Origin of the sequence: Streptosporangium vulgare (assembly GCF_042428775.1) — a bacterium.
In the GTDB taxonomy this organism is placed as follows: Bacteria; Actinomycetota; Actinomycetes; order Streptosporangiales; family Streptosporangiaceae; genus Streptosporangium; species Streptosporangium vulgare.
Genome location: NZ_JBHMBS010000024.1, coordinates 1 through 115,343, shown reverse-complemented (window position 1 = coordinate 115,343; position 115,343 = coordinate 1). Strand labels below are relative to the sequence as shown.

At 72.5% G+C, this 115,343-nt stretch carries 91 protein-coding genes and 1 pseudogene (1 of these 92 running past the window's edge); 36 read left to right on the top strand and 56 right to left on the bottom strand.

Annotated elements, in window-relative coordinates:
• The 8 genes in view from ACFFRH_RS34545 to ACFFRH_RS34510 are tightly spaced (at most 13 nt apart) and all read right to left on the bottom strand, a layout consistent with a single transcriptional unit that may run on beyond the window.
• Positions 1-64, bottom strand: the start of a protein-coding gene (locus tag ACFFRH_RS34545; protein ID WP_386161601.1) for a non-ribosomal peptide synthetase. The gene continues 4,244 nt to the left of window position 1, outside the view; the window shows 64 of its 4,308 coding nt (coding positions 1-64); it begins with the start codon at positions 62-64; its stop codon lies beyond the left edge, outside the window.
• Positions 45-380, bottom strand: a complete 336-nt coding sequence (locus ACFFRH_RS34540; RefSeq protein ID WP_386161600.1) for an acyl carrier protein — start codon at positions 378-380, stop codon at positions 45-47. The genes ACFFRH_RS34545 and ACFFRH_RS34540 overlap by 20 nt, the downstream gene beginning before the upstream one ends.
• On the bottom strand, positions 380-805 hold the full coding sequence (gene panD / locus ACFFRH_RS34535) for an aspartate 1-decarboxylase (RefSeq protein WP_344744990.1): 426 nt from the start codon (positions 803-805) through the stop codon (positions 380-382). Before panD ends, ACFFRH_RS34540 begins: the two co-directional genes overlap by 1 nt.
• A gap of 13 nt (positions 806-818) precedes the next feature.
• Complete coding sequence (locus tag ACFFRH_RS34530) at positions 819-3,977, bottom strand: non-ribosomal peptide synthetase (RefSeq protein WP_386161599.1); 3,159 nt, start codon at positions 3,975-3,977, stop codon at positions 819-821.
• Positions 3,978-3,985: 8 nt separating this feature from the next.
• Positions 3,986-5,647: an amino acid adenylation domain-containing protein gene (locus ACFFRH_RS34525; protein ID WP_344744988.1), complete on the bottom strand. Its 1,662-nt coding sequence runs from the start codon at positions 5,645-5,647 to the stop codon at positions 3,986-3,988.
• The gene (locus ACFFRH_RS34520) at positions 5,644-8,784 is read right to left on the bottom strand and encodes a type I polyketide synthase (RefSeq protein ID WP_344744987.1); all 3,141 of its coding nucleotides are present in this window, start codon (positions 8,782-8,784) and stop codon (positions 5,644-5,646) included. The genes ACFFRH_RS34525 and ACFFRH_RS34520 overlap by 4 nt, the downstream gene beginning before the upstream one ends.
• Complete coding sequence (locus ACFFRH_RS34515; protein WP_344744986.1) at positions 8,781-10,478, bottom strand: fatty acyl-AMP ligase; 1,698 nt, start codon at positions 10,476-10,478, stop codon at positions 8,781-8,783. Before ACFFRH_RS34515 ends, ACFFRH_RS34520 begins: the two co-directional genes overlap by 4 nt.
• The gene (locus tag ACFFRH_RS34510) at positions 10,475-14,941 is read right to left on the bottom strand and encodes an SDR family NAD(P)-dependent oxidoreductase (protein ID WP_386161596.1); all 4,467 of its coding nucleotides are present in this window, start codon (positions 14,939-14,941) and stop codon (positions 10,475-10,477) included. The genes ACFFRH_RS34515 and ACFFRH_RS34510 overlap by 4 nt, the downstream gene beginning before the upstream one ends.
• A gap of 143 nt (positions 14,942-15,084) precedes the next feature.
• On the opposite strand from ACFFRH_RS34510, the gene ACFFRH_RS34505 reads away from it, so the two are divergent.
• The 7 genes from ACFFRH_RS34505 to ACFFRH_RS34475 are packed head-to-tail and all read left to right on the top strand — an operon-like array spanning position 15,085 to position 23,937.
• The gene (locus ACFFRH_RS34505; protein ID WP_344744984.1) at positions 15,085-16,587 is read left to right on the top strand and encodes an amino acid adenylation domain-containing protein; all 1,503 of its coding nucleotides are present in this window, start codon (positions 15,085-15,087) and stop codon (positions 16,585-16,587) included.
• Positions 16,584-17,936 (top strand): crotonyl-CoA carboxylase/reductase, encoded by a 1,353-nt coding sequence (gene ccrA / locus ACFFRH_RS34500; RefSeq protein WP_386161593.1) that lies wholly within the window; start codon positions 16,584-16,586, stop codon positions 17,934-17,936. Before ACFFRH_RS34505 ends, ccrA begins: the two co-directional genes overlap by 4 nt.
• Positions 17,937-17,946: 10 nt before the next feature.
• Positions 17,947-18,627, top strand: coding sequence for an LOG family protein (locus tag ACFFRH_RS34495; RefSeq protein ID WP_344744983.1), 681 nt, complete (start codon positions 17,947-17,949; stop codon positions 18,625-18,627).
• Positions 18,628-18,646: 19 nt separating this feature from the next.
• The gene (locus ACFFRH_RS34490) at positions 18,647-21,736 is read left to right on the top strand and encodes a condensation domain-containing protein (protein WP_386161591.1); all 3,090 of its coding nucleotides are present in this window, start codon (positions 18,647-18,649) and stop codon (positions 21,734-21,736) included.
• Positions 21,733-22,491, top strand: a complete 759-nt coding sequence (locus ACFFRH_RS34485; protein ID WP_386161590.1) for a thioesterase II family protein — start codon at positions 21,733-21,735, stop codon at positions 22,489-22,491. The genes ACFFRH_RS34490 and ACFFRH_RS34485 overlap by 4 nt, the downstream gene beginning before the upstream one ends.
• A gap of 1 nt (position 22,492) precedes the next feature.
• A complete protein-coding gene (locus ACFFRH_RS34480) occupies positions 22,493-22,669 on the top strand; it encodes an MbtH family protein (RefSeq protein ID WP_386161588.1) in 177 nt (58 codons plus the stop codon).
• Entirely contained in the window at positions 22,666-23,937 is a 1,272-nt protein-coding gene (locus tag ACFFRH_RS34475; protein WP_386161586.1) for a Zn-dependent hydrolase, read from the top strand. Before ACFFRH_RS34480 ends, ACFFRH_RS34475 begins: the two co-directional genes overlap by 4 nt.
• Positions 23,938-24,127: 190 nt before the next feature.
• Here ACFFRH_RS34475 and ACFFRH_RS34470 read toward each other — a convergent pair whose 3' ends face one another.
• From ACFFRH_RS34470 to ACFFRH_RS34460, 3 genes are all read right to left on the bottom strand, one after another.
• Positions 24,128-27,346 carry an AfsR/SARP family transcriptional regulator gene (locus ACFFRH_RS34470; RefSeq protein WP_386161584.1) on the bottom strand — a complete coding sequence of 1,073 codons (3,219 nt, stop codon included), beginning with the start codon at positions 27,344-27,346 and terminating at the stop codon, positions 24,128-24,130.
• A gap of 264 nt (positions 27,347-27,610) precedes the next feature.
• A complete protein-coding gene (locus ACFFRH_RS34465) occupies positions 27,611-28,759 on the bottom strand; it encodes a hypothetical protein (RefSeq protein ID WP_386161583.1) in 1,149 nt (382 codons plus the stop codon).
• Between the two features lie 143 nt (positions 28,760-28,902).
• The gene (locus ACFFRH_RS34460) at positions 28,903-29,379 is read right to left on the bottom strand and encodes an RrF2 family transcriptional regulator (protein WP_386161615.1); all 477 of its coding nucleotides are present in this window, start codon (positions 29,377-29,379) and stop codon (positions 28,903-28,905) included.
• A gap of 121 nt (positions 29,380-29,500) precedes the next feature.
• On the opposite strand from ACFFRH_RS34460, the gene ACFFRH_RS34455 reads away from it, so the two are divergent.
• Positions 29,501-30,229 (top strand): SDR family oxidoreductase, encoded by a 729-nt coding sequence (locus ACFFRH_RS34455; protein WP_386161581.1) that lies wholly within the window; start codon positions 29,501-29,503, stop codon positions 30,227-30,229.
• Between the two features lie 137 nt (positions 30,230-30,366).
• Here the strand turns inward: ACFFRH_RS34455 and ACFFRH_RS34450 are convergent, their stop codons facing one another.
• Positions 30,367-31,002, bottom strand: coding sequence for a TetR/AcrR family transcriptional regulator (locus ACFFRH_RS34450; RefSeq protein WP_386161579.1), 636 nt, complete (start codon positions 31,000-31,002; stop codon positions 30,367-30,369).
• A gap of 62 nt (positions 31,003-31,064) precedes the next feature.
• Here ACFFRH_RS34450 and ACFFRH_RS34445 point away from each other — a divergent pair, with 62 nt between their 5' ends.
• The gene (locus tag ACFFRH_RS34445; protein ID WP_362694134.1) at positions 31,065-31,361 is read left to right on the top strand and encodes a hypothetical protein; all 297 of its coding nucleotides are present in this window, start codon (positions 31,065-31,067) and stop codon (positions 31,359-31,361) included.
• Between the two features lie 48 nt (positions 31,362-31,409).
• On the top strand, positions 31,410-31,868 hold the full coding sequence (locus tag ACFFRH_RS34440) for a MarR family winged helix-turn-helix transcriptional regulator (RefSeq protein ID WP_386161578.1): 459 nt from the start codon (positions 31,410-31,412) through the stop codon (positions 31,866-31,868).
• Positions 31,869-31,890: 22 nt separating this feature from the next.
• On the opposite strand, the gene ACFFRH_RS34435 is transcribed toward ACFFRH_RS34440, so the two are convergent.
• Positions 31,891-33,054, bottom strand: coding sequence for a ThuA domain-containing protein (locus ACFFRH_RS34435; protein ID WP_386161577.1), 1,164 nt, complete (start codon positions 33,052-33,054; stop codon positions 31,891-31,893).
• 66 nt (positions 33,055-33,120) lie between these two features.
• The gene (locus ACFFRH_RS34430) at positions 33,121-36,003 is read right to left on the bottom strand and encodes a carbohydrate-binding protein (protein ID WP_386161575.1); all 2,883 of its coding nucleotides are present in this window, start codon (positions 36,001-36,003) and stop codon (positions 33,121-33,123) included.
• Between the two features lie 466 nt (positions 36,004-36,469).
• Here ACFFRH_RS34430 and ACFFRH_RS34425 point away from each other — a divergent pair, with 466 nt between their 5' ends.
• Entirely contained in the window at positions 36,470-38,074 is a 1,605-nt protein-coding gene (locus ACFFRH_RS34425) for a phospholipase D family protein (protein ID WP_386161573.1), read from the top strand.
• Between the two features lie 262 nt (positions 38,075-38,336).
• On the opposite strand, the gene ACFFRH_RS34420 is transcribed toward ACFFRH_RS34425, so the two are convergent.
• Positions 38,337-39,602 (bottom strand): TrbL/VirB6 family protein, encoded by a 1,266-nt coding sequence (locus tag ACFFRH_RS34420; RefSeq protein ID WP_386161571.1) that lies wholly within the window; start codon positions 39,600-39,602, stop codon positions 38,337-38,339.
• 571 nt (positions 39,603-40,173) lie between these two features.
• Between ACFFRH_RS34420 and ACFFRH_RS34415 the strand changes: the two genes are divergently transcribed.
• On the top strand, positions 40,174-40,878 hold the full coding sequence (locus tag ACFFRH_RS34415; protein WP_386161613.1) for an LLM class flavin-dependent oxidoreductase: 705 nt from the start codon (positions 40,174-40,176) through the stop codon (positions 40,876-40,878).
• Between the two features lie 80 nt (positions 40,879-40,958).
• On the opposite strand, the gene ACFFRH_RS34410 is transcribed toward ACFFRH_RS34415, so the two are convergent.
• Positions 40,959-41,933: an aldo/keto reductase gene (locus ACFFRH_RS34410; RefSeq protein ID WP_386161569.1), complete on the bottom strand. Its 975-nt coding sequence runs from the start codon at positions 41,931-41,933 to the stop codon at positions 40,959-40,961.
• A gap of 132 nt (positions 41,934-42,065) precedes the next feature.
• Between ACFFRH_RS34410 and ACFFRH_RS34405 the strand changes: the two genes are divergently transcribed.
• Positions 42,066-42,701, top strand: a complete 636-nt coding sequence (locus ACFFRH_RS34405; RefSeq protein WP_386161567.1) for a TetR/AcrR family transcriptional regulator — start codon at positions 42,066-42,068, stop codon at positions 42,699-42,701.
• Between the two features lie 250 nt (positions 42,702-42,951).
• Here the strand turns inward: ACFFRH_RS34405 and ACFFRH_RS34400 are convergent, their stop codons facing one another.
• Positions 42,952-43,755 (bottom strand): SAM-dependent methyltransferase, encoded by an 804-nt coding sequence (locus tag ACFFRH_RS34400; RefSeq protein ID WP_386161565.1) that lies wholly within the window; start codon positions 43,753-43,755, stop codon positions 42,952-42,954.
• Between the two features lie 270 nt (positions 43,756-44,025).
• On the opposite strand from ACFFRH_RS34400, the gene ACFFRH_RS34395 reads away from it, so the two are divergent.
• Entirely contained in the window at positions 44,026-45,255 is a 1,230-nt protein-coding gene (locus ACFFRH_RS34395) for an ROK family transcriptional regulator (RefSeq protein WP_386161563.1), read from the top strand.
• Positions 45,256-45,457: 202 nt separating this feature from the next.
• Here ACFFRH_RS34395 and ACFFRH_RS34390 read toward each other — a convergent pair whose 3' ends face one another.
• The 5 genes from ACFFRH_RS34390 to ACFFRH_RS34370 form a co-directional block, all read right to left on the bottom strand.
• Positions 45,458-46,072 (bottom strand): nucleotidyltransferase domain-containing protein, encoded by a 615-nt coding sequence (locus tag ACFFRH_RS34390; protein WP_386161561.1) that lies wholly within the window; start codon positions 46,070-46,072, stop codon positions 45,458-45,460.
• 40 nt (positions 46,073-46,112) lie between these two features.
• A complete protein-coding gene (locus tag ACFFRH_RS34385; protein WP_386161559.1) occupies positions 46,113-48,302 on the bottom strand; it encodes a S9 family peptidase in 2,190 nt (729 codons plus the stop codon).
• The gene (locus ACFFRH_RS34380; RefSeq protein WP_386161557.1) at positions 48,302-50,089 is read right to left on the bottom strand and encodes an N-acetylglutaminylglutamine amidotransferase; all 1,788 of its coding nucleotides are present in this window, start codon (positions 50,087-50,089) and stop codon (positions 48,302-48,304) included. Before ACFFRH_RS34380 ends, ACFFRH_RS34385 begins: the two co-directional genes overlap by 1 nt.
• Before the next feature lie 103 nt (positions 50,090-50,192).
• Positions 50,193-52,730, bottom strand: a complete 2,538-nt coding sequence (locus tag ACFFRH_RS34375; RefSeq protein WP_386161555.1) for a glutamate--cysteine ligase — start codon at positions 52,728-52,730, stop codon at positions 50,193-50,195.
• Positions 52,731-53,188: 458 nt separating this feature from the next.
• A complete protein-coding gene (locus ACFFRH_RS34370) occupies positions 53,189-53,758 on the bottom strand; it encodes a hypothetical protein (RefSeq protein WP_386161553.1) in 570 nt (189 codons plus the stop codon).
• Between the two features lie 227 nt (positions 53,759-53,985).
• Between ACFFRH_RS34370 and ACFFRH_RS34365 the strand changes: the two genes are divergently transcribed.
• On the top strand, positions 53,986-54,666 hold the full coding sequence (locus ACFFRH_RS34365; RefSeq protein ID WP_386161551.1) for a class I SAM-dependent methyltransferase: 681 nt from the start codon (positions 53,986-53,988) through the stop codon (positions 54,664-54,666).
• 153 nt (positions 54,667-54,819) lie between these two features.
• Here the strand turns inward: ACFFRH_RS34365 and ACFFRH_RS34360 are convergent, their stop codons facing one another.
• The gene (locus ACFFRH_RS34360; protein ID WP_386161549.1) at positions 54,820-55,281 is read right to left on the bottom strand and encodes a cupin domain-containing protein; all 462 of its coding nucleotides are present in this window, start codon (positions 55,279-55,281) and stop codon (positions 54,820-54,822) included.
• Positions 55,282-55,669: 388 nt separating this feature from the next.
• Between ACFFRH_RS34360 and ACFFRH_RS34355 the strand changes: the two genes are divergently transcribed.
• On the top strand, positions 55,670-56,728 hold the full coding sequence (locus ACFFRH_RS34355) for an LLM class flavin-dependent oxidoreductase (RefSeq protein WP_386161548.1): 1,059 nt from the start codon (positions 55,670-55,672) through the stop codon (positions 56,726-56,728).
• A 160-nt stretch (positions 56,729-56,888) separates the two neighbouring features.
• Positions 56,889-57,851 (top strand): endonuclease/exonuclease/phosphatase family protein, encoded by a 963-nt coding sequence (locus ACFFRH_RS34350; RefSeq protein WP_386161546.1) that lies wholly within the window; start codon positions 56,889-56,891, stop codon positions 57,849-57,851.
• Here the strand turns inward: ACFFRH_RS34350 and ACFFRH_RS34345 are convergent.
• Together ACFFRH_RS34345 and ACFFRH_RS34340 are read right to left on the bottom strand one after the other, a co-directional pair.
• Positions 57,838-59,106, bottom strand: coding sequence for an MFS transporter (locus tag ACFFRH_RS34345; RefSeq protein ID WP_386161544.1), 1,269 nt, complete (start codon positions 59,104-59,106; stop codon positions 57,838-57,840). The genes ACFFRH_RS34350 and ACFFRH_RS34345 overlap by 14 nt on opposite strands.
• Before the next feature lie 172 nt (positions 59,107-59,278).
• Positions 59,279-60,229: a GntR family transcriptional regulator gene (locus ACFFRH_RS34340; protein WP_386161543.1), complete on the bottom strand. Its 951-nt coding sequence runs from the start codon at positions 60,227-60,229 to the stop codon at positions 59,279-59,281.
• A gap of 423 nt (positions 60,230-60,652) precedes the next feature.
• Here ACFFRH_RS34340 and ACFFRH_RS34335 point away from each other — a divergent pair, with 423 nt between their 5' ends.
• The 4 genes from ACFFRH_RS34335 to ACFFRH_RS34320 all read left to right on the top strand — a co-directional run bounded on the left by ACFFRH_RS34335 (position 60,653) and on the right by ACFFRH_RS34320 (position 66,444).
• Positions 60,653-62,518 carry an ABC transporter ATP-binding protein gene (locus tag ACFFRH_RS34335; protein ID WP_386161542.1) on the top strand — a complete coding sequence of 622 codons (1,866 nt, stop codon included), beginning with the start codon at positions 60,653-60,655 and terminating at the stop codon, positions 62,516-62,518.
• Positions 62,515-64,458, top strand: coding sequence for an ABC transporter ATP-binding protein (locus tag ACFFRH_RS34330; protein ID WP_386161541.1), 1,944 nt, complete (start codon positions 62,515-62,517; stop codon positions 64,456-64,458). Before ACFFRH_RS34335 ends, ACFFRH_RS34330 begins: the two co-directional genes overlap by 4 nt.
• A 217-nt stretch (positions 64,459-64,675) precedes the next feature.
• A complete protein-coding gene (locus ACFFRH_RS34325; RefSeq protein WP_386161539.1) occupies positions 64,676-65,170 on the top strand; it encodes a DUF305 domain-containing protein in 495 nt (164 codons plus the stop codon).
• Between the two features lie 203 nt (positions 65,171-65,373).
• Complete coding sequence (locus ACFFRH_RS34320; RefSeq protein WP_386161538.1) at positions 65,374-66,444, top strand: translation initiation factor eIF-2B alpha/beta/delta subunit family protein; 1,071 nt, start codon at positions 65,374-65,376, stop codon at positions 66,442-66,444.
• Between the two features lie 523 nt (positions 66,445-66,967).
• Here ACFFRH_RS34320 and ACFFRH_RS34315 read toward each other — a convergent pair.
• From ACFFRH_RS34315 to ACFFRH_RS34305, 3 genes are all read right to left on the bottom strand, one after another.
• Positions 66,968-67,582, bottom strand: a complete 615-nt coding sequence (locus ACFFRH_RS34315) for a dihydrofolate reductase family protein (protein ID WP_386161536.1) — start codon at positions 67,580-67,582, stop codon at positions 66,968-66,970.
• 144 nt (positions 67,583-67,726) lie between these two features.
• Positions 67,727-68,707 (bottom strand): AF_0692 family protein, encoded by a 981-nt coding sequence (locus ACFFRH_RS34310; protein WP_386161533.1) that lies wholly within the window; start codon positions 68,705-68,707, stop codon positions 67,727-67,729.
• A gap of 128 nt (positions 68,708-68,835) precedes the next feature.
• Positions 68,836-69,039 carry a DUF7489 domain-containing protein gene (locus ACFFRH_RS34305; protein WP_344749904.1) on the bottom strand — a complete coding sequence of 68 codons (204 nt, stop codon included), beginning with the start codon at positions 69,037-69,039 and terminating at the stop codon, positions 68,836-68,838.
• An 86-nt stretch (positions 69,040-69,125) separates the two neighbouring features.
• Here ACFFRH_RS34305 and ACFFRH_RS34300 point away from each other — a divergent pair, with 86 nt between their 5' ends.
• Positions 69,126-69,794, top strand: coding sequence for a TetR/AcrR family transcriptional regulator C-terminal domain-containing protein (locus tag ACFFRH_RS34300; protein ID WP_386161532.1), 669 nt, complete (start codon positions 69,126-69,128; stop codon positions 69,792-69,794).
• A 56-nt stretch (positions 69,795-69,850) separates the two neighbouring features.
• Here ACFFRH_RS34300 and ACFFRH_RS34295 read toward each other — a convergent pair.
• The 5 genes and pseudogenes from ACFFRH_RS34295 to ACFFRH_RS34275 all read right to left on the bottom strand — a co-directional run bounded on the left by ACFFRH_RS34295 (position 69,851) and on the right by ACFFRH_RS34275 (position 74,827).
• A pseudogene (locus ACFFRH_RS34295) lies at positions 69,851-70,752 on the bottom strand (IS982 family transposase).
• A gap of 174 nt (positions 70,753-70,926) precedes the next feature.
• Positions 70,927-71,871 carry a sulfite exporter TauE/SafE family protein gene (locus ACFFRH_RS34290; RefSeq protein WP_344749907.1) on the bottom strand — a complete coding sequence of 315 codons (945 nt, stop codon included), beginning with the start codon at positions 71,869-71,871 and terminating at the stop codon, positions 70,927-70,929.
• A 127-nt stretch (positions 71,872-71,998) separates the two neighbouring features.
• Positions 71,999-72,427, bottom strand: coding sequence for an RrF2 family transcriptional regulator (locus ACFFRH_RS34285; RefSeq protein ID WP_344749908.1), 429 nt, complete (start codon positions 72,425-72,427; stop codon positions 71,999-72,001).
• Positions 72,428-72,703: 276 nt separating this feature from the next.
• On the bottom strand, positions 72,704-73,540 hold the full coding sequence (locus ACFFRH_RS34280; RefSeq protein ID WP_344749909.1) for an aldo/keto reductase: 837 nt from the start codon (positions 73,538-73,540) through the stop codon (positions 72,704-72,706).
• A gap of 51 nt (positions 73,541-73,591) precedes the next feature.
• On the bottom strand, positions 73,592-74,827 hold the full coding sequence (locus ACFFRH_RS34275; RefSeq protein ID WP_344749910.1) for an MFS transporter: 1,236 nt from the start codon (positions 74,825-74,827) through the stop codon (positions 73,592-73,594).
• A 94-nt stretch (positions 74,828-74,921) separates the two neighbouring features.
• Between ACFFRH_RS34275 and ACFFRH_RS34270 the strand changes: the two genes are divergently transcribed.
• From ACFFRH_RS34270 to ACFFRH_RS34260, 3 genes are all read left to right on the top strand, one after another.
• A complete protein-coding gene (locus tag ACFFRH_RS34270) occupies positions 74,922-75,482 on the top strand; it encodes a TetR/AcrR family transcriptional regulator (protein WP_386161530.1) in 561 nt (186 codons plus the stop codon).
• Between the two features lie 574 nt (positions 75,483-76,056).
• Positions 76,057-77,415 (top strand): cation:proton antiporter, encoded by a 1,359-nt coding sequence (locus tag ACFFRH_RS34265; RefSeq protein ID WP_344749912.1) that lies wholly within the window; start codon positions 76,057-76,059, stop codon positions 77,413-77,415.
• Between the two features lie 332 nt (positions 77,416-77,747).
• A complete protein-coding gene (locus tag ACFFRH_RS34260) occupies positions 77,748-79,658 on the top strand; it encodes a pentapeptide repeat-containing protein (protein WP_386161528.1) in 1,911 nt (636 codons plus the stop codon).
• A gap of 331 nt (positions 79,659-79,989) precedes the next feature.
• On the opposite strand, the gene ACFFRH_RS34255 is transcribed toward ACFFRH_RS34260, so the two are convergent.
• Positions 79,990-80,754 carry an SDR family oxidoreductase gene (locus ACFFRH_RS34255; RefSeq protein WP_344749914.1) on the bottom strand — a complete coding sequence of 255 codons (765 nt, stop codon included), beginning with the start codon at positions 80,752-80,754 and terminating at the stop codon, positions 79,990-79,992.
• 122 nt (positions 80,755-80,876) lie between these two features.
• Here ACFFRH_RS34255 and ACFFRH_RS34250 point away from each other — a divergent pair, with 122 nt between their 5' ends.
• Positions 80,877-81,494, top strand: coding sequence for a TetR/AcrR family transcriptional regulator (locus tag ACFFRH_RS34250; protein ID WP_344749915.1), 618 nt, complete (start codon positions 80,877-80,879; stop codon positions 81,492-81,494).
• Positions 81,495-81,510: 16 nt separating this feature from the next.
• On the opposite strand, the gene ACFFRH_RS34245 is transcribed toward ACFFRH_RS34250, so the two are convergent.
• A complete protein-coding gene (locus ACFFRH_RS34245; RefSeq protein WP_344749916.1) occupies positions 81,511-82,434 on the bottom strand; it encodes an RNA polymerase sigma-70 factor in 924 nt (307 codons plus the stop codon).
• Positions 82,435-82,870: 436 nt separating this feature from the next.
• Positions 82,871-83,254 (bottom strand): DoxX family protein, encoded by a 384-nt coding sequence (locus ACFFRH_RS34240; RefSeq protein WP_344749917.1) that lies wholly within the window; start codon positions 83,252-83,254, stop codon positions 82,871-82,873.
• A gap of 128 nt (positions 83,255-83,382) precedes the next feature.
• Here ACFFRH_RS34240 and ACFFRH_RS34235 point away from each other — a divergent pair, with 128 nt between their 5' ends.
• Together ACFFRH_RS34235 and ACFFRH_RS34230 are read left to right on the top strand one after the other, a co-directional pair.
• Positions 83,383-83,619: a dihydrofolate reductase family protein gene (locus tag ACFFRH_RS34235; RefSeq protein ID WP_344749918.1), complete on the top strand. Its 237-nt coding sequence runs from the start codon at positions 83,383-83,385 to the stop codon at positions 83,617-83,619.
• A 209-nt stretch (positions 83,620-83,828) separates the two neighbouring features.
• Positions 83,829-85,358, top strand: a complete 1,530-nt coding sequence (locus ACFFRH_RS34230) for a carboxylesterase/lipase family protein (RefSeq protein WP_344749919.1) — start codon at positions 83,829-83,831, stop codon at positions 85,356-85,358.
• Positions 85,359-85,383: 25 nt separating this feature from the next.
• Here ACFFRH_RS34230 and ACFFRH_RS34225 read toward each other — a convergent pair whose 3' ends face one another.
• Positions 85,384-86,310 carry an NmrA family NAD(P)-binding protein gene (locus ACFFRH_RS34225; RefSeq protein WP_344749920.1) on the bottom strand — a complete coding sequence of 309 codons (927 nt, stop codon included), beginning with the start codon at positions 86,308-86,310 and terminating at the stop codon, positions 85,384-85,386.
• A 102-nt stretch (positions 86,311-86,412) separates the two neighbouring features.
• On the opposite strand from ACFFRH_RS34225, the gene ACFFRH_RS34220 reads away from it, so the two are divergent.
• The gene (locus ACFFRH_RS34220; RefSeq protein ID WP_344749921.1) at positions 86,413-86,979 is read left to right on the top strand and encodes a TetR/AcrR family transcriptional regulator; all 567 of its coding nucleotides are present in this window, start codon (positions 86,413-86,415) and stop codon (positions 86,977-86,979) included.
• A gap of 19 nt (positions 86,980-86,998) precedes the next feature.
• Here ACFFRH_RS34220 and ACFFRH_RS34215 read toward each other — a convergent pair whose 3' ends face one another.
• The 9 genes from ACFFRH_RS34215 to ACFFRH_RS34175 form a co-directional block, all read right to left on the bottom strand.
• Positions 86,999-87,667 (bottom strand): response regulator, encoded by a 669-nt coding sequence (locus ACFFRH_RS34215; protein WP_344749922.1) that lies wholly within the window; start codon positions 87,665-87,667, stop codon positions 86,999-87,001.
• Positions 87,664-90,225: a DUF4118 domain-containing protein gene (locus ACFFRH_RS34210; protein WP_344749923.1), complete on the bottom strand. Its 2,562-nt coding sequence runs from the start codon at positions 90,223-90,225 to the stop codon at positions 87,664-87,666. The genes ACFFRH_RS34215 and ACFFRH_RS34210 overlap by 4 nt, the downstream gene beginning before the upstream one ends.
• Positions 90,222-91,052, bottom strand: coding sequence for a potassium-transporting ATPase subunit C (locus ACFFRH_RS34205; RefSeq protein WP_386161525.1), 831 nt, complete (start codon positions 91,050-91,052; stop codon positions 90,222-90,224). Before ACFFRH_RS34205 ends, ACFFRH_RS34210 begins: the two co-directional genes overlap by 4 nt.
• Positions 91,053-93,206 carry a potassium-transporting ATPase subunit KdpB gene (gene kdpB, locus ACFFRH_RS34200; protein WP_344749924.1) on the bottom strand — a complete coding sequence of 718 codons (2,154 nt, stop codon included), beginning with the start codon at positions 93,204-93,206 and terminating at the stop codon, positions 91,053-91,055.
• Positions 93,206-94,867, bottom strand: a complete 1,662-nt coding sequence (gene kdpA, locus ACFFRH_RS34195; RefSeq protein WP_386161523.1) for a potassium-transporting ATPase subunit KdpA — start codon at positions 94,865-94,867, stop codon at positions 93,206-93,208. The genes kdpB and kdpA overlap by 1 nt, the downstream gene beginning before the upstream one ends.
• Positions 94,868-94,883: 16 nt before the next feature.
• Positions 94,884-94,973: a K(+)-transporting ATPase subunit F gene (kdpF, locus tag ACFFRH_RS34190; RefSeq protein WP_344745511.1), complete on the bottom strand. Its 90-nt coding sequence runs from the start codon at positions 94,971-94,973 to the stop codon at positions 94,884-94,886.
• A 368-nt stretch (positions 94,974-95,341) separates the two neighbouring features.
• Positions 95,342-95,557 carry a hypothetical protein gene (locus tag ACFFRH_RS34185; RefSeq protein ID WP_344745512.1) on the bottom strand — a complete coding sequence of 72 codons (216 nt, stop codon included), beginning with the start codon at positions 95,555-95,557 and terminating at the stop codon, positions 95,342-95,344.
• A gap of 44 nt (positions 95,558-95,601) precedes the next feature.
• The gene (locus tag ACFFRH_RS34180) at positions 95,602-95,925 is read right to left on the bottom strand and encodes an ArsR/SmtB family transcription factor (protein WP_344745513.1); all 324 of its coding nucleotides are present in this window, start codon (positions 95,923-95,925) and stop codon (positions 95,602-95,604) included.
• Positions 95,918-96,355, bottom strand: coding sequence for an SRPBCC domain-containing protein (locus tag ACFFRH_RS34175; protein WP_344745514.1), 438 nt, complete (start codon positions 96,353-96,355; stop codon positions 95,918-95,920). Before ACFFRH_RS34175 ends, ACFFRH_RS34180 begins: the two co-directional genes overlap by 8 nt.
• A gap of 367 nt (positions 96,356-96,722) precedes the next feature.
• Between ACFFRH_RS34175 and ACFFRH_RS34170 the strand changes: the two genes are divergently transcribed.
• From ACFFRH_RS34170 to ACFFRH_RS34155, 4 genes are all read left to right on the top strand, one after another.
• Positions 96,723-99,614 carry an AfsR/SARP family transcriptional regulator gene (locus ACFFRH_RS34170; protein ID WP_344745516.1) on the top strand — a complete coding sequence of 964 codons (2,892 nt, stop codon included), beginning with the start codon at positions 96,723-96,725 and terminating at the stop codon, positions 99,612-99,614.
• A 191-nt stretch (positions 99,615-99,805) separates the two neighbouring features.
• The gene (locus tag ACFFRH_RS34165; protein ID WP_344745517.1) at positions 99,806-100,591 is read left to right on the top strand and encodes a bulb-type lectin domain-containing protein; all 786 of its coding nucleotides are present in this window, start codon (positions 99,806-99,808) and stop codon (positions 100,589-100,591) included.
• 323 nt (positions 100,592-100,914) lie between these two features.
• Positions 100,915-101,904, top strand: a complete 990-nt coding sequence (locus ACFFRH_RS34160) for a matrixin family metalloprotease (protein WP_344745518.1) — start codon at positions 100,915-100,917, stop codon at positions 101,902-101,904.
• Between the two features lie 334 nt (positions 101,905-102,238).
• Positions 102,239-103,108, top strand: coding sequence for a hypothetical protein (locus ACFFRH_RS34155; protein WP_344745519.1), 870 nt, complete (start codon positions 102,239-102,241; stop codon positions 103,106-103,108).
• Between the two features lie 313 nt (positions 103,109-103,421).
• On the opposite strand, the gene ACFFRH_RS34150 is transcribed toward ACFFRH_RS34155, so the two are convergent.
• Positions 103,422-103,832, bottom strand: a complete 411-nt coding sequence (locus ACFFRH_RS34150; protein ID WP_344745520.1) for a YybH family protein — start codon at positions 103,830-103,832, stop codon at positions 103,422-103,424.
• Between the two features lie 59 nt (positions 103,833-103,891).
• Between ACFFRH_RS34150 and ACFFRH_RS34145 the strand changes: the two genes are divergently transcribed.
• Complete coding sequence (locus ACFFRH_RS34145; protein ID WP_344745521.1) at positions 103,892-104,488, top strand: CGNR zinc finger domain-containing protein; 597 nt, start codon at positions 103,892-103,894, stop codon at positions 104,486-104,488.
• A gap of 155 nt (positions 104,489-104,643) precedes the next feature.
• Positions 104,644-105,729, top strand: a complete 1,086-nt coding sequence (locus tag ACFFRH_RS34140; protein WP_344745522.1) for a Gfo/Idh/MocA family protein — start codon at positions 104,644-104,646, stop codon at positions 105,727-105,729.
• Positions 105,730-105,793: 64 nt separating this feature from the next.
• Here the strand turns inward: ACFFRH_RS34140 and ACFFRH_RS34135 are convergent, their stop codons facing one another.
• Positions 105,794-106,507: an SDR family NAD(P)-dependent oxidoreductase gene (locus tag ACFFRH_RS34135; protein ID WP_344745523.1), complete on the bottom strand. Its 714-nt coding sequence runs from the start codon at positions 106,505-106,507 to the stop codon at positions 105,794-105,796.
• Between the two features lie 115 nt (positions 106,508-106,622).
• Positions 106,623-106,985: a YybH family protein gene (locus ACFFRH_RS34130; protein WP_386161519.1), complete on the bottom strand. Its 363-nt coding sequence runs from the start codon at positions 106,983-106,985 to the stop codon at positions 106,623-106,625.
• A gap of 67 nt (positions 106,986-107,052) precedes the next feature.
• On the opposite strand from ACFFRH_RS34130, the gene ACFFRH_RS34125 reads away from it, so the two are divergent.
• Entirely contained in the window at positions 107,053-107,670 is a 618-nt protein-coding gene (locus ACFFRH_RS34125; RefSeq protein WP_386161517.1) for a TetR/AcrR family transcriptional regulator, read from the top strand.
• A 254-nt stretch (positions 107,671-107,924) separates the two neighbouring features.
• Here the strand turns inward: ACFFRH_RS34125 and ACFFRH_RS34120 are convergent, their stop codons facing one another.
• Genes ACFFRH_RS34120 through ACFFRH_RS34090 form a run of 7 tightly spaced genes read right to left on the bottom strand, consistent with a single transcriptional unit; the run spans position 107,925 to position 114,776 of the window.
• Positions 107,925-109,301: an alkaline phosphatase family protein gene (locus ACFFRH_RS34120; protein WP_344745526.1), complete on the bottom strand. Its 1,377-nt coding sequence runs from the start codon at positions 109,299-109,301 to the stop codon at positions 107,925-107,927.
• Complete coding sequence (eboE, locus tag ACFFRH_RS34115; protein ID WP_344745528.1) at positions 109,298-110,425, bottom strand: metabolite traffic protein EboE; 1,128 nt, start codon at positions 110,423-110,425, stop codon at positions 109,298-109,300. Before eboE ends, ACFFRH_RS34120 begins: the two co-directional genes overlap by 4 nt.
• Positions 110,425-111,279 (bottom strand): TatD family hydrolase, encoded by an 855-nt coding sequence (locus ACFFRH_RS34110; RefSeq protein WP_344745529.1) that lies wholly within the window; start codon positions 111,277-111,279, stop codon positions 110,425-110,427. The genes eboE and ACFFRH_RS34110 overlap by 1 nt, the downstream gene beginning before the upstream one ends.
• A complete protein-coding gene (locus ACFFRH_RS34105) occupies positions 111,279-111,923 on the bottom strand; it encodes an EboA domain-containing protein (protein WP_344745530.1) in 645 nt (214 codons plus the stop codon). Before ACFFRH_RS34105 ends, ACFFRH_RS34110 begins: the two co-directional genes overlap by 1 nt.
• Entirely contained in the window at positions 111,920-112,792 is an 873-nt protein-coding gene (locus tag ACFFRH_RS34100; RefSeq protein ID WP_344745532.1) for a sugar phosphate isomerase/epimerase family protein, read from the bottom strand. Before ACFFRH_RS34100 ends, ACFFRH_RS34105 begins: the two co-directional genes overlap by 4 nt.
• On the bottom strand, positions 112,789-113,682 hold the full coding sequence (locus tag ACFFRH_RS34095; RefSeq protein WP_344745533.1) for an SCO3242 family prenyltransferase: 894 nt from the start codon (positions 113,680-113,682) through the stop codon (positions 112,789-112,791). The genes ACFFRH_RS34100 and ACFFRH_RS34095 overlap by 4 nt, the downstream gene beginning before the upstream one ends.
• Positions 113,682-114,776 (bottom strand): inositol-3-phosphate synthase, encoded by a 1,095-nt coding sequence (locus tag ACFFRH_RS34090; RefSeq protein WP_386161513.1) that lies wholly within the window; start codon positions 114,774-114,776, stop codon positions 113,682-113,684. The genes ACFFRH_RS34095 and ACFFRH_RS34090 overlap by 1 nt, the downstream gene beginning before the upstream one ends.
• Positions 114,777-115,343: the final 567 nt, after the last annotated feature.

Here is a 115,343-nt window from a genome sequence, read left to right as displayed (position 1 = left end):
TGCGTTCCTGGGTGTACGACAGCGGCACCCCGGTCATGGGCGTCTCAGGCGCTGCGACCGGCACCTTCCACCTCCAGCGGCGACAACGGCGCGAGCGATGGGAGTGACGGGGACGTCCCGGCCTCCAGCATCCCGGCGACCACCTGGGCGAGCTCGCCCACCGTCGGGTAGGTGAACACGTCGGCGACCGGGACCTCGACGCCGTGCCGCGCCCGGATCCGGGCGACGATCTGCACGGCGACCAGCGAGTGTCCCCCGGCCTCGAAGAAGTCGTCGTCGGGGCCGACGGCGTCCAGGCCGAGCAGCGTCGCCCAGTCGTCGGCCAGGGCCCGCTGGACGGACTGGACGGACTGGACGGAGGTGTGCGTGGGCGTGCTCATCATGGTCTCCTCGCCGCGCCCGCGGGCGCGAGCTGGTCTTCGGCGCCCGGTACCGGGCGGGCCGGGTCGTGGTCGACGTCGACGATCCGGTTGGTGCCGTCCACGTGGACGACCCTGGGCCGGTGGCCCGGCAGCTCGCCGCCCGAGTACTGGCCGTAGGAGATCAGGATCACCATGTCCCCCGGCGAGACCAGGTGGGCGGCGGCGCCGTTGATGCCGATCACCCCGCTGCCGCGCTCGCCGGTGATGACGTACGTCTCCAGGCGGGCCCCGTTGGTGATGTCGACGATCGCCACCTGCTCTCCCTCCAGCAGGTCGGCGGCGTCCATCAGGTTCTCGTCGATCGTCACCGAGCCGACGTAGTGCAGGTCGGCGTGGGTGACCGTCGCTCGGTGGATCTTGGATTTGAACATCGTGCGCAGCATCTCGGACTTCCGTTCACGCATGGGGGACCGGTGACAGTGCCGAGAGCGGCGCGTGCGGTTCGCGCACCGCCGCTCCCAGCAGATGCAGCCATGCATCCACCAGGCCCTCGACGGTGGGTCCGTCGAACAGGCCGGTGTTGTAGGCGACCTCGCCGATGATCGAGTCCGGGGTCTCCGCGACCGAGCAGACGAGGTCGGCGACCGTGGTGCGCGTCGCCAGGTCGATGGGGGTCACCGTCAGCTGGGGCAGGCGCACGCTCTCGGCGCCGGTGAGCGCGCTGAGCGGGACGCCGTTGAAGATGACGTCGAAGAACGGGGTACGGCCGGGGCGGCGCGGCGGGCGCAGTGCCTGGACCAGCCGCTCGAACGGGACGTCCTGGTGGGCGTAGGCGCCGTGGACGACCTCGCGGACGCGCTCCAGCAGCTCGGCGAAGGTCGGGTCGCCGCCGCAGGGGGTGCGCAGCACCAGCGTGTTGGCGAAGAAGCCGACCATCTGCTCGGTCTCCGGCCGGGTTCGGCCGGGCACCGGGGAGCCCACGGCGACGTCGCCGCCGCAGGCCTGGAAGAGGGTGGCCTGGAACGCGCCGAGCAGGGCGGCGAAGAGCGTCGTGCCCGCCTCCCGGCTGAGCGCGCGCAGCTGCTCGGTGACCCGTTCCTCGATCATGAAGGGGGTCCTGGCGCCCGCGTAGGTCTGCAGGGGCGGCCGGGGCCGGTCCAGGGGCAGCTCCACCGGGGTGAGCCCGGCCAACTGGCCGCGCCAGTAGTCGAGCTGCTCGCCGCCCGCGCTCTGCTCGCGCTGCCAGGCGGCGTAGTCGGCGTACTGGGCGGCGAGCTCGGGCAGCACGGCGGGCCGGCCGGACAGCGCGGCCTCGTACAGGGTGGCCAGCTCCTGCCAGAACACCTGCTCGGAGCCCGCGTCGTAGCCGATGTGGTGGACGACCATGGAGAAGACGTGCTCGTAGTCGTCCAGCCTGGTCAGCCTGGCCCGCACCGGCGCGGCGGCGGCGAGGTCGAACGGCTCGTCCCAGTCGGCCTGCAGGGCGTCGGAGGCGGCGCTCTCGCGGGCGATGCGGGTCTCGCCGGGCGCGCTGCCCACCGTGAGCCGGGGTCCCCGGGCGTCGATGCGCACCTCCGGGATCCCGTCGGGGCTCTCGACGTAGCGGGTGCGCAGGATCTCGTGCCGCGCGACCAGCTCGTCGAACGCCTGGCGGAACGCCGCCACGTCGAGGCGGCCGTGCAGGCGGCAGGCGGTCGGCACGTTGTACGCGGTCGAGCCGGGCGCCAGCCGGTGCAGGAACCACAGGCGCTCCTGGCCGTAGGAGAGCGGCAGCGGCCCCTCGCGGGAGGCGCGCGGCAGCGGCGGGAGCTGTTCGGCGCGGGTCTCGGCCACCTCCTCGGCCAGCTCCTCCAGCGACTCGGCGGAGAACAGCAGGTAGAGCGGGAAGTCGATGCGCAGGTCGTCCTGGATGCGGAACATGACCTGGGTGGCGAGCAGCGAGTTGCCGCCCAGCTCGAAGAAGTTGTCGTCCAGGCACACCTGGTCCAGGTCGAGGACGTCGGCCCAGATCGCGGCGAGCGTCTTCTGCACGGGAGTGACCGGGAGCCGCCCCTCGGACCGCTCTGCGGGCGCGACGATCTCCGGCAGCGCGGCCCGGTCGACCTTGCCGCTGGTGGTGAGCGGCATCTCGCCGATCACCGCGATCTGCGCGGGGATGAGGTACGGGGGAAGCCGGTCGGCGAGGTGGGCCCGCAGCTCCGCCGGGTCCGGGACGGCTCCGGGGGCGGCGCCGGGGACGCTGCCGGGGCCGGTGTCCGAGGCGACGACGTAGGCGAGCAGCCGCTCCCCGGTGACCGTGACGGCGGACCGCCGGACGGCCGGGTGGGCGTCCAGGGTGGCCTCGATCTCGCCCAGTTCGACCCGGACACCGCGGATCTTGACCTGGTGGTCGGTGCGGCCGAGGAAGTCCAGGGCGCCGTCGGGGCGGCGCCGTCCCAGGTCGCCGGTGCGGTAGAGGCGCGAACCGGGCGGGCCGTACGGGTCGGGCAGGAAGCGCTCGGCGGTCAGCGCGGGCCTGCGGTGGTAGCCGCGCGCCAGTCCGATCCCGCCGATGAACAGCTCGCCCGCCTCGCCGTCGGGTACGGGCTCCCCGGCCTCGTCCAGCACGTGCACGGTGTTGCCGGTGAAGGGCGCCCCGATGGAGACGACCGGGCCGGCGTGCGGGTCGTGCGGGTCGTAGGTGTACAGGGTGGAGTCGATCGACACCTCGGTGGCGCCCCACTGGTTGTGCAGGCGGCACCCGTACAGGCCGATCTGCTCGTGGAAGGCGAGGGCCAGCGGCGCGGTGAGCGCCTCCCCGCTGGAGACCACGTGGCGCAGGTGCGGCAGCGGCGGCAGCCCGGCCCTGCGGTGCGCCTCCAGGAACAGCGAGAGCATGCTGGGCACGAACTGCACCACCGCGGCGCCGAAGCGGAGGGTGGCCTCCAGCAGCGCGACCGGGTCGCGGTGCTCGCCCGGCGGCAGGATCGCCACCACGCCGCCGACCGACAACGGCCAGAACACCTCCACGGCCGAGTCGTCGAAGCTGAGCGTCGTCTTGTGCAGCACGGTCTCGCCGGGTTCGAGCCGGTGCTCGGCCTGCATCCACCGCATCCGGTTGACCCACCCCCCGTGGGTGCTGGCCACCCCCTTGGGCGTGCCCGTCGAGCCGGAGGTGTAGTAGAGGGAGACCAGGTGGTCAGGGCGCACCCCGGAGCCGGGGGGCGTGACCGGCCGGTCGTCGATCAGCTCGCTGTCGCGGTCGAGCAGCACGACGCGGGTGATGTCGCCGGGCAGCAGGTGGGCGAGCGCCTGCTCGCCCACAGACACCGGCACCGCGCCCTCGGCGAGCATGAGCCGCACCCGCGCGGGCGGCGCGTCGGGGTCGACCGGCAGGTAGGCGCCACCGGCCTTGAGGATCCCGTGCAGCGCGATGACCAGGTCCAGTCCCCGGTGCACGCACACCGCCACGGGGGTGTCGGCGACCACTCCCAGGTCGCGCAGGTGGTGGGCGAGCTGGTTGGCGCGCCGCTCCAGCTGGCGGTAGGTGAGGGTGTTGCCGTCGGCGTCGATGACGGCCACGGCGTGCGGGGTCCGCTCCACCTGGGCTTCGACCAGCTCGTGCAATCCGGCCACGACTTCTCCTATCGGTTCGCCGACGCCAGCAGCGCGACGCGGTCGATCTTCTTGGTGGGGGTGAGCGGGAAGGCGCCGCGCACGTCGATCCTGGCGGGGATCATGTACGAGGGCAGGTGGGCGGCGAGGTGCTTGCGCAGCGCCCGGGGTGTGACGCCTCCCTGGGCGAACAGCAGCAGGCTCCCGTCCGCCCCGGCCACCCCGTCCCCCCCGGCAGCCCCGGCCACGACGTGCGCGGCGGCCAGCTCGACCAGCGGATGCTCCTGCGCCACGGCCTCGATCTCGCCCAGCTCGATCCGGTAGCCGCGCAGCTGCACCTGGCGGTCGCGGCGCCCGTCGAAGCGCAGCTGCCCGTCGGGGCGCAGCCGCCCCAGGTCGCCGGTCCGGTAGAGCCTGCCGTGCTCGGGGTGGTCGAAGAACCGCTCGGCGGTGAGTTCGGGGGCGCCGCCGTAGCCGAGGGCCACGCCGCGCCCGCCGACGTGGATCTCGCCCTGCGCGCCGTCCGGCACCCGCTCGCCGTCGTCGCCGAGCACGACGACGCGGTAGCCGGCCAGCGGCCTGCCCACCGGCAGCGGGTCGGGCTCCGCCGCGTCCACGAGCCCGGCGGTGCACCACACGGTGACCTCGGTGGGACCGTAGAAGTTCCAGACGCGCCCGGCGTGGCGGGCCAGCTCGGCGGCGAGCCGCGCGGTCAGCACCTCGCCGCCGCAGACGGCCTGCAACGCCTCGCGCCCCGGCGTCAGGTGCGGCAGCAGCGCGTGCCAGGCGGTGGGGGTGGCGTGGACGACGGTGACGCCCTGCCCCTCCAGCCAGGCCACCAGCCGGCCGGGGTCGGCCTGCAGCGCCTCGGAGGTCACCAGGGTCGCGCCGCCGTGGCCGAGCGGGACGAACATCTCCAGCAGCGAGATGTCGAAGGAGAAGGTCTGGTTCGCGGCGTACCGGTCGGCGGGGCCGGGGGCGAGCAGTTCGGCGACGGCCCGCACGCAGTTGTGCAGCGAGGCGTGCGAGACCCGCACCGCCTTCGGCCGCCCGGTGGAGCCGGAGGTGAACATCACGTACGCGCACTGCTCGGGCCGGACGTCACCGGCCGGCAGCCGGTACGCGTCGTCTCGAGGCTCGGGCGTCTTCGCGGTGCCCGGTGTCCCCTCGCCTTCCGGCCGCGCCTCCCCTGCCTCCCGCGCGTCCCCGGCTCCCGGCTCCCGGGTGCTTTCCTCGGGGGGCAGGCGGTCGAGGAGCAGGCTCATGCCCGCCTGCTCCTGCTGGAAGCGGAGCCGCTCGGGCGGCAGGGCCGGGTCGAGGGGCAGGAAGACCGCGCCTGCCTGCCACAGGCCCAGGATCACGGCCACGTAGTCGGCGGAGCGGGGCAGCGCGACGCCGACCACGTCACCCGGGCGTACGCCCCGGTCCCGCAGGGCGCGGGCCACCGCGCCGGCGCGGGCGGCGAGCCGTCCGTAGGTGATCTCGGAGCCCGGGTCGATCGCCGCGAGCGCGCCGGGCGTGCGCTCCACCTGGCGGGCCACCTCGTGCAGGACGGTGCTCACACCGCCCTCCTCCGTCCGGCCCGCCTCGTACGGGACGGCATCCACACCGCCGTCCCCTGTCCGGCCCGCCTCGTACGGGACGGCGTCCACGCCACCCTCTCCCGGTCGAGCCGTCTCGACGGTGCTCATGCGGTCACCTCCTGGGGAACGGCGGTCACGGGACCGGCCGGGGAAGCCGGGGGAAGGGGGGCGGACCAGTCACGGGACCAGGGAAGCAGCGGGATGGACGTCACCGCCCCCGGCGGGTTGAGCGCGGCCCAGTCGGGGTCGTGGCCGAGCTCGTACAGCCGGATCAGCACGCCGGGCAGGTCGCTCGCTGCGGCGCAGCGCACCACGCGGGCCCGCCTGCCGCCCGCGACGCCGCGCAGCCGGGGGCCGAGTCCCACGGGGCCGATCTCCACGAAGGTGCGTACGCCCCGCTCCAGCGCGCCGGCGAGCGCGTCGCCGAGCAGGCTCGGCCCGGCCAGGTGACGCGCCCAGTACCCGGCGCCCTGCGCGCGGCCGTCGATCGGCTCGCCGGTGAGCGTCGACAGCGACGCCGTATCCCCCACGTTGACAGGCAGTCCCTCCAGGTCCGCCGCCAGCTCGGCGGCGAGCGGCCCGGCCAGCCCGCTGTGGTCGGCGGTGGCGGGTCCGAGGTCCCCGCAGAGCACGTCCCCGGCGGAGAGGGTCGCGGCCAGAGCGGCCAGCGCGTCCCGGGGGCCGACGATGACGCAGGTCTGCGGGTCCTCCACCGCGGCCACCGCGAGCGCGGGGCCGACGCGGGCGCACAGGGCCTCCGCCAGCCTGCGCGCCAGCCGGACCCGCAGGGCGTGCACGGGCGGCAGCCCGGCCAGCAGCCGGGCGCGGTGCCGGGCCACGGCGTCGGCGGCCGCGGGCGCCAGCACGCCGCGGTGGCGGGCGGCGGCGACCTCCCCCGCGCCGTGGCCGATCACCAGGCCGGGACGGATGCCCGCCCGGCGCAGCTCGTCGGCGAGATCGGCGAGTCTGCCGAGCCTGCCGAGCCCGGCGAGCCCGGCGGAAGCGGAGGAAGTGGAGGAAGCGGAGGAAGGGGCGCGTTCGGCGGACGTGCGAGACGTGCGAGACGTGCCGGCGTACGGCTCGTCGGTGTACGGCTCGTCGGCGAAGACGAAGGCCAGGCCGCCCGGGGCGGTGCCGCCGGGTGTCGCGGCGGCCAGGTCGGTCAGCGCCCTGTCGAGCTCGCGGTCCAGCTCGGCGGCGTCGGCGCCGGTCACCCCGACCCGGTGGGCGTGGTGGTCACGCCGGTCCCCCGCCGTGCGGCAGGCCGCGGCCAGGTCCAGCCCCGGGTCGCGCAGCGCGGCCCGCCACCGCGCGACCAGCTCCCGCAGCGCGGCGTGGGTGTGCGCCGACAGCGGCAGGTAGTGGCGCCTGCCAGAGGAGGCCACGGGAGCCGTCTTCCCGGTCCCCTCGAAGGAGAACGTCCCGGTGGGAGCCGAAGACTTCGCGGACCTGTTCGGATACGACCACATCTCGTCGGGAGGCAGGCCCTCGCAGTCCTCCCGGACCTGCCGCCGGGGACGGGCGCGGGCCTGCGGGGACGCCTCTCCCGGGACCGCGCCCGCACATCCCGGCGTGACCGGGACCGAAGACGGGGACAGGACCGGGACCGGGATCGAAGACAGGGACGGGGACGGGGAGGGAGCCGGGACCGCAGACAGGACCGGAGACGGGGAAGGGACCGGGGACGGAGGCGGGATCGGAGCGGGGGACGGGGGCGCCTCCAGGATCAGGTGGGCGTTGGTGCCGCCGAAGCCGAAGGAGCTGACCCCGGCCAGCCGTCCGGTCCAGGGTTCGAGACGCCCCTGCACGCGCAGCCCGCCACCGGACCAGTCGAAGTCCTCCGCCGGCCTCGTGGCGTGCAGGCTGGCCGGGAGCGTGCCGTGGAAGAGCGCCAGGGCCAGCTTGGCCAGCCCGGCCGCGCCCGCCGCGGCCTCCAGGTGGCCCACGTTGCTCTTGACCGAGCCGATCCGCAGCGGGGTACGGCGCCCGGCGGTGGTGCCCATCACCTCCGACAGGGCGCGCAGCTCCATCAGGTCGCCCAGCCGGGTGCCCGAGCCGTGCGCCTCGACGTAGCCGACGTCGCCGGGGTCGACCCCGGCCGCCCGGCACGCCGCGCGCAGCAGCCGTGCCTGCGCGGGGGCGCTCGGCGACATCAGCCCGTTGGTACGCCCGTCGCTGTTGACCGCGCCGCCCCGGATGAGGGCGTAGATCCGGTCCCCGGCGGCGAGCGCGTCGCCCAGGCGCCTGAGCGTCACCATGACGGCGCCCTCGGAGCGGCCCATGCCGTCGGCTCCGGCCCCGAAGGACTTGCAGCGGCCGTCGGGGGCGAGCACCCCTGCCGTACGGAAGCACAGGCCGATGTCGGGAGAGAGGATCGCGTTGACCCCGCCGGCGAGGGCGGTGTCGCACTGGCCCGTCTGCAGGGCCGTCACCGCCTGGTGGACGGCGACCAGCGACGACGAGCAGGCGGTGTCGACCGACATCGAGGGGCCGTGCAGGTCGAAGACGTAGGAGATGCGGTTGGCGGCCACGCTGTGCGCCACGCCGGTCGGGGTGTAGAGGCCGGGCTCGGCCGCCCCGGAGAAGCTGCGGACCAGGAAGTCCCCGCTGCTGATGCCGGCGAACACGCCGACCTGGGTCCCGGCCAGGCCGGCCGGGCCCTCCAGGCGCAGCCCGGCGTCCTGCAGGGACTCGTGCGCGACCTCCAGCAGCATCCGCTGCTGCGGGTCCATCGCCTCGGCCTCGCGGGCGTTGACCGTGAAGAACGCCGGGTCGAACGCCTCCACGTCCGGCAGGAACCCGCCCTCGCCCACCCCAGGCTCGCGCCAGCCCGGGTGCCGAGCGGCCCGCTCCCCCGGTACCGCGCCGACCGCGTCGACGCCGTCCGCGAGCAGCCTCCAGAAGTCGCCGGGGCCGTCGGCGCCGGGGAGGCGGCAGCCGATGCCGACGATCGCCACCGGTTCGAGGGAGTGGGCGGCCTCCCGCCCGAGCCGCCGCGCCGACGCCTCCGATACCGACGCTGACGGCACCGACGCGGTCAGGTACGCCGCCAGCGCGCGGGGACTGGGGTGGTCGTAGAAGACGGTGGTGGGCAGCGGGAGCCCCAGCCGGGCCTCCAGCTCGGCCGCGAGCGCGACCGCGTCGGCGGAGCCGATGCCGCAGTCGATGAACAGCCGGTCGGCGTCGACGCCGGCCAGGCCGGTGCGCTCGGCGACCAGGGAGATCAGCAGGTCCTGGACGTTCATCGCAGGGCCGCCACCGGGCCGGTGCCCGCGAGCGCGGGCGAGGTCCATCCGGCCAGCACGGTGAACTCCCCGTCCAGCAGCATCGCGCGGCACTCTCGGCGCCGGATCTTGCCGCTGGTGGTCTTGGGGACGCTGCGCGGCTCGACCAGGAACACCCCGTCGAGCATCACGTCGTGCTCCCTGGCCACGGCGAGGCGGATCTCGGTGATCAGCTCGTCGAGGTTCCCGGCGTTCCTCGCCGTGACCTCGGCGACCACCACCGCGGCCTCGGCCTGCGGCACGTCGCCGGTGGGCTCGGTGGCGAACGCGGCGCCGCAGCCGCCCCGCACGGCGGGGCTGACCCGCTCGACGGTGTACTCGACGTCCTGGGGATAGTGGTTGACCCCGTTGAGGACGATCAGGTCCTTGTGCCGGCCGACGACGACCACGTCGCCGCCGTCCAGCACGCCGAGGTCTCCCGTGCGCAGGAAGCTCTCCGGCCGTCCCGGCAGGCGGGCGTGGAAGGTCTCGGCGGTGGCGTCGGGGCGTTGCCAGTAGCCGTCCGCCACCGAGGGGCCGGACACCCACACCTCGCCCACCTCGCCGGGCGGGCAGGGCAGGCCGGTGGCGGGGTCGGCGATCTCGACGGTCATGTCCCGCAGCGGGGTGCCGCAGCGGACGTAGGCGCGCTCCCCCACCCGGACCCCGGGGTCGGCGACGTCCAGCCTCGCGGTGGAGACCACCAGGGTGGTCTCGGCCATGCCGTATCCGACGCGCAGGGCCGAGGCGTCGAACCCGGCGGGCGCGAACCGCTCGGCGAAGCGCCGCAGGGTGGCCGACCTGAGCGGTTCGGCGCCGTTGATCGCCACCCGCCAGCCGCTCAGGTCCAGGGTGGCGAGCTCGGCGTCGGTGACCTTGCGGGCGCACAGCTCGTAGGCGAAGTTGGGCGCGTAGGAGAGCTGCCCGCCGTACTCGGAGATGGCCCGCAGCCAGCCGACCGGCTGCGCCGCGAACGCCTGCGGGGACATCTTGACCACGTGGGCGCCCCACAGCAGCGGCGACACCAGCGAGCCGATGATCCCCATGTCGTGGTAGAGCGGCAGCCAGGAGACCGTGGTGGTCTCGTGGGTGGCGCCGACGGCGGCGGCCACCGCGCGGGCGTTGTGGGTCAGGCCGCCGTGGGTCACCATGACGCCCTTGGGGTTGCCGGTGGAGCCCGAGGTGTACTGCAGGAACGCCAGGTCCCCGGGGGCGGGCAGCGACCAGTGGCCGGCGGCGTCGCCGCGGAGCAGGTCGGCGAAGTGCAGCCAGCCGCGGAACCCGGGCAGGGCCTCCAGCGCGCCCGCGTCGGGGAGCGGTTCGGGGGCGACGGCGTAGGCGGCGCCGGAGTCGCGGGCGATGGAGGCGATCTTCGACCAGGCCGACCTGAAGTGCGCGAGGGAGGGCATGTAGACGGGCACGGGCACGGCTCCGGCGAGCATGCAGCCGTAGAAGACGGGCGCGTACTCGATGGAGGAGGGGCAGACCAGGAGCACGCGCTCGCCGCACGCGCCGGCCTCGGTGAGGCGGGTGGCGACCTGGCGGGCGCGCAGGGCCAGCTCGGCGAAGGTCCACCCGGTGCGCTCACCCCTGCCCAGGAAGGTCAGGGCCGGTCGCTCGCCGTGCTCGTCGGCGGTGCCCAGCAGGGACGCCAGCACCGAATCATGAGATGTCATGCCATTCCTCCGATGTGGTCGTTGAGAAGCTCGTCCAGCAGGGCGTCCACCTGGGCGTCGGACAGGGCGTCCAGCCGCGCCGCCATCGGGTCGCGGGCGTCCGCCACGGGGTCTCCCCCGGCCGGCCGCTCTCCCAGGTGGGCGCTCACCCGTCCGGCCAGCTCGGCGACGGTGGGGCCGTCGAGGAAGGCGGGGGTCGGCAGCCGCACCCCGAGCCGGGCCTCCAGGAGGTTGCGCAGCTCGACGGCCATCAGGGAGTCCAGGCCGAGGCGGGTCAGCGACACCTCGGGGTCGATCGCGGCCGGGGAGGTGCGCAGCACGCCCGCCACCCACTCGGTGAGCGCCCTCTGCAGCTCCTCGGGGGTCGTGACGCTCAGCGGGCCGGTCGCGGTGTGGCCGCCCGCCAGGCCGGCGAAGATCGACCAGCGTTCCTGTCCCGGGTTGTGCGCGAACCAGGCGGGGGCGTCCAGGGGGACGACCGCGACCTGGGCCGGTGACTCCGCGAGCAGGCCGGCCAGGATCCGGAGTCCCGACGCGGGGTCGATGGAGCCCATGCCCCGGTCCGCGAGCCGGCCCGCCCGGTCGGGCCGGGCGGCGAGCCCGATCTCCGACCAGACGCCCCAGTCGACGCTGGTGGCGGGCAGGCCCTGCCCCCTGCGCCAGTGCGCGAAGCCGTCCAGGAAGGCGTTGGCCGCCGCGTAGCCGGCCTGGCCGCCGGAGCCGAGGAGCCCGGCCGCCGAGGAGAACAGCACGAACAGCTCCAGCGGGTCGCCGCAGGTGAGCCGGTGCAGGTTGCGGGTGCCGTCCACCTTGGGGCGCAGCACCTCGCGTACCGCGTCGAAGTCCGTGGCGGTGATCGTGCGGTCGCGCAGCACCCCGGCGGCGTGCAGGACGCCGCGCAGGGGCGGCCCCTGGGCGCGGAGGCCGTCGAGGGCGGCCTCCAGCGCGGCCGCGTCGGCGACGTCGGCGGCGAGGACCGTGACCCGCACGCCCTCCTCGCGCAGCGCGGCGATCCGCTCCCGGGTGTCCGGGCCCGGCTCGTTCCTGCCCATCAGGGCGAGGTGCCGGGCGCCCTGCCGTACCAGGCCCTCGGCCGCGGCGAGACCGAGACCGCTGAGACCGCCGGTGACCAGGTAGGTGCCGTCGGCGCGCAGCCGGGGCCGGTCGAAGGTGAGGACCACCTTGCCGATGTGCCGGGCCGAGGCCATGTGGCGGAACGCCGCCTCGGCCTCGGCCGCGGGGAAGGCCGTCACCGGCAGCGGGTCGAGCGTGCCGTCCGCGACCGCGTCCACCACCTCGCGCAGCATCGCCCCGACCAGTGCCGGGCGCCGCCCCGCCAGCGAGAACGCCTCCACCGCGTGGAAGGACAGGCTCTTGGCGAACGGCGCGAGCGGCAGCGGCCGGTTCTCCGCGATGTCGCGCTTGCCGAGTTCCACGAACCGGCCGAAGGGCGCCAGGACGCGCAGGCCCTCGTCCACGGCCTCCCCGGCCAGGCAGTTGACCACCATGTCGACCCCGGCGCCGCCGGTGACCTCCATGACCCGGTCGGCGAAGTCCAGCGAGCGCGAGTCGAAGACGTGCTTCACGCCCCGCTCCCGCAGCCACACCCGCTTGCCGGGCGAGCCGGCGGTGGCGATGACCTCCGCGCCCGCGCGCCGGGCCAGCCGCACCGCCGCCTGGCCGACGCCTCCGGCCGCGGCGTGGATCAGCACCCGGTCCCCGGCCTCAAGCCGGGCCAGCCGCTCCATGCCGTAGACCACGGTGACGTACGCCGCGGGCAGCGTCGCCGCCTCGGTGAAGCCGAGGTCGGCGGGGATGGGCACGGCGAGGCGGGCGTCCACGGTGACGTGCGAGGCCATCGCGCCGATCTCGGCGACCAGGGCCGCCACCCGGTCGCCCGGGGCGAGGCCGGTGACGCCGTCGCCGACGGCGGTCACCTCCCCGGCGCACTCGAGGCCGTAGCCGAGGGGTTCGGGCTGCTCGCCCAGCATGCCGATCCCGCGCAGCACGTCGTTGAAGTTGAGCCCGGCGGCGTGCACCCGGATCCGGACCTTCCCCGCCCCCGGCGGACGGGGAAGGTCCCCGGCGGGCGTCTTCCCGGCGAGGGCGGCTCCGGAGGAAGCACCTCCGGGGGTCGCCCCCACCGGACCTCGCCCGGCCCGGTCCTGCCCGGCCAGGTCACGCCCGGCCGGCTCTCTCCCCGCCGACTCCCCTGCGGACAGGCCCCGCCCGGCCAGGTTCGACCCGGAAAGGTCCCGCCCTGACAGGCCCTCCTCGGCCGGGTCCTCCTCGACCAGGGTCAGGGTGGCGAGATCCTTCTGGACGCGCTGGACGAGCCGGTGCGGGCCGCGCGGCCCGGCGGGTCGCGGGGTGAGCCGGGGCGCGAACGCCCTGCCGCCCCGCAGGGCGACCTCGTTCTCCTCCCCCAGCCTCCAGGTCGGCGGCTCGCTCCCGGCCGGGGTCCAGGTGGACGGGTCGTACTCGGCGTCCAGGTCGATCAGGACGCAGCGCAGCTCGGGGTGCTCGTGCCTGACCGTACGGGCCATCCCCCACACGGCGGCGGCGTCGGGGTCGACCGGGGCGCCCGGCTCCACCGGCTGGGCGTTCCTGGTCACCACCCACAGCCGTCCCGGCTCCGGCTCGGCGGCCATCTCCTGGACCAGTTCCAGCAGCGACCGCAGGGCCTCCTCGGCGGGCCGTCCCGGCTCGACCCGGTGGACCACGCCGTCGAACGGCTCGGCGCCGCCGGGCTCCACCGGCACCCAGCGCGTGGTGTACGTCCAGCCGCCGATCCCGCTCTCGCGCTCGATGCCCCGCAGCCGCACCCCGCGCAGCGCCAGGACGACCTGGCCGTCCTCGTCGCAGGCGTCGACGTTGAGCAGCACGTCCGTCCCGCCCTCGGATCCGCCGCTCGCGCCCCCTCGCGTGCCCGTACCCGCTCCCGTGACCCTGGCGTGCGCCCAGCGGGCCGTGCCGGCCTCGCCCAGCACCGACACCCGGGCCACCGCGCTGGGCAGCAGCAGGCCGTCCCCGTCGCCGAGGGCGGGCGCCGCCGCCTGCAGGCAGGCGTCGATCAGTGCCACGTCCAGGCGGTAGGGCCCGGCCGCGGCGGCGGGGGGAACGGCGCGCAGGCGGGCGAGGGACTCGCCGGGGACGGCGAAGACCTCCTCGACCCGCCGGAAGGCGGGGCCGTACTGCATGCCCCTGGCCTCGAAGCCCGCGTAGAGCTCCCGCGCGCCGACCCGGGCGGCGCAGCGGGACCTGATCAGCGAAAGGTCCAGGGCGGCCGCGGGCTCCGGGGTCGTGCAGCAGGCCGAGGCGTGCGCGCGCCCCTCTACCACGAGGTCGATCGCGTCGCCGTCGAGGACGGCGCCCAGGCGGCGCGGGACGTCCAGCACCAGCGGGACGTGGAACTCCACCCCGGCCAGCGCGTCCGAGTGCTCCAGGGCGGCCGCCACGTACCCGGCGCCGGGGAAGACCGGCCGGCCCTCGACCCGGTGGTCGCCCAGGGGGCCGTCCGCGCTCAGCCGCACCTCGCGCAGCCGGGCGAGGGAGCCCGCGAAGGCGTCGGCGTCCTCCTTGTGCACGGACGGCAGCAGCAGGGCGTCGACGTCGCGCAGTCCGGACAGCAGGGTGGGATGCGGGCTGAGCTCGACGAACGTGTCGTGTCCCGCGGCCAGCAGCTGCCGGATCACCGGCCAGAACAGGACGGGCTCGCGCAGGTTGCGGCCCCAGTAGGCGGCGTCGGGCGGCGTGCCGGGGCGGCCGGTGACGGTCGACCAGAGCGGGACCGTGGCCGGGACCGGCGCCAGGGCGGCCAGCGCGTCGCGCAGTTCGGGCAGGAGCGGGTCGACGTGGTGGCTGTGGCCGGCGACGTCGGCGCCGACCAGGCGGCAGAAGACGTCCTCCCAGCGGAGCTGCTCGACGAGCGCGTGGACCGCGTCGTGGTCGCCGGCCACCACGGTCGAGCCGGGCGCGTTGGAGGCGGCCAGGCAGATGCGGCCGCCGCGCCGGTCGTTCTGCTCGGCGACCACGGCGGCGGCCTCCTCCCAGCCGAGGCCGAGCAGCGCCATCGCGCCCGTCCCGCTGAGCCTGCGGTAGAGGCGGCTGCGGACGCCGACGATCCTGGCCGCCTCCCGGAGGGTCACCGCGCCCGCCACGTGCGCGGCGGCGACCTCGCCCAGGCTGTGCCCGACCACGGCGGCGGGCACGACGCCGTTGGCCTCCCACAGGCGGGCCAGCCCGACCTGCAGGGCGAAGAGGGCGGGCTGGACGACGTCGATCCGGTCGGCGTCGGCCCTGCCCGCGAGTACGTCGGTGACGGATCGGTCCAGATACGGTTCGAGCGCGACCTCGCACTCCCGGATCGCCGCGGCGAAGGCCGGTTCCTGCTCCAGCAGGGCGCTTCCCATGCCGCGCCACTGGGCACCCTGGCCGGGGAAGACGAAAACGACACCGTTCATGCCGAGAAGCATCGCCAGGCGCGGCGCCGGCGTCTTCCGCCGCAGGGCGCGGACGGCACCTAGTCTCCAGGCCGGGTCGCCGGGGGAAGCCTAGCCCGCCGACGAATACCCATGGGTCGTGCCATTGGAGATCGTCCTGACCTGTGGACGAAGAATTCGGCTCCCTGGCCTCGGCCTTCTACGAGCACGTGCTGCGGCGGCCCGACGCGCTCGCCGTCACCGACGAACACCGATCCGTGAGCTACGCCGAGCTGGCGGACGCCGCCTCCGGGATCCGCCGCTCGCTCGACGAGCTGGGGCTCGTCCCCGGCGACCGGGTCGGGGTCTTCATGCGGCGCTCCTGGCGGGTCGTCGCCGCCGTCGTGGCGGTGATCGGCCACGGCTGCACGTACGTCCCCCTCGACCCCGACTACCCCGCCGAGCGGGTGCGGTTCATGGCCGGCGACAGCGGGCTGCGCGCGATCTGCGCCGACCCGGACGGGCCGTGGCCCTTCGCCGGGGTGCCGAGGATCGAGGTCACCGGCGCGACCTCGGGCGGGGACGTCCTGCCGCCCGCCCGGCGCTCCCCGGAGATCCCCACCCACATCATCTACACCTCCGGCTCCACCGGGACGCCCAAGGGCGTCGCCACCCCCGAGGGGGCGGTGCTGGAGCTGTTCCGCTCGGCCCGCGAGCGGTTCTCCTTCAGCGGGGACGACGTGTGGAGCTGGTTCCACAGCCACTGCTTCGACTTCTCCGTCTGGGAGATGTGGGGGGCGCTGCTGCACGGCGGGCGCGTGGTGGCCGTCCCGGTCCCGGCCGGACGCGACCCCCGGCTGCTGCTGGAGACGCTGGACGCCGAACGGGTGACCGTGCTCTGCCAGGTGCCCAGCATGTTCAAGTACCTGGCCTGGGCGATGGAGCAGAGCCCCCGCCCGCTCGCGCTGCGCTACCTGATCTTCGGTGGTGAGGCCATCGACCGCGACACCATCCGCGCGTGGATGGACCTCACCGGCGGGCGCGAGGAGATCGTCAACATCTACGGCCCCACCGAGACGACCGTCTTCTCCACCTGCACGGTCGTGGACCGCGCGACGGTGCAGGACACCTCCGGGCCCACGAACATCGGCCGGGCGCTGCGCCACGTCCGTACCGCCGTCGTCGGCGCGGACGGCCGCACGGTGCCGACCGGCGCCGAGGGCGAGCTGTGGGTGGGCGGCACCGGGCTGGCCGCGGGCTACGTCGGGCGCCCGGAGCTCAACGCCGAGAGGTTCCCGCTGGCCGACCTGGGCGACGGGGAGCGGCGCTGGTACCGCACCGGGGACCTGGTGCGGCAGCTGGAGTCGGGGTCGTTCGAGTATCTGGGCCGCATCGACTCCCAGGTCAAGATCCGCGGATTCCGCGTCGAGCTGGGCGAGATCGAGGCCGTGCTGCGGAACACCCCCGGCGTGACCGACGCGGCCGTGATCGTGCGGACCCCGCCGGGCGGCGAGCCGCTGATCGCCGCCTACCTGGTCGGCGAGCCGGTCTCCCCCCGCGAGCTGCGCGCCCTGTGCGGGGAACGGCTGCCCGCGCACATGATCCCGGCCCGGTTCCGCACCGTCGCCGTCCTGCCCCTGAACCCCAACGGCAAGCTCGACCGACTCGCCCTGGAGGCGACGCGATGACCGACTCGATGACCGACGCGATCAGAGACGCCGTCCTGTCCGGCGAGAGCGACCCCGGCCACTTCGCGGCGCTGGCCGTGCCGGAGTCCTACTGGGGCGTCACCGTGCACGCCGACGAGGTCGACATGTTCGCCGGGATGCGCAGCGACGACAAGGACCCGCGCAAGTCGCTGCACGTCGAGGAGGTCGCCACCCCCGAGGTCGGGCCCGGCGAGGCGCTGCTCGCGGTGATGGCCAGCTCGGTCAACTACAACACCGTCTGGTCGGCGATCTTCGAACCGGTGGCCACCTTCGGGTTCCTGCGCCGCTACGGCCGCCGCAGCGAGCTGGCCCGCCGCCACGACCTGCCCTACCACGTGCTCGGCTCCGACGTCTCCGGCGTGGTGCTGCGGGTGGGCCCCGGCGTCACCAGGTGGAGGCCGGGCGACCGGGTCGTCGCGCACTGCCTGTCGGTGGAGCTGGAGGACCCCGAGGGACACGACGACACGATGCTCGACCCGCAGCAGCGGATCTGGGGCTTCGAGACCAACTTCGGCGGCCTGGCGGAGCTCGCGCTGGTCAAGGCGAACCAGCTGATGCCCATGCCCGCCCACCTGACCTGGGAGGAGGCGGCCTGCTCGGGGCTGGTCAACTCCACCGCCTACCGGCAGCTGGTCTCGCGCAACGGCGCGGCCATGAAGCAGGGCGACACCGTCCTGATCTGGGGCGCCTCCGGCGGGCTCGGCTCCTACGCCACGCAGTACGCGCTGAACGGCGGCGCCACCCCGGTCTGCGTGGTCTCCTCCCCCGAGAAGGCGGAGCTGGCCAGGAGGGCGGGCGCCTCCCTGATCATCGACAGGTCCGCCGAGAGGTACTCCTTCTGGCAGGACGAGCACACCCCCGACGTCGCCGAGTGGCGGCGCTTCGGCGGGCACATCCGCGAGCTGACCGGCGGCGACGACCCCGACATCGTGTTCGAGCACCCCGGCAGGGAGACCTTCGGCGCGAGCGTCTACGTCTGCCGCCGCGGCGGGACGATCGTGACCTGCGCCTCCACCACCGGGTTCATGCACTCCTTCGACAACCGGTACCTGTGGATGAGCCTCAAGCGCGTCGTCGGCACGCACTTCGCCAACTACCACGAGGCCTGGCAGGCCAACCGGCTGGTCGCCCAGGGGCGCGTCCACCCGACCCTGTCACGCAGCTACCCCCTGGAGCAGAGCGCCGAGGCCGTGTACGACGTCCGGCGCAACATCCACCAGGGCAAGATCGGCGTTCTCTGCCTCGCCCCCGCCGAGGGTCTCGGCGTGCGCGACCAGGAGCTCCGCGAGCGGCACCTGCCGGCGATCACGCGCTACCGGTCCTCGTAAGGAGAAAGCCATGACCTCGACAACCCTCGAACCCGGCGCGGGCGTGCGCGGGTCCGGCGAGCCACCGGAGGGCGGGCCCGGCACGCCGCCGGCCGGCCGGGCCGACACGCCGCCGGCCGGCGGGAGCGGCGGGCCGCTGGACATCTGCGTCTTCTGCGGCGCGGGACGGAGCAACTCGCGGGCCATCGTCGACACGGCCAGGACCACCGGCAGGCTCATCGGCGAACGCGGCCACCACCTCGTCTACGGGGGCGGCGGCTCCGGCCTGATGGGCGAGGTGGCCTGGGCGGCGTCGGAGAGCGGCGCGGCCATCCGGGGCATCATCCCGCGCTTCCTGTACGAGCGGGAGCGGGCGATCGCCGCGCCGGTCCAGGAGACGCAGCTGACCGACACCCTGCACCGGCGCAAGGAGCACATGCTGCGCGGCTCCGACGCCTTCATCGCGCTGCCCGGGGGCTACGGGACGCTGGACGAGATCCTTGAGGTGATCTCCGCCACCTACCTGGGCAGGTCGGCGAAGCCGCTCGTCCTGGTGAACACCGAGGGCTTCTGGGACGGCTTCGTCAGCCTCGTCGAGACGCTGCGGCGCTACGAGCTGGTCGCCCACGCCGGGCAGCCGGTGTTCCACTGCGTCCCCTCCCCCGAGGCCGCCGTCTCCCTCGTCGAGCGACTGGCCGTCCCGGCGGCCTGACCCCCTACTGGAGGAACCGATGGAGACCCGAGCGCCGCTGTCCCCGGCGGACAAACGTGCCCTGCTCGCCAGGCTGATGAGGTCGGGCGCCGCGCCCTTCCCGCTCTCGTACGGCCAGCAGTCCCTGTGGTTCATGGACCGCGTGCGCGGGGAGGCGAGCGTCGCCTACAACATGCCGTTCGCGTGGACGGTGCACGACGACGCCGACCCGGGCGCGCTGCGCGGCGCGTTCGAGTGGCTGGTCGCCCGGCACTCGATCTTCCGCACGACGTACGGGCACGTCAAGGGCACCCCGGTGCAGCGGGTCTCCCCGGAGGGCGGCCTGGACTTCCGCCTCGCCGACCTCGCGCCGGGTGAGGACCTCGCCGGCCTGCTGGGCGCCGAGGCGGCCCGCCCGTTCGACCTGGAACGAGGACCGGTGCTGCGGGTGGTGCTGGTGCGGCGCCCGGCGGCGGCGCCGGTGCTGCTGTGGGTCACCCACCACATCGCGATCGACGGCTGGTCGCTGTTCCAGCTGCTGGAGGAGCTCGGGCAGGCGTACACGGCGCTGCGCGGCGGGGCCGAGCCGTCCGGCGCGCCGCCCGCCGCGACCTACGCCGACTTCGTGGCGTGGCAGGCGGCGATGCTGGCCGGTCCCGACGGTGCCCGGATGGAGGCGTACTGGACCGGGCTGCTGGCGGACCCGCCGCCGGTGCTGGCGCTGCCCGCCGACCGGCCCCGCCCCGCCGACCAGGGCTTCCACGGCTCCTCGTACGCCTTCCGGCTGGGCGCGGAGCGGTCGGCGGCGGTCGGGGAGCTGGCCGCGAGGGGCGGCTCCACGCTGTACACGACGCTGCTGGCCGCCTTCCAGGTGCTGCTGGGCAGGGCGGCCGGCCAGGACGACTTCCTGCTCGGCACCTGGACCTCCGGCCGCAGCCGCCCCGAGTTCTCCGGCGTGGCCGGGTACTTCGTCAACCCGGTCGTGCTGCGCGCCGACCTGTCGGGGGACCCCGGGTTCTCCGAGGTGCTCGGCCGCACCCGGGAGGCGGTGCTCGGGGCCCTGGACAACCAGGACTACCCGTTCCCGCTGCTGGTGGAGCGGCTGGGCGCGCACCGCGACCCGAGCCGCTCCCCGCTGTTCGACGTGGCGTTCACGCTGCGCGCCTCGCAGCGGGGGGAGATCGTCCGGGCTGTGTCGCCCGAGTCGCCCGAGGCGGTCTCGCCACTGGGCGCCTCCTCCGCGGGCGAGCGGGGCATGCTGCTGCGGCTGGGCGATCTCGCCCTGTCGACGTACCCCCTCGACCAGCGGACCGTCCGCTTCGACGTGGAGCTGGAGCTGGTCGCCGCGGACGGCGAGATCTCCGGCCTGCTGCGGTACGCCACCGGCCTGTTCGACGAGGCCACGATCGCCTGGCTCGCCGAGGGCTACCTGCGGGTGCTGGACTTCGTGACCGAGGACCCGGGCCGTCCCGTCGGCGCCGTGCCGTGGGAGCCGCGCCCCGGCGTCGTGACAGGCGACGGCGTCCCGGCGGCCGCGGCCGGACGGGCACCGGCCGGGTCGCCGGAGTCCGTCACCGGACGGGCGCCGGCCGAGCTGCTGGAGGCCGTCACCGGCATCTGGAGCGAGGTGCTGGGCCTGGACCCCGGGGAGATCGCCCCGGACGACGACTTCTTCGACCTGGGCGGCCACTCGCTGGCCGCCGTCCAGGTGGCGATGCGGATCCAGGACCGGCTGGGCGTGGAGGTGTCCATCTCCGACGTCTTCCACCACCTGACGCCCGCCGAGCTGGCCGGCTGGCTGGCCGGGCCCACCGGGACCGGGCCGCGCCCGGTGCCCAGGACACCTGGCGCCACCTACCCGCTCTCCCACGCGCAGGAGAGCCTGTGGGTGCTCAACCAGCTGGCCCCCGGCAGTCCCGCCTACAACGCGCCGCACGCGTTCCGGCTGCGCGGCCCGCTGGACGTCGAGGCGCTGGAGTGGGCGATCGGGCGGGTGACCGCCCGGCACGAGTCGCTGCGGACCACGTTCACGATGACCAGGCGGGGGCCGGTGCAGCGGGTGGCCGACCCGGCGCCGGTGCCGCTGCCCGTGGTGGAGACGGCCGACGCCGCCGGGCTCGTCCTGGAGGAGTACCGCAGGCCGTTCGACCTCGCCACGGGCCCGCTGCTGCGGCCCGTCCTGTACCGGATCTCCCCCACCGAGCACGTGCTGCTCGTCCTGGTGCACCACATCGTCTTCGACGGCTGGTCGACGGCGGTCTTCTGGCGGGAGCTGTGCGCCTTCTACCGCCTGCGGGCCGAGGGCGGGGACGGCACCGGTGGCACCGTGGAACCGGCGCCGCCCGGTGTGCAGTACGTCGACTTCGCCGTCTGGGAACGCGAGTCGCTCACCGGCGACCGGCTGGCCGGCCTGGTGGACTACTGGCGGAAGCGGCTGGCGGGCTCGAAGGGCACCGCGCTCCCCACCGACCTGCCACGCCCGAGGCGGCCGCTGTTCCAGGGCTCCCAGCACGCGTTCGACCTGCCGGTCGACGTCCGGGAGCTGTGCCGCGCCACCGACACCACACCGCACATGGTCTACCTGGCCGCGTTCAAGGTCTGGCTCGCCCACCGCGCCGGAACCCGGGACGTGGTGGTCGGTTCGGTGGTCTCCGGCCGGTCCAGGACCGAGGTCGCCGACCTGGTCGGGCACTTCGTCAACACGGTGGCCGTCCGCACGCACCTGGGCGGGGCACGCACCTTCACCGAGGTCGTCGGCCGGGTGCGGCAGAGCCTGCTCGGCGCCTACGAGCACCAGGAGCTGCCGCTGTCGCGGCTCACCGCGGAGCTGGGCCTGGGCCGCGGGGCCCCGTTCGACGTGCTGTTCACCCTGCACGACGAGCGCCTGCTGGAGTCGGCCGACGACGGGCTGCCGGGGGTGACGGCCGAGCGGCTGGTCACCCCGCTGGGCACCTCGCAGTTCGACCTCGCCCTGGAGGTCACCGACCTGGGCGGCTCGGCGCGGGCGGTGCTGGAGTACGACACGGCGCTGTTCCGCCCGGAGACGGTCGCCGCGATGGCCGCCGAGCTGGAACGGTGGATCACCGCCCTGGTGAACGACCCCGGCCTTCCCATCGAGGTGACGGCATGACGACGACGCGCGTGCTCGACCGCGCGGCGCGGGCGGTGAGCTTCCCCGCCCCCCGGCCGCGGGCCGCGCTCCGGCTGTTCTGCCTGCCGTACGCGGGCGGCGGCTCCGTGGAGTACCAGCAGTGGGCCGGCCTGCTGCCGGACACGGTGGAGGTGGTGCCGGTGCACCTGCCGGGGCGCGAGCGCCGGTTCCGCGAGGCCCCGCACACGGCGATGGCCGGCCTGGTCACCGAGCTCGCCGGTGCCCTGGCCCCGCACCTGGGGCGGCCGTACGCGCTGTTCGGCTACAGCATGGGCGCCTGGGTGGCGTTCGAGCTGGCCAGGGAGCTGCGGCGGAGGGGCGCGCCCGCTCCCCGGGCGCTGCTGGCCGCGGCGGCCGGCGCGCCGGACGGCCCGCGCGCCCCCGCCGTCCACGACGCCCCCGACGGCGAGCTGGTGGCCTGGATGCGCCACCTGGGCGGCAGCGGCGGCCTGCCGCTGGACGACCCCCGGCTGCTGGCGGTGGTACTGCCCCGGGTGCGGGCCGACCTGCGGGTGACCGAGACCTACCTGCCCGCGGCCGAGCCGCCGCTGACGTGCCCGCTGACCGTCTACACCGGCGACGGGGACGAGATCGTCTCGCCCGGCGAGGCCCTGCTGTGGGGCCCGCACACCGGCGGGGACTTCCGGCTCCGGGTGCTGGACGGCGACCACTTCTTCCTGCACGAGCGCCGGGCGGAGCTGCTCGGCCACATCATCCGCGACCTGGAGGTCTGACGTGAGCACGTACGTAGTGGTGGTCAACGACGAGGAACAGTACTCCCTCTGGCCGCACGACCGGGCCCTGCCCGCCGGGTGGACCGCCACCGGGGCGAGCGGCGGCCGCGACGACTGCCTGGCCCACATCGAGCGGGTGTGGACGGACATGCGCCCCAGATCGCTGCGCACGCCATGACCGTCCTGCAGGGGACCCGGCCCCGTGTCAACGCCGGGCGCCTGGTGGAGCACGTGGCCCGGCTGGGCTCGGTCGGCGCGGTCCCCGGCGGCGGGGTGACGCGGCTGGCGTTCACGCCCCAGGACGTGGAGGGGCGCGCATACGTCGCGCGGCTCATGGAGGAGGCGGCGCTGAGCGTGGAGGTCGACGCGGCCGGCAACCTGATCGGCCGCCGCCCCGGCTCCGTGCCGGGGGCGGCCGCACTGGTCCTGGGCTCGCACATCGACACGGTTCCCGACGGCGGCGCCTACGACGGCGCCTACGGGGTGCTGGCCGCCGTCGAGGTGGCCAGGACCCTGTACGAGGAGGGCGTGCGGCTGAACCACCCGCTCGCGGTGGTGGCCTTCTGCGACGAGGAGGGCGCCCACGGGACGATGGGGATGCTGGGCTCGCACGGGTTCGCCGGGGTGCTGCCGCCGGAGGCGGCGCTCGCCCTCGACGACCGAGGCGTCCCGGTCGCCGACCTGCTGGCGGCGGTCGGGGGCGACGCCAAGCGGCTGGCCGAGGCGGCCTGGTCGCCCCGCGACGTCGCCGCCTACCTGGAACTGCACATCGAGCAGGGGGACGTGCTGGAGCGCCTGGGCGTGCCCATCGGGGTGGTCGAGACGATCACCGGGCGGGTGAACGTCGCGGTCACCGTCGAGGGCACGGCCGGGCACGCGGGCACCACGCCCATGGAGCACCGGGCGGACGCGCTGGACGGCGCCGCCCGGCTGGTGCTGGCCGTGCGGGCCATCGCCGCCGCCGAGCGGCTGGTGCTGCGCGCCACCACCGGGACGTGCGCCGTCGAGCCCGGCATGTGGAACGTCATCCCCGGCAGGGTCCGGCTGGGGGTGGAGTTCCGCGACACCTCGGCCGGGGCCCTGGACGCGGCGCTGGCGCGGCTGGCCGAGGTCGCCGCCGAGGTCGCGGGCGCGACCGGCACCCGTGTCACGGTCGTGCCCGGGGCGCGCACCGCACCGGTCGACTGCGACGCGGGGCTGCACGAGATCGTCGCCCGCTCCGCGGCCGGGCAGGGCCTGCCGTACCACCGGCTGCCCAGCGGGGCCGGTCACGACGCGCAGATCGTGGCGCGGATCGCGCCCGTCGGGATGATATTCGTGCCGAGCCGGGGCGGCGTGAGCCACGCGCCCGCGGAGTACACGGCGCCCGAACACCTGGCGTGGGGGGCGGACGTGCTGCTCACGGCGGTGCTGATGCGCGACGCGGCCCCGGATATCGACCGGTAGCCGATGCGATACCGACTCGATCGCGCCTCATTCTACGTTTGTCGCAGAACGGAAGCAGGAAAGAAAACAACACGGATGAATGAGGTCGAAAATGTCTCGGTGGATTACCTGGGTCGCGAAAGTCACCGCCACTGCCGCGCTCTTCACGCTCCCCCTGGCCGTCGTTCAGGGCACGGTCACCGCGGCGGCGTCAATCGCCCACACCACCGGCGACAGCACATGGACCTGACGATTCGGAGGGTATTACGGATAAAGCCGCCAGCCGCTCGGTGATTAGCCGATATTCCTCGGAGCGGGTGTCGGCACAATAATCCAGAGCACGATTCAGCGCCTCGAAGGCCGCGGGCTCGTCCCCCTTGAGGATAAACACCTCCCCCAGCGCCGACAGAGCCCGGAACCGCCACAACCGGGTATCCAGCTCGGTGGATATCTCCAGCGTCTCCCGCAGGTGGGCCACCGCCTCGTCGAACCGGCCGCACCGGGCGTGCAACTGGCCGAAGGCCAGGTGGATCCGCGCCTCCACGAACCTCTCCCGCACCCCCTGGGCGATGACGAGCGCCTCGTCCAGGCTCTCCACCGCGGCGGCCGGCAGGTTCTGACGGAGCTGGATCTCCCCCAGCCCGCACAGAATGTACGCCTGCCCGATACCGTCCTGTCGCTTCCTGACCAGGGCGAGCGCGGCCCGCACGATCTCCTCGGCCTCCGCGGGCCGGTCCTGGCGCAACAGCGCCTCCCCCAGCCTGTTGAGGATCTGCGCCTGTCCCCGCTCGCTGCCCAGCCGGCGGAAGACCTCCAGCGCCTGCCGCAGCAGGGGCTCGGCGAGCTCCAGCCTCCCCAGGTCCACGTGGACCTGGGCGATGCCGCCGAGCACGTGGGCCTCGGCGAAGTGGTCGCCGACCTCGGCGAAGATCCTCTTCGCGGTGAGGAACCCGTCGAGCGCCACGTCGAAGCGGCCCGCGAGCCGGTCGAGCAGCGAGATGTTGCGCAGCGCGAGCGCCATCCCGTAGGGGTCCTCAAGCCGTTCGAACAGCTCGCGCGCCGCGCTCAGGCACTCGTCCGCCCGCTCCGGGACCTGCTGGAAGAGGTGCATGCTTCCCAGCGAGCACAGGACGGCCGCCTCGCCGCGCAGGTCACCCGCCTTGCGGGCGGCGTCGAGGGCCGTCTCGTGGGTGGTGCGCCAGTCGTCGAAGTAGCTGCGGACCTCGAAGAGGGTGGTGGCGGTGACGGCGAGGTCCCAGCACAGCTCGGACGCGCCGAGGTGGGCGGCCTGGGAGATCGCCGCGACGATGGCGCCGCGTTCGGCGTCCAGCCAGTCGAGCGGCCGTTCCAGGAGCTCGTCGGCGTCGGCGGGCCGCCAGCGGGGCACCGGGGCGTGCAGCTGGGTGAAGGCGCCGCCGTACTCCCGGTGGTGCGCCTCCTCGGTCAGCGCGAGCCAGCAGCTCAGCGCGCGGGTGGTCGCGGCGAGGCGGTCCCCGGCCGGCTCCTCGGCGTGGGCGCACTCCCTGGCGTACAGCCTGACCAGGTCGTGGAAGCGGTAGCGGATCTGGTCGGCGCCGTCGCGGCCCAGCACCTCGACCAGCTGGGCGTCCACCAGCTGGTCGATCAGGTCCTCGGCGTCGAAGCCGTCGACGCCCAGCAGCGCCGCCCCCGCCCAGGAGGCGAAGTCGGGCGCCTCCAGCAGCCCCAGCCTGCGGAACATCAGCGCCGCCTGTGGGCTCAGGTCGCGGTAGCTGAGGGCGAAACTGGCCCGTACGGTCAGCTGGCCGTAACTCAGCTCGTCCAGGCGGCGGCGCTCGTCGGCGAGACGCTTGGCCAGGCGGGCCGGGGTCCAGTACGAGCGGGCGGTGAGGCGCGCGCCCACGATCCGCAGCGCCAGCGGCAGGCCGTCGCACAGCTCGCCGAGCAGGGTGGCGGCCTTGGGGTCCTCCTCCATCACCACGGAGTCGGCGACCCCGGAGAGCAGCGCGGCGGAGTCGGCCGAGCCGAGCACCTCCAGATGGATCACGCTGGCCCCCTCCCTGGGGGCCAGGTCTCCCAGCGGGTCCCTGCTGGTCACGATCACGCAGCAGGTGCCCGAGCCGGGCAGCAGCGGCCTGACCTGGTCGATGACGCGGGCGTTGTCCAGCACCAGCAGCACCTGGCGCTTGCCGATCACGGTGCGCAGCAGGCCCGCGCGCTCGTCGAGGTCCTCGGGGATGCGCTCGCCGCCGATGCCGAAGGCCCGCAGGAAGCGGTCCATGACCGCGCCGGGCGTGAGCGGCTGGGCGTTGAGGTCGTAGCCGCGCAGGTTCACGAACAGCTGGCCGTCGGGGAAGCGGGAGGCGACCCGGTGCGCCCAGTGCACGGCGAGCCCCGACTTGCCGACCCCGCCCACCCCGGTGATGAGCGCGATGGTGAGCAGCCCCTGCCCGAGCCGCTTGTCCAGCAGCGCGTCCAGTTCGGCGATCTCGGCGGACCTGCCGACGAAGTGCGGCACGTCCGCGGGCAGCTGCGCGGGCACCACCCCGTGCTCGACCTGGCCCGTCTGGCCCGCCTGGACCGTCTGGCCAGGCGCCGCGGGTTCGGCGGGCGCCGGGGCGGCTTCGGGTTCCGCGGCGGTCTCGGGGGCGGGCGCGGGCGTCCGGGCGGGTGGCGGCGCGGGCGCCGGGGTCAGGTCCGGGTCGTCGCGGAGGATGGCGTCGTGCAGGGCCTGCAGCTCGGTGCCCGGTTCGATGCCCAGCTCGTCGACGAGCTGCATCCGCCCGATCCGGTACGTGTCCAGCGCCTCCGCGCGGCGCCCGCACCGGTATCTGGCCAGCATCAGCTGGGCGCGCAGCCGCTCGCGCAGCGGGTTGGCGTCGACGAAGACGGCGAGGTCGTCGATGAGTTCCCGGTGCCTGCCCAGGGCGAGCTCCAGCTGGACGCGCTCCTCGGTGAGCGTCAGCTGGCGGTCGTCCAGCCTGCGCGCCTCGGACTCGACGTACGCGCTCTCGATGCCCGCCAGGACCGGGCCGCGCCACAGGCCGCACGCCTCGGCGAACAGCCGGGCGGCACCGGCGAGGTCGCCCGCGCTCTCCGCGGACCGCGCCTGGGAGGCGAGGCGCTCGGCGAGCAGGACGTCGACCTGCGACGGGTCGGCGTGCAGGACGTAGCCGGGAGAGGAGGTGCCGAGCAGGTTCGCCGGAGCCCCCGCCTCCAGGAAGGCACGGCGGAGCCCGGAGACGCAGATGACCACCTGACTGCGGGCGGTCGGAGGGGGGCGCTCGCCCCATATCGCCGTGGCGAGCAGGTCGACGGGGACGACCCGGCCCGCGCGCAGGATGAGCGCGGCGAGAATGATGCGCTGGCGTGACCCGCCGATCGAGACCCGTTGCTCACCTACCAGGACTTCAAGTGGACCGAGAACTCGAAACGACAGAGCAGTGTCCATGCGCCACCATCAGGAAGTGTTCGACTGCCCCTTACGCAGGGTGAATCATTTACTCGCGAAAAACCCCATTCCAACAGTATTTGTCATTGCATGTCCAGTCTTTAGCGGGTGAGCGCACCCGGACACGGCCTCACTTGCGGGATTGCCGGAACTTTCGGCGGCCGGACGTCCGTATTCACGCCGGACGACGCGGCCGGAACCGCGAGGAGAGACGGGCGGCACCGTCTTTCCCGGACCCGGCGCCCTCTCCCCCCCGACCCGCTGTCAGCCTTCCCGGACCCGGCGCCCTCTCCCCCCCGGCCCGCTGTCAGCCTCCTCGGACCCGGCGCCCTCTTTCCCCGGCCCGCCCTCGGCCGTCCCGGCCACGGCCCCCTCTTTCCCCGGCCCGTCGTCGGCCGTCCCGCTCCCGCCGCCGCCCCTGACCAGCCTGGCGGCGCGCAGTCCCAGCCAGAGCGACACGGCCAGCACGGCGACCAGCAGGTACTCGATGGCGGGGATGCGGACGATCTCGTCGATCCTGCCGGAACCACGCGCGGCGTACACCACCAGGACGGCACCGGCGTAGAGGGCGGCGAGGACCCACCGGGTGGCGCGGGACAGCCCGAGGCCGTGCATCTGGGTGATCACGAAGATCCCGAGGAAGCCGAACAGGAACATCGGCCACATGCCGCCGGGGCCGCTGTTCATCACCGCCACGAGGGTGCCGTGCACGGCGACGAGGAGCTCCAGCGTCGCGGTCCACCAGCGGTTGGTGTGCGCGCGAGTCATGAACAGGCTGCCCTGGAGCAGGAGCAGGAACATGTAGAAGAAGCCGATCAGGTGACCGCTCGTGCTCTCCATGGGGTGGTACCAGAAGGTGTATATCGCGGCCCAGCTGAACAGGTAGCCGTGGTACTTGCGGGCGAACCCCACCACCTCCGCGGAGATGGGGGCCGGACGCCCGGCGAACAGGCCGCGGCGGCCGTTCTCCATCAGCAGGACCACGACCAGCAGCAGGACCACCGACCCCTGCGAGCTGAAGATCGACACGTCCTGCGCGAGCCCGTCGTAGAACAGGTGGGTCTGCAGGGTGTGCAGCACGATGAAGCCGAAGTTGACCGCGAGCGCCACGACGTTCACCCGGTGCAGGCCCGCGGTGTAGCGGCGGACCCTGGTCTGGGCGTGGTAGATCAGCCCCCAGACGGCGAGCTGGTGGGCGGCGTAGCCGAGCCACGCGGAGGCGCGGGTCCAGACGGTGGGTTCCGGCAGCTTCCAGTAGTACCAGGAGGCGCCCTGGTCGGGCAGCAGCCGGATGCCGTGCAGCCGCTGGCCCAGCAGCCAGACCAGCCCGGTGAGAAGCGCGCTGGCCACGATCCCCAGCAGGAGGGTACGGCCGGGGGTCGGGCGGCGAATATCGTTCAGCACACTGAGCATTATGCATTTACTCAGCTTGCTGAACAAATGAGTGTTTCAGGCTCCGCGCTCCTCGCACGCCGAGGGGGGCACCCCCGGAGATCCGCCGCCTCGGAGGTTCGTCACCCCTGAAACCAGGGGTCCACGCCTCCGGGACCAGGGGTCTACGCCTCGGCCGCGCCCAGCCACGCGCTGATCCCGGCCAGCGTGCCGGGACCGTAGTCGGAGGTGACGTCGCGGGCCAGGTCGGCCACCGAGACGGACCGCAGGGCGTCACGCCAGGCGGCCTCGGCGCCGGCCATCGCGCGCTTGACGGCACAGGGGGCGGTGCAGGACTCCGGCGAGGCGGCGAGCGGGCCGCGCCGGCGGATCTCGGTGCAGACGAAGGCCGGGCCCGGCCCGTCGACGGCCTCGACGACGTCGAGCACGCTGATCAGCTCGGGAGAGCGGGTGAGGACGTAGCCGCCCGCCTTGCCCTGCACCGACCGGACGAGCCCGGCGCGCGAGAGGGCCTGGAGCTGTTTGGCGAGGTAGCTGGGCGAGACGTCGTGCAGCTGCGCCAGCCGCGCGGCCGGCACGGGCTCTCGCACCGAGGTCAGCACGACACAGCAGTGCAGCGCCCACTCGACCCCGCCGGACATCTTCACCGCCCCACTCTATCCACCCTCCCGGCGACTCGGACAAAAGTTGTCCGTGTACTATCTCGGATAACAGATGTCCGAGTTAGCGGGCATGGACCATCAAGGAAGGGCAGGACGTGCCATGAAGTTCGCAGTCATCGGCGGAACCGGGCTGATCGGGTCGAAGGTCGTACAACTCCTGAACGAGGCCGGGCACGAGGCGGTGCCGCACGCGCTGTCCACCGGGGTCGACGTGCTCACCGGTCAGGGCGTGGACGCGGCGCTGGCCGGCGCCGACGTGGTCGTCAACCTGACCAACTCCCCCACCTTCGACGAGGCCTCCCCCGCGTTCTTCCAGACCTCGATGGACAACCTGCTCGCCGCGGCCGGGCGCGCGGGCACCGGGCACTTCGTCATCCTGTCCATCATCGGCGTCGACCAGGTGCCCACCGACTACTACCGCGCCAAGACCCTCCAGGAGGACCTCCTCAAGGCCGGCCCCATCCCCTACTCCATCGTGCGCGCCGCCCAGTTCATGGAGTTCGTCGACGCCGTCCTGTCCTGGACCGCCGACGACGAGACCGTCCGCCTGCCCCGCACCCCCCTCCAGCCGGTCGCCGCGGCGGACGTCGCCGCCACCGTCGCCGACGTCGCGGCCGGGACACCCCTGAACGGCGTCCTCGACCTGGCCGGACCCGAGGTGTACCCGCTGGACGAGCTGGGCCGGATCACCCTCGCCGCCAGGGGCGACAGCCGCACGGTGACCACCGACGACGCCGCCGGCATGTTCGCCGTCGTCCCCGGCGACGTCCTCACCGCCAAGGACGGCGCCCGCATCGCCCCCACCCACTACGCCGACTGGCTGAAGTAGGCCGCACACCGCGTACGCGACGCCCGGCGGCGAGGAGCGTCACGCGCGGAGCGCGCTCCGCGCGTGATGCCCGACGGCGAGAAGCCGGAGGTGTTCTTCCGGGCGCCCCCGCTCCCGCCGCGTCCGCTCCGGGCCGCTCACGCCAGCACCGCGGCGGCGACGGTGTCGACGTACCAGCGTTCGAACCGTTCGGCCGGCCAGCCGCGCTGACGGACGAGCCAGTCGTAGTTGCGAAAGTCCATGGCCAGCCACAGGACGTCGGCGACGCTGTCGACGTCCTGGTCGGAACGCACGGATCCGGTGGCGACGATCTCCGCGGCGAGCATGGCCATGCCGCGCCTGCGCTCTTCGACGTTCTTGTGCCAGATGCGCGCGGCGTCGGCGTCCGCGGTGGCCGCACCGGCCAGCGCGATCATCACCTCGGTCTGGCGGGCGTGGGTGACGGCGAGGTGCCGGGCGTAGCGGGCGAGCTTGGCGCGAGGGTCGGGCAGGGCCCGGATCTCGGCCACGAACGGCCGGTCGGGCAGTGCGACCGGCTCGTCGTCACCGGCGACGGTGACGTCGACGAGTTCCGACAGCAGCTGGTGTTTGCTGCCGAAGGCCGCGTAGATCGTCTGGACCGCCACACCGGCCTCGGTGGCGATGGCGGTCATCGGGGTGGCCGCGTAGCCGGGGTCGACGAACAGCCGGCCGGCCGCGCCGAGGATCGCCCTGCGGGTCTGGCGGGCCTGCTCCCGGCGTCGCGCCGACTGGTAGCTCCGCTTGTCGTCCACCCGCTTTAGTATAAGGTCCTATTGGATAGAGTCTCGCTCTACCCAATAGAGAGGTGGTCGCGATGCCGTTCGGAGTGCTGCAGGAGATGCCCGGCGTGACCGAGGAGGAATACCTCGCGGTGGAGCGCAACCTGGGCCCGGACCGGCCGCCGGGCCTGCTCGCCCATGTCGCGGGGCCGGTCGAGGGCGGCTGGCGGATCATCAACGTCTGGCAGGACGCGGAGGCGTTCCGGCGCTTCCAGTCCGAGCGGCTCATGCGCGCCGCCGGTCTGGCCGCCCAGACGGACGGGTTCGACGCGGGCAAGGCCGCGAATTTCCGGTCCGTGACGGTCGACGGCGCCGAGATGCCCTTCCCGTGACCGGACATCGCCGGCCTGCGGGCCCGCGACGTCTGTGACAATGGGCAGGTGGCCCAGGGAGATGAGCACCGAGTCGCTCCGGACGCGCAGGCGATGCGGGCGGACATCCGCTCGTGGCCCACGGGCCGCCTGCTGTCGGTGGCCGCCCGCATGGTCGAGGCCCGCTTCCACGACTTCCTCGCCGCGCACGACCTCACCCACGCGGGCATGATCGCCCTGCACCACGTCGTCGACGGCAGGCTGGCCCAGCGGGAGCTCGCGACGCTGTGCCGGGTGACCGACCAGACGATGAGCCGGACGATCGAGGGGCTGCACCGGGCCGGATACGTGGTGCGCGGGACCGACGAGCGCGACCGGCGGCGTACGCTCATCGAGATCACCCCCGCGGGGCGGGAGGTGCTGGAGACCGCGCGCCGCGAGGAGCGCGGTTCAGACGTCCTGCTGGGCGCGGTCGACGAGTACGACCACTTCCGCGAGCAACTGATCAAGTTGATCACGATCGTGTGAGGCACTCGCCGACCGCCGGGCGCTACCTGGTGATGGTGAAGGTGTCCACGTCGAACAGCGAGCCCGAGCCGCCGCTGAAGGTGAGGAAGATCGGCCCCGAGCCCGTCGCGGTGAGGGTGGTGGAGACGGTCCTGAAGGTGTCCCAGCTGCCGGTGTTGGGCACGGTCACCGTGCCGAGCACCGTCCCGGTCTGCGAACCGGCGCGGACCCGGATGGTGCCGCCGGCACCCGCCGAGGAGACGCGGGCGCTGAAGGTCTTCGCCCCGGAGACGTTCACCGACGCGTACCCGGCCCAGTCGCCGTTGTCGATGTAGCCCACCGTCCTGCCACCGCTGGCCGGGCCGTGGCTGGCCGGCTGCACACCGAAGCTGGAGGTGTAGGCCTCCCCCTCGACCGTGGTGCTGGTGCCGCCGGTCCTCGGGCTGCAGTCGGCCGCGACCTGTCCCGCCGCGTACTTGATGCCGCCGAGCAGCAGGCTGCGGAAGGCCGTCTCCGCGTAGGACTGGATGGTGTGGCCCAGGCCGGTGTAGAACGAGCGGCCCGACCCCTGCGGGTGGCACCAGGTGATGGGGTGGTCACCGTTCATGGTGCCGCCGCTGTAGCTGCCCTCGTCGAGGGACTGCAGGACGCGCGCGGTGGAACGCGGGTTGGTGCCGTAGTTGTACCACTCGTCACTGCGGCTCCAGGTGGCGCCCAGGTGGGAGGTGGCCGGGTGGGTGTTGTCCTCGGTCCGCACGGTGGCCTGCTGGATCGCGGGGTGGCCGCTGAACCAGGCGCCGACGAGCTGACCGTAGTAGGCCCAGCCGTACTCGGTGTCGGCCGCCGCGTGGACGCCGAGATAGCCGCCGCCGCCGTTGACGTAGTTCTGGAACGCGGTCTGCTGGGTGTCGTTGAGCACGTCACCGGTGGTGCTGAGGAAGATCACGGCCTCGTAGGTGGCCAGGTTGGAGGCGTTGAAGGCGTTGGCGTCCTCGGTCGCGGTGACGGTGAAGCCGTTGGCGGCGCCCAGGTCCCTGATGGTCTGGATGCCGGTCGGGATGGAGTCGTGGCGGAATCCGGCCGTCTTGGAGAAGACCAGCACCTCGTACGGGGCGGCGGCCTGGGCCGCGGCCGGGACGAGCACGGTCGCGGCCGCCATGGTGGCCGCCGCGACTGTCGCCAGCCCGCGTGCGATGAGACTGCGCATCGCTGTCCTTTCGTGTGCGGAGAAAACCCCGGCGCGGCGGGAGAGCGCCGCACCGGGGATTCGTCACTACTTGGTGATGGTGAGGGTGTCGACGTCCAACAGTGCGCCGGAGCCGCCGGTGAAGGTCAGGAAGATCGACCCTGAACCCGTCCCGGTGAGGTTGGTGGTGACGTTCTGGAAGGTGTCCCAGCTACCGGTGTTCGGCACGGCCACCGTGCCGAGCACCGTCCCGGTCTGCGAGCCCGCGCGGACCTGGATGGTGCCGCCGGGACCGCCCGAGGAGACCCGGGCACTGAAGGTCTTCGCCCCCGACGCGGTCAGCGTGCTGTACCCGGCCCAGTCACCGTTGTCGATGTAGCCCATGGTGGTACCGCCGCTGGCCCCGGCGTGGGCGGCCGGCTGCACCCCGGAGTTGGAGGTGTAGGCCTCCCCCTCGACCGTGGTGCTGGTGCCGCTCCCGCCGGTGTTCAGGGTGAAGGCGTCGAGGTCGAAGAGGTTGCCCTGACCGGTGACCCCCTTGAAGACCAGGAACAGCGTGGTGGTGCCCGAGGGCGCGTTGCTCAGGTTGGCCGAGACGTTCTGGAAGTTCTCCCAGCCGCCGGTGACCGGCACGGTGACCGTGCCGAGCAGCGTGCCGGTGGCCGACCCGGCCCTCACCTCCAGCGTCCCGCCGACACCGCCGGAGGAGACGCGGGCGGTGATGGAGGTCGCGTTGCCGAGCGCGTACGGCGTGAAGGAGATCCAGTCGCCGTTGTCGATGAACCCGGCGGTCTTGGCGCCCTCGGCGGGCCCGTGATCGGCGACCTGGACGCCGGACTGGGCGCCGAAGTGCTCGGCCTGACGGTGGCGAGGCTGCAGGGTACGAGTGTTCTCGCTGGTCAGGCCACCCTTGTCGGTGTAGCTGGCGACGAAGACGCCGTAGATGTTCGCGGCGCTGTCGTGCTCACCGTCGGTCGGGACCGTGATGCTCCCCGAGCAGCCGTTCTTGCTGGTGATCTCGTGCGCGTGGCTGTCGTGGCCGAGGAGGTAGGTGACCTTGACCTTGGTGCAGTCGATGGTCCCGTCCTCGGGGTCGCTCACGTTGACCTGGAAGGGCACCGTGTCGCCGAAGGAGAACAGCTGCCCGTTGACGGGCTGGGCGAGGTTCACCGTGGGCGCGGTGTTGCCGACCGTGATGGTCACGTTGGCGGTGCCGGTCAGCCCGCCGGAGTCCCTCACGGTCAGCGTGGCGGTGTAGGTGCCGTTGGCCGTGTAGGTGTAGGTGGGGTTGGCCGCGGTGGAGGTGGCTCCGTTGCCGAAGTTCCACGAGTAGGTCAGCGCGCCGCCCTCGGGGTCGGAGCTGCCGGCCGAGGAGAAGGTGACGGCGAGCGGCGCGGTCCCGGAGGTCTTGTTCGCGGCGGCCTTGGCGATCGGGTTGCGGTTGGTCCCGGCGATGTACTCGACGCGGAACAGCGTCTGGTTGCCGGAGCCGGTGCCGTAGTCGAGCACGTACAGGGCGCCGTCGGGGCCGAAGGCCAGGTCCATGACCTGGGTGCCGGTCCACGGGAAGGCGGCGATCTCACCGGGCGCGCCGGAGGAGGTGACCTCGATGGCCTTGATCCAGCGGCGGCCGTACTCGGCGGCGAAGAAGCGGCCGTTGAGCGAGGCGGGGAACTTGACGGCCGAGTTCAGGGCCGCGTCGTAGCGGTAGACCGGGCCGCCCATCGGCGACTCGGAGCCGCCGCCGAACTCCGGCGGGGAACCGGCCTCGCCGCCGTAGCGGATCCAGCTGGGCTTGGCCGCGGGCAGGGTGGTCAGGCCGGTGTTGCGGAACGAGTTGTTCGTCGGGCCGCCGGCGCAGTTGTACTTGGCCGAGGACGGTCCGGACGGGAAGGTGTACTCGTTGTAGGTCTCGGCCGTGGTGTTGGTCCCGGTGCAGTACGGCCAGCCGTAGTTGCCGGGGGCCGTGATGCGGTTGAACTCCACCTGGCCGCCGGGGCCGCGGTTGGCGTCGGCGCCTCCGGCGTCCGGGCCGTAGTCGCCCAGGTAGACGATGCCGGTGGCCTTGTCGACCGACATGCGGAACGGGTTGCGGAAGCCCATCGCGTAGATCTCGGGGCGGGTCTTGGCCGTGCCCGGGGCGAACAGGTTGCCGCTGGGGATGGTGTAGGTCCCGTCGGCCTGCGGCTTGATGCGGAGCACCTTGCCGCGCAGGTCGTTGGTGTTGCCCGAGGAGCGCTGCGCGTCGAACTGCGGGTTGCGGTCGGTGCGCTCGTCGATCGGGGTGTAGGAGTTCGACTCGAACGGGTTCGTGTCGTCACCGGTGGTCAGGTAGAGGTTCCCGGCCGCGTCGAAGTCGATGTCACCGCCCACGTGGCAGCACTGGCCGCGGTCGTTGGCGACCTGCAGGACGACCTTCTCGCTGGCGACGTCGATCGTGTTGTCGGACTTGAGGGTGAAGCGGGACAGGTTCAGGTGCCCCTTCCACGCCTCGAAGGTCGACGCGCTGCCGCTGGTGGGCGCGTCACCGTCGGGGGTGGAGAGCCTCGGCGAGTAGTACACGTACACGTAGCGGTTGGTGGCGAAGTTCGGGTCGGCGGCGATGCCCTGCAGACCCTCCTCGTCGTGCGTGTAGACATTCAGCTTGACGACGTTCGCGGTGTCTCCGGCGGCGGTCGTCCGGCGGATCGTGCCGTCGCGCGCCGTGTGCAGGATCGACCTGTCGGGCAGCACCGTCAGCGACATGGCCTCGCCGAGCTCGCTCGGGCCGGTGGCGAGGGAGACCTGCTGGTAGTCGGAGGCCGGGATGTCGACCATCGCGCGGGCCGCCGCGCCGGTGGCCGATCCGGTGGCCACGGAGGTCGTCGATCCGGTGGCCGCGTGGGCCGCCGGGCCGGTGGCCGCGGCGCCGGTGGTGATGAGCAGGGCTGCGGTCAGCAGCCTGGCCCACGGCCGAGGGCGTGGGGACATTGAGGGTCCTTTCCTGACTTGGGGGGACAGTCAGGCAAGGCGCGCGCCGCCGCGCTTATGCCGTCCGGAGGCGCTGTCACGCGCTACCGGATGATGCCGGGTTTGTTGGTGCGGTGGTGCGGTCGTGCGGTGGTGCGGTCGTGCGCGCGGTCCCGGAGGGTGCCGTCTCCGGGCAGACCGATGAAAGCCAACAGTCTGTTTTTTTCGCGACTCGATGTGCGAGTTACAGATTTTTAACACGAAGGCAACTTCGTGTAAACCCCCTGTCAGGGCTTCCCAGGTCAGTCCCCTGATGCGGGAGCGCCGAGAGCGGCGGGAGTTCGGCGCCCGTGCCCCGGGATCCGGGGGAGGGGCACCGGGACGCCGAGTCGGGGTGGCGAGTCGGAACGGTGAGCCCGGAAAGAACCTGGGCGGTGATCCCCAAATCCCCCAGGGTGAAAACACATAAAAATTGGGTAGATCGGGCATGGTGATCGAAGACAACTGGTTTCTCGACCGCGAGGAGCGCGGCAACCCGGCGTCCCGGATCGACACCCGGCACGACAGCGGGACCGCCTGGTCGCACGGCAACACCGTGCGCCCCATCCCGCACGGCGCGCCCTACTTCACCGAACTGCTCTCCCGCGTCCGCGAGCTCGGCTCGGGGGACCTGCTGATGTTCACCGACTGGCGCGGCGACCCCGGAGAACGGCTGGACGGCCCCGGCACGGAGGTCGCCGACGTGTTCGCCGAGGCCGCCAGGCGCGGCGTCGTGGTCAAGGGCCTGCTGTGGCGCTCGCACTGGGACAAACTCTTCTTCAGCGCGGAGGAGAACCGCCACCTCGGCGACGCCATCGAGGAGGCGGGCGGGGAGTGCCTGCGCGACATGCGCGTACCCCTCGGAGGCTCGCACCACCAGAAGCTCGTGGTGCTGCGCCACCGCGACGACCCCCGGCGCGACATCGCGTTCGTCGGCGGCATCGACCTGTGCTGGAGCCGCCGCGACGACTCCTCCCACGAGGGCGACGCGCAGGCCGCGCCCATGGCCAAGGTGTACGGCAGCCGCCCGCCCTGGCACGACGTGCAGGCCGCGATCCAGGGACCGGCCGTCGGCGACGTCGAGACCGTCTTCAGGGAACGCTGGGAGGACCCCCAGCCGCTGACCCGCAACCCCGTGCACCGCGTCGCCGACCTGGTCAGGCGCGAGGACACCCAGCCCGATCCGCTGCCCCCGCAGCCGCCCGACCCGCCCGCGTGCGGGCCGCACGCCGTACAGCTGCTGCGCACCTACGCCCACCGCAGGACCCGCTACTCCTTCGCGCCGCGCGGGGAGCGCAGCGTCGCCCGCGGCTACCTCAAGGCCCTGCGCCGCGCCCGCAGCCTGATCTACATCGAGGACCAGTACCTGTGGTCGCCCCAGGTCGCCGAGTCCTTCGCCGAAGCACTGAAGGCGAACCCCGAACTGAGGATGATCAGCGTCCTGCCGCTCCACCCCGACCAGGACGGCCTGATCAGCGCCGTCCCGCAGATCCTGGGCCGCAACCAGGCACTGGACGTCCTGAAGCGCGCGGGCGGTGACCGGGTCGCGGTCTACGGGGTCGAGAACCGGGAGGGCACCCCGGTGTACGTCCACGCCAAGGTCTGCGTCATCGACGACGTGTGGTCGACCATCGGCTCCGACAACTTCAACCGGCGCTCCTGGACCTACGACTCCGAACTCACCTGCGCGGTGCTCGACGAGACCCCCGACGGCCGCGAACCCCTCGACCCCGGCGGACTCGGCGACGGCGCCCGCCGCCTGCCCAGGGACCTGCGCCTCACCCTCGCCCGCGAACACCTCGATCGGCACGAGGACTCCGACGCGGACCTGCTCGACCCCGCCGCCTTCTTCGACGCCTTCGCCTCCTGCGCGGCGGAGCTCGAACGCTGGTACGCGGGCGGTCGTCAGGGCCCCCGCCCGCCCGGACGGCTCCGCACGTACGAGGTGTCCCAGATGTCCCCGTGGACCACCGCCTGGGCCACCCCGTTCTACCGGTTCCTCTGCGACCCCGACGGCCGCCCCCGCGCCATGCGCCGCGCCGGAAGGTACTGACTCCGTACGGCGGGAGTCACGGCCGGAATCACGGGGCCGAAGCACCACGGAGCCGAGGCACAGCCGGAGCCGTCCCCCGCCGGTCCCCGAGGGTGGACCGGGCCTCGGCTCGTCCCAGGCGCCCCGAGTCAGGGGCAGGAGTCACGACCGGAGCCGCAGAACCGAGAGTTGCCCGGAGTTGCCGGGGTTACCGCCGGAGCCGTCCCCGGCGGGTTCCCGAAGGTGGACCCTGCGCCCCGCGGGCGTGCGGCGGGTCTCCGCGCTAGGGCAGGCCGTTCCTGGTCTTGTAGTCGTTCCAGACCCGCACGCAGTAGGCGTGGCGCCAGTCACCGGAGGGCAGGTGGCGGCAGGCGTAGGCGGCGCTGACGCCGGCGGCGCCCCCGCTCCCGGCGGCCGGCGGCCTGTTCCTGGAGGCGGAGGGCGACGGTGCCCTGGTGGCCGACGTGCCCGTCCTGCCCTCCCGGGGCTGTGACCTGCCCTCCTGCGCCCCGGAACCTCGTGCCTCGGAGCCCTGTCTCCCAGAGCCCCGTGCCCCGGAACCCTGTGCCCCGGAACCCTGTGCCCCGGAGCGCGACCTGCCCGCCGTCCTGGCGCTCCCGGCGTCCCCGCCGGTGCTCGCGGCGCCCCGCCCGGTGCTCCCCGCCCCTCGTCCGGCGCCGCTCCCGTGCCCCGCGCCTCCGTTCGCCCGCCGGGCACCGGTCTTCGGCGCGGCGGCTCCCGTCCTTCCCTCCCCGGTTTCCCCTGCCCCTCCCGGCCCGGCACCGGTCCGCGTGGAACCCCCGCCCTCGCGGTGCCGCCCAGCCCGCTCGACCGGCTTGACCGGCTTCTTGACAGGCTTGGCACGCTCCACTCGCTCGACCCACTCGTCCCGGATGTCTCCGGCGCCGGCGAGGGCCCGTTCCGCCGGGAGCACCCGCGCCGGACCACGCCCCGGCACCTTCTTCTTCCCGCCGTCACCGCCACCGGCTCCCGCCGCGCCCGATCCCTTCTCGCCCCAGGGAGTCTTCCGCTTCCCGGCCGGGGCCTTCGCGCCCACCCCGGCCACCGCCGGGCCCCGCGAGGGTGTGACCACCATGTCGTGCCCGGCGAGGAGGCGTTCCCCGGGAGAGGCGGGCGACGTACCGGCGACGGGCGCCCCGTCCCACGGGGACCAGCCGGACGACCAGACGCCGACCCCCGCCGCGGCGAGGAACCCGGCGATCAGCGCGGGTCTCAGGAGCTGGTCGCGCGACAGGCGCGACCAGGGCCGCCGCCACGGGCTGGGAGGCGGGGGCATGGAGAACGGCCTGCTGTCGAGGTATGTCCAGGAGCGGCGGACCATCGGCCGGGTGACAGCGTCGTCCACATCGTCCGCGTGGGCCGTGTCGGCCGTGTCGGCCGTGTCGGCCGTGTCGGCCGTGTCGGCCGTGTCGGCCCTGTCGGCCCTGTCGGCCCTGTCGGCCCTGTCGGCCCTGTCGGCCCTGTCGGCCCTGTCGGCCCTGTCGTCCGCTTCCTCGTACTTCCGATGCCGCGCGGGCCCGCGCGGCACCGACACCCGCTCCCCCGCGCGCTCCCCCGCGCGACGGCCGGGCTCCGAGGTGAGCGCCCGCCCCGCGGGCGTCCAGGGCTCCGCGGGGCCCCCGGGTCGCGGGGACTCGGCGTGCTCCGCGGGTCGTCCGGGTCGCGGAGGTTCCGAGGGCTGCGGGGGCTCCGAGGGCCCCGGAGCGTGGCCGGGGCGCGAAGGCGCCGAGGGTTCGGGAGGCTCCAGGGGCCCGGGAAGGCGCGCGGATCGCGATGGCCCGGCCTGCTCCGAAGGTCCCGGGGAACCGGGGAGTCCGGCGGGGTGCCGAGGTCCGGCGGGGCGTGGAAGCGGCGGGTCGCCGTACGGCATGCGCCCTCGCGGTCTCGCCTTGAGGCCGTGGCCGTGAGTCCGATCGTGCTCACCGTGCATCTCGCCTCCCGTGTCGCGTCTGGCCTCCCCACCCTGGCAAAATCACACACTGTATGCGGCCCATGACAGTACGGTCTTACCGATCTGTTATCAGCAGCAGGCCGCAAAGATAAATAAATACGGCGAAAACCCGGCCTGACCGGTAAGGGGGCGCGGCGTACGGGCCGGGATAGTCAGGGGCGGCGGGGCGAACGGCGCCTGGCGGGGGCGGCGAAGGCCCGCGACAGAACCGCGAAATAAAATGAACGCAACAGTTCAGATTTCGGGCAACGCGCACATCGCCCACGCTGGTATCTCCGGCGCTCCCGGCCGCGTCACCCGCGTCACCCGCGTCACCCGCGCCGTCCCCCAGGCCGACACCCGGACACCCGTGTACCTGCTGGGCACGAGCACCTCCAGCGCCCGCTTCGCCGGATCCCTCGGCCTGCCGTACGCCTACGCGCACCAGATCAACCCGGCCGGCACGGTGGCCGCGCTGGAGGCCTACCGCAACGCCTTCGAACCGTCGGCGTGGCTGGACCACCCGTACACGATCGTCGCCCCCACCGTGATCGTCGCCGATTCCGACGAGCGCGCCCAATGGCTGGCGCGGGGCTTCGCCGCGGGCCGGCTCCTGGTCCGCACCGAGGACCGCTTCCCCCTCTTCCCCACCGCCGAGGAGGCCGGGCGCCGCTCGTTCGCGCCCGAGGGCGAGCGGTTCATCCGCGAGCGTCTCGACCCGCAGTTCATCGGCGGCCCCGGCACCGTACGCGACCGGCTCACCGAACTCGTCAAGCACAGCGGGGCCGACGAGCTGATGGCGCTGACCATGGTCTCGGACCACGAGGCCCGGGTGCGCTCCTATGAGCTGCTCGCCGAACTGGTGCGTTCCTGAACAGGCCTTTCCCCCATCAGTAGGAGGGTGTGGTCATATGTCATGATCGGCGCCCTTTACTAGGTAGATTTCGTAAATGGTCAGTCCCAGGCGGGGAGCATGCCCTCGGGGTAGCGGGCGCCGAAGCCGCCGTCGGGGAGGATCTCGGCGATGCGCTTCAGGTCGGTGTCGTCGAGGGTGAGGTCGACGGCGGCGACGTTCTCCTCCAGCCTGCGGGGGCTGCGGGTGCCCGGGATGGGGACGATGTCGTCGCCCTGGGCGAGAAGCCAGGCCAGGGCGAGCTGGGCCACGGTGGCGTCCTTGGCGGCGGCCAGGGCGGTGAGCTCGTGGGTGGCCTCCAGGTTCCTCTCGTAGTTGCCGGGCTGGAAGCGCGCGTCCCAGCTGCGCATGTCGCCGCTGTCGTACTCGGCGCCCGGCTTGGCGTGGCCGGTGAGGAAACCCCGGCCGAGCGGCGAGTAGGGGACGAACCCGATCCCGAGTTCGCGCAGGACGGGGAGGAGCGTCTCCACGTCGCGCTCGAACAGGGAGTACTCGGTCTGCAGGACCGAGACGGGCCGGACGGCGTGCGCGCGGCGGATGGTGTTCTCCCCCGCCTCGCTCAGGCCGAAGTAGCGGACCTTGCCGGCGTCGATGAACTCGCCGACCGTCCCGGCCACGTCCTCGATCGGCACGTCGGGGTCGACGCGGTGCTGGTAGAGCACGTCGATGACGTCGACGCCGAGGTGGCGCAGGCTGTTGTCGACGACCTCGCGGATGTGCTCGGGACGGCTGTCGACACCGCTCCGCCGGGTGCCGGTGAAGTCGAACCCGAACTTGGTGGCGATGACGACCTCGTCCCGGACCGGCGCGAGCGCGGCCCCGACGATCCGCTCGTTCTCGCCCTGCCCGTACAGCTCGGCCGTGTCGAAGAACGTCACCCCCAGGTCGTGGGCCCGGCGGATCGTCGCCGCCCCCTCCTTCTCGTCGGAGGGCCCGTACGCCAGGGAGATCCCCATCGCGCCGTATCCCAGCGCCGACACCGTCAGGTCCTGCTGTCCGAGGTTTCGCTGCCGCATGATGCTCTCTTCCCGCGGCCAGGGCCCGTTCTCGCGGAACGGGCTCCGGCCTGTGCTTCTCTTCGATGTTAGAGTGCTCTTACATTGATGTAAGAGCACTCTAACATCAGGAAGGGGGCAGAATCGTTCGCCGTGAGCAGTCCCACGACACCGCGACGCGGTTACCACCACGGCGACCTGCGGGCCAGGTTGATCAGCGAGGGCATCGCGCTCCTGGCCGAGACGGGCGTCGCGGGCTTCTCCGTGGCCAAGGTCGCCGTTCGCGCGGGCGTGTCGTCGGCCGCGCCCTACCGCCACTTCCCCGATCGCGAGGCCCTGCTGGGCGCCTGCGCGGCCGCCCTCACCGCCGCCCTCACCGACGTCCTCGTCCGGGCGGCGGAGCTGGCGGGGCCCGACCCGGTCGACCGGCTCGCCGCCACCGCGGGGGCCTACACCCGCTACGCGCTGGAGCATCGCGCCGGTCTCGACCTCATCTACTCCCCCGACCTCGCCGCCGCCCACCGCCCGGTCGTCGTGGAGCAGAGCCGTCGCCTCATGGACGCCCTGATGGCCCTGACCTCGGCGGTCCTGCCCGAAGACGCCTCCTGGGCCGACACCGCCGACCTCGCCTACGTCCACCTGTCCACCACGCACGGCTACGCCACCCTGCTCCCGAGGGACGGCCGCCCGCCCCGGGACGTCGACGGCATAGCCGCCCGCGCCGTCACCGTCGCCCGCGACCACCTCACCGGCCACCTCCTGCGCCTGCGGGGCCACGGCGCCCCCTGACGCGGCGAGCCCCGGGGCGTCGGACGGGTCCCGCCCCGCGCGAGCCGGACGCCCCGCGAGGACCGGCTGTCCCGCGAGGGCCGGATGCTCCTCGGAGGCCAGGCGCCCCGCGGGCCGGACGTACCGGGGAGACCGGACGTCCCGCGCGGGGACGACGCGGGGACGACGCGGGGACGACGCGGGGACGACGCGGGGACGACAAGGCCCGCGCGGCACGATGTGCCGCGCGGGCCTTCCTGTTCTTCGTATGTCAGCGCTTGTAGGCGATCCCGCCGTACATGAGCTGCTGCCCCACGGTCAGCCTCCCCGGGACGGATCCCTCCGGCCGCCACAAGGGCAGCGGGACGACACCCGGTTCGAGCAACTCGAAGCCGTCGAAGAACCCGGTGATCTCCTCCGGCGTCCGGAACCGGCCGGTGCCGAGCAGCGCGAGATACTTCTGCTCGGCCTCGCGCGACTCCTGGGTGGAGGCGCAGAAGTGGGTGATGAAGAGATGGCTGCCCGAGGGGACCGCCGCCATGTAGGCCTCGACGATTCCCCGGGGATCGTCGTCGTCGTGCAGGTGGTGCAGGACACCGACCAGCATCACGCCCACCGGCCGGTCGAAGTCGATGAGCCGCTTGACGTCCGGGTCGGCGAGGATCGCCGACGTGTCGCGCAGGTCGGAGGTGACGACCGCCGTGCGGTCGTCCTCGGCCAGCAGCGCCCGGCCGTGGACCAGCACCATCGGGTCGTTGTCGACGTAGACGACCCGCGACTCCGGGTTCGCGCGCTGCGCGACCTGGTGGGTGTTCTCCACGGTCGGCAGCCCCGAGCCGAGGTCGAGGAACTGGGTGACGCCTTGTTCCGCCAGGAACCGCACCCCCCGGCCGAGGATCTCCCGGTTGTAGGTCGCCACGTCGTAGATCTCGGGGACGACCTTCACGATCTCGGCGACGAAGGCGCGGTCGACCTCGAAGTTGTCCTTGCCGTTGAGGACGACGTCGTAGGCCCTCGCGATGCTCGGCCTCGTCGTGTCGATGCCGCTATTGCGCTCATCCCGCTCGTCGGTCACAGGGGTCCTTCCTCACGAGCTCCGGGGCGATCGGGATGATCATATGGCCTGGAAAGCCGACGAATATGAACTTTCGACCATGATCTGGGGGGACATCCGGACACCCCGAACCCACCGGCCGGGAACAACGAGGAAATACTCCCGCGGCCATCAGCCGGTGTTCTCCTGGTGTGACAGGATCTGTTCCAGTGCTCGCGGTCGGCGTGGCCGCCCCGTCCCGCCGTTGCGGCGCGCAACGATGGCAAGCCCCGAGTCGTCAGGATCCCCACGATGCTGAAAGCCGGTCGGTCCCAGGAGGAGATCCGCCAGCACAACCTTGGCGCTCTGCTCAGGCACGTGCACCTGGGCGGCCCGCTCTCCCGCACGGAGCTGGCCGACCTGATGGGCCTGAACCGCAGCACGATCATGGGGCTCACCGGGGAGCTCACCGCGGCGGGCCTGGTCCGCGAGGAACTCCCCAAGGACACCGGCAGGGCGGGCCGGCCGTCGCTGGTGGTCCGGCCGGAGTCCGACCGGGTCTACGTGCTGGCCTTCGACGTCCGGGTGGACCGGCTGGTCGCCGCGCGGGTCGGGCTGGGCGGAACGGTCCTGGACCGCAGGGAGGCGGTCAGGCCGCGCGCCGGGGCCGACCTCGACGACGTGGTCGGGACCCTCGCCGGGTTCGCCCGCCGGATGCACCGCGAGGCACCCCCGGACGCGGTGTGCGTCGGGGTCGGCGCGGCCTACTGCGGCATGATCAGGCCCGGTGACGGGATGGTGCGTTTCGGGCCGAACATGGGCTGGGTGGACCAGGCCTTCGGCACCGAGCTCGGACACAGGCTGGGGCTCGGGCTGCCGGTGGCGGTGGGCAACGAGGCCCACCTGGGCGCGCTGGCCGAGCACGAGCGCGGGGTGGGCGTCGGCTTCCAGAACCTGGTCTACCTGCACGGGGACGTCGGCGTGGGCGGCGGGATCATCGTCGGCGGCAAGCTGCTCGACGGCGACGGCGGGTACGGCTGCGAGCTCGGGCACATGATGGTGAACCCGTACAACGGGCGGCCCTGCGGGTGCGGCTCGCGCGGCTGCCTGGAGGCGGAGGTCGGCGAGCAGGCCCTGATCGACGCCGCCGGACGATCCGCCGAGCTGTCCGGCCGTGAGGGCGCGCGGGCCGTGGTGGACGCCGCCGGTCGAGGGGACGTCGCGGCCCAGGACGCGCTGCGCCGGATCGGCGACTGGCTCGGCATCGGGGTGGCGAACCTGATCAACCTCTTCAACCCCGGCCTGGTGATCTTCGGCGGGATGCTGCGCGAGGTCTACCAGGGCTCGGCGGCCCAGGTGCACAGCCGGGTCGAGGCCAACGTGCTGGTGATCTCCCGGGAGAGGGTACGGCTCCGCACCTCGGCCCTCGGGGACGACGCCACCCTGACCGGCGCGGCCGAACTCGCCTTCGCCGAGGTGCTGGCCAACCCTCTGGAGGTGCTCGCCCACGGCGCCGGCCGGGCCGGAGCCGGGAGGGCGTGACCCCGCTCGCCGGTGACCGGCTTTCCCCCCAGAACGAGCGGCCCCTGCCAAGGCCTGTCGGCTTCTCGGCCGTAAACGACCGGGCTCGCGGCTCATCGCCGTCGACGGCTTCGACGGTCCGGTCCGCGTCGGGCAGCGTGACTCACTGCCCAGCCCGTCTCACCGCGTGAGGCGCTACCGCCTGCATGCGCATTGGCCGCCTTCATCCCCGGAGGCGGAGGCGCTCGCGCCAGGGGTGGGTGCCGTGCTCGGTGGCCAGTGCCTCGTCCAGCCAGGCCCTCCGCGTCTCGTCCAGCCGGGGCAGGACCTCGGTGAAGTCGAGCTCGTCCTTGGGACGCCGCCCCTTGGCCTTGTACAGGAGCTGGATCTCCGGTGCGATCCGCGAGAAGCCGTCCTCGGCGACCGTGAACGCCGCCAGCGGGCGGCGGATCCTCGGGTCTCGCCGGTAGACCCAGTCGTGCCCGTCGGCCTCGTCGAGCATCAGCTGGATCCGCCACGGCCCTTCCGGGTCCTCGCGGACCCAGATGTCGTGGACACCGGCGGGAAGGGTCTCATCCGGCGGCCATCGGCGCAGCGTGCCCGGCGGTTCGGCGGCCCAGCAGTCCCATCCCGCGAGCAGCCCGCGCGCCGCGGCCTGGTCACGGCGGAGGAGACCCACATCGATGTCCGCGTGCTCGCGGTAGGCGTGGCCGACCTCCAGCTCGATCGCGTATCCACCGCCGATCCACCAGGGTGTCCCCAGCTCGCGGAACAACTCGACGACCTCGGCCGGCGGAGCCGGTTCCCACGGCCCCCACGGTGTTTCCGTACGCGGCATGCCGCCATTGTCACCAAGGGGACCGGGCGAGGAAAAGCCGTCACGCCGAGTCGGGGACCGCGAGGTGCCATCTGAGCCATTCGACGACGTTCTTGACGAAGGTCACCCGGTTGGCGATCTGCCGGATCTCGTGGCCCTCGTCCTCGAACAGCAGGAGCTCGCAGGGCACCTCGCGGGCCCGCGCCGCCTGGAGTGCTTGCTCGGCCTCGTACAGGGGGACGTTGGTGTCGCGGGCGCCGTGCACGATCAGCAGCGGAGCGGCCAGCCGGTCGAAGGAGTGCAGGGGCGACAGGGCCCGCAGCAGGTCGCGGTCGGCGACGGGGTGGCCGTACTCGCTGACGGCCGCCGCGGCGATCCACGGCTCGGTCCGCTCGTAGAAGGTCTCGAAGTCGGCCATGCCGCAGACGTCGACCCCGGCGCGGAAGAGGCGCGGGTGGGTGACGAGGGCGGCCAGCGTCAGGTAGCCGCCGTAGGAGCGGCCCATGCACGCGATCCTGGCCGGGTCGGCGAGGCCGGCGCGGGCCAGTTCCAGGGCGCAGTCGGCGACGTCGTTGATCGCGTCGAAGCGGAGGGCGTGGTTGTCGGCGTTGCGGAAGGCCCGCCCGAATCCCGACGAGCCGCGGATGTTCGGCGCGAGCACCCCGATCCCGGCGGCCAGCAGGTTCTGGAACAGCGGGTTGAAGGTGGGCCTTTCCTGGCTCTCGGGACCGCCGTGCAGGTAGACGACGAAGGGCGCGGGGCCCCGGGCGCCCGGGACCCGGTAGAGCCAGCCGGTCAGTTCCATGCCGTCTTCCGCCTGGAAGCGCACCAGCTCCGCGTCGGCCGCCCCGGGGATCCGCCCGGAGCCCGCGATCCGCCGGTAGCCGCCGGTAGCCAGGTCGCAGAGCAGCACGTGGGAGGGGTGGCCGGGCCCTTCGGCCGCGAGGACGGCCAGGCTGCCGTCCAGGGACACCCTGATCGAGGACACCACCTCGGCGGGCAGGGGAGGCAGCGGGCGCGTCCGGCCGGTGGCCGTCTCGACCACCTCCAGCTCCGACCGGCCGGAGTCGTTCCACACCAGGACGGCGAGATGGCCGTCGGCGCTGAGCGCGAACTGGTCCAGCTCGGCGTCGTGACGCTCGGCCAGCACGACGCCCGCGCCGTCCTCGCCCACCGCGACCAGCGCGGCCCGGTCGCGGCCGACGTCGGACAGCAGGTAGGCGGTCGTCCCGTCGGGAGAGAGGATCCCGTAGTCGGTGGTGCCGGTCAGGCCGGCCAGCAACGGCCGCTCCCCGTGGCCCGGCAGGTCGCCCGCGGCCTCGTCGGGAAGGCCCGAGGGGAGGCCGGGCGGGACGTCGGAGAGATGGCCCGGAGGAAGATCGAAGCGGATCCCGGCGGGAAGGTCGGCGGGGAGCCCGGGCGGGACGTCGTGGGGATCGCCGGGAGGGAGGTCGAGGTGGATCGCGGCGGGAAGGTCGGCGGGGAGCCCACCGGACGGGTCCGGGGGGAGGTCTCCGGGATGGGAGAGAGCGGAGACGAGCCCCCCGGGATGGGAGAGCCCGGAGACCAGGCCGTCGGGATAGGACAGGCCGGAGACGAGACCACCGGGATGGCCGCCGGAATCACCGGGAAGGGAGGGAAGATCGGCCACGTACATCCGGCGCACGCCGCGCGGGCCGCGGCGCAGCAGCATCCGCCGGTGGTCGCGGCTGACCGCGGCCGGGTGCAGGAGCGCCCCACCCGCGATGACCTCCCGGCCTCCCGAGGCCGCGTCGATCAGCACCGCGTCCGTGCGGCCCGACGAGGAGACCTCGGCGACGAGGAGGACCTCCCCCTGGCCGGTCCAGCGCACGAACGACGCCGATCCGCCCTCGGGGGCGGACAGCGGGCGCAGGTCGCCGCCGTCGGGCCGCACCGTCCAGACCTGCGTGTGCTCCCCGCCGCCCGGCACGACGAGGACGGCGAGCCGCCGGGCGTCGGGGGACCAGCTCACGTCGGCGGCGGGCTCGGGTCCCGTGTCGACCGGCCAGGCCTCCGCCCCCTCCCCCTGGAAGAGGTCCGGGCTCTCCCCAGGGAGCCACCCCTCCAGCTCCACGCCGAGGGGCTGGATCCAGACGCGCGGCGAGCCGTCCCGGTCGCCGATGAAGGCGACGGCGCTCAGGTCGGGCGCGAGCGCGGGCGCCCGGCAGCTCCAGGCGGTCAGGCCCGTGCCCATCGAGGGGCGAGAACGGGCGCCAAGAATTTCGGTCATCAAACTCCTTGTGCCTGCAACCACAGCTCCAGGAGTCCGAGTTGCCACAACGCGTTGGCACCCAGGGTAGTGCGATGCTCGTCCGGTGCCGCGAGCAGCTTGTCGACGTACGGCTGGTCGAACAGGCCCCGGGACCTCGCGGCCTGACCGGTGAGCGCGTCCCTGACGAGCTCCAGGAACGGGCCGTGGATGTGCTTGATCGCGGGAACCGGAAAGTATCCTTTGGGCCGGTCGATGACCTCGGCGGGCAGCAGCTTGCGGGCGGCGCCCTTCAGGACGCCCTTGCCGCCGGAGGCGAGCTTGAGCTCGGGCGGGCAGGCCGCCGCCAGCTCGACCAGCTCGTGGTCGAGGAACGGGGTCCTGGCCTCCAGCCCGAAGGCCATGGTCATGTTGTCCACCCGCTTGACCGGGTCGTCGACGAGCATGACGTTCGTGTCCAGGCGCAGCGCCGCGTCGAGCGCGGTGTCGGCGCCGGGCCGCGCGAGGTGGCGCCGGACGAAGTCGCCGCTGACGTCCTCGTCCAGCATGTACTCCGGCGACAGGATCGCGCCCAGCGTCGCGTGCGAGCGGTCGAAGAACTCCCTCTCGTACACGGCGGCGGCGTCCTCGCGCGGCACGCCGGCGAGCGGCGGGTACCAGCTGTAGCCGGCGAACACCTCGTCGGCGCCCTGGCCGGACTGGACGACCTTGACGTGCTTGGAGACCTCCTCCGACAGCAGGTGGAAGGCGACGCAGTCATGGCTGACCATCGGCTCGCTCATCGCCCGCACCGCGTGTTCCAGGGCGGGCAGCAGCCGGGCGTCGTCGACGGGGATGCGCTCGTGGTCGGTGCCGAACTCCTCGGCGATCAGGTCGGAGTAGGCGAACTCGTCCCCCCGCTCCCCTCCCGCCGAGGAGAACCCGATGCTGAAGGTCGACAGGCCCGTCTGCCCCTCCTCGGCCAGCAGCGCGACGATCAGGCTGGAGTCCAGGCCTCCGGAGAGCAGCACGCCCACGGGCACGTCCGCGACCATGCGCCTGCGCACGGCCGCCCGCAGCCGGTCGAGCACGGCCTCGCCCCACTCGTCCGCGGTCAGTCCGGTGTACTCGGGCAGGGCCGACCGGGTGTAGGGCGGCTGCCAGTAGAGGTGGTCGGTGACGGTTCCGTCGGGCTCGACGGTGCGTACGGTGGCCGGGGGGAGCTTGCGCACCCCGGCGAGGATGGTGCGCTCGGCGGGCACCACCGAGTGGAAGGTCATGTAGTGGTGCAGGGCCACCCGGTCGATGCCGGTGTCCACCCCTCCCCCGGCGAGCAGCGCGGGCAGCGACGAGGCGAAGCGCAGCCGGTCGGCGTCCTGGGCGACGTAGAGCGGCTTGATCCCCAGCCGGTCGCGGCCGAGCGTGAGCCTGCCGGTGTCGCGCTCGGCGACCGCGAAGGCGAACATGCCCTTGAAGTGGTCGACGCAGCCGGCCCCCCAGTGGTGGAAGGACTTCACCAGCACCTCGGTGTCGGAGGTGGAGAAGAAGCGGTAGCCCAGGCCCTCCAGCTCCTCGCGCAGCTCGCGGTAGTTGTACAGGCACCCGTTGAAGACCCCCGCCAGGCCGAGGTCGCTGTCCACCATCGGCTGGGCGCCCCGGTCCGACAGGTCGATGATCCTCAGGCGCCGGTGACCGAGGGCGACCGGCCCCAGCGACCACAGTCCGGCGCCGTCGGGTCCCCTGTCGCGCATCACGTCACTCATCCGGGCCACGGCGGCGACGTCCGCCGGGCGGCCGTCGAACCGGAGCTCACCGCTCAGACCACACATCGAAACCCCCCGGTGACCGGCGCGGGCCGGAGCCCGGCGCCCGGATCACACATCTCGCACATCTCGCGCTTCGTACCTCTCGGTGACCGCTCCACGCCCGGCCTCACCTCTCGGGCCGGGTGTCGGCGGACCTCCTCGGCAACCAGGTGTCCTTGGAACCGCCTCCCTGGGAAGAGTTGACGATCATGCTGCCTGCCGGGGCGACGCGGGTCAGCGCCGTCGGCGGCACCGTCGCCGTCTCGCCGAAGCAGACGAAGGCCCGCAGGTCGACCACGCGGGGGCTGAGCCGCCGCCCGTCGAAGGTCGGGTGCGTCGACAGCCGGATCGTCTCCTGGGCGACCCACCCCTCGGGCGCGGCGAGGATCGTCTTCCTGACCTGTTCGAGCTCCTCGGCGGAGGCGTCGGGGCCGACGACCACGCCCTGCCCGCCGAACCCGTCCACCGGCTTGACGACCAGCTCGGCCAGCCGGTCGAGCACCTGCTCGCGGTCCGCCGTGTCCCGGCACAGGTAGGTGGTGACGTTGTCGATCAGGGGCCGCTCACCCAGGTAGTACTCGATGAGACGCGGCACGTACCGGTACAGGCACTTGTCGTCGGCGACGCCGTTGCCCGGCGCGTTGGCCAGGACGAGCGCGGAACGCTCGACGGCGTCCATGATCTCCAGCCCGAGGTGGCCGTCGAGCAGCTCGCTCTCGTCGATCCTGCGGTAGAGCACCTCGATCCTGCGCCCGTCGATCTCCAGGTGGCCGTTCTTGAAGGACAGGTCCGCCGGTACGGCCAGGACCACCCCCAGCTCCTCGGCGAGCATCTTGTGCTCGTAGTAGGCGGAGTCCTTGGGCCCCGACGAGACCACGGCGAGAGCCGACGGATCACCGGAGCCCGCCGCGAGCAGCGCGTCCCGCAGCACCCGCAGGCCCTCCCTCGGGTCGGCGACCCCCTCGTCCGGGACGAGTTCCGGCATCAGTTCGGTGATCAGCCGCCTGTTGGTCACCGCGTACCCGAGACCCGAGGGCACCCGCAGGTTGTCCTCGAGCACCGCCCAGCGGCCGACGTTGTCGCGGACCAGGTCCAGGCCGGCCACGGCGCAGCGCACGGTTCCCTGCGGCACCCTGCGGCCGGGCCTGCGGTAGCCGGGGGACTCGTCGACCACCCACGCGGGGATCGTGCCGTCCCTGATGATCTCGCGCCCGTCGTAGACGTCGTGCAGGAACGCCTCCAGCGCCCGCACCCGCTGCGGCAGGGCCCGCTGGATCCCGGCCCACTCGCCGGCCTGGACGAGCCGGGGGACCAGGTCGAACGGGTAGATCCGGCTCTCGTCGCCGCCCTCCACCTGGAAGGTCATGCCGTTGCGGCGCTGGTAGGCGTCGCGCTTCTCCTCCCGGTCGCGCAGCCCCTCGACGCCCAGGCGGTCGAGGGCCCGCAGCACCGGCTGGTAGGACTCACGAACCGTGCCCTCGATGATCGCCTCGTCGCCGGGGGCCTCGTAGCCGTCGAGGAGGCTGGTGTGCATCCTCGGCGTCGGGCCGCCGAAGGCGGTCTCCCATTCCTCGGACCGCGTCTCGGCGATGACGAGGTCGACCACGTCGGACAGCCGGCCGCTGCGGGCGTACGCCGCGCGCTGGCGGGCCGAGGAGCTTCCCCGCCCCAGCGACTCCCTGGCCAGGGACGTGACGAGCTCCCAGTCGCCGCACTGCTCAAGCTGCGGGCGCAGGCCGTTCACCATCCGCCGGATCACCTCGGCGGCCGGGGCCGGGGTGCCGTCGACGGGGTCGACGAGGTCGCCCTCCAGCCCGGAACGCGAGGCCCGCCACGACGCGGCGCGGACCATCTCCAGCCGGACCGTGCGCTCGGGGCCGTTCTCCGCCGCCTCCAGCTCCCTGGCCACCAGCGCCCTGAACAGCCCGGCGATCAGTACGATGTCGCCCACTCGAGGGCAGGCGTCACAGACCCGCAGCTCGATGGTGGGCAGGTGCGCCGAGGGCCGGATGTCGAAGTAGATCATGCCGGGGTCGGTGATCACCCCGGAGGCGACGAGGTCCCGCACCACCCGGTCGTACTCGGCGGCCGACTCGAACCTGGGCACCGGACCGGCGGTGGGCCAGCGCTGCCACAGCAGCGGGCGGTAGCTGGCGTACCCGGTGTCGGATCCCAGCCAGTACGGCGAGCTGGAGCTCAGGGCGAGCAGCGGGGGGATCCAGGGGGCGAGGCGGTGGGCGACGGCCACCGCCAGGTCGCGGTCCTCGACGTCGGCGTGGAACTGCGTCCCGCAGATCAGCTGCTCGCGGGTGAGCAGCTGATAGTCGGCGAGCATCTGTTCGTAGCGGGGGTCCGGGGAGATCTTCAGCGCCTCCAGGTCCACCAGCGGCACGCTGCCCGCCGCCACGATTCCCAGGCCGAGGCCGTCCGCGGCCTGGATCACCGTGCGGCGCAGCGCGGTCAGGTCGTGTCCGAGGTCCTCCAGGTGCATGAAGGGCCTGCTGTTGGCCTCGACCACCGAACGCTGCAACTCGTGGGTGAAGCGTTCCGCCGGCAACTGCTCGAGCAGGACGCCGGCCCGTGGGACGAGGTGCCGGGTGTCGATATCGACGACGTGGAACTCCTCTTCGACACCGACCGCGATCGGCCCCGCCAGACCCGCCATTTCATCACTCCTGAAGTACGCCGGTTCATGGGGTTTTTTATTCTTTGCCCGAAAAATGGAGTTCCGCACTTCACGGGGCGCTTTGGGGGAAAGTGAAGTTGTGAGACCGTTCCTCTGCTTCGGGACAGACCCGCTTCCCCTCCGGCGCGCGGACTCACCTTTTCCGGCCGGGAGATCTCACACGGGTTTCGAACAGGACATCGACGACCACCGGTGAGCGGGACGGGCTTCCTCGTGGAACCCGGTCCTGGAGCGGGGCACGAACCTGTTCACACCCGGCTCGGCGCGGCCCTCCTGCCCTGTCACGCCCGGCTCGGCGTGATCACCCCTGGCCCGTCACGCCCGGCTCGGCGTGACCATCTCTGGACCGTCACCGCCTGGCTCGGCGTGATACCCCCTGACCAGGGCGGGAGCCTCGACCGGACGCCCTCAGGCACGCCCGGCTCGATGGCCGGAGCCTACCCGGGCGGCTCCCCCGCCGGGGACTCCTCACGCCCCGGCGGCCCGGCGTCCGGCCGCTCCCGTGCCGAGGAGACCCCGGACGGGCCGGGAGAACCGAGCGGGTCCGACGAGTCGGACGGACCGGAGGGGCCGGGAAGCGGCTCGGCCTCGTCCGGCCGCGACTCGATCATGCGCGGTGGACGGGGCGCGTCGTCCGGTGACGGCCCGAACGTGTCGGGAAACGCGCGGATCCCGAGCGCCTCCGGACGATCGCCCGACGGATCGGGCGGATCGAGGAGCTGCCGCATGGGCGGGCTGTCCAGAAACGTGGAGACCGCGTCGACCACCCCCTCCCCCAGCGGGCGGAACGCGTCGACCACGGCCTGGGCGGGCGGGCCGAGGCGGGTGCCGACCTCCTGGAGGAAATCTTCCAGCACCTGCGGCAGCGGCGGCACCGGTAGCCCGAACTGGGGCTTCGGCCGCGCCTTCTCCGGTGGCGTCCAGCGCATCGAGTCGTCGCTCATGGCGAGCCATTCGTCGACGGCGCCGTCGATGGAGTCGAGCACGTGATCGGAATCGTCTGGCATGGCGGCTCCCCTCATGACCGGGATCCGATAAGACGACGGTACCTCGCCCCGCCGCCCCCGGGCAGGGGCGGGTGGGACCCGCCCACGTGGTGTCGTTCCCCGGGAGATGGGCCGGCGGCCGTACAGTGGCCGTACGGCGGTGATACGGCTGACGAACGGCGACGGGGCCCGATCATCAAAGCCCGTCAAACTGGCATAACCCCCCTAACTGGGGGAATAAGCTGGCGATGCTCTCTCAAACTCGTCCCGCCGGCAGTGACACGCTCACATTCCTCGGCGCGATCATGCGTAACCCCTACCAGCTCGGGGCGATCGCTCCCAGCTCGAAGGCCGTCGCCCGCCTGGTGTCCTCGATCGTTCCCACGACCCCCGGAGCCGTGGTCGTCGAGCTCGGCGCCGGCGGTGGAGTGATCAGCGACGCGATCCGCGACCGGCTGCCCCCGGGCGGACGGCAACTCGCCGTCGAGGTCAACAAGGACATGGTGGAACACCTGCGGCGCAGCAGGCCCTGGCTGGAGGTGATCCCCGGCGACGCGGGCGACCTCGGCAAGCTGCTGCGGGAGGCCGGCCTGTCCCAAGCGGACGCGATCGTCTCCTCCCTGCCCTGGACCCTGTTCGAGGACGCCCAGCAGAAGCGCGTCCTGGAGGAGATCGCGGCCTCACTCGCCCCCGGCGGCGCCTTCAGCACCATCACGACGCTGACCGTGATGCCGTTCCGGCGCTTCCGGCACTTCCGCGGTCTCATGAACGACACGTTCGACACCGTCGACACCCTGGGCCCGATCTGGCGCAACGTACCGCCCGCCCTGGTGTACGCCGGAGTCGTGGCGAGTGACCGGCTGGCCGGGGACACGGCCGGAGGCTGGGTGGCCGACGGGCGACCGGCCGGGGACATCGGCGGCGAGTGAACGACCGAACGGCCCGCCGGGGAACCACCCGGCGGCCGGACGAGCGAGCCGGACGAGCGAAGAGCGAAGGCGGGGGTGATCGGCCGGGGGCTCCCCTCGGCGGGCCGGGCGGGCCGGGGGCGGGCAGGGACCTCGCGGTGGCGAGGCCCGTCGTCATCGTGAGGTCAGGACCGGCCCTGTCCACGTGAGATCGTCCAGGTTGACCACGATGGCGTCCTGGGTGCTGCGGGCGATGACCACGATCGCCTCCAGCTCGGGGTCGGGGTTCTCCTCCCGGTGCGGGACGAAGGGCGGCACGAAGATGTAGTCGCCGGGCTCGGTGTCGATGCGCACCTCCACGGGCTCCTCCCCCTCGATGTCGGCGAAGACGAACGAGGGATTGCCGCTGACGACGTAGATGGCGGTCTCGGACTCGCCGTGGTGGTGGTTCGCCGAGACGGTGGCGGGCGCCACGTGGGTCTGGCCCATCCACAGTCGGCTGGAGCCGACGGTGGCGCCGCTGATGGCCGCGCGGCGGCGCATGCCACCGGTCTGGGCGGTCTCGGAGGTGAGACCGCCGGGCGCGATGTGGTGCAGGCGGCGGTGGAACGGGTCTTCCGGAAGGACGATCGGCATCGGTCGCTCCTTGGTTCGGTGGGAGGGGCACGGCGCGGGACGACCGGCCCGGCACCAGGTCGTCGAGACCGGACCGGGTCACCGGACGCGTCTCGCCGGCGTCCGCCCGCGGGGCCGCGTACCGCTCGACGGTGAGGTCACCGGCCGTCAGCCGCGACTCAGGGAGGTCCCGGCGATCGCGCTGATCGACCGGTCCACCCGCTCGGCCGGATGGAGCACCAGGCCGGCCGCGCTCGCCTCCGGTTCCGGATCCATGCACTCACTCTAGGTCGGCCCCGCGGGCGACAGCCCTTCGGGGGAAGGGGAAACTCGTGGTCGCCGGCCCGCGCGAGATCGAAGACGGGTGGTCGGCAGAAATAAACCCCTGTCCGGCCTGGTTGCCGCCTGCATGGCTGATGACGACATCCGCGGGACGGCCCGCGGCTCCTCCGAGGTACCCCTGTCGATCCTCGAACTGGCGACCGTCGGTTCGGGAGTGACGCCCACCGAGACCCTGAGGGCGAGCACCGAGCTGGCCAGGCGTGCGGAGGAGTGGGGCTACCACCGGATCTGGGTGGCCGAGCACCACGGCATGCCGTCCGTGGCGAGTTCCTCGCCCGCCGTGCTGATCGCCCATCTGGCCGCCGCGACCAGGAGCATCCGGCTGGGGTCCGGCGGTGTCATGCTGCCCAACCACGCCCCGCTGGTCGTCGCCGAGCAGTTCGGCACCCTGCACGCGCTGCACCCGGGCCGCATCGACCTCGGGCTCGGCCGGGCCCCCGGCACCGACCCCGCCACGGCGAGGGCCCTGCGCGGGCGGCACGGCCTGGACGCCGACGACTTCCCCGAGCAGCTGGCCGACCTGACGGCCTTCCTCGACGGCGCGTTCCCGCAGGGCCACCCGCTGGAGCGGGTCGTCGCGGTGCCCCGCTCGCCGGAGTCCGGCCGCCCGCCGATCTGGCTGCTCGGCTCCAGCGGCTTCAGCGCCCAGCTCGCCGGGATGCTCGGCCTGCCGTTCGCGTTCGCGCACCACTTCAGCGGGAACAACACCATCCCGGCCCTGGAGCTGTACCGGTCGTCCTTCGAGCCCTCCGCCGTCCTCGACCGGCCGTACGCGATGATCGGCGTCTCCGCGATCGCCGCCGAGACCCCCGAGCAGGCGCTGCGCCTGGCCCGCTCCGGCGGGCTGTCCATGCTGCGGCTGCGGCGCGGGGTGCCGCAGCCGATCCCCACGCCCGAGGAGGCCGAGAACTACCCGTACAGCCCGATAGAGCGGGACTTCCTCGACGACCACCTGTCCAAGGTGGTGCTGGGCGACGCCGCCGGGGTGCGGCAGGGGCTGGAGGATCTCCGCAAGCGCACCGAGGCCGACGAGCTGATGATCACCACGATGGTGCACAGCCCCGCCGACCGGGCCCGTTCCTTCGAGCTCATCGCCCAGGCGTACGACCTCATCGGCGGTTCCTGACCCGGGCACCCGCCGCCTCCGTCCGGGCTCCTCGCAGAACGCTCACGGCCCTAGGTTCTGTGATCCGGTGAGGGGTGCCGAGCCGGACATCGCGCAGCTGTGCCGGTAAAGACCTAGATCTCCACCGAATCTGCACACAAGACCGTTACGCTCCGGGTGCATGATCAGATCGAGATGGGTGGGCCTGCTGGTCTGGCTGCTGGTGCTGCCGTTCGCCGCCTGGGCGGTGCTCAGGGCCGGCGGATGGACCCCGGTCTGGCAGTGGGTCGCCCTGGTGGCGTTCACGCCGTACGTGGCGGTGGCCTCGGCGATCCCGCTGCTCCTGGCCCTGGGGCTGCGCCGCTGGGCGGCCGCGGCCCTCGCCCTGGTCACGAGCGCGGTGCTGGCGACGGCCGTACTCCCCCGGCACTTCGGCGACGGCCACCAGCCCGCCTTCGACGGGGGACGGCTGCGGGTGCTCGCCGCGAACCTCGCCGTCGGCGCGGGTGACACCGACGTCCTCATGAGGCTCGTACGCTCCCTCGACCCGGACGTGCTGACCCTCCAGGAGGTCACCCCGGCCGCGCGCGACCGCCTGGAGGCGGCCGGGTTGCGCGAGCGCATGCCCCACGTCGTGGACCGCGCGGTCGACGGGGTGTGGGGCTCGGGCGTCTACTCCAAGCATCCCGTCACCGAGAGGCCGCTGATCGCGCTGGGCAGGTTCCGGCAGGCGCGAGGGGTGGTCAAGCACCCGAGCGGCCACGAGATCGAGGTCGTCTCGGTCCACCCCTGCGCGCCCCGGTACGGCGACAGGGTCCCGTGCTGGGACGAAGGGCTGCGGGCCCTGCCCAGGGCGGGCGGGCAGCTGCGGGTGCTCGCGGGCGACTTCAACGCCACCCTCGACCACCGGCTGGTGCGCGACCTGCTCGACAGCGGCTACCGCGACGCGGCCGACGTCACCGGGAACGGCCTCACACCCACCTGGCCGCAGCAGGGCTGGGAGCCCGTCCCCGGGGTGACGATCGACCACGTGCTCGCCGACTCTCGCATGGCGGTCAGGAGCTTCGGCGTCCACCGCCTCCCGCACACCGACCACCGTCCGGTCTTCGCCGAGCTGGGCCTGCCCCGCTTCACGAAGCGCTGACCCTGGCCCGGGACCCGCCGAGGAACAGGACCAGGGCGAGGAGGGCGTACGGCACCGCGGCGGCGGTGAAGATCGCGGCATGGCCGGTGAGCGCCGAGGCCGCGGCGTAGCCGCCGTAGACGAGGACGGCGCCCAGCTCGGTGCCCAGCCCGGCCAGCGAGGTCACGGTCGCGCGGGCCGGGCCCGTGATGCTCTCCTGCAACCGTACGTCGGCCAGCACGCTCGCCATCTGGAAGGCGCAGAAGGCCACCGCGAGGGCGACGAAGCCCGCCGCGACCCCGCTGAGCGCGCCCGCGCCGAGCGTCAGCGCCCCGAACGCGAGGAGCGCGGCGAACTCCCGGTCCGTGAGGCTCCGCCCGGCCGCCGCGAGCACGCCACCGGCCGCGATCCCCACCGAGACCAGGACCACCAGGAGCGGCACGACGTGCGTGGCGACGCCGGTGCCGATCGCGAGCAGCGGGGTGTACTCCTCCAGCGAGCCCCACAGGGCCGTCACCGCCGGCACGAGCAGCAGCGCCCGGCGCGTCGGCCGGTCGGCGCGTGCCGCCCGCAGACCCTCGCGCAGGATCGTGGCGTAGCCGCCCACCGGCGCCTCCTCGTCGGCGGCCCCTTCGCCGGGCCTCTCACCGGATTCCCCCGAACCTCCCTCGCCCTCCTGTTCCGTGCGGGCGCGATGTTCGGGGAAGGTCAGCGCGGCCACCGTGGCGAGCACGCACGCCAGGACGCTGCCGGCGGCGACCAGCGGGTAGCCGCCCAGCGCGAACACCGGGGTGGCCGCCGCCATGGACACCACGACGGCGCCCGTACCGACCGCGCGGGCACGGCCCATGACGGCGGCGTAGCGGCCGGCCGCGCCCAGGCGGTCGAGTTCGGTGTAGACCAGTGCCTCCAGCGCGCCCGACTGCAGCGCTCCGGAGGCGCCCCACAGAACGAATCCCGCGGCGAACGCCCAGTAGGAGGGGGCCACGACCCACAGGCCGAAACCGACGGCGGCGAGCAGCGGCGCCAGGGCGAGCAGCGCGCGCCGGGAGACGGCGTCGGCCCACACCCCCGAGGGGACCTCCAGCACGACGGAGGTGACCGACCAGATCGCCAGAAGCGAGGAGATCTCGGCGGTCGACAGACCCGTGTCGACGAACAGCAACGCGTAGAACGGGTAGAGCAGGACGAACTCATCAAGGAGGGTGTAGGCGTAGAGCGTCGTGGCCAGGCGCTTCGCACGCCCTTCGGGCGCACGGTGAAAGGAGGTGGTCATGAGGTCCTTCTCGCGGGAACTGTGCGGACTCGGGATGCTCGGCATCTCCGGGGGTCCACGGCAGCTCGCGCCGGACCGACCGATCGTTGAGGATCAATGTCGCCAGGTCATGGGGCCGACCATACAGCCGCCCGGCCCGTCACGGCCTCCCTTTTTCCACGGCCGGGGACGGTCAGAACTCGTCGTGCCCGGACACCTGGCCGATCGGGAAGACGTGCCTGTTCGCGGCGCAGATGGTCTCCAGGACGTGGACGGGTACGTCCTCGTCGGAGTAGCCGGCGCGAAGGACCTGGACGACCCACTCCCCCGGTTCGAGCTCCAGGGTCTCGTACTCGAAGGGTGTCGGCGGGCGGGCCGTCAGGTTCTCCTCGGCACGGCCGAAGGTGTGGCCGAGGGCGACGAGTGCCGACTGGAGTGACGGCTTGACGAACCCGGGCTCGGCGAGACGGGTGCCCGCGAACAGGTCCGCCCGGAAGTAGCTGGTGGCGACGCGCACCGGGACCCCGTCGGCCGTCATCATCTTCCGGCGGGCGATCACCTCGGCGCCCGGTTCGACGCGCAGGCAGGCGGCCACCTGATCGCCGGCCGGTTCCGGGCCCACGTAGAGCATCCTGCGGCCCGGCGTGACGCCCTGCCTCTCCGCCTCGGCGAGGAAGAGGGACGCGGAGGCCCGCACGGCGGGATCGGTCGGCAGCGCCCGCCGTACCAGGACCTTGGGCGCACGGACCGCGGATCCTCCCGAGGCACGGAGCGCGGACCCCCCGGGGGCGTGGGCCGAGGACCCCCCGGTGGCGCGGGCCGTGGGCTCCCCGGGAGCGAGTGCCATGGGCTCCTCGGGAACGCGGGCCGAGGGCTCCCCATGGGCGTGGACCGTGGGCTCCTCGGGGGCGCGGGCCGAGGGGCCCTTTCTCATCTGGGAGATGCGGCCGGGGGACACGCCCAGGCGCGTCCCCACGTCCTCCAGGCTCATCCCGGAGTCTCGGGCCTCGGCGATCGCCTGGCGGCGCATCTTCGCCGCCTCCGCGACGAGTCCCTGCTCCTCGGCGATGAGACGGCTCAGCACTCGTGCGCGCTCGATGGGGTCGCTCAGCTCGGAAACACCGCGCAACGTCTCCAGATCCATCGGGGTCCGCCTCCTCGCGCTCGACACCACCGGGGATTTTAGTCCCCCTATTCCGGCGCCGGACCGGCACCCGTACCGGCGGGCCGTAGGGGGAGGCGGGAGAGGGAACGGCGAGGGCCACCGGGCCGTCGCACACGTCCGCCGGAGACGCGGGCCGTCCACTCCGGGAGGGAACGGCCGGTCAACGGGCAATCTGGCCTGGTGGTTACAGCATGGGGACCCTCAAATCAGTTGCCGACGCCGCGCCCCGGTGCGGAAACTGAATGGTCACCCGTGTCACGCGGGTGGCGGTGATCCGACGGGGCGGCCACCGGGAGCGGTGGCACGGGAGAGACCGGTTGAGAGGGGATGGCGTTCCGGCCTGCCCATGCCCCGGACGGCTCTCACCCCGTCAGAACACCGTGAGGAGCGTGCCGCCTGCCGATGCCCCCTGATACCGGAGCCACCACAGCCAGCAAGGACAACAACACAGACAACACCACAGACGACACCACGAACGCCCCCGCCACCGACACCGAGTCCCCGGCCCCGCGGCCCCTTCCCTCTCGCCGCGCCAGGGCGGGCTCCCTGTGGCGGCTGAAGTCCTACCTTCGCCCGTACGTCGGCCGCCTGGTCGCCATCTGGTTCTCCTCCTTCGCCGCGGTCGCGATCGGCATCGCCGTCCCGCTGATCGGCAGAGAGATCATCGACGGCCCCGTCGCCCGGGGCGACGCCGGCGCCGTTGCTCCCCTCGCGCTGCTCGCCCTGGGACTGGGCGTGGTCGAGGCGCTGCTCGTCTTCCTGCGGCGGTGGCTGCTGGCCGACGCCGTCCTGGGCCTGGAGACCCGCATCCGCGACGACCTCTACGGCCACCTGCAACGGCTGCCGATGGGGTTCCACGCCTCCTGGCAGTCGGGCCAGCTGCTGTCCCGGGCGACGACCGACCTGTCGGCGATCCGGCGCTTCCTCGGCTTCGGCCTGCTCTTCCTCGTCCTGACCACCGTCCAGATCGTGACGGTGACCGGGCTGCTGCTGCACATGTACTGGCCGCTCGGGCTGCTGGTCGTCGCCTCGGCGGTGCCGATCGTGATCACCACCCTGCGCTTCGAGCGCACGTACATCACCATCTCCCGCCGGGTCCAGGACGAGCAGGGCGACCTCGCCACGGTCGTCGAGGAGTCGGCGGCCGGCATCCGTACGATCAAGGCGTTCGGCCGCGGCCGGTACGTCTCCGGGATCTTCGAGGAAGGGGCGCTGAAGGTCTACCGGACCTCGATGGAGAAGGTCCGGCTGTCGGCCAGGTTCTTCACCTTCCTGGAGGTCATCCCGAACATCACCCTCGCGCTCGTGCTGCTGCTCGGCGCCCTGGCGGTCGGCTCCGGCACGCTGACGCTGGGCACGCTGGTGGCCTTCGCCACCCTGATGCTGCAGCTGGTCTGGCCCGTCTCCGCGCTCGGCTTCATCCTGACGATGGGCCAGGAGGCGATGACCGCGGCGGACCGGGTGATGGAGGTGCTCGACACCGAACCGGACATCGTCGGGGGCACCGGCGCGATCGAGCGGCCCCGGGGGCACCTGCGCTTCGAGGGGGCGTGCTTCACCTTCCCCGGCGCCGGCGAACCGGTGCTCCACGACGTCTGGCTGGAGGTGCGTCCGGGAGAGACGGTGGCGGTCGTGGGCGCGACGGGTTCCGGCAAGACCACGCTGACCTCCCTGGTGCCCCGGCTGTACGACGTCGGCGCCGGCCGGGTCACGATCGACGGGGTCGACGTCCGCGACCTGCCGCTGCCCGAGCTGCGCTCGATGGTCGCCACGGCCTTCGAGGAGCCGACGCTGTTCTCGATGAGCGTCAGGGAGAACCTCACGCTGGGGCGGCACGACGCGAGCGAGGAGGAGATCGCGGAGGCGCTGCGGATCGCCCAGGCCGGGTTCGTCCACACGCTGCCGTGGGGGCTGGAGACCAGGATCGGCGAGCAGGGCATGTCCCTGTCCGGCGGCCAGCGCCAGCGGCTCGCGCTCGCCCGCGCGGTTCTCAGCCGTCCCAGGATCCTCGTGCTGGACGACACGCTGTCGGCCCTCGACGTCGAGACCGAGGCCCTGGTGGAGGAGGCGCTGCGGCACGTGCTGCGCGAGGCCACCGGGATCGTCGTCGCCCACCGGGCCTCCACCGTGCTCCTCGCCGACAGGGTGGCCCTGCTGCTGGACGGCACGATCGCGCACGTCGGCGGGCACCACGAGCTCATGGCGAGCGTGCCCGAGTACCGGGCGCTGCTGTCGGCCGACCCGGACGCCGAGGAGGCGCGACCGTGAGCGTGACCGAACCTTCCACCCAGCCTTCGGGACCTTCCACCGGCCCCGCCACCCCCGGCGACCACACAGCCCCTTCCGGACCTCCCGCCGGAGGAACCGCGAACGGGTCCCTGGAGTGGCGGGGGGTCGCGGCGGAGAACCAGGACGAGCTGTCGGCGCGGGTGTCGTTCCTGCTGCGCGACAGGTCCAGGCGGCTGCTCGGCGACCTGCTGCGCCCGTACCGCAGGGAGATCGTCCTGCTCGTCGCGATCATCGTGACCTGCAACGTCGCCTCGCTCGCCATCCCGTACCTGGTCAAGGTGGGCATCGACGCGGGCATCCCGCCGATGCTGGCGGGCGCGGGGCCGCGGACGCTGCTCACGGTCGTCGCGGCGATCCTGGCGGCGGCGGCCGTCCAGCTGGTGACCCGGCGGATCTTCCTCAGGATGGCCGGGCGCATCGGCCAGAGCATCCTGCTGGAGCTGCGGCGGCGGGTGTTCGCCCACTTCCAGAGGCTGTCGCTGTCGTTCCACGAGGACTACACCTCGGGCCGGGTCGTCTCGCGGCTCACCTCCGACATCGACGCCATCTCCGAGATGCTCCAGTCGGGGTTCGACGACCTCGTCACCGCCGTGCTGACGCTGGTCGGCACCGCGGTCCTGCTGCTCGTCCTGGACGTCCACCTCGGCGTGGTCGCGCTGCTGCCGCTGCCGGTCCTGATGCTGTTCACCGGCTGGTTCCGGCGGCAGTCGAGCATCGTCTACCGCAGGACCCGGGAGACCGTGGCCCTGGTGATCGTGCACTTCGTGGAGTCGATGGCCGGCATGCGCGCGGTCCAGGCGTTCCGCAGGGAGCCCCGCAACCAGGAGATCTTCTCCCAGCTGAACGCCGACTACCGCGACGCCAACCGGCGGAGCATGCGCCTGGTCGCGATCTTCTCGCCGGGCGTCAAGCTGATCGGGAACGTGACGATCGCGGCCGTCCTGCTCTACGGGGGCACGCTGGCGATCCAGGGCGAGGTCACGGTGGGCGTGCTGGCCGCCTTCCTGCTCTACCTGCGCCAGTTCTACGAGCCGATGCAGGAGATCTCGCAGTTCTACAACACGTTCCAGTCCGCCGGGGCGGCGCTGGAGAAGCTCTCCGGCGTGCTGCAGGAGCGTCCCGTGGTGGCCGAGGCCGGCGACCCGGTGACGCTGGAGCGGCCACGCGGGAGGATCGAGTTCCAGGGCGTGGAGTTCTCCTACCTGGACGGCACCCCCGTGCTGCCCCGGCTGGACCTGACGGTCCCCGCCGGGCAGACCGTGGCGCTGGTCGGCACCACCGGGGCGGGCAAGACCACGCTGGCGAAGCTCGTCTCCAGGTTCTACGACCCGGTGGCGGGCCGGGTGCTGCTGGACGGCGTCGACCTGCGCGACCTCGGCGAGGAGTCGCGGCACGCCGCGGTGGTCCTGGTCACCCAGGAGAACTTCCTGTTCAGCGGGTCGGTGGCGGACAACATCAGGTTCGGCAGGCCGGGCGCGAGCATGGCCGACGTGGTGGCGGCGGCCCGCTCGATCGGCGCCGACGCGTTCGTCTCCGCGCTTCCCGAGGGGTACGACACCCAGGTCGGCAAGCACGGCGGCCGGCTGTCGGCCGGGCAGCGGCAGCTGGTGGCGTTCGCGAGGGCGTTCCTGGCCGACCCGGCGGTGCTGATCCTCGACGAGGCGACGTCCAGCCTGGACGTCTCCAGCGAGCGGCTGGTGCAGCGGGCGATGCGGACGGTCCTGGCGGACCGGACGGCCCTCATCATCGCGCACCGCCTGTCGACCGTCGAGATCGCCGACCGGGTGCTGGTGATGGACGGCGGCAGGATCGTGGAGGACGGCCCGCCCGGCGAGCTCGTCGGGCGGTCGGGCCGCTACGCCGACCTGCACCGCGCCTGGCTCGACAGCATCTCCGACCACCGCGACGTTCCCGGCTGACCCTCCGGGCGTTTTTCGGGCACGCGATTTCCGGCCGACCCTGAACCCCGGCAACGGGGTCCGCGTATCTCAGGGCGGAACGGCACGAATGATCCTTCCCACCCGCAGGAAAGGGGCAGTGATCTCGATGAGCACCCGGCGGTCGCGCAGAAGACGGTCTCCGACCGCCACCTTGCTGGTCTCCGCCATGTTGGCCGCCGGGTGCTCATCAGCGGCCGTGACGACCGTAACCCCCGTCCAGGCGGTGGGGCTGGCCGGGGATCGGGCGGACGCGGACGTCCGCTTCTCCCAGGAGATGATCCCGCACCATCGCCAGACGATCCAGCTCGCCGACCTGGTGGACGGCCGGAGCGAGAATCCGTACGTGCGCGACCTGGCCGCGAAGATCAAGAAGGACGAGTCCGCCGACATCGACCTGATGTCGGGCTGGCTGCGGTCGTGGAAGGTCGAGGTCCCCGCGGAGGGCGACCAGGCCGTGCACGACATGCCCGGCATGCTGTCCGCCACCCAGATCTCCTCCCTGGAGAGGCGGTCGGGTGCCGCCTTCGACAAGCTGTGGCTGAGCGTGCTGGGCAAGCACCTCAACAGCGGTGTCCAGATGGCCCAGGTCGTGATCGCGCTGGGCAGGCACAGGCCCACCACCCGGCTGGCGGAGAAGATGGTCACCGCGCAGCGCGCCCAGATCGCCGAGATCGGCGAGAGGCTCGCCTGAGCCGCCGTACCGTCCGTACCTGTCGTGCCTCCGGGTGGCGGGCCGTCCAGGAGCGGCCCGCCACCCGGAGGTACGGACCGTCCAAAAGGGGCATAAGCGCGAGGCATCGCCGGGTCGCGGTGCCGGCGGCGACGCCGGGCGGCACCCGGTGCGGCCGGTGGGCGGCCGGCCGCCCCATCCCCCGCTCCCCCGCTGGAGGTCACATGAGCACGACCGGCAGGCGCCCCGTCCTCGCGGACTCCGTCCGGATCACCGAGGACGCCGTGGAGATCCTCGACCGCCGCGTCTATCCCTTCGAACACCGCTGGGTGCGCTGTGCCACCAGCGAGGACGTGGCGGTGGCCATCGAGCGGATGGTGACCCAGAGCACGGGCCCCTCGTTCGCGGCGACCGCCGGGATGACGCTGGCCGCCCGCGAGGCGCGGGGCGAGCCGCCGGGTGTGGCGGCGGCGCGGCTGCGCGGGGCGGGCGAGCGGCTGATCGCGACCCGGCCCACGAACAACCACATCCGCGACGCCGTGGAGGCCGTCCTGGCCGCCACGGTGGACGGGCCGCTGCCCGAGGCGCACGGGGACGAGCTCGTGGAGGCCGTGACCCGGGCGGCGGCCGAACACGACGCGGCCTACCTGGCGAGCAGCGCGGCCATGGGCAGGCACGCGGCGGCGCTGCTCGACGACGGCGCCCGCGTCCTCACCCACTGCTGGGCGGACGCCTACCTGATCGCGACCGTCGAGGCCGCGCGGGAGGTGGGCAAGCGGCTGGAGTTCGTCTGCACCGAGACCCGGCCCTACCTGCAGGGAGCGCGGCTGACCGCGCCGACGCTGGTGGAGATGGGGTACCGGCCCACCCTGATCACCGACGGGATGGTCGCCTCGGTGCTGTCCGACGGGCTCGCCGACGTGGCGCTGACCGCGGCGGACCGGGTGACGATGGACGGGCACGTGGTGAACAAGGTCGGCACGCTCGGGGTGGCGCTGGCCGCCCGCGCCTTCGACGTGCCGTACTACGTGATAATCCCGGCGCCCGACCCGCGGGCGCCGGGCATCGACGACGTCGTCATCGAGCGGCGGGACGGCGACGAGGTCCTGCACGTGCTGGGGACGCGCACCGCGGGCGAGGGCGTGACCGGCCACTACCCCGCCTTCGACGCCACCCCGCCGCACCTGGTGACGAGGATCGTGACCGAGCGCGGCGCCTACCCCGCCGAGCGCGTGTGGGAGCACTTCGGGCCCGCGAACGGTTCCGGGCCGCCGAACGGCGCCGTCCGCACGTGACGAACGGCACCCGACACCCGGCCGAGCCCCGGGCGGAACGGACTGGAACGAACGGACGGCCCCGTCGCCCGCGAACCCCGGCCGTACACGGCGCGAAGGCCCCTCTCGCCTGAGCGAGAGGGGCCTTCGCGGCTTTTTGCCCCGCCATCTGCCTGGCGCTTTTCCCTATCCATGAGCATTGGCTCGGGGCCGGTGTCCGCCGCGTTCGTTCAAGGGTCGCTGGTGGCGGGGCAGGGGGCCCGGTGACGCACTCCCATCAGGCAGTGGCAGCGGCGTGGAGCCCCAGCGGCGAAGACCTCCTCGATCAGTGCGAACGTCGTCTCTGGTGAGAGTCGCCGACGCTTCTTGGTTGCGAGGCCGCGCCCGCCAGCCGCTGATGCAGGGCGTTCGAGCCTCGCATCACGCGCCGCTCGCGTCTCCTCGTCCGTCGTCGCCATCCCTGACCTCCTTCGGACGGGGCCGACAGCATGTGCCGTTGGTTCCTGCGACCGTGAGGTGCACCAGCCGGCCGAACGCGGGCATATCAGGATGATGAGGACGTCGATGACCGCAGCTTCGGTCCTACGTTCTCGGGGATCTCGTCGTGCGGGTGCGGGACGTACACGAGCTTGTGCGTCCGGCCGTCGAGCACGGTCGACTCGATGAGCTCCAGGTCGAACTCCGCGCCGTCCTGGAAGAGCGCCGCTTCTCCGGCGCGACCCGAGATCGCGGGGAACATGAGAACCTCGATCCGGTCGACGAGGCCGGACGCGAGCAGAGCGCGGTTCAGGGAGATGCTGCCGTGCGAGCGCATCGGGACATCGGTGGTGCGCTTCAGTCGTTCGATCGCCGTCACCGCGTCTTCGTCGATGACTGTTGAGTTCTGCCACCCGGGCGACTGGGGGTCGAGTGTGTGGGAGAACACGATCTTCGGCAGTTTGTTGAGGCTGTCGTAGTAGGGCTCGTCGAACATGGTCACGAACTTCGAGAACTGCCGGAACGTCGTGGCGCCGAAGACGAGCACCTGGTCCTGTGCGAAGGTGCGCACCCGATCCTCGATGACCTCGGGGCCTTCCTTGCCCCAGTATCCCGGCCAGCCCCTGGCCATGCCGTATCCGTCGAGGCTGCAGAAAAAATCTACGGTAAAGGTAGTGCTCATAATGTTGCTCCTGTCTTGTTGATGTCAGCGGTTCGTGCCAGATCGTCACTCCCCATCGCGGTTGCTGGCGTCAGGGAGTGCATGAAAGCGCGAATTCCGCTTGGTTTGTTCTGCACTGGGGACGGTCCCGGCGCAACCTGACGGCTAAGGCGTTCTCGTCACGGCCGGGATGTTTTCTGGAGTGTGCTCGCGGTGTCGGAGGCGGCGGTTGAGGAGCCACGTGGCGAGTCCGGTGATCGCGATGATCGCGATCAGGCCGACCCGATCGATGGTGGTGTGCGCCATGACGACAAGGCCGCCCATGCTGTGCGCGATCAAGGCTCCGGCGATCACGGCGAGCGTGTGTCGTTCGGTCCACGCCGGTGACGCGCTCATGCGTCGCAGGGTGATGTACCCCGCCGCGACGAGGGCCGCTGCCGCGACCATCGGGAGCAGCACGACCGGGCCGTGGGTGAACGCCGGTTGCCGGGAGCCGAACATGGGAAACGTGAGCACGAAGAACACGAGGACGCCGAGCCCGGCCCCTCCGAACAGCCAGGCGCGGGAGGGAAACCTGAGCGGGTTCGGAATGGGGCGGACGCGCGGTACGACTGCCAACGCGATGACCCCGAGGGCGACCACGGCGAGGATGCTTCCGAGGACGAACGGCAGCGGCGCCTGATAGCCCGGGTCTTCGCTCACTGGCACGCTGAGGCGGAGTACGCCGACCCCGATCAGGGCGACGACTCCCGCGACCACCGTGCCGGGGCGGCCGAGATAGGGGCGTCCGCGATGGGTCGGGAAGAGCAGGTTCGTCAGCGTGATGGGGATCGCCACCGTGAAGATCGCATGGTAGATCACGTTCGCTTCCCAGTAGGGTGCGTTGATCCCGAAGACGCGTAGGCCCCATTCCGCGGCGTTGTACAGGTGGGAGCTGGTCAGGGCTTGCAGCCCGATGCCGTCCTCGACCAATTCGTACGCGGCGGCCAGCAGCAGGATGCTCGGCCAGCCGCGGCCAAGCCTGACGACGAGCTCTCGGATGAGCAGCACGCCGGCGCCGTAGATGGGAACCCAGAGGATCACCAGCCACGCCATGCGGACCGGCGTCGACCCGAGCGCGAGCTCTGCGATCAGTGGCGTCAGCACGATCAGGGTGAACGCGGCACGGCGATTTCGAGACGCCGTCTTTCTTGGCTCTGGTCGCTGGTTTGCCTTGCTCGTGGCCGTTTTGGGGCCGATCTGTGGTGACTGTGACTCCACGCCCGACGCCTCCGTCACGCTCGACGCGGGTCCTGGCCGGCCTCTTTCATCACCCGGTCGCCGACCTCGATCTGCTTCCACGCCTCCCGTGCGACTCTGATCTTCTCCTCGGGCCCGTCGTCGTGCCGGACTGTCACCCGCCGATACAGGTTGGACCCGTCCAACGGGGCGCGGGACTTCGAGACCACGACGGCTTCCCATGCCTGTTCATTGCTCATCTGTTCCTCCGTCTTCGATCGAATCGGGCCTCGACACGAAGCCTATCAACGATAACCATCGTCCGGAATAGGCGTACAGTTGAGGCATGCCCCAGCCCAGCCGCACCGACCGTCACGCGATCATCGCGGCGGCGATCCACGTGCTCGACGACCGCGGTCTCGACGGTCTGTCCCTGCACGCGATCGCAGCGCGCCTCGGGATCGCGCAGCCGGCCCTCTACCATCACTTCGCCAGCAAAGCGGACCTGATCGCCGCCGTCGCGGACGAGGTCCTCGACCGGTGGCACACCGACCGCATCCCCGTGGAGGGTGAACGGTGGCAGGACTTCCTGACCCGCAACGCCCGAAGCCTGCGCAAGGCGATGCTCTCAGTCCGCGACGGTGGACGACTGATCGCATCAGCCGGACCGAGAAGCCCCAACATCGACAACGCGATCCCCCAGATCGGCCTGCTCGAAGCTAGCGGCTTCACCGGTACCGACGCGGTCCTGGCCTATATCGCAGTGTCCCGATACACCATCGGCGCAACCCTCGAACAGCAGACCGCCCGCGACGGCGGGGCCATCATCCTGCCTCCGGAGCGGACCGATGCAGCGACTGCCCACTTGGCGCAACTCGCGGCCACGGTCACAGCGCTCGGCCCGGACCACGAGTTCGAGGTCGGCCTCTCCGCTCTGATTCACGGCCTCGGCGAGTTGATCGCCACCCCGACTACCGACACGCTCAGCCGGGATGCGCGCTCGGCGAGGTCTTGATGAATGCTGCGATGAGCCCAGTGCAGGCCGACTAGACGAGTAAGTCCGAAGTCTGGTCAGTGGTCGTAGGCGATCAGTGACCGGGTGATGGGCTGGCCGGTGGCGCGGTTGTGCCAGATCGCGGCGGTCAACGCCAGGATCTGCTGGGCGATGCGGACCGTGACGCCGCTCGGGCTGCGTCCGCCGTGCGGTTCCAGGTCGAGTTGGCCTTTGAGGGTGTCGTTGACCGATTCGATCAGCTGGCGGATCGGCTTGAGGAACTGCTCACCGGGCCGGGGGGTGAGGTTGCGGTAGGGGGCCGCAGCAGGTGCACACCTCGCATGGCCAGGTAGGCGTCGAGTTCGGCGGAGACGTATCCCTTGTCGGCGATGATCAGCAGGCCGGGGCGTTCGGCGGTCAGGTGCGGGTCGTGCTCCAGCAGGGCCGTCAGTACCTGGCGCTCATCGAGCTTGGGGGTGGCCAGGGCCCAGGTGATGGGCAGGCCTGCCGGGGTGCAGACCAGGTGCAGGCGAAGACCCCAAAAGTAGCGGGAATGGGAGCGGCAGTAGCCATATCCGGCCCAGTCGGCCAGGTCCGAGCGTCGGGCGGTGGGGCGCGAGCGGCCGCATTCGACCGGGGTGGAGTCGACGACCCAGATCGGGTCGGCCCGCAGGTCGCTGTCGCGGGCCAGGGCGCAGATGGTGCGCTGGAGCAGGGGCAGCGTGCGGCGCAGGCGCTTGTTGTAGCCGGACTGGCCGGGCAGGCAGGGGAAAGCGCCAGGCAGATGGCGGGGCAAAAAGCGTAGCCAGCGGGTCTTGGAGCGGATACCGGGCAGGGCCTGGGCGATGGCCACGGTGAGCGGTTCGGCGTCGGCCGGCTGGGGCGGCCGTCCCCGACGGGCGCAGCTGCCGGGAGCGCCGAGCCAGTCATCGATCTTGACGTAGAGCGCGGTCAGAAGGGTGTCGAGGTCGTTGGTCACACATCGATCCTCGACACCCTTCGTCACTTCCGCTCTGGCGTTGAGGGCAGGTTCGTCTGTCGTGAGGCGCAGCCCGGGTGGGCAACGCCCGCCCCACCACGGACACGCTCCACGGGCGGGCTCACCAGCCGGCACATCTCGCCCTACCCGTTCTCAGCCTTAGGACTTACTCGTCTAGCTGGCGGTGCCGGCGGTCTCCTGCTCCGCGGCGCGGCGCCTCTCCTCCTCCTCGATCGCCTCGACCGTCTCGTTGTCGCGGTCACGGCGGTACTCGCGGACCGAGTAGGCGATGGCGGCGGCCCAGATGACGGCGATGGTGATGTAGGCGACGGTCTGGACACCGCTGGAGGCGTCGATCCAGTCGCTGCGCAGCAGGGTCCGGACGTTGGTCAGGACGATGACACCGCCGACCGCGGAGCCCAGGATGCGCGGCGGGATGTGCCGGACCAGCCAGGCGGCGATGGGGGCCGCGATGACGCCGCCGATCAGCAGCACGGCGACCCAGGAGAAGTTGATGTTCTCGGAGCCGATGCCGACGAAGAAGCCGATGCTGGCGGCGATGGCGACCAGGAACTCGCTGGCGTCGATGGAACCGATCACCTTGCGCGGCGCCAGGCGTCCGCTGGCCAGGATCGCCGGGGTGCCGACCGGGCCCCAGCCGCCGCCACCGGTGGCGTCGACGAAGCCGGCGACCAGGCCGAGGGGCGCGAGGAAGCGCTTGCGCAGCGGCTTGCCCAGGTTGCCGCGCGGGAGGCCGAAGGCCGTGAAGCGGATCAGGACGTAGACGCCCAGCGCGAGCAGGATGATCGACATCACCGGTGCCGCGACCTCGGTGGAGAGGCCGGACAGGAAGGTGGCTCCCGCGAAGGCGCCGACGGCGCCGGGAACACCGATCTTGGCGACGACCTTCCAGTCGATGTTGTTGAAGCGCCAGTGGGATATGCCCGAGGCGAGGGTCGTGCCGATCTCGGCGAGGTGGACGGTGGCCGAAGCGGCGGCCGGGTTGGTGCCGATGGCCAGGAGCAGCGTCGTCGAGGTGACACCGTAGGCCATGCCGAGGCTGCCGTCGACGAGCTGTGCCGCGAAGCCGACCAGGCCTAAGAGGATGAGCGCACGCACAACGCCCCCCTTCCTGTTTTTCCTACTCTGTTGATAGGAATTATCGTGATTGAATGCCAAGGCGGCGTCAAGTCACGTTTCGAGCAAGGCGTCTCAAGGTATGGGAATCTTCATCCCACGTACGGCGTCAGGCCCTGCGCCGCCTGCCCGCCTCGGCCACCGGCGACAGGAGCGCGGCCAGGCTGACGGTGTCGACGATGGCGGTTATGGAGGTCTCGATGTTCAGCCATACCGCACGCAGCCGCACCGCCTCGCCGAAGTAGGCCACGTCGCCGGTCGGCAGCCCCCTCACCGAGGTCAGCTCGCCGGCGACGGCGCGCAGGACGTCCCCGACCGAGATGTCGACGGGCGGCCGGGTGAGCGTGAACCCCCCCTCGTGCCCCCGCTGGGCGAAGACGAGGTCGGCGCGGCGCAGGTCGGTCAGGATGCCGCGCAGGAAACTCGCCGGGATCTCCTGCGCCTGGGCCATCGTCTCCGACTTGACCGGGGCGGGATCGCTCAGCGCGATGACCAGCATCGCCCTTATGGCGTAGTCGCTCCGGGCCGTGATGTGCATCCGAAAGTCCCCCCGACGGTGCGCCTCTGCCGTTGGCCGACGGCCTCATGTGGGCTGGTCTCGCTTAAATCTACTATCTCTATAGGTTAACTGTGAATTATTCTCGCGGTCAGGTCCGCCCGCGAGACGTCCGACGCGCCGGGCCCGCGCGGACGGGAGCGTCCGGGCGGGCGCATGGAGCACACCGGTGTCGCCGGGAGCCGGTCGGCCGCGTTCCTCAGGCCCCGGGCCTCGGGCTTTGGGCTTTGAGCCTCGGGCTTCGAGTTTTGAGGAAGGTCAGTGGCCGGTGGAGTCGGAGTCGGTCGCGGCGGCCTCGCCCCGGTCGAGGGCGGACAGTTCGGCGACCTCCTCGGGGGTGAGGGTGAAGCCGAAGATGTCGGCGTTGGACCTCATCCGCTCGGGGCTGGACGACTTCGGCACGGTGATCAGGCCGAGCTCGATGTGCCAGCGCAGCACGATCTGGGCGGGGGTCCTGCCGTGCCGCTCGGCGGCGTCCTTGACGACCGGCTGCGCCAGCAGGTCGCCTCCCTGCCCGATGGGGCCCCAGGACTGGGTGGCGATCCCGTGGGCGGCGTCGTAGGCGCGGGGCTCGTCACGGGTGAAGAACGGATTGAGCTGGATCTGGTTCACGTCGGGTACCACGCCGGTCTCGGCCAGGAGCCGGTCGATGTGGGCCGGCTTGAAGTTCGACACGCCGATCGCCCGCACGCGGCCGTCCTCCAGCAGCTTGACCATGCCCTTCCACGCCTCCACGTAGCGGTCCTTGCGCGGCAGCGGCCAGTGGATCAGGTAGAGGTCGGCGTAGTCGAGTCCGAGCCGGTCCAGGCTGGCCTGGTACGCCTCCTGCGCGGCGTCGTACCCGTGCCACTCGCCGTTCAGCTTGGTGGTGACGAACAGCTCCTCCCTCGGCACGCCGCTCGCCCGCAGCCCGCGCCCCACCCCGGTCTCGTTGCGGTACGCGTAGGCGGTGTCCACCAGCCGGTAGCCCATCTCGACGGCCTCGGCGACCGCGACCTCCGCCTCCTCGTCCGACATGGGCCAGGTGCCCAGGCCGACCTGCGGGATGTCCGCGCCGTTGACCAGCTTCAGGGTTGGAATGTCCAGAACAGTCATGACCGACAGCCTTCCACGCCGGGCCCGCCGGACCGCCCCCCGGGGAGCCGGTCACGCCGCGGGCGCCGCCTCGGCGACACGCTCGCGGACGAGGAACGTCCCGGCCAGGGCGGCCAGGGCCAGGAGGGTGAGGACGACCCCGTAGTACGTGGTGAGCTCGGCGAGGGGCAGCAGGCCCGCGACGATCCCGGCGGCGGTGGCGGGGACGCTCATCGCGATGTAGCTGACGATGTAGAAGGCGGCCATCAGCCCGGCCCGCTCGTGCGGGGCCGCGGCCGGCAGCAGGGTGCGCGCGGCGCCCTGGAAGCCCGCGCCGAAGCCCAGCCCGGCGACGACCGTACCGCCGAAGAACAGCACTCCCGAACCGGCGTTGACACCGAGCAGGGTCACGACGACACCGAGGGCCAGCAGGACGGAGGCCACCCGCATGGCGCGCGGGGCGGGGACCGCCCGCAGCGCGAGGATCGCGACGGTGCCGCTGAAGGTCAGCGCGAAGACCAGCAGCCCGCCCACCACGACCGACCCCGAGCCGGTGACGTCACGCGCCAGGGACGGCCCCAGCGACAGGTAGAACCCGCCGAGCGCCCACCCGGCCACGGTGATCGGGGTGACGAGCAGCAAGGCCCGGCGCGCCCCGGCGGGCACGCTGACGTGCGGGCGCAGCGAGGCCAGCGCGCCCGCCCGGCGGCTGACGGACTCGGGCAGGAGGAGGATCGCGACGCCCTGGAGCACGAACGCGACGATCAGGACGACGAACACCGTCCGCGTCGGCGCGGGCAGGTACTGCACGAACAGGCTCGATCCCAGGCCGCCCGCCGCCAGGCCCAGGGCGGGCGTCACGCTGTTGATCAGCGGGCCGCGCGTCCGGTCGGCGTCCAGCAGGCCCGCTCCCAGCGCCCCGGACGCGGCCCCGGTGGCGAAGCCCTGCAGGACGCGCGCGACCACCAGGGCGGGCACCCCGTCGGCGGAGGCGAAGACCGCCATCGCGACCGTCTCGAGCGCGACCGCCCCGAGGATCACCGGGCGGCGCCCGACGTGGTCCGACAGGGAGCCCACGGTGAGCAGGGCCACCAGCAGGCTGACGGCGTAGACCGCGTAGACCGCCGTCAGGACGCTGGAGGAGAAGCCCCAGTGGCCCTGGTACACGGCGTACAGCGGGGTGGGCGCGCTGGCGGCGGCCATGAACGTCGTCAGGGTCGTCGCCAGGAGCACCACGGCCGCGCCTGCCCCCAGGCGGGGCCGGTGGGCGGGCAACGTCGAGGTCGCAGGGGACGTCACGGAGGACATGGAGGGGCTCCCGAAGCTTTAAAGCAAAAGATTTGCGTTAGCAACGTACACACCTCGGACCACTGAAGCAAATATTTTGCGTTAAGCTCGGCCCATGGGTACGAGGCAGGCGGTACGCACCGGGGGGCGGAGCGCGCGGGTGCAGCAGGCCGTCCACGAGGCGGTGCGGGATCTCCTGGCCGAGCGCGACCGCGCCGACCTGACCGTGCCGCTCGTCGCCGCCCGCGCGGGCGTGACCCCCTCGACCGTCTACCGCAGGTGGGGTGACCTGCAGGAGCTGCTGGCCGACGTCGCCCTTGAGCACATGCGGCCCGACGGACCCCCCGCCGACCTCGGCAACCTGCGGGACGACCTCGCGGCGTGGGCCGAGGAGTGGCTGGAGGAGACGTCCTCCCCCACCGGTCGCGCGTTCATCCGCGACGTCGTCGCCGGCGACGACGCCGGCAGGAGCACCGGGCAGTGCTGCGCGTACACCAGCAGCCGCATCCAGGCCATCCTCACCCGCTCCGCCGGGCGTGGCGAGGACGTGCCCGCGCTGGACGCGGTGCTGGACCACGTGGTCGCGCCGATGACGTACCGGGTCCTCTTCATGAGCGACTCCCTCGCACCCGGATACGGCCGCGCCCTGGTCGACGCCCTGCTGGGCCCTCGGTAGCGGTTGAGCGGGGACTGCCGGGTTCGCCCGCGGTGCCGCGATGGTCACACGTGAGGCGAAGCGGCCTCTCCCGGGCGACGGGACAGGAGGCGAACCCTCCCGGGCGGTGAAACGACGAGAGGCCCCTACCGGGCGACGGGGTAAGAAGCCCCCCGGGCTGCGGGACAGGACGCGGCCCTCTCCCTCACGGCGGGACAAAAGGCGGCGTCCTTTCGCCTCGCGGGACAAGAAGCCGCCCCCTCCCTCACGGCGGGACAGGACGCGAATTCTCCCGAGCGGGAGGGGCGAAAAAAGGTCCCTCCCGAGTGGCGGGATGAATGGCGGGATGGGAGATGTCGATTCGCCGCCGAGGCGATTCCGCGTCTGCCAACCCTCTCACCTCGACCGATTCCCGCGAATGAAACGTGGTTGGCCATGTGATGTCCCCCACAAAACAAGTAACCCATGTGTCGACGCACATTTTGGGTAACTCTTCAAGGATTGATTGCCGATCTTCGTTTTGTCAGGCTCTACGCCGTACCGTCCTGACTGGGGAGACAGGGTGGTGCCTTGTGAGAGACCGGAGGGGTCTGTCGTGTACGTCTCGCTCGCGGCGCCGGTGGCGCCGGTGGCGCCGATCGCCGCACACCAACTATTGATCTTCTTACTCCAGGTAGGACTGCTCCTGCTGCTCGCCCTCGTCTTCGGCCGCCTCGCCAGGCGGCTCGGCATGCCGGCCGTCGTCGGCGAGCTCTTCGTCGGCGTGCTCCTGGGTCCGTCGTTCCTCGCGCACGTCGCGCCGGGCCTGTCCACCTGGCTGTTCCCGCAGGACAGCGCCCAGTTCCACCTGCTCGACGCGGTCGGGCAGATCGGCGTGCTGCTGCTCGTCGGCATCACCGGGATCCACATGGACATGGGGCTGATCCGGCGCAGGGGCGCCACGGCCGCCGGGGTCAGCGCCGGCGGGCTGCTGGTGCCGCTCGCGTTCGGCGTCGGCGCCGGTTTCCTGCTCCCGGCCACGCTCATTCCCGCCGGAACGGAGACGCTGGTCTTCGCGCTCTTCCTCGGCGTCGCGATGTGCGTCAGCGCCATCCCGGTCATCGCCAAGACCCTGATGGACATGGGGCTGCTCCACCGTAACGTCGGGCAGCTCACACTGGCCGCGGGCATGATCGACGACGCGTTCGGCTGGTTCATGCTGTCGATCGTGTCGGCCATGGCCACCACCGGCCTGCGTGCCGGGAACGTGCTGGTCTCGCTCGCCTGCCTGGCGGCGGTCGTGATCTTCGCGCTCACCGTGGGCCGCCCGCTGGTACGGCACGCGTTCCGGCTCACCTCGCGGAACGAGGAGGACCCCGGCCCGTCCGTCGCGACCGCGGCCGTGCTGCTCCTGCTCGCCGCGGCCGCCACGCACGCGATGGGGCTGGAGGCCGTCTTCGGCGCCTTCGTGTGCGGCATCCTGATCGGCTCCGCGGGAGGCGTCGACCCGGCGCGGCTCGCCCCGCTGCGCACGGTGGTGCTCTCCGGCTTCGCGCCGATCTTCTTCGCCACCGCGGGCCTGCGCATGGACCTGACGTCCCTGACCGATCCGATGGTCCTGCTCTCCGGGCTCGGCATCCTGACCGTGGCCATCATCGGCAAGTTCGTCGGGGCGTACGCGGGAGCGCGCGCCAGCAAGCTCAACCGGTGGGAGGCCCTGGCGCTGGGCGCGGGCCTCAACGCGCGGGGTGTGATCGAGGTGGTCGTGGCCATGGTGGGCCTGCGGCTGGGCATCCTCAGCGTCGAGGTCTACACGATCGTCGTGCTGGTCGCGATCGTGACCTCGCTCATGGCGCCACCGATCCTGCGCTGGGCGATGGCCAGGGTGGAGCAGACCGCGGAGGAGGAACTGCGCGGGAACGAGCAGCTCGCCTGGGCGAGACAGTCCCCGACGAACGGCTCGGAACCGCTGTAGCGGAACCGCGATGCCGCCGTACCGCGAATCACGGTACGGCGGCATCGCGGTATGGCGATTCGCACGGAGGGATGCCCGGGAGGCGGTTCACGGTACGGCGGGAGAGAAGGCGCAGTGGAAGAAGGCAAGGCGGAAGAAGGTACGGCGGAAGGCGGCTCGCAAGCGGGCCGCAACCGGGCCCTCCTATAAAGGGCCCCGTTCCCGTATCGTCCATCGGTGCGGCCCCTCCCCTCGGGGTGTCACCCGCACCGGCCTGTCCACGAACCCCCGCCCGGCACCGCTCTCCCCCGCCGGTCGGCTCCGCGCGCCTCGGGGGAGACAGTGAGAGAGACATGTCCAGCCCTACCCGCCTGCTCGCCGGGGCCGTGATCCTGTCGGCCGCCCTGCTGCCCACCCCCGCGGCCTCGGCCCACACCGTCCAGGACACCCACGCCGCCCAGGACGGCCGGACCGCGTGGAACACCCAGGCCGTTCAGGACGGCCGGACCACGCGAGACACCCACGCCGCCCGGAGCGGCCGGACCGCACGGGACGGCCAGACCGCGTGGGACGACCTGGCGGCCGGGAGCGCCACGGCCGGGTGCAGGCCCGGCAGCGGTCCCAGGCTGGCCGGCAGGGACCTCACCCGGGTCGCGCTGCCCGCCGACCTGTCCTGCGCCGACCTGCGGAGGGCCAAGCTGGACGGTGTGCTCGTGCGCAGCCTCCTCACCGGGGCCGACCTGCGGGGCGCCTCTCTCAAGGGCACCCGACTGGGGAACGCCGAGATGGCCGGGGCCAGGCTGCGCGGGGCCGACCTGACGGAGGCGGAGCTGTACTACGCGAACCTGCGCGGTGCCGACCTGCGCGAGGCGACCATGGACGACTCGATTCCCTACAACGCGCACTTCGAGGGTGCCGACCTGAGCGGGGCCACGATGGTGCGCGCCAGGACGTACTCGGCCCAGTTCGACGACGCGAAGCTGGTCGGCGTCGACCTGACCGACGCCGACGCCTACGGCACGGACATGCGCCGGGCCGACCTCACCGGCCTCAAGGCGTCCAAGGCGCGCATGTACGAGTCCACGATGATCAAGACCGTGTTCCGGGACGCCGACCTGCGGGGCGCGCAGCTGCGCGGGTCGGTGCTGGACGGCGCGACCTTCCAGGGCGCCGACCTCGGCGGGGCCGAGCTGCGCGACGTCACGGGCGCCCGGCTGGCGGGCAGCAAGGGCGTGCCCAAGGACCTGCCGGCCCCCGACCCGGCGTGCGAGCCGGGCAGCGGGCAGAAGTACGCGGGCTGGGACCTCACCTCGGTCGCCGAGTTCCCCCGCGACCTGAGCTGCGCCGACCTGACCGGCGCCAAGCTGGACGGGGTCGATCTGGGCATCGTCAAGCTGGACCGGGCGATCCTGCGCGACGTCTCGGCCACCGGGGCCACGATCCGCTACCTCAAGGGCGCCGACCTGCGCGGCGCGCGGCTGGAGCGCGCCAAGCTCGGCAGCGTGGAGCTGATGGGGGCCGACCTGACGGGCGCGCGCATGGCGAGGGCGCAGCTCGGCAGCGCCAAGCTGGCCGGGGCGAACCTGTCGAAGGCGGACCTGTCGGGGGCGGAGTTCGGCAGCGCCGACCTGACGGAGGCGAAACTGGGCGGCGCCGACCTGCGCGACGCGGAGTTCGGCAGCGCCAGGGCCGACCAGGCCGACTTCACCGGCGCCAGGATGGAACGGGCCGACCTGAGCAGCGGCAAGTTCCAGGGGGCGGTCTTCCGCGGGGCGACACTGACCGACGCCGACCTGAGCTACGCCGAGCTGCGGGGCGCCACCTTCGCGGACGCCGAGGTCACCGGCATGAAGACCGACTACGCCAAGGACGCCGACCTGTCGGGGTCGTCCAGCCGGCCGGCGCTCGGCTGGGTGATCTTCCTCTCGCTGGCGGGCCTGGTCGCGCTCTGGGTGCTGGTCAGGGGGGTCGCGCGCGGGCGGCGGCGCGTGAAGGCCGCCAAGCTGGAGGCGACCTCGCGAGCGGCCCACCTGGAAGAGGTGAGGCGCTCGCAGGAGGAGAACGTGACGCGGCTGGGTGAGGAGATCGACCGCCTCGCCGACGGAGAGGGCGCCGGGGGCGACGTCAACTGGCACCGGGCCCTGGACGCCTACGACGCGGCCAAGAAGGCGCTGGCCGACGCCCGCGACATCGACGACGTCAAGGCCGTCGACATCATCGTGGCGCGGGGACGCGACGCCCTGAGGGGACGCACCGCGAGGTAGGAACCTGTGCCTCCGTCGCGGAGAGGCTGATCGAGACCCCGATCACGGACAGCCGGTCCACCGGCGAGGCGGAGTTCGAGGCGGGCACCGGACCGAGCCACCCCCCTGGCTCGGTCCGGTGCCCGCGGTGCGTCTGTCTCTCCCGGCGCAGGCTTGCGGTCACGACGCGGTCGATCTCCGTTCTCCGCGACCGGCTTGGGAGGATCCGTGACACACAGCGGCACGCTCCCGCTCCCGGCCCATGGTCATGGCGACTTCGTCGGCGACGCCGTCGAGTGGTGAGTTCTCACCAACGACCGGCGACCGGCGACCGGCGACCGGCGACCGGCGATCAGGCTCGCGGCCCGAGGAACAGGCCGCCACTCGCGTCGATGACCTGACCGGTTATCCAGCGCGCGGCGTCGGAGGCGAGGAACGCGACCACGTCGGCGATGTCGCCTGGCCCGCCCAGGCGATCGAGCGCCGTCGTTCCGGCGATGAGTTCGGCCAGGCCCGGCGCCTCGAAGACCGATCCGTTGGTCGCCGTCCGGGTGGCGCCGGGAGCGACCGCGTTCACCGTGATTCCTCGTACCCCGAGCTCATTGGCCAAGGTCATGCTCATCGTCTCGACCGCGCCCTTCGTCATGGCGAAGGACGTCTGGGCGGGGTTGGCCATCCGGGTCGCCACGGAAGAGATCGTGACAATGCGGCCACCGTCGCGGAACAGCGGCAATGCTCGCTGGATGATGAAGTACGGAGCTCGCACGTTCACCGCGAAGAGGTGGTCGAACTCCGTCCGCGTCGTGACCCCGAGCGGGCCGGCGGGCGCGGCCGCCGCGTTGTTGACGAGGACGTCGAGTGGCCGCCCGGCCAGGCCGGCCTCGACGCCCGCGAAGAGGGTCTCGACATCGTCGTCCACGCCCAGCTCCGCCCTGACGGCGAGCGCGGACCCACCGGCACGCGCGATCTCGTCGACCGTCGCCGCCGCGCCGTCCTCGTCCGTGCCGAAATGCACGATGACCACCGCCCCCTTCGCCGCCAGCCGGGCCGCGATCGCCTGCCCGATGCCGCGCGACGCTCCGGTCACGAGAGCCGTTCTGCCGGTCAGATCACTCATGCCAACCACCCCATCTCGTGAGTCACTACCAATCTGGTAGCGACTACCAACCTGGTAGGGTCTATCACATGCCCGACCAGCACTCAACATTGCGAGCGCAACGGAGAGCCGAGACGCAGCGGGTGATTCAGGCGCACGCGGTACGGCTGTTCACCGAGCACGGCTACGACGCCACGACCGTGACCGACGTCGCCGAAGCCGCGGGCGTGTCGCCCATGACCGTGTATCGGCACTTCCCCACGAAGGAAGACCTCGTACTCGTCGACCAGCACGGCCGGCTCGTCGCCGAGCGGATCGTCGCGTCGTCCGCCGCGCAGCCCCTGGTCCGCCGCATCGGCGGCGCGCTCGTCGACTCGGCCACGGCGCTGACCGGTCGCGCCCCCGGAGACGACCTGACGGCGAGTGAGCGGTTCCTGCTCGCCCGTCTCCGGCTCATGATCTCGACGCCGGCCCTGCGTGCCAGGCACCTGGACAACCAGTACGCCCTCCAGCAGGCGATCGTCGACGCCATCGGGGACGAGGCCACCGACCCCGACACGGCGTTCCACGTCCAGGTGGCGGCCAGCGCCTGCCTTGCCGCCATGCACACGGCACTGGTGCGCTGGGCCGAGGACGACGGACGGACCCGGTTGCCCGACCTGATCGCGAAGGCGCTCGCCGCCGCCTTCGGCGACGACATCGTCGAAGGCGCCGGCGGAATCGACATCTCGGAGCCCACCGGGCGCGCGGAGCGCCGATGACGGCCGGCGGTCGCGGTCACTCCGCCGACCGGCGTGCCCGCCTTACTTCTCGGGTGATCGCCCAGGCGTCCGCCACCGGGCCCAGGTGCCCGAGCTTGTCGGGGTTGATCACCAGGCGGATCGCCTGGATCCGCCCGTCGAGCACGTCGAGCGCCAGGGTGTGGAGCACCTTGCCGTCCCGGTCGCGGAAGATCGCGCCCGGCTCGCCGTTGATCTCGTGCGGCTCGAACGTCACGTCGACCCGGGCCATCCGGGGGAAGACGGAGGCGGCCAGCCGGGCCACGTTCTCGGCGCCGACGACGGCCCTGGCCAGCTGCGGGGCCCTGCCGCCGCCGTCGCCGACCATCGACACGTCGGCGGCGAGCAGTTCCCGCAGGCCGGCGACGTCGCCTTCGCGGAGGGCGTCGAAGAACCGCGACGCCAGCTCCTCCCGCTCCCCGCGGTCCGCCTCGAAGCGGGGCCGGCCCGCGGACATGTGGCGCCGCGCCCGCACCGCCAGCTGGCGGCACGCCGCCTCCGAGCGCCCCACCGCCGACGCGACCTCGGGAAAGCCGAAGTCGAACACCTCCCGCAGCACGAAGACAACCCGCTCCAGCGGGCTGAGCCGTTCCAGCAGCAACAGTGCCGCCGTCGACACCGAGTCGGCCAGCTCCGCCGAACGCGCCGGATCCTCGTAGGGGTCGGCGAGCAGCGGCTCGGGCAACCACGGCCCCACGTACTCCTCCCGCCGGACGCGGGCCGAGCGCAGCACGTCGATCGAGATCCGGGTCACCGTGGCCGCGAGGAAGTCCTTGACCGACCTGGGGTGTGCCGGGGAGGCCTCGAAGCGCAGCCAGGTCTCCTGGACCGCGTCCTCGGCCTCACCCACGCCGCCCAGTATCCGGTAGGCGATCGAGAACAGCAGCGGCCGCACCTCCTGGAACTCCTCGATCCTGCTCACTGGTGCACCATCCTCCTGCCGGTAGCTGAGAGACCGCTGACGCGCCCGAGGTGCCGCCGGGCCACCGCCCTGCTCGCTCGCCCCCGAGGTCCAGCATGAGTTCCGCGAGATCCGGCGGTCCTCCGGGGCGTGCCGGCCCTCGACAGGGCTGAGCCCCACGAGAGGCGGCGCGGCCTGCCCGCCGGACGGCACCGCGTCGGCCCGTCCATCATCACCCCCGCACATCCGGCCGCTCCACCACGTCCGGTTTGGCCGCACTCATCGCGTCACCCGGCGATCGCCGATGCTCCGCGCTACGGACACTCTCATGATCGTCGCCTTCCATGATCGACAATCGACTCCCGGCTCCCTGCTCCCGGCTCCCGGCTCCCGGGACAACCTGGCGGCCTGTTCGCGCCGGCCCCGGGCGGGACAGGACTGGATGACCGGCCGCCCGTCAGCCGATGAAGGACTCGGGGCCGAAGCGGCCCCACGCGACGAATGCCGCGAGCGCGAGATAGGCCAGGTTCAGCATCACGAAACCGAATTCGCCGCGGCGGCCGTGAGTGATCATCGCACCGACCATCAGCACGACCCAGCAGGCAGCGGTAACCGGCACCAGAACCGGCGCGACACCGAGCACGGCGGGCAGGATCAGGCCCAGCGCGGCCAGGAGTTCGAGGACGCCGAGGGTCTTGACGAAGGCGACGCCGACATCCCCGGTCCATCCCCCACCGTGGAACGCGGCCAGTCTCTCCTTGGGCACGAACGTCTTGCTGACGCCACCGGCCAGGGCCACCGCGGCCAGCAGTCCGGCGGCGATCCACAACGCGAGGTTCATCATCCACTCCTTGATCGAAGATTGTCCGCACCGCGTATGACGAGACAGCGCTCCCGCCTGTGACATCTCCGGGCAACCCGGGCCGGACAAGCCCACGACCTTCACCGGGATGCCCCGCCGAGGTGGTCATGGACCTCAAGACGACCGAGGGCGGCGACATTCTCGTGCTCTCCAGCGCGAGCGTCGTCAAGGCGCTGCTGGCGGCCGACAAGGTCGACCGGCTGGCGCTCAACGTCTTCCCGGTCTTCCTCGGCAGCGGGCCGCGCCTCTTCGACGACGGCCTGCCCGCGGGGCGGTGGGCGCTCTCCGGCCAGGCCGCGGGCGAGCACGGCACGCTGGCGCTCGTCTACGACCGGATCCGCTGAGCCCCGGCATCGACGGGCAGACCCGCACGGACCTGCCGGAGAACGGTGGCTCTCGCCCACGACCGGGTCCGCCGAGCCGGCCGGTCGGCGCGCCCGTTCCCGGAAAGCGTCAGGGGGCGACTCGATGCGGGACGCCCGCTAAATGCTTTGCCCGCGGACGGCGCGCGCTGCGATGCTCGGCTGAGCCGGCACGGAGAGGAAACCGCGAAATGGCCGTCACCGCATCCAGCGAGCCGTCCGGGTCCGGGCCGGAGGTCCGCACGACGGCCGGCGTCCTCCGCGGTGGCAGGGAGGCGGGCCTGGCGGTCTTCCGCGGCATCCCGTTCGCCGAGCCGCCGGTCGGCGCCCTCCGTTTCGCCGCGCCGCGGCCGGTGCGCGGCTGGGACGGCGTGCGCCCGGCGATCTCGTACGGCCCGCCGCCCCCGCAGTCCGGCGTGCTCGGGGTGGCCCGGGACCCCGGCGGCGACGACTGGCTCACGGTCAACGTCTGGACACCCGACCCGGATCCGGCGGCGGGGCTCCCGGTGATGGTGTGGATCCCCGGCGGCGGTTACGCCATGGGCGACTCCAGCCTCCCGGAATACGACGCCGGGCACCTGGCCGGGAGCGGAGCGGTGGTCGTGACCCTCAACTACCGTCTCGGTGTCGAGGGTTTCGCGCAGATCGGCGGAGCCCCGGCCAACCGGGGGCTGCTCGACCAGGTCGCGGCCCTGCGGTGGGTGCGCGAGGACATCCGGGCGTTCGGCGGCGATCCGGACCGGGTCACGGTCTTCGGGCAGTCGGCGGGGGGCGGATCGGTCGCCGCGCTGCTCGCCATGCCGCGCGCCGCCGGGCTCTTCCACCGGGCGGTCGCGCAGAGCGTGCCGGGGACGTTCTTCTCCCCCGAGCTGGCCGCCGACATCGCCGCCGCCTTCGCCGCCGAGCTGGGGGTGCGGCCCACGGTGTCCGGCCTGTCGGCGGTGGCCCCGGCCCTGCTGCCCGCCGCGGGTGACGCGGTCTTCGCCAAGACGGTCCAGCGGCGGGAGCGCTGGGGGCGGATCGCACACCGGCCGATCCCGTTCGCACCGGTCGTCGACGGTGACGTCCTGCCGGTCACCCCGTGGCGGGCGCTGGCCGACGGCGCCGCCCGGGACGTCGGGCTTCTCGTCGGGCACACCCGTGACGAGCATCGGCTGTTCAGCCTGATCGACGGCGTGCTCGGCCAGGTCACGCACGAGCAGGCCGAGACCGCTCTGCGGATGCTCGCCCCCGGCCCGGACGGTGCGCGCCGATACCGCCGGGCGTTCCCGTCCGCGTCCGGCGAGGAGCTGTACGAGCTGGTGAACGCGGACTGGTTGTTCCGCATGCCGAGCCTCCACCTCGCCGACGCGCAGGTCGCCGGCGGCGGCCGGGCCCACCTCTACGAACTGACCTGGTCCGCCCCGGGACTGGACGGTGCCCTCGGCGCCTGCCACGGCCTGGACGTGCCGCTCGTCTTCGGCAACCTGGGCAGCGGACGGCCCGCCATGCTGATCGGCGACCCGCCCTCCCCGGCGGCGCGGGAGCTGTCCGCGCGGATCCGCGGGGCGTGGACGGCGTTCGCCGCTCACGGCGACCCGGGCTGGCCTCCGTACGACACCGGCCACCGCCTCGCGCAGCTCTTCGACACCCCCTCGACGGTCACCGCCTACCCGGAGGAGACCTCACGGCTGCTGTGGCAGGACCACACCTTCCCGGCTCTCCCGCTGCTCACACCGTGAGGGAAGGCCGGGGGGCCGCCAGTGGTCATGCCGCGGCCCGCAGGTGTTCGCGCGCCCACTCCTCGAAGGTGGTGAGCGGGATGCCGAAGGCCCGCGCGTACTCCGGGCGGGCGGGCTGACCGGTCGCGTTGAGGAACTCGTGGGAGGTGACGCCCCACCTCGGCATTCCCGCCGCGACCGCCTCCTCCGGGGTCATGTCGGGCGCGGCCAGCTCGGCGCCCAGGGCGCCGGAGAGGACCTTGGCGATGTCCGTCAGCGTCAGGCACTCGCCGGCCAGTTCCAGTTCGACCTCATGGAACCGCTCCGGTGCGGTGAGGGCCGCGGCGGCCGCCGTGCCGATGTCCTTGACCGCGACGAGAGAGAGCCGCGTTTCCGGCCTCAGCACGGTCACCAGGCCGCCCTCGACGCCCCGGGGCAGTAGGTACGCCGCGGACGGCAGGAAGTTCTCCATGAAGAAGCCCGGCTTGATGATCGACCAATGTGTGAAGCCCGCCTCGCGCACGCGGTCCTGGGCTCCGGACTTGGCGGCGAAGACGGGCGCCATCGAGGCCCAGCGGCCCTCGGCCCAGCCGGGGGCCTCGGTGTGGTGTCCCGCGCCGGTGACGGACGTGTGCACGAACTGCGGCACGCCCGCGGCCAGGGCGCCCTCGACCAGGTTGGCGGCCTGGGTCAGCTCGCCCTCGAAGTCGAAGGCGCCCGCCCTCATCGCGGGCATCTGCACGGAGAAGACGGCTCGGGCTCCTTGCGCGGCCCTGGTCACGGAGTCGCGGTCGCGAAGGTCGCCGGTGACCAGTTCGGCGCCGAGCGCCTCGACCGCCCTCGCCCGGCCGGTCGCGGGGTCGCGGACCAGTGCCCGGACGGGGACACCGGCCGCGAGCAGGGCGCGGGCGGTGGCGCCGCCCTGCTGCCCGGTGGCGCCGGTGACCAGGACGGGTGCGGGATCGGTGGACATGGAGCCTCCTGGGGTGCGCGTTCGCTAAACGGCGGGGCCCGCCGTTTATCTTCCGGTAAGATACGGCGGACCCCGCCACTTAGCAAATGTTGAGGTGACGCCATGCCCGTCCAGCGTGCGGACGCCCGGCGCAACCACGCGCGCCTGCTCGCCGTGGCCGAGGAGGAGATCGCCGCGCACGGCGCCGACGCGTCCCTGGAGCAGATCGCCCGCGTCGCGGGGGTCGGGTCCGCCACCGTGCGCCGGCACTTCCCCACCCGCCGCGCGCTGCTGGAGGCGGTCTTCCGCGAACGGGTCGAGACCCTGTGCGCCCACGCCCGCGACCTGACCACCAGGGCGGACACCCGGGCCGCGCTGCTGGAGTGGCTGAGCGCCGTCACCGCGGACGCCGCGACCATCCGGGGGCTCGCCATCGCGCTGACCCGCGACCCGGCGGCCGGCCCCGGCGCGCAGGACAACTGCTGCTCGGCGCAGCTCACCGAGGCGGGCCGCCCGCTGGCGCGCCGCGCCGCGGACGACGGCGCGCTGGCACCGGGGGTGACCATCGACGACCTGCTCGCCCTGATCACCGGGATCGCCCTGGCCACGGAACACCACCCCGACCCCGCCGCCGAGGCGGACCGGCTCTTCGGCCTGGCCGTGGCGGGAGTCAGCCCCCACCGGCCCTGATCAGGAGGCGTCGGGTGGATCAGGGCTGGAAGCGGTACCCCATGCCGGGCTCGGTGAGCAGGTGGACCGGGCGGGCCGGGTCCCGTTCCAGTTTCTTGCGCATCTGGGCCATGTACTGGCGCAGGTAGTGGGTCTCCCTGAGGTACTTGGCACCCCAGACCTCCGTCAGCAGCTGCCGCTGGGTGATGAGCTTGCCGGGGTTGCGGACCAGGATCTCCAGCAGGTGCCACTCGGTGGGCGTCAGCCGTACGCCGCCGGAGACGGTCTTGTCGACCAGGTCCACGACCCGGTCGCCGACGCGGATCTCGGCGAGCTCCGCGTCGTGCAGCGCGCTGCGCCGGGAGACGGCCCGGATGCGGGCGAGGAGCTCGTCGATGCCGAACGGCTTGGTGACGTAGTCGTCGGCCCCGGCGTCCAGCGCGTCGACCTTGTCGGATCCTCCCGTACGGCCGGAGAGCACGATGATCGGGACGGTGGTCCAGCCGCGCAGGCCGTGGATGACGTCGATCCCGTCGAGGTCGGGCAGGCCGAGGTCGAGCACGACCAGGTCGGGGTGCCAGTCGGCGGCCTGCCGCAGGGCCGCGCCGCCGTCGGGGGCCACGGCCACGTCGTAGTGGCGCGCGGCGAGGTTGATGCGCAGGGCGCGCAGGAGCTGGGGCTCGTCGTCGACGACGAGGACGCGGGTCACGGCCGTTCCACCTCGGGGCGCGTCCGCGTGCGGGAGGAAACGGGAAGTGTCAGGATCATGGTGAGGCCACCCCCTGGTGTCTCGTCCGGTAGCAGGGTTCCGGCCATCGCCTCGGCGAGCCCCCGGGAGAGCGCGAGGCCCAGGCCGACGCCGGTGTGGTTGTCGCGGTCGCCGAGCCGCTGGAAGGGCATGAAGACCCGGTCGTAGGCGTCGGGCGGGATGCCCGTGCCGCGGTCGACGACGCGGATCTCCACGTGGTCACCGTACTCACCGGCCTTGACGAGGACCTTCCGGTCCTCGGGGCTGTAGCGGACGGCGTTGGACATGAGGTTGACCAGGATTCGTTCCAGCAGCGCCTGGTCGGCGACGACCTCGGGCAGCTCGACGGAGAGGTCCGTCTCGATCCGCGACGACAGGGGGCCGAGGTCGTCGACGGCGCGCGGCACGATCTCCTCCAGCGCGGTCGGCTCCAGCCTCAGCCCGAGCACCCCGGCCTGAAGACGGCTCATGTCGAGCAGGTTGGCGACGAGGCGGTCCAGTTTGGCGAGGGACTCGTCGGCGGTGGCGAGCAGTTCCTCCCTGTCCTGCGGCGACCAGTCGATGCCGGTGTTGCGCAGGCTCTCCACGGCCGCCTTGGCCGAGGCGAGCGGGGTGCGCAGGTCGTGGCTGACCGCGGCGAGCAGCGCGGTGCGCATCCTGTCGGCCTCGGCCAGCGGCCTGGCCTGCTCCGCCTCCGCCGCGAGCCGGTCCTGGCGCAGCGCCACCGCCGCCTCGGCGGCGAACGCCTCCAGCACCCGCCGGTCGGACGCCTCCAGCAGCCTGCCCCGGATGGCCAGGACGAGCCGCTCGTCGATGACCACGTCGGTGTCCGCGCCCCCCGGGCAGGTGCAGGGCACCTCACCTGCGGTGGCCACGATCCGCCACGCCTCGGGGTCGGACTGGTCGTCGGGCCCCTGCTCGCCGGTGCGTTCCAGCAGGGTGACCGAGGCGAGCCCGAAGGTCTCCCGCAGCCGGGCGAGCAGCGAGGCGAGCGCGTGCTCGCCGCGGAGCACGTGCCCGGCCAGGGTGGAGAGGACCTCGGCGTCGGCGCGGGCGCGGGCCGCCTCCCGCGTACGGCGGGCGGCGACGTCCACCACCGCGCTCACCATGACGGCCACCAGCACGTAGACGCTCAGCGCGAACAGGTTCTCCGGGTCGGCGATGGTGAAGCGGTCGACCGGCGCGGTGAAGAAGTAGTTGAGCAGCAGGAAGCCGAGCACGGCGGCGGTGACGGCCGGCCACATGCCTCCCACCAGGGCGACCACGACCACCATGAGCAGGAAGAGCAGTATGTCGCTCGGCAGGTTCACGCCGTCGCGGAAGGGGTGCAGCGCCAGGGTGAGGAGCGGCAGCCCGAGGATCGCGAGGAGCCAGCCCGCCACCCGGCGGGTGCGGGTCAGCGCGGCCCGCGAGGGAGCGCGGTCGCGCCCCCGCCTCACCCGGTCGTGGGTGATCATGTGGACGTCGATGGACCCGGACCGCGCGGTCGTGGTCACCCCGACCCCCCGGGAGAGGATCTGGGCGAACCGGCCGCGCCGGGAGGCCCCCAGCACCAGCTGGGTGGCGTTGACGCCACGGGCGAAGTCCAGCAGGGCGGTCGGCACGTCGTCGCCGACGACCTGGTGGTAGGTGCCGCCCATGTCCTCCACCAGCGTGCGCTGGCGGGCCGTGCTCGCCGGATCGGCCCCGGCGAGGCCGTCGGCGCGCGTGACGTGCACGGCGAGCAGGTCGGCCCCCTTGCTCCTGCCCGCGATCCTGGCGGCCCGCCGCACCAGCGTGTCACCCTCCGGGCCGCCGCTCAGCGCGACCACGACGCGCTCGCGCGCCTCCCAGGTGCCGGCGATGCCGTGCTCGGCGCGGTAGCGGTCGAGCTGGTCGTCGACCTTGCCCGCCACCCACAGCAGCGCCAGCTCGCGCAGCGCGGTCAGGTTGCCGACCCTGAAGTAGTTCGACAGGGCCGCGTCGACCTTCTCCGGCGCGTACACGTTGCCGTGCGCCATCCGCCGCCGCAGCGCCTCCGGGGCCATGTCCACCAGCTCCACCTGGTCGGCGCGGCGCACCACCTCGTCGGGCACCGTCTCGCGCTGGACCACCCCGGTGATCTCCTCGACCACGTCGTTGAGCGACTCCAGGTGCTGGATGTTGACGGTGGAGATGACGTCGATGCCCGCGTCGAGGATCTCCTCGATGTCCTGCCAGCGCTTGGCGTTGCGCGAGCCCGGCACGTTGGTGTGGGCGAGCTCGTCGACCAGGGCGACGCTGGGCCTCCTGGCGATGACGGCGTCCACGTCCATCTCGGTGAACACGCTTCCCCGGTGGAGCATGCTCGCGCGCGGGACGACCTCCATGCCCTCGAGGAGTTCCGCGGTGCGAGGGCGGCCGTGGGCCTCGACGAGGGCGACGACGACGTCGGTGCCCCTCGCGAGGCGGCGGCGGCCCTCGCAGAGCATCATGTACGTCTTGCCGACCCCCGGCGCGGCCCCGAGGTAGATGCGCAGCCGCCCTCGCCCCCTGCTCATCTGTCGAGGGCCAGGTTGAGTTCGAGGACGTTCACCGCCGGCTCTCCCATGAAGCCGAGGGAGCGGCCGGTGGTGTTCGCCGCGACCAGCTGTCGCACCCTCTCCACGGGCATGCCGCGCTCCCTGGCGACGCGGGCCGCCTGGAGGTCGGCGTACGCGACGGAGATGTCCGGGTCGAGGCCGGAGCCGCCGGCGGTGACCGCGTCGGCGGGCACCACGGCCTTGGCCGTGCCCCGGACCGGGACGGTGCGCCCGGCCGCGTAGTCCTCGCCCGGCCTGGCGCACTCGACCCTCACGCCGCGGTACTCGGCGACGAACGGGGTCGCGGGGCAGGTCTGGTTGACGCTGACGGCCCGGGTGGGGGTGCCGACGGCGGGGAAGACCTTCAGCACGGCGCCGACCCCGTCGGGCGTGCAGTAGGGCCGGGCGCCGCTCACCCCCTCCAGCTCCCCGACGGCCCTGGAGCGGGCGCAGACCTGGGTGAGCAGGCTCCGCCTGCCCCCCGGGACGTCCACGACGTCCTCGGGTCCGAGGTTGCTCGCGGCGGTGGAGAGCATGTCGTAGCCGTCACCGGCCGCCGACGGCCGGCTCTGGAAGTACCTGCCGACGGGCCTGCCGTCGGCGTCGGTGAAGCTCTGGCCGACGATCGCGCTGCCCACGTCCTTCCCGTCCTTCCGGACGAGGGAGCCGTTGGCCCCGCCGTTGAACACGGCCTGGGCGACGCCGGTGATCACCAGCGGGTACAGGGCCCCGGTGACCAGGGTGAGGACGAGCAGCGCGCGGAGCGCGGCGAGATGCTGGCGGATCCAGCTGGGCAGGCGTTCCATTTACGACATCCCCGGAAGGAACTGGATGAGAAGGTCTATCAGCTTGATGCCGACGAAGGGCACGACGATGCCGCCCAGGCCGTAGACGTAGAGGTTGCGGCTGAGCAGCTTCGACGCGCTGGAGGGGCGGTAGCGCACGCCGCGCAGGGCGAGCGGGATCAGCGCGACGATGACGACCGCGTTGAAGACGACCGCGGACAGGATCGCCGACTGCGGGCTGGACAGGCGCATCACGTTCAGCGCGTCCAGGCCCGGGTAGACCGCCGCGAACATCGCGGGAATGATCGCGAAGTACTTGGCGACGTCGTTCGCGATCGAGAAGGTCGTGAGCGCGCCGCGGGTGATGAGCAGCTGCTTGCCGATCTCGACGATCTCGATGAGCTTGGTCGGGTTGGAGTCGAGGTCGACCATGTTGCCGGCCTCCTTCGCGGCCGAGGTGCCGGTGTTCATCGCCACCCCGACGTCGGCCTGCGCGAGCGCGGGCGCGTCATTGGTACCGTCACCGGTCATCGCGACCAGCCTGCCGCCCTCCTGCTCCGACCTGATCAGGGCGAGCTTGTCCTCGGGCGTGGCCTCGGCGAGGAAGTCGTCCACGCCCGCCTCGTCGGCGATGGCCTTCGCCGTCAGCGGGTTGTCGCCCGTGATCATGACGGTGCGGATGCCCATCCTGCGCATCTCGTCGAAGCGCTCGCGCATGCCCTGCTTGACGACGTCCTTGAGGTGGACGACGCCCAGGACGCGCGCCCTGCTCTCGGCGCCCTCGACGACCTCCCCGACGACCAGCGGGGTGCCTCCGGAGCCGGAGACGGCGTCGACGATGCTCCCCACCTCGTCGGTGGGGTGGCCGCCGTGCTCGCGCACCCACTTCATCACGGCGGTGGCGGCGCCCTTGCGGACCCGGCGGCCGTCGAGGTCGACGCCGCTCATCCGGGTCTGCGCGGTGAACCCGATCCACTCGGCGTGGGCGAGCTCCCCGTGCTCGCGCTCCCTGAGGCCGTACGCCTGCTTGGCGTAGACCACGATGGAGCGGCCCTCGGGGGTCTCGTCGGCGAGGCTGGCCAGCTGCGCGGCCGTCGCCAGCTCGTCGGCGGAGACGCCGGGGGCGGTGAGGAACTCCGACGCCTGCCGGTTGCCCAGCGTGATGGTGCCGGTCTTGTCCAGCAGCAGGGTGTTGACGTCTCCGGCGGCCTCGACCGCGCGGCCGCTCATCGCGAGGACGTTGCGCTGGACGAGGCGGTCCATGCCCGCGATGCCGATCGCCGACAGCAGCGCCCCGATGGTGGTCGGGATGAGGCAGACCAGCAGCGCGACCAGCACGATGCCGGTGACGCCGTCCCCGGTCAGGGCGAGCGAGTCCGGCACGCCGGGGTTCTGGGCCTTGGCGTAGATCGCCAGCGGCTGCATGGTCGCGGTGGCGACCAGGAAGATGATCGTCAGGGCGGCCAGCAGGATGTTGAGGGCGATCTCGTTGGGCGTCTTCTGCCGGTCGGCGCCCTCGACCAGAGCGATCATCCGGTCGATGAAGCTCTCGCCGGGCCGCTGGGTGATCTCGACGACGATCCGGTCGCTCAGCACCTTCGTGCCGCCGGTCACCGCCGACCTGTCGCCGCCCGACTCGCGGATGACCGGGGCGGACTCGCCGGTGATGGCCGACTCGTCCACCGAGGCGATGCCGTCGACCACGTCGCCGTCACCGGGGATGATCTCCCCGGCCTCCACGACGACGAAGTCGCCGCGCAGCAGCTCGGGGGCGCCGACGACGTCCCACTCGGTGGAGTCGCGCCCGCGCAGCCGCCGCGCCGTGGTGTCGCGCTTGGCGGCGCGCAGCGTGGCCGCCTGGGCCTTGCCGCGCCCCTCGGCGACGGCCTCGGCCAGGTTGGCGAAGATCACCGTCAGCCAGAGCCACACCACGGTGGCCCAGGCGAAGAACGACGGGGTGAGCACGGCGAGCACCGTGGTGAAGACCGCGCCGATCTCGACGATCAGCATCACCGGGTTGCGCCAGAGCGTGACCGGGTTGAGCTTCCGCACCGCCTCGGGCAGCGAGGTGAGCAGCTGCCGGGGGTCGAGGAGGCCGCCGCCCACCTTGCCGCCCTTCTTCCCGTCCTTCGAGGCGGGGGTACGGCCCGGCGCTTCGAGCGTCTGGGTGGGCATCACTGGATTCCTTCCGCGAGCGGGCCGAGCGCCAGGGCGGGCAGGAAGGTCAGCGCGACGAGGATCACCGTCACGCCGACGACCATGCCGACGAACTGCGGGCGGTGCGTGGGCAGCGTGCCCGCGGAGACGGGCACCGGTGCCTGCCTGGCCAGGGATCCGGCCAGGGCGAGCACGAAGATGATCGGCAGGAAGCGGCCGAAGGCCATGCACAGGCCGAGGGCCACGTCGTACCACGGCGTGTTGACGGTGATGCCGCCGAACGCGGAGCCGTTGTTGTTGGACGCGCTGGTGAAGGCGTACAGCACCTCGGAGAAGCCGTGCGGGCCGCTGTTGAGCATGCTCGCCCGCTGCTCGGCCGAGCCCATCGCCAGCGCGGTGCCGGTCAGCACGAGCAGCGGCGTGACCAGGAAGTACATCGCGGCGAACTTGATCTCGCGCGAGCCGATCCGCTTGCCCAGGTACTCGGGCGTGCGGCCGACCATGAGCCCGGCCACGAAGACCGTGATCACGGCGAGGACGAGCATGCCGTACAGGCCCGCGCCCGCACCGCCGGGGGCGACCTCGCCGAGCATCATGTTGAACATGGTGAGCATGCCGCCGAGCGCGGTGAACGAGTCGTGGAAGGAGTTGACCGCCCCGGTGGAGGTGAGTGTGGTGGCGGCGGCGAAGGTGCCGGAGTTGGGCACGCCGAAGCGCACCTCCTTGCCCTCCATCGCCGCGCCCACCGCCTGCGGGACCGTGCCGCCGTGGGCGACCTCCAGCCCGGTCAGCAGCGCGACGCTCGCCAGCGCCAGGGTTCCCATGATCGCGACGATCGCGTAGCCCTGCCGGGTGTCGCCGACCATGCGGCCGAACGTGCGGGGCAGCGCGAACGGGATCAGGAAGATCGCGAAGATCTCGACCCAGTTGGTCCAGGACGTGGCGTTCTCGAACGGGTGGGCCGAGTTCGTGTTGTAGAACCCGCCGCCGTTGTTGCCCAGCTCCTTGATGATCTCCTGGCTCGCCACCGGGCCGCCGGTGATCGCCTGGGTGCCGCCGGTCAGGGTGGTCACCTCGTGCGGGGAGGCGAAGTTCTGGATCAGGCCGCCCGCCAGCAGCACGACCGCGCCGACGACGGCGAGCGGCAGCAGGATACGGACGGTGCCGCGGACCAGGTCCACCCAGAAGTTGCCGAGCTCGTCGGTCCTCCTGCGGGCGAAGCCGCGGACCAGCGTGATCGCCACCGCCATGCCCACCGCGGCGGACACGAAGTTCTGCACCGCCAGGCCGGACATCTGCACCAGGTGGCCCATGGTCGACTCGCCCGAGTACGCCTGCCAGTTGGTGTTGGTGACGAAGCTGACGGCGGTGTTCCAGGCGACGTGGTCGGGCACCGGGGCGAAGCCCAGCGACAGGAAGAGCCTGTCCTGCAGCCGCTGCAGCCCGTACAGGAACAGGATGGAGATCGCCGAGAACGCCAGCAGGGCGCGGGCGTAGACGCTCCAGCGCTGCTCGGCGTCCGGCCGGACGCCGACGAGCCGGTAGATCACCCGCTCGGCGGCGAGATGCTTCGTACCGGTGTAGACGCGGTACATGTAGTCGCCCAGCGGCCGGTGGACCAGCGCGAGGGCGACGACGAGGGATCCGATGAACAGGATCCCGGCCATGGTCGAGGACATCAGAAGCGCTCCCTCATCAGAAACGCTCCGGGAAGAGCAGGGCCGCGACCATGAAGATCACCAAACCGGCGACCACGACGAGACCGACGGCGTTGACGGCGCTCACAACCGTTCCACCGCCCTGACGACCAGCCCGAGGATCACGAAAACCGCGACCGTCAGGGCGACGAAGATGACGTCTGCCATCCCCACTCCTCGAATCCGGGGTTCACTCGCCACCGCCCGACGGGCGGGACATATGCAAGGAAACCCCCGTTTTCCGCCCTTTTTGCGCGTCTTGACGGGTCCCATACGCCCCGGCCTCGAGGCTTGACGCCTCCCCTACGCCCGGCCCGGCCCGTGGACCGGAGGGCCTCACGGCATCCGGACGGGAGGGGCCGGGCGGGGAGCGCGGGCGGTCACGACGCTGCCGCGGAGGTGTCGACCCGGCGCGACCCGGCGCGACCCGGCGCGACCCGGCGCGACCCGCACGGTTCAACCCGTCGCGGAGAGGCCGACGCGATGCGGCTCGGCCCGGCGCGGCTCGACCCGGTCGGCGAGACGGCGAAGGGCCGTCGCGGTCACTCTGCGGACGGCGGCGGCGTGCCGCCGTGGCGGGCGCTCGGGCACCACGGGCGCGTCCGGGCGGGCGGACAGCACGTGACGTCTGGTCGCCCTGTCGGCCAGGATCATCGCCGTCGGATCGAACATCGGGCACTCCTTCCGGTCAAGGGCAGCCCGGGAAGGGCCGCCTCTCACTTCAACCCGTCCCGCAGGGCGGCCAGCGGGCCGTCCCAGTCGCGGGCGAGCACGGCGAGGAACTGCTGCGCCACCTTCATGGGCGCGGAGTCCAGCCGGTAACGGACCCGGCGCCGCTCCCCCGGCTCGGCCACCACCAGCCCCGCCTCGGCCAGCAGGGCGAGGTGCTTGGCGATGGCCTGCCGGGTGATCGGCAGCCGGGCGGCCAGATCCGTCGCGGTGGCCGGCCCCCCGGCCGCGAGCGCGGCGAGGATCCCCCGCCGGCTCGGATCGGCCAGGGCGGTGAAGACCTCCTGCGCCACCGCCTCCAGGTCAGACATGTCCGTCGAGGTACGCGACCAGCTCACCCAGCTCGTTCGTCCAGCCCTTGGTGTTGCCCGAGTAGGCCGCCCCGTGGGCCTCGGCGTCCGGCAGCTGCGCGAACCCGCTTTCGACCATGGTCAGCGTGGTACCGCCGCCGGCGGGCTCCAGCGTGAACTCCACGTAGGTGCGTCGCGGATCCCCGCCGGGAAGGCCGGCGACCGGCCAGGTGTAGCCGAAGACGCGCGGCGGTTCCAGGCGCTCGATGGTGAGGGTGGCGGTGTCTCCGCTGTCCCAGGTGAGCCTGGCCTCGCCACCGACGCGCAGGTCGACCTCGGCGCGGTGCCCGAACCAGGTGCCCAGGCCCTCGGCGGTGGTCAGTGCCGCCCAGACCCGCTCCGGCGGGTGGGCCAGCTGAACCGTGCGCTCGATCCGGTCGGGGAATGTCATACCGTCTCCTTGAGTAGCAACCATTCGGTTGCTACTCAAAATATGGCAATCAACTGGTTGCGTCAACCCTCGGGTCCACCGGATCCCCGCGCAGTCCCCGGCCGCCCGATCCCGCACCGGCGACGGCCCGGGTTTCCGCGAAAGATCTTCTTGCTCCCGGTCCCGCTCCTAAGGTGGTACGAGATCCACCGATACGCGGGGGCGGGTCCTGAAACGGTGGGTCCTGGATCAGAGCCATGTGTCGGTTTCGAGGGTGCGCGCGAGGGGGCACCGGACGGGCCCGGGGGGGGGCACCGGGGGCCTGTGACGGGACGGCCGCCGCGACGGTTTCCGAAGTGCGTCGTACACAGGTCAGACGGGGGAACGGGTGACCAGAGGCGAGGAAGTTCGGTTCGGGGTGCTGGGACCGCTGGAGGTGACGCGTGAGGGCCTGGTGGTTCCGGTCTCGGCGGTCAAGCAGCGGGTCGTGCTGGCGACGCTGCTACTGCACGCCAACCGGCCCGTCTCGCTCGACCTGCTGATCGAGCGGATCTGGGACGGCACCGCGGAGAGGGAGGGAACGCGCGCGGCGGTGCAGGCCCATGTCGGCCGGCTGCGCGGCACCCTCCAGGCCGGCGCCGGTCTCGAAGGCCGCTCCCCGATCCGGACTCGTGACCACGGCTACGGCATCGAGGTGACTCCGGACACCCTCGATCTCGCGCGGTTCCAGGACCTCGTGAGCCGCGCGGCGGAGGCGGGTGACGCCGAGGAGGAGGGCGCCCTGCTCAGGCGGGCTCTCACGCTCAGCCGGGGGCCCATCCTGGCCAACGTGCCGTCGGCCTCTCTGCACCAGGTCGAGGTGGCGTGGCTGACCGAGGAGCACCTGCGGGTGCAGGCGCGCTGGTTCGACGTGGGTCTCCGGCTCGGCCGCCACGACGAGCTGGTCGCCGAACTCCGGACGGTCACCGCCGCCCACCCGTTGCGCGAACCGTTCTGGGCCCAGCTGATGCTCGCGCTGCACCGATCCGGGCGGCAGGCCGAGGCGCTGCGGGCGTACGAGAGCGTCGTCGCGCTGCTCCGTGAGGAGCTGGGCGTCGATCCCGGGGGCGAGCTGCGCCGCCTGCACCGGGCCATCCTCTCCGACGACCCGGAACTCGCCCTCTCCCCCGCCGCGGCCAGGACGGCGATCGCCCCCTCCACCCGCGAGGTGGCGCGGGCGGACGGCGGCCACGACGGTCCTCCGGTCCCCGCGGAGCTTCCGGCGGACGCGGCGACGTTCGTCGGACGCCGGAGCGAGCTGCGCCTTCTTCACGACGTGCTCACAGGAGACGGGCCCGGAAGGGTCGCCGTCGTCGGCGCGGGCGGGACGGGCAAGTCCGCGCTGGCCGTACACGCCGCGCACGGGGTCGCCGAGCGGTTCCCCGACGGCCTGCTCTACGTCAACCTGCACGGTGCCACGCCGAACGCGGAGCCGCTGGAACCGCAGGAGGTGCTCCGGCGCTTCCTGCGCTCCCTCGGCGCGGCCGAATCCGCCATCCCCACCGAGGTGGAGGAGGCCGCCGGGCGTTTTCGGTCCTTCACCAGCGGCAGGCGGGTGCTCGTCGTCCTGGACAACGCCCGCGACGCGGCGCAGGTACGGCTGCTGCTGCCGGGCGGTGACGGCTGCGGCGTGCTGATCACCAGCCGCAGGGCGCTCGGCTCGCTGGACGGGGTGGCGCACCAGCGGCTGGGCATGCTGCCGGACGAGGAGGCGCTGTCGCTCTTCGCCCGCCTGGTCGGCTCCACCCGGGTGGCCGAGGAGCCGGGACCCGCCGCCGAGGTCGTACGGCAGTGCGGGAACCTTCCGCTCGCCGTGCGCATCGCCGCGGCCCGGCTCACCAACCGGCCTGCCTGGCGGATCTCCACCCTCGCCGACCGGCTCGCCACCGAGCACCGCCGCCTGTCGGAACTGCGGGTCGACGACCATGCCGTCCGGGCGAGTTTCATGGTCAGCTACCAGGACCTGACGGCGAACCACGACGACGCCGACGCCGCCCGCGTCTTCCGCCTGCTCGGCGCGCTCGACCTTCCCGGCGTCTCCGTCCCGGTGGCCGCGGCCCTGGCCGCCGTCCCCCACGAGCGGGCCGAGGAGCTCCTCGACCGGCTCGTGGACATGCAACTGGTGGAGAACCCCGCCCCAGGCCGGTACGCCATGCACGACCTGCTGCGCCTGTTCGCCCGTGAGAGGGCCGCGGAGCAGGAGAGCCGGGAGTATCTGGTGCGGGCCGTCGAACGCGTGTGGCACCACTACGTCGCCACCGCGCGCACCGCCACCGGCCTGGTCCGCCCGAAGGCGAGATGGCGTACGGAGGTGGGTGTCCAGGTGCCGTCCTCCCAGGACGTGGGGCTGACCACCAAGGAACACGTCTACCGGTGGACCGACGCCGAGACGTGCAACGTGCTCGCCGTCGTCGCCCAGGCGACCAGGGCGTCCGACCACGAGGTGGCCGCCGCGCTGGCCGCGGCCTTCGCCTTCCCGCTGTACGACCGGGGCCGGTGGGGTGACCAGCTCGAACTCTTCACCACGGCGGTCCGCTCGGCCGAGAGCTCCGGCGAGCCGGATCATCTCGCCCTCGCCTACAGCGACCGGGGCTGGGCCCTGTCGCGGCTGGGGCACCTGCGCGAGGCGATCGACGATCTGCGGCGGTCGCTGGAGGTCTACCGCCGGATGGGCAACCACCACCGCGCGGCCACCCAGCTCGAAGGGCTCGGCGGCGTCTACCGGCGGCTGGGCGACTTCGAGAACGCGATCGGTCACTACCTCCAGGCGCTCGACGGGTTCCGCGAGCACGGTGACCCCTACCTGCAGGGCGGGGCCCTGTCCAACCTCGGGGTCACCTACCAGCACGCCGGCCGCCACCGGGAGGCGATCGACGCCCACACCCGCTCGATCGCCTTCCTCCGCGACAGCGGGGACACCCTGGCGGCGGCGGCCGCCCTGGGCAACCTCGCCGAAGGCCACCGGCTGGCGGGCGAGGCGAAGCAGGCGGCCGTCCTCTTCGAGGAGACTCTCGCCCTCGACCACCAGGAAGGTCTCGCGGGCACCTACTGGGAGGCCGAACATCTGTGGGGGCTCGGACGGGCCCTGCACGACCTGGGCGAGGACGACGAGGCCCGGCGGTGCTGGCGCCGCTCCGCCGAGATCCTCCTCACCCTCCGCCTCATCGGCGCCGAGGAGAGGGACGCCGTGGTGGCCGCCGACCACCCGCCGACCCCCGAGATCATCGAACGCCACCTCTGACCGTCCCCGCCGGGGGTCCGGCGGGGAGTTCGTCGGTGATACGTCGGCGGCCTGTCGGTGACATGTGGGCGCGCGTCCCTACGGTCTTCCCCGGGCGCGTCCTCGCGTGCCGAACGACGCATGCGCGGTCTCCTTGGCATGCCTCCGCGAGGACGAGCCGACATCCCATCAGTCAGAAGGAGCGGTAACGCATGTCTTTCAACCTCTCCAGGGTCGTCCTGGTCACGTCGGTGGTGGCGCTCGCCGTGCTGCCGGCGGTTCAAGCCGCTCAGGCGGTGGCCGGGCCGCCGGAGAAGGCGGCCGGTGCCGTCGGGGTCCCCACGTCGCTCGGCTCCAGTCTCGACGTCGACGAGAAGCTCGAGGCCGACGACTATCTGCGGTCTCCGAACCAGCGGTTCAGGCTCTACATGCAGAAGGACGGCAACCTCGTCGTCCGTGACGGGGAGCAGGCGCTGTGGGAGTCGAGGACGGCGGGCGCGGGGGCTTTCGCCTACCTGCAGAAGGACGGGAACTTCGTCGTCCGCTCCGCCTCGGGCAAGGCCCTGTGGACCAGCAGGACGAGTGGCACGGGCGTCAGGCTGACCCTGCGGGACGACGGCGACGTGGTCATCCGGTCGGGTTCCGGCAAGGCGCTGTGGTCCTGGAAGAGCACGTCCTGGAGGCTGGCCACCGACGAGTCGCTCAAGGCGGGTGACTACCTCCGGTCACTGAACCGCAAGTACCTCCTTCACATGCAGGCCGACGGCAACCTGGTCCTCCTCAACGAGGCGAAGCGGGTGCTGTGGCACACCGAGACGGGCGGCAACCCCTCGGCGTTCGCCCACATGCAGAAGGACGGCAACTTCGTCGTCCGTTCCACCTCGGGCAAGGCCCTGTGGAGCAGCGGCAAGAGCGCTCCCGGCGGCACGCTCTACCTGCAGGACGACGGCAACCTCGTCATCCGCACCGTCGACGGCGAGGCGGCCTGGACCAGGTAGGAGGCCGCCCGGGAAACCGGGGTGGGGGTGCCGCCGACGGGGACGGCGGCACCCCCACCAAGAGGGTTTCCCGCACAACCCGCACAGCCCGCACAGCCCGAGTGGTTTCCCCCGCAGCCCGAGTGGTTTCCCGCGCAGCCCGAATGAACGGCCGCCCCCTTCCTCACAAGATTCACGACGTCAACGCCCGCACGTCACAGTAATCCCGGAAATCCCGGCCACCCCTTCTGCAAGCAGATCGCCGATACCTGAACCGGGCGACGAACCTTCGACCGGCCCAGGGCGATCGACCCTCGAATCGGTTCTCAGAAAGAAGAACTCAGATGCCCTCTCTCCGGCTTCGTACCACGCTCGTCTCGGCCGCCGCGCTGGCGGCCGTCGCGATGGCCACCACCACCGGCGCGTATGCCGACCCCGGCCACGACAGACCCGTCGCGGAACCCGGCTTCCCCTCCCCTGAGGCGCCCGGAAATACGGACGCCCGGAAACTGCCCGCGAAGGCCGGCAGCCCCGAAACGAACCTGGCCGACTATCCGAAACTGACCGACGAGCAGATCGCCGAGAAGATCGCTCAGGAACGTGCGGAGAAGGCCAAGGCCCCGGTGAACACGACTCCCGTCATGGAGGTGACCGCCACGGAGTCGCTTCCCGACGGGACCGTACGGGTGGACACCTACACGCCCGCGCAGGGCGTGGCCCCCGAGCGGCTCGCCGCCTCGCTGCGCGAGGAGGGGAAGCGGAACGTCAAGGTGACCTCCCACGCCCTCGAGTCCCGGACGAAGTCCGACGTCGGGACCGCGGCGGCGGACGACTGCGCCTACGGCCAGGCACGGAGTGTCACCTGCCCGGTCTCGTACTGGCGGAACCTGGGCCGGGGAAACCCGGTGGTGATGTTCAGCGACTACTCGAGCGCGGCATGGCCGACGGACGCCGCCGTGTACAAGTGGAACGTCGTTCCCAACATCGACAGCTGGTACCGCTACGGGGGCCACTGCGACGTGCTCAACGACGCCTTCTGTGTCAACGTGTACTCCGCCAACTACGGTGACACCGGCTGGTGGGGACGCACCACCCACTACTACGTCCCGCCGAACTACGGAGCCATCATCGGCGCGGAGGTACACCTCAACGACGCCCCCAACCTGACGGCCGCGCAGCGCAACAGCACCGTCATCCACGAGCTGGGCCACGTACTGGGCCTGGGCCACAACATGTGGAGCGGTGACGTCATGTACGCCTACGCGCCCTCCAGGCAGGACATCGGCGGGGAGAACTCGGCGCTGCTCCAGTCGATCTACTCCGTCTACCGTTAGGGCGTGACCCACTCGGCGGCCGCTCGTCGCACATGGCGTGGACGCGTTTCCTCGGCGACCGGTCCCCGACGAGTTGTGGGAACTGTTTCAGCGCGTGGTTTCCGTCGGCGCCCCCTGCCGCAAGGCGGTGGGCGGCGCCTTCACCGAGGGAAGGAAAAAGGGCATACGATCGGCGCCTGCCCGGCCGGACCCGTTTGACCGCCGAGCCACCTGACCGAGAAAATCGAAAGTCAGTAAAGGCCGGGAGCCGTCACCGATTGCTTGACAATGGCGTTCTCCCCGGAAATGGTGAAGCCGAGGATGCCTGAACGGCCAGCGCCCTGGGGAGCACCATATGATTCCATTCATTCCCGCCCTGAACGAGAACCGGGTGATCGCCGAAAGTCTTCGCGGTATAGACCAGAGAATCAAGGCGGAAAACAAAGGGGTTTTCTCCGAGGCCGTCATCCTGTTCGACCACGTGCCGGTGCACCGCACCCTGCCCTACAGCGGCTACGACGGCTACGCGGTGGCCGGCAGGAGCCTGCGCTTCGCGCTCACCGACCCGAGGCCCGACGCCCGCGAGCCTCGCAGGCCCTACTACGTCTCCGACAAGGAGGCGAACGTCTCGCTGGCCGACTCCGAGGTGGTCAGCCTGGAGCAGGCCTGGCGCTGGCTGACCGACTGGAAGCAGAGCAAGGCCCTGTTGCGGGAACAGATCGTCCAGCGGCACCAGGTCTGGCGGAACAGCCGGGAGGCGGCGGCGTCGGACCTGCGGGCCCGCGAGTACGAGCGGGTGCGCTCCGATCCGGATCCGCTCCCCCTCCCTCCGCAGATATGGGGGCCGGAGCAGGAACGCGCCTGGCAGGCCGACACCGACCGCGGGGAGGTGGCGGCGTACCAGGAACTCCAGGCGTGGGACGGCTATCCCCGTTCGGTGACCGTGTTCCTGGTCGGCAACATCGGCCCCTGCGACGGGTGCAAGGCCCGGTTGAAGGTTTTCCTGTACGAGCTCAGCGCGGAGCTGTTCCCCAAGGCGCTGGTGATGGTGAAGGCCGTGTACACCGGCGACCAGTGCAAGCGCGGAGTGCGCGGCACCACCGACCGGCTGGAGACGGAATACGGATATCCGGACCGCGCCGAGCAGCAGGAGTTCCGGTTGGACGGCGAACCCCTCCGGCGCGCGTGGGTCCGCCTGGTGACCGCGTGGCCGGTACGGCAGTAGGTCTCCGCAGGACGAGGATGGCGGCCGGGGCGAAGAGGATCCGGAGCGGGGACGGAGCGATGCCGATGGGCCTGCCCCGCGATGCCTCCGAAACCGGAGATCCTTTCATCAAGAATGGATCATGCGGCGTCAAGCACAGGTAGCGAACACTGCCGGTGTGGACGATTCGCCCACACCGGCAGTGAAACACACGGGGAACATTCTCATTTCGAGCAATTGCCCTTTATGACACAAATGCCATCCGAAGCGGCGGGCTCGCGAGAAGCGCTCATGGAGTCGCGTCACCCCGATGGTCACCCGGCAGGGACGCCCCTCACCCGGCGGGCGCCGGGCTGATCTGGAACAGGGCCGCCTTCCACTCGCCGTCGTGGCGGGTCAGCGCGGTGGTGGCGAAGACCCTCATGGTCTGCTTGTCCGTGCCGTTGACGAGCACGTCGATCTCCACGGTGGCGGTGTGGGTCGCACTGCCGTCGCCCAGCACGATCACCCGGTGGTCGCTCAGCTCCGTGCGCGTGTACGGGTTCCGGTTCTCGGCGAACCCCCGCAGGATCGCCTTCCGGTCGTCCATGATGCCCCACTGCGACACGCTCAGCGGCGTCTCGGTGAGGAAGCGGTCGTAGAAATCCGCGTCGCCGTTCCTGTTGGCCTCCCAGGCCCGCTCGGACAGCTCGACCAGCTCGCGCTCGATCGACTCGCGCTCGGTCCGCTCACGCTCAGGGCTCATCGCCGTACCCTCTCTCTCGCTGACACCGGTTTAACCAGTGTCAGTGTTACACTCGACCCATGACCCTGGCAAACGGCATGGAGCTCACCGCCCCCGGCAGGAGGAGCTTCAGGTTCGACGCCGGCACGCTCTGCCTGGAGCTTCTCGTCACCGGGGGCGAGGGAGAGCTCGCGCGGTGGGAGCGGCTCCACACGCCCGGCGACCTCGCCGCCTGGATTCCGCACTCCCGGGCCGGTCTCGGCGACCTCGTCCAGGTCTCCGCCGGCGACCTCGCCGCCACGCTCCGCCTGCGCGCCGCCCTCCAGCGGCTCGCCGCGACCGCCGCCTCGGGCTCGCGCGCCTTCTCGGCGGCCGACCTCGCCACGCTGAACGAGGCCGCCGCCGCGCCGCCGCCCGCCCCGGTCATCGGCCCCGCCCTGGAGCGCTCCTGGGCCTCCCCCGTCACCGGGGCGCAGTTCCTCTCCGCCGTGGCCCGCGACGCCGTCGAGGTGTTCGGCGGACCGGCCCTCGACCGGATCAGGATGTGCGGGGGCGAGCGCTGCGCCCTGCTCTTCCTCGACACCTCACGTCCCGGGGCGCGGCGCTGGTGCTCGATGGAGCGCTGCGGCAACCGCCACAAGCTCCGCACCCGCCGCGACCGCCACCCGGCGGGCTGACGCCCCTTCAGGAGCAAGTCTCCGGGGGCATGCCTTCCGAGGTACGCCGACCGGTCCGAGTAGTCTCCTGTCCGACACTCGCGTCGTGACCCGCCGGGACCTGACGGACCCGTCCCGGCGGGTCACGACGTGGACCCCCCTCCCAAGGAAGTGCGATGACCTCACAGACGGCGGGACGTTTCGGGCTGGTCGGCAGCGGGTGGCGTTCGGAGTTCTTCGTACGCCTGGCCAGGCAGCTGCCCGAGCGGTTGTCGGTGTCCGGCGTGGTGACCAGGTCGCGGGAGCGCGGCGCCGAGGTCGAGGCCGCCTGGGGTGTGCCGGCGTTCCGTTCCGTCGAGGAGATGCTCGCGGCCGGACGTCCCGAGTTCGTCATCCCGTCGGTGCCGTGGCCGGTCACCCCCGAGGTGACGAAGGAACTGGTGGGGTTCGGCGTGCCGGTGCTGGCCGAGACGCCTCCCGCGGCCGACCTGGACGGGCTGCGCGACCTGTGGGCGGCCGTCGGGTCCAGCGGCCTGGTGCAGGTCGCCGAGCAGTACTCGTACATGCCGGGGCACGCGGCGAGGCTGGCGCTCGTGCGCGAGGGGGTCATCGGGCAGGTGACCTCCGCGCAGATCTCCTCGACGCACCTGTACCACGCCGTGTCCCTGATCCGGCACCTGCTCGGGGCCGGTTTCGGGGAGACCACGGTGACGGCGCGCTCGTTCACCGCCCCGCTGGCCGACCCGCTGTCCAGGGACGGCTGGACGGGCGACTCCACGCCGAAGGAGGCGGCCACCACGATCGCCACCCTGGGGTTCGCCGAGGGGATGGGGCTCTACGACTTCACCGACAACCAGTGGTGGAACCCGCTGCGCGCCCGGCGCGTCGTCGTCCGGGGATCGCTGGGAGAGATCGTGGACGACAGCGTGGTGCGCCTGGCCGACCCGAGGACCCCGGTGGAGTCGCGGCTCACCCGGCGCCAGACCGGGATCGACCTGAACCTGGAGGGCCGCGAACTCGACCACATCAGCTTCGACGGGCGCGTGGTCTACCGCAACGAGTACCGGGGCGCGCACTTCTCCGAGGACGACCTGGCCGTCGTCTCGCTCCTGTGCCGGATGACGTCCTGGTGCCGGGGCGAGGCCCCGGAGCCCTACTCCCTGGCCGACGGCTGCCAGGACCACCTGATCGGCCTGGCGATCGGGGAGTCGCTGCGTACCGGCGCCGACGTGACCACCGGCCGCGAGGCCTGGGCGCGGTAGCACTCGCCGGGCCGCCCGACACGGCCGGGCGACCGGGCGGTCCGACGCGGTACGGCGGAGAAGGTCAGTGACCCGCGCTCTGGCCACCGTCGACGTGCAGGATCTCGCCCGTCACGAACGGCGCGTTCTCCAGGTAGACCACGGCGTCGGTGATGTCGGAGATCTCGCCCAGGCGGCCGACCGGATGCAGGGCGGCCATGGCCTCGTGCGTCTCCGGCGCGTGCATCGGGGTCCGGATGACGCCCGGCGACACCGCGTTGACCCGCAGCCCGCGACCGGCGTACTCGATCGCGAGCGACTTCGTGGCCGACTGCAGGCCGCCCTTGGTGAGCGACGCGAGCACCGACGGCACGCTGGAGTTGGCGTGGTCGACCAGGCTGGTGGTGATGCTGACGATGTGGCCGCCGCCGTGGGCGAGCAGGTGCGGGACGGCCCGCCTGGTGACCTGGAAGAACCCGGCCAGGTTGATCCCGAGGTAGGTCGCGAGGTCGTCGTCGGTGTAGTCGGTGAACGGCTTGGCGACGAAGATCCCGGCGTTGTTGACCAGGGTGTCGAGGCGGCCGAACTTCCCGATCGCGGTGTCGACGACCCTGTCGGCGGTGCCGGGGTCGGCGATGTCGCCCTGGACGGCGAGGATCTCCGGGTCCTCGGGCTGCGTGATGGAGCGTGACGTCGCGACGACGGCGTAACCCAGCCCACGGTAGGCGGCGACGAGGCCCGCGCCGATGCCCTGGGAGGCCCCAGTGATGATCGCGACCTTCTGTTCCTGCGTGCTCATGCGATGACTCCCTACTAGCCGACTGGTCTACTACTTCAAAGTAGACGACCGGTCTAGTATTCGTCAAAACCCGTGGAACGCCTTCGGAGCCGGGGAGCCTCCGAGGGCGTTCCGGCTACCGGCCGAGGACGCGCGAGACGTGGTAGTGCCGGATGCGCCATGCGTCGCCGTCGCGCACCAGGACGAGGGAGAGGTTCACCGGCACCGCGCCCTCGTCGCCACCGAGGAACGTGACGGCGGCGAAACCGCCCGCCACCGCCTCCCCGAGCGCGTAGGTGCGCAGGGCCCCCACCTCGGCCGTACGACCGGGCGGGACGGCCTCGTAGTAGGCGCGCACGGCCTCCCGGCCGGACACCGGCTCCGGGAGGAAGCCCAGGAACAGCGCGTCGTCGGTGAACAGCTCGGCCATCGCGTCCGGCCGGTGGCCGTCGAACGCGGCCTTCCATCGCTCCAGGATCGCGCGCATCGGATGACTCATGACTACCCTCCGTTTATAGACGACCGGTCTATTTGGGAACATAGACGACCGGTCGTACACTTGTCACATGGGACGGACCAGTGACGCCAGGGAGAAGATCCTCACCACCGCGCGGCGGCTGATCGAGCTGAACGGGTACTCCGCGCTCGGCGTGGCGGAGATCTGCAAGGCCGCGGGCGTCCCGAAGGGCAGCTTCTACTACTTCTTCGAGTCCAAGGAAGCACTGGTCCGGGCCGTCATCGACGAGGAGTGGACCGAGGAGCGCGACGGCTGGAAGGTGATCCTCGGCGGCGACGGCGCCCCCCTGGAGCGGCTGCGCCGGCTGTTCGAGGCGACCGCGGCCGAGCAGCGCGCCGGCAAGCAGTCGTGCGGCACCGTCTCCGGCTGCATGTTCGGCAACCTCACGCTGGAGCTGAGCAACCGGACCGAGCCGATCCGCGTCCGCCTGCAGGAGATCTTCGACGCCCAGGTCGGCATGGTGCGGTCCGTCGTCGAGGAGGCGCGCGAGCGGGGCGAGGTCACCGTGGCCGACAGCACCGCGGCCGCCCGGGCCGTGGTCGCGCAGATCGAGGGCCAGGTGCTCTTCGCGAAGCTGTACAACGACACCCAGGGCCTCGACACCATGTGGCTCAACTGCCTGGCCCTGCTGGGCGCCCGCCCACCGGAGCGGGCGGCCGCCGTCTAGGACGTCCTCCTCGGCCCGTCAGGACGGCCCTCGCACGAGCTCGACACGTCAGGACGGTCCTCTGGGCACCAACCCGGCATACCGGAAGATCCTCTCGGCCCGAGCGGGCCGACGACCCGGGTGAACGGCCGAGCGCCGGACGGGAACCCGGACGCGGCCGGGATCCCGTCCGGAAGGCGTGCGGGAAGAAGGTGGAGAGCGCCGCCCGCCCGGGGGGTGACAGGCACAGGCGGGCGGCGCCGTCGGGGAGCCGCTCAGCGCAGTGACAGCTGGAGCAGCAGATCCTTCACCTCGGTGGCGGCGATCCGGTCGCTGGCCACGGACGGGTCGGAGCAGAGCAGCACCGGCCCGTCGAGGGGGTTGTCGGGCAGACGGCCGTGCGAGCCCCGGATGGCGCGGGCGCCCGCGTCGAGGCCGACGACGTTCATCGTGTAGCGCATGCCGGTCTTCTTGCGCAGCAGCGCCACGGCGGCCCTGCGCTTGGCGGCGCCGGGGGCGGCGGGGTCGAAGAACAGCTCGGCGGGGTCGTAGCCGGGCTTGCGGTGGATCTCGACCAGGTTGGCGAAGTCGGGACGCCGGGCGTCGTCGAGCCAGTAGTAGTAGGTGAACCAGGAGTCGGGCTCGGCGACGAGGACCAGCTCCCCGGCCCGCGGGTGCGCGAGCCCGTTCCTCGCCTTGCCCTCCTCGTCGAGCACCTCGGCGACGCCGGGCAGGCCCGCGCAGAGCTTGGCGACGGCCGGGATGTCGGCGGGGTCGGCGACGTAGACGTGGGCCACCTGGTGGTCGGCGACGGCGAACGCGCGGGAGGTCCAGGGGTCGAGATACTCCATGCCGTCCTGGGTGTAGACCTCCAGCAGCCCCTCGGTCCGCAGCAGCCGGTTGACGTCGACCGGGCGGGAGACGTCGGTGATCCCGTACTCCGACAGGGCCACCACGGTGGTCCCGCGCGCGACGGCGGCGTCCAGCAGGGGGGCGAGCACGGTGTCGAGCTCGGAGGCGGCCGCGGCCGAGCGCGGGTCGGACGGGCCGAACCGCTGCAGGTCGTAGTCGAGGTGCGGCACGTACGCCAGGGTGAGGTCCGGGTCGTGGTCCTTCATGATCTGCTCGGTGGCGCGGCAGATCCAGGTGGACGAGGCGATGCCCGCCCCCGGGCCCCAGTAGGTGAACAGCGGGAAGTCGCCCAGCTTGCCGGTGAGCTCGTCGTGCAGCTCCGGCGGGTAGGTGTAGCAGTCGGGGTCCTTGCGCCCGTCGGCCCGGTAGATGGGCCGGGGGGTGACCGTCCAGTCGACGTCGGCGCCCATCGCGTACCACCAGCACACGTTGGCCACGGTGAAGCCGGGCCGCTCGCGCCGGGCGGCGTGCCACAGCTTGTCCCCGCCGACCAGCGCGTTGTGCTGGCGCCACAGGAAGACCTCGCCGAGCTCGCGGAAGTACCAGCCGTTGCCGACGACGCCGTGCTCGGTGGGCGCGACGCCGGTGAGGAAGGTCGACTGGGCCGAGCAGGTGACGGCGGGCAGCACGGTGCCGAGCTCGGCCTGGAAGCCGCCGTCGGCGACGGCGCGCAGCCTCGGCATGTGCGCCAGCAGCCTCGGGGTGAGCCCCACTACGTCGAGGACCAACAACGATGTCATGCTTTCACTCCAAGATCGCGCATCTCGGCGCGGGCGAAGTCCAGCTCGTCGGCGATGCCCGCCGCGAGCTGGTCGGGGGTCTGCGGACGCAGCGCGGGTGGCAGCACGCCCCAGGTGTAGGTCTCCACGTCGAAGTGGTCGCACAACGGCTCGGGGCCGCCGACCAGCTCCGCGAGGGCCTCGCGGAGCACCGGCGCGGTGGTGGCGAGCGGCGCCTCCGGGGCGACGTGCAGCGGTACGTGGTAGTGGACCCGCCACGGTCCGGGCAGCTTCCGCTCGAACGCCTCGTCGAGGTCGTCGGCGTCGTCGCCGGCCGCGTTGCGGGTCTGGTGCAGGAAGCGCGGCTCGACGTACTCGCGCAGCGTCTCCGGGTCGTCGCTCTCCAGGGCGGCGGAGACCTGGACCTTGACGATGGGCAGGCCCGCCTCGGCGTACCGGCGCAGCGCGTCGGCGGGCCGTTCCCAGGCGCACGCCAGGTGGGCGAGGTCCAGGCAGATGCCGAGCCGGTCGGTGTCGACGCCGGACAGGGCGCGTACGGCCTGGTCGGTGGTCTCCACCACGCAGCCGGGCTCGGGTTCGAACGCGACCCGGATGACGCGGCCGGTGGCGGACTCGACGGCGGCGAGCCCGGTGGCGAGCTCGTCGAGCCTGCTCATGGCGAGGCGTGACATCTCCTCGTCCCAGGGGTCGCGCCAGGCGAGCGGGAGCGTGGAGATCGACCCCCTGGCGGCGTCGTCCGGCAGCAGCGCGGCCAGGACGTTCGCCAGGTCGAGGGTGTAGGCGAGCCGTTCGGGAGTGGTCCAGTCGGGGTGGTAGACCGCGTGCTTGACCACCGGGTCCTGGAACGAGCGGTAGGGGAAGCCGTTGAGCGTGACGACCTCCAGCTCCCGCGCGTCCAGCTCGCGGCGGAACCCGGCCAGCAGCGCGGGGTCGGCGGCGAGCGCGGCGGCGACGGGCGCGGCCAGCCAGAGCCCGAGCCCGAGCGTCTCGGCGCCGAGACGGGCGCGGATCGGCACCGCGTACGTGTCGAGCTGCTCGACGATGCCGTCGAGGTCCTCGGCCGGGTGCACGTTGGTGCAGTAGCTGAGGTGCAGCGCCCGGCCGCCGGGGTGACGCAGCCGCATCAAGACCCTCCGCGCTTGATGGAACTGCCCTCGAACGTGGCCTCCCGCGCCCCGGCGACCTCGGACAGGTCCAGGCGTCCCGACTGGCCGTAGAACTCCACGGGGTTGCGCCAGAGCACCCGGTCGACGTCGTCCTCGCTGAACCCGGCCTCCAGCATCGCCCTGCCGGTCTCCAGGGTGAGCAGCGGGTCGGACACGCCCCAGTCGGCGGCGGAGTTGACCAGCACCCGCTCCAGGCCGTGCTCGCGCAGGATCTCCACCATGCGGGGCGGTGACATCTTGGTCTCGGGGTAGATGGAGAAGCCCATCCAGCAGCCCGAGTCGTGCACGATCCCGGCGGTGACCTCGTTGAGGTGGTCGACGGCGACCCGGCCGGGCGCGATGCCGGACGAGGCGACGACGTCGAGGGTGCGCTGGGTGCCCCTGGCCTTGTCGCGGTGCGGGGTGTGCACGAGCGCGGGCAGCTCGTGGTCGACGGCCATCGCGAGCTGCCGTTCGAAGGCGTCGTCCTCGGCGGGGGTCATCGAGTCGTAGCCGATCTCGCCGACCGCGACGACGCGGTCCTTCTCCAGGTAGCGCGGGAGCAGGTCGAGCACGGGCCGGCAGCGCGGGTCCCCGGCCTCCTTCGGGTTCAGCGCGATGGTGGCGTGGTGCAGGATGCCGAACTGCCCCGCGCGGTACGGCTCCCAGCCGATCAGCGAGTCGAAGTAGTCGGTGAACGAGCCGGGGTTGGTGCGCGGCTGGCCCAGCCAGAAGGCGGGCTCCACGATGGCGAGCACCCCGGCGGCGGCCATCCTGGCGTAGTCGTCGGTGGTGCGCGACGTCATGTGGATGTGCGGGTCGAAGATCCGCATCAGGCCTCCTTCTCGCTGGTCGGACGGTCGGGCTTCTCGCTGGTCAGGCGGCCGAGCAGGGCGGTCGCGTCATCGGGGGTGTGGCGCCCGGCCGCGGCGCGCTCCTCGGCGAACGCGGCCAGCATCCCGGCCAGTTCCGCGTCGGCCCGCTCGTCGAGCCGGTCCACGGCGGCGAGCGGCACGCCCATGAACACGCACTTGAGCACCGCCTGCCGCCACATGGTCTGGTCGAGGTGGCCGGCGTAGGGGCCGAGCGCGGCGGCCACCAGGCGGGTGTCGTTGGTGCGGATCGCGTCGTGCAGGAGCGGCACCGCCTCCGCGCCGACGGGCAGCAGCGGCAGGGCCTTGAGCACGGCGCGCTTCTCGTCGGCGTCGCCGTACCGGTAGAGGTCCGCGACCTGCCCGGCCACCGCCTCCGGCGGGAGCGCGGCGAGCAGGACGGCCCTCGCCGCCTCGTCGGCGGTCCAGCCGGGAGCGTCCGGCAGCGGTGCCCGTCCGGCGCGCCGTCCCGCGGAGGCGAAGTGGCGCGTGACGCTCTCGGGTTTGGCGGCGACGCCCTCCCGGGCCTCGCCGAGCCACTCCTGGTCGAGCGCCGCCAGCAGGGCGTCCGCCTGGATGCCCTGGGTGCTCGGTTCCGGTGTCATGCGTTCGTCCCTTCTGCGGCGGCCGCGCGCAGGAAGTCCAGGGATCGGGCGGCCACCTGCGGCGCGGCGTGCGAGTGGCGGGGCAGTTCGACCGCGACGAGGCCCCGGTAGCCGCACTCGGTCAGGGCGCGCAGCACGGGAGGGAAGTCGATCTCTCCCTCGCCGAACTCCAGGTGCTCGTGCACGCCGCGGCGCATGTCGTCGATCTGCACGTTGACCAGATGGCCGGCGACGGCCGTGACGCAGTCGGGGACCGGGTCGGGTTCGAGGCAGCGGCAGTGGCCGATGTCCAGCGTGATGCCGAACCCCGCGGGCTCGCCGAGCTCGGCGTGCAGCTTGCGCCACCCGGCGATCGACTCGACGAGCATGCCGGGCTCGGGTTCGAAGCCCAGCGGCACGCCGGCGGCGTCGGCCGTCTCGGCGAGCCGGGCGCAGCCGTCGACGAGCCTGGCCCAGGCCGTGGCCTCGTCGACCGTCTCCGGGCGCACCCCCGCCCAGAACGACACCGCCTCGGCCCCCAGGTCGGCGCCGATGGCGACCGCCCGGTTCAGGAAGTCCAGGCGCGTCTCGCGCTCGTCGTGCAGCAGCGTGGGGGCGTGCTTGTGCCACGGGTCCAGCAGGTAGCGGGCGCCGGTCTCGACGACCACGCCGAGCCCGAGGTCGCGCAGCAGGTCGGCCGTGGCCGCGACCCTGCCCGCCAGCCCCTCCTCGTACGGGTCCAGGTGGTCGTGGTCGAGCGTGAGCGCGACCCCCTGGTAGCCGAGGTCGGCGATGACCCGGAGCGCGTCGGCGAGCCGGTGGTTGGCGAAGCCGTTGGTGCCGTAGCCGAACCTCGGCCCGGCGCTCGTGCCTGTGCCGGCGGGGCTCACGTGGGGGACACCTTCCTGGCGAGGGCCCGGCCGAGCGGGACGGCGGCCGCGACCACGATGCCCTCACGGGTGGCGCCGCTGCGGGCGACGAGCGCGCCCTGCAGGGCGGGCAGCGCGACGATGCCGGTGCCGACGGCGGCCCGCATCCGGGAGGCCGACGGCTCGGCGACCGCCTGGGCCTGGGACAGGCCGAACCTGGCGGCGTACCAGCCGGTGAGTCCCGCTTGCACGATCCGCACCACCTGCGCCGCGCGCGCGGTCTGCGGCTTCGGCGAGGCGTCGCCGCGGCCCAGGGCGGTGGCCACCGCGAGCGCGACGGTACCGGCCAGGGTCGCCACCGGCAGGCGCCGGTCGGAGCCGGAGACCTCTGCGCGCGACAGCGCGGTGAGCAGGTAGGTGTGGGCGGCGACGGTGAAGGCCGAGGGCAGCGCGTCCGCGACGCTCCGCCCGGGGGTCGCGCCCAGCAGCACGTCGAGCCCCCTGCAGAGCGCCATCGCCAGCGGTCCCGCCGCCGTGTTCTTCGCCACCAGGTCGTACGACCAGACGGCGGCGGCGAGCGGGACGGCGACCGCGAGTGCCCGGCGACCGCCGGAGAGCCCGGCCGCCGCCAGACCGGCGACGGTGAGCCCGGCGGCGATCCCGAGCGCGGCGCCGGGCGACACCCGGCCGGACGGGATCGGCCGCTCCGGGCGTTCCACCGCGTCCAGGTGGCGGTCGGCCCAGTCGTTGGCGGCCATCCCCGCCCAGTACAGGCAGACCGAGGAGCAGGCCAGGCCGAGGGTCCTGCCGCCGAGCACCTGCCCGGCGGCGGCCCCGGCGACGACGTCACCGGGTACGGACAGGGCGGCGGGGGCGCGCACGAGCTCCGTGAGGTCGCGCAGCGACGGCATCAGACCGGTTCCTCTCCGCCGAGGGTGCCGGCGAACTCCCGCAGCACCCGCCACTGGTCGGCCAGCGCGTGCGGCACCACCCCGAGCGGGTCCTTGAAGAAGAAGGCCAGCTCGCCCAGCGGACCGGTGCGGCCGGAGCGGTGCGCCGCCGCGGTGAGCCTCGCCAGGTCCAGGATCAGGGGCGCGGCGAGGGCGGAGTCGCAGCCGTGCCAGGTGAACTCCATACGCATGGGCGTACCCAGGAACCCCTCGAAGGTGACGAGGTCCCACGCGGTCTTGAAGTCGCCGATGTCCTCCACGTACTCGATGCGGGTCTCGCCCTGCGGGGTGTAGCCGAGCGTCTCGCCCAGCACCCGCTGCTTGCTGGCGGCCTTGGCGGCGTTGGCCGCGGGGTCGGCGAGGTTGGCGCCGTCTCCCCCGCCGAGGAGGTTCATCCCCGACCAGGTGCGGACCCGCAGGTTGCGCTGGGCGAACATCGGGGCGAGCACCGACTTGACGAGCGTCTCGCCGGTCTTGCCGTCGTGGCCGCCGTACGGCAGCCCCGCCAGACCGGCGAGCCGGTCCAGGGCGGGCAGCCTGGCGCCCGTCGAGGGGGTGAAGTCCACGTAGGGACAGCCCGCGCGGAAGGCGGCGTACGCCGTCAGGGCGCTGGGCGGCAGCAGGTCCTGGGAGACCGCCAGCTCGGCCTCCAGCAGCTCCAGGTCGGCGTACGCCGGATGGGGCTCGGGTGCCGGCTCGGTGGTCGAGACGTTGATGACGACGACCCGTTCCAGGCCGTGCCGCAGCCGGAACTCGGTGATGTCGGCGCTGATCAGCTCCGCGGTCGCGGCCTGGTTGTCCGCGAGCGGCACCTGCCGCAGGTTCTCCTCGACGCCGGCGAGCTCCTCGCGCAGGGCCTCGACCAGCCTGGCCGGGACGATCCCGGCTCCGGCGAGCGCGGCCGCCTTCTTCTCCAGCGGGGTGGGCACGATGTCGTGCCCACCGAACACCAGGTCTCCCAGACCTGGCAGTCCGGCGCCGCCGAACTCGGGGAGTTCCGTGACGCAGCCCGTCGGCTGGGCGAGACCGGCGCGCACCGCTAGCGCTCCGATCACACTTGTGACGGCGACGGAACCTCGTGCTCCTACCAGCCACACTCCCGTACGCATCTGGCCTCCTGTGGTGAGTCGACTCCTGGGGATGACAATCTTCATCCGCCCGGCCGAGGCCGGACGGCGCCGATGACATCACCTTTTCGGCCGTCCGGTCGGAGGGGATGTCACGGCGGGTATACGTGGTCGTTGAAACGGAGGAGACGACCCCGCTGCGGGTCGAGCCGGGAGGTCCGACCCGCTTGTGCAAGGAATCGTACGTTGTGCGGATATTACGGATATATGTCTCAGGGGTATATTTTTCCGCCAGACCAGCTGAACGGAAGAAAATCCTGTCAGCGAGCTCGGCCAGGAGCCTCGGGCCGGGAAGTCCGGCCCGAGAGGTACGCCCCGAGAGGGTCTCGGTTCCGTTTCGGACCGGCTTTCCAGCCGGGTTCCGGCCTGGAGTTTCAGGCCGGGTTCCCGTCCGGGGATTCGGTCCGGAGATTCAGTCCGAGGAGAAGGCGGCGTCGAAGGCCGCGGTGGGCGGGGTGATGGCGTTGAGCTTGCGGATGATGGCCAGCGCGTCGG

Coding starts and splice junctions, on each gene's coding strand:
- ACFFRH_RS34525 (WP_344744988.1), bottom strand. CDS start 5,647: ATGAGCACCGTCGAGACGGCTCGACCGGGAGAGGGTGGCGTGGACGCC.
- kdpA (WP_386161523.1), bottom strand. CDS start 94,867: ATGTCCTCGACCATGGCCGGGATCCTGTTCATCGGATCCCTCGTCGTC.
- ACFFRH_RS34180 (WP_344745513.1), bottom strand. CDS start 95,925: ATGTCTGACCTGGAGGCGGTGGCGCAGGAGGTCTTCACCGCCCTGGCC.
- eboE (WP_344745528.1), bottom strand. CDS start 110,425: ATGCGGCTGCGTCACCCCGGCGGCCGGGCGCTGCACCTCAGCTACTGC.
- ACFFRH_RS34155 (WP_344745519.1), top strand. CDS start 102,239: ATGATTCCATTCATTCCCGCCCTGAACGAGAACCGGGTGATCGCCGAA.
- ACFFRH_RS34370 (WP_386161553.1), bottom strand. CDS start 53,758: ATGCCAGACGATTCCGATCACGTGCTCGACTCCATCGACGGCGCCGTC.
- ACFFRH_RS34455 (WP_386161581.1), top strand. CDS start 29,501: ATGAAGTTCGCAGTCATCGGCGGAACCGGGCTGATCGGGTCGAAGGTC.
- ACFFRH_RS34410 (WP_386161569.1), bottom strand. CDS start 41,933: ATGCGGCAGCGAAACCTCGGACAGCAGGACCTGACGGTGTCGGCGCTG.
- ACFFRH_RS34165 (WP_344745517.1), top strand. CDS start 99,806: ATGTCTTTCAACCTCTCCAGGGTCGTCCTGGTCACGTCGGTGGTGGCG.
- ACFFRH_RS34515 (WP_344744986.1), bottom strand. CDS start 10,478: ATGACATCTCATGATTCGGTGCTGGCGTCCCTGCTGGGCACCGCCGAC.
- ACFFRH_RS34270 (WP_386161530.1), top strand. CDS start 74,922: ATGGGTACGAGGCAGGCGGTACGCACCGGGGGGCGGAGCGCGCGGGTG.
- ACFFRH_RS34280 (WP_344749909.1), bottom strand. CDS start 73,540: ATGACTGTTCTGGACATTCCAACCCTGAAGCTGGTCAACGGCGCGGAC.
- ACFFRH_RS34240 (WP_344749917.1), bottom strand. CDS start 83,254: ATGAACCTCGCGTTGTGGATCGCCGCCGGACTGCTGGCCGCGGTGGCC.
- ACFFRH_RS34510 (WP_386161596.1), bottom strand. CDS start 14,941: ATGAACGGTGTCGTTTTCGTCTTCCCCGGCCAGGGTGCCCAGTGGCGC.
- ACFFRH_RS34365 (WP_386161551.1), top strand. CDS start 53,986: ATGCTCTCTCAAACTCGTCCCGCCGGCAGTGACACGCTCACATTCCTC.
- ACFFRH_RS34425 (WP_386161573.1), top strand. CDS start 36,470: ATGGTGATCGAAGACAACTGGTTTCTCGACCGCGAGGAGCGCGGCAAC.
- ACFFRH_RS34305 (WP_344749904.1), bottom strand. CDS start 69,039: ATGAGCAATGAACAGGCATGGGAAGCCGTCGTGGTCTCGAAGTCCCGC.
- ACFFRH_RS34470 (WP_386161584.1), bottom strand. CDS start 27,346: ATGGACACTGCTCTGTCGTTTCGAGTTCTCGGTCCACTTGAAGTCCTG.
- ACFFRH_RS34375 (WP_386161555.1), bottom strand. CDS start 52,730: ATGGCGGGTCTGGCGGGGCCGATCGCGGTCGGTGTCGAAGAGGAGTTC.
- ACFFRH_RS34465 (WP_386161583.1), bottom strand. CDS start 28,759: ATGCTCAGTGTGCTGAACGATATTCGCCGCCCGACCCCCGGCCGTACC.
- ACFFRH_RS34315 (WP_386161536.1), bottom strand. CDS start 67,582: ATGAGCACTACCTTTACCGTAGATTTTTTCTGCAGCCTCGACGGATAC.
- ACFFRH_RS34335 (WP_386161542.1), top strand. CDS start 60,653: ATGCCCCCTGATACCGGAGCCACCACAGCCAGCAAGGACAACAACACA.
- ACFFRH_RS34225 (WP_344749920.1), bottom strand. CDS start 86,310: ATGTCCACCGATCCCGCACCCGTCCTGGTCACCGGCGCCACCGGGCAG.
- ACFFRH_RS34205 (WP_386161525.1), bottom strand. CDS start 91,052: ATGGAACGCCTGCCCAGCTGGATCCGCCAGCATCTCGCCGCGCTCCGC.
- ACFFRH_RS34495 (WP_344744983.1), top strand. CDS start 17,947: ATGACCTCGACAACCCTCGAACCCGGCGCGGGCGTGCGCGGGTCCGGC.
- ACFFRH_RS34185 (WP_344745512.1), bottom strand. CDS start 95,557: ATGTTCGATCCGACGGCGATGATCCTGGCCGACAGGGCGACCAGACGT.
- ACFFRH_RS34120 (WP_344745526.1), bottom strand. CDS start 109,301: ATGACATCGTTGTTGGTCCTCGACGTAGTGGGGCTCACCCCGAGGCTG.
- ACFFRH_RS34135 (WP_344745523.1), bottom strand. CDS start 106,507: ATGAGCACGCAGGAACAGAAGGTCGCGATCATCACTGGGGCCTCCCAG.
- ACFFRH_RS34220 (WP_344749921.1), top strand. CDS start 86,413: ATGCCCGTCCAGCGTGCGGACGCCCGGCGCAACCACGCGCGCCTGCTC.
- ACFFRH_RS34285 (WP_344749908.1), bottom strand. CDS start 72,427: ATGCACATCACGGCCCGGAGCGACTACGCCATAAGGGCGATGCTGGTC.
- ACFFRH_RS34160 (WP_344745518.1), top strand. CDS start 100,915: ATGCCCTCTCTCCGGCTTCGTACCACGCTCGTCTCGGCCGCCGCGCTG.
- ACFFRH_RS34320 (WP_386161538.1), top strand. CDS start 65,374: ATGAGCACGACCGGCAGGCGCCCCGTCCTCGCGGACTCCGTCCGGATC.
- ACFFRH_RS34395 (WP_386161563.1), top strand. CDS start 44,026: ATGCTGAAAGCCGGTCGGTCCCAGGAGGAGATCCGCCAGCACAACCTT.
- ACFFRH_RS34150 (WP_344745520.1), bottom strand. CDS start 103,832: ATGAGCCCTGAGCGTGAGCGGACCGAGCGCGAGTCGATCGAGCGCGAG.
- ACFFRH_RS34390 (WP_386161561.1), bottom strand. CDS start 46,072: ATGCCGCGTACGGAAACACCGTGGGGGCCGTGGGAACCGGCTCCGCCG.
- ACFFRH_RS34235 (WP_344749918.1), top strand. CDS start 83,383: ATGGACCTCAAGACGACCGAGGGCGGCGACATTCTCGTGCTCTCCAGC.
- kdpB (WP_344749924.1), bottom strand. CDS start 93,206: ATGCCCACCCAGACGCTCGAAGCGCCGGGCCGTACCCCCGCCTCGAAG.
- ACFFRH_RS34350 (WP_386161546.1), top strand. CDS start 56,889: ATGATCAGATCGAGATGGGTGGGCCTGCTGGTCTGGCTGCTGGTGCTG.
- ACFFRH_RS34355 (WP_386161548.1), top strand. CDS start 55,670: ATGGCTGATGACGACATCCGCGGGACGGCCCGCGGCTCCTCCGAGGTA.
- ACFFRH_RS34255 (WP_344749914.1), bottom strand. CDS start 80,754: ATGAGTGATCTGACCGGCAGAACGGCTCTCGTGACCGGAGCGTCGCGC.
- ACFFRH_RS34475 (WP_386161586.1), top strand. CDS start 22,666: ATGACCGTCCTGCAGGGGACCCGGCCCCGTGTCAACGCCGGGCGCCTG.
- ACFFRH_RS34110 (WP_344745529.1), bottom strand. CDS start 111,279: ATGCGGATCTTCGACCCGCACATCCACATGACGTCGCGCACCACCGAC.
- ACFFRH_RS34095 (WP_344745533.1), bottom strand. CDS start 113,682: ATGCCGTCGCTGCGCGACCTCACGGAGCTCGTGCGCGCCCCCGCCGCC.
- ACFFRH_RS34340 (WP_386161543.1), bottom strand. CDS start 60,229: ATGGATCTGGAGACGTTGCGCGGTGTTTCCGAGCTGAGCGACCCCATC.
- ACFFRH_RS34300 (WP_386161532.1), top strand. CDS start 69,126: ATGCCCCAGCCCAGCCGCACCGACCGTCACGCGATCATCGCGGCGGCG.
- ACFFRH_RS34540 (WP_386161600.1), bottom strand. CDS start 380: ATGAGCACGCCCACGCACACCTCCGTCCAGTCCGTCCAGTCCGTCCAG.
- ACFFRH_RS34520 (WP_344744987.1), bottom strand. CDS start 8,784: ATGAACGTCCAGGACCTGCTGATCTCCCTGGTCGCCGAGCGCACCGGC.
- ACFFRH_RS34145 (WP_344745521.1), top strand. CDS start 103,892: ATGACCCTGGCAAACGGCATGGAGCTCACCGCCCCCGGCAGGAGGAGC.
- ACFFRH_RS34385 (WP_386161559.1), bottom strand. CDS start 48,302: ATGACCGAAATTCTTGGCGCCCGTTCTCGCCCCTCGATGGGCACGGGC.
- ACFFRH_RS34360 (WP_386161549.1), bottom strand. CDS start 55,281: ATGCCGATCGTCCTTCCGGAAGACCCGTTCCACCGCCGCCTGCACCAC.
- ACFFRH_RS34260 (WP_386161528.1), top strand. CDS start 77,748: ATGTCCAGCCCTACCCGCCTGCTCGCCGGGGCCGTGATCCTGTCGGCC.
- ACFFRH_RS34140 (WP_344745522.1), top strand. CDS start 104,644: ATGACCTCACAGACGGCGGGACGTTTCGGGCTGGTCGGCAGCGGGTGG.
- ACFFRH_RS34275 (WP_344749910.1), bottom strand. CDS start 74,827: ATGTCCTCCGTGACGTCCCCTGCGACCTCGACGTTGCCCGCCCACCGG.
- ACFFRH_RS34460 (WP_386161615.1), bottom strand. CDS start 29,379: ATGTCCGGCGGGGTCGAGTGGGCGCTGCACTGCTGTGTCGTGCTGACC.
- ACFFRH_RS34125 (WP_386161517.1), top strand. CDS start 107,053: ATGGGACGGACCAGTGACGCCAGGGAGAAGATCCTCACCACCGCGCGG.
- ACFFRH_RS34345 (WP_386161544.1), bottom strand. CDS start 59,106: ATGACCACCTCCTTTCACCGTGCGCCCGAAGGGCGTGCGAAGCGCCTG.
- ACFFRH_RS34230 (WP_344749919.1), top strand. CDS start 83,829: ATGGCCGTCACCGCATCCAGCGAGCCGTCCGGGTCCGGGCCGGAGGTC.
- ACFFRH_RS34130 (WP_386161519.1), bottom strand. CDS start 106,985: ATGAGTCATCCGATGCGCGCGATCCTGGAGCGATGGAAGGCCGCGTTC.
- ACFFRH_RS34445 (WP_362694134.1), top strand. CDS start 31,065: ATGCCGTTCGGAGTGCTGCAGGAGATGCCCGGCGTGACCGAGGAGGAA.
- ACFFRH_RS34175 (WP_344745514.1), bottom strand. CDS start 96,355: ATGACATTCCCCGACCGGATCGAGCGCACGGTTCAGCTGGCCCACCCG.
- ccrA (WP_386161593.1), top strand. CDS start 16,584: ATGACCGACTCGATGACCGACGCGATCAGAGACGCCGTCCTGTCCGGC.
- ACFFRH_RS34380 (WP_386161557.1), bottom strand. CDS start 50,089: ATGTGTGGTCTGAGCGGTGAGCTCCGGTTCGACGGCCGCCCGGCGGAC.
- ACFFRH_RS34490 (WP_386161591.1), top strand. CDS start 18,647: ATGGAGACCCGAGCGCCGCTGTCCCCGGCGGACAAACGTGCCCTGCTC.
- ACFFRH_RS34430 (WP_386161575.1), bottom strand. CDS start 36,003: ATGTCCCCACGCCCTCGGCCGTGGGCCAGGCTGCTGACCGCAGCCCTG.
- ACFFRH_RS34435 (WP_386161577.1), bottom strand. CDS start 33,054: ATGCGCAGTCTCATCGCACGCGGGCTGGCGACAGTCGCGGCGGCCACC.
- panD (WP_344744990.1), bottom strand. CDS start 805: ATGCTGCGCACGATGTTCAAATCCAAGATCCACCGAGCGACGGTCACC.
- ACFFRH_RS34210 (WP_344749923.1), bottom strand. CDS start 90,225: ATGAGCAGGGGGCGAGGGCGGCTGCGCATCTACCTCGGGGCCGCGCCG.
- ACFFRH_RS34105 (WP_344745530.1), bottom strand. CDS start 111,923: ATGACACCGGAACCGAGCACCCAGGGCATCCAGGCGGACGCCCTGCTG.
- ACFFRH_RS34485 (WP_386161590.1), top strand. CDS start 21,733: ATGACGACGACGCGCGTGCTCGACCGCGCGGCGCGGGCGGTGAGCTTC.